Genomic DNA, 113814 nt, shown 5'->3' on the forward strand with positions numbered 1-113814 from the left:
GGTGGCAGCCGCCGAGCAATCCGGCACACTTCAGGCACCGAGCGGTAAACACTCGAACGAACAGGAAGGCAACGGTGACTTCTTCCAGCCCCGGTGATCTCAACTGGCTGCTCGACGATCTCGTCGATCGGCTGGCCGGCGTGCGCTATGCGGTGGTGCTCTCCACCGACGGGCTGCTGCTCGGCCGCTCCACCGCCATGACCCGCGAGGACGCTGAACATTTCGCCGCCATGTCCTCCACCCTCTACGGCCTGGCCCGCAGTGCGGGCAGCCGTTTCGACGGCGGCGGGGTTCGCCAGGCCGTGATCGAACTCGATCGTGCGGTGCTGTTCGTAACCTCTGCGGGCGACAACGCCTGCCTGGCGCTCCAGGCGGCCGAATCAGCCAATCTCGGGATGGTGGCCTATGAAATGAATGTCACCGTCCAACGCGTCGGCACCTTTCTATCCACCCCTGCGCGCTTACCATGACGCAGAGCGGTGGGCAATGGTTCGACGATGAGGCCGGTCCACTGGTCCGGCCCTATGCGGTCACCCGCGGACGGGTGATGGGGGCAGGCCATGACCTGGACATGCTCACCGTAGTTGTCACGGCCGATCCGCCGCCCACGCTGCGGCGGACCGATCCGGAATATGCGGACATCGTGCGGCTGTGCCGCACACCGCAGTCGGTCGCCGAAGTGGCGGCCTATCTGAAACTTCCCTTGGCGGTGACCAAGATTCTCGTCGGCGATCTGATCGGCGAGGGCCACTTGATCTTCCGGGCGCCGGTGCAGCCGGAGGCGGGTCCCGGCGATCTCAACATATTGCGAGCGGTACTGGATGGCATCCGAAAGCTTTGATCCGACCCGGCCCGGTGCGACACCGCAACTGGCAGCCTCGGTCAAGATTCTCATCGCCGGTGGTTTCGGCGTCGGCAAGACGACCATGGTGTCGGCGATCAGCGAGGTCGCGCCGCTGCGCACCGAGGAGTTGATCACCGAGGTCAGCACCGGAGTCGACGACCTGTCCGGCGTCGAACAGAAGACAACGACAACGGTCGCGCTGGACTTCGGCCGTATCACCATCGACCGCGACCTAGTGCTCTACCTCTTCGGCACGCCGGGGCAGGACCGGTTCTGGTTTCTCTGGGACGAACTGTCCCGCGGCGCGTTGGGCGCGGTCGTACTCGCCGACACCCGTCGGCTCGGCAATTCCTTTGCGGCCGTGGACTTCTTCGAACGTCGCGGGCTGGCGTTCACGGTCGCGGTCAATTGTTTCGAGGGCGCACCGGTATACACGGTCGACGAGGTCCGCGACGCGCTCGATCTCGACGATCACATCCCGGTAATGCTGTGCGACGCGCGTGACCGCGCCTCCTGTAAGGAGGTGCTGCTGAACCTGGTGCAGCACCTCATCGCCCGGGCGGGGCGGGCCCCGGTCGCGACCTGATCGCGGTTACCGGTATTCCAGCTCGGTGCTGATGTGGTGCCGGTGATGCCGTCGACCTTCCAGTCGGGGAGGCAGCCGACCAGGACAATCGGTAGTTCCTCGATCATCCGGTCCGCCGAAATACCTTGGGCGCGTGCGCGAGACATGGCCGTCAGTGGCGTGACGCAGCGGTCGGGGCGGATTCGCCACGCTCGGCCAGCATTCCGGCCAACGCCTCCTCGCCGCGCAGGGCCGTCAGCGCGGTTTCAGCATTGTCGCGGACGGCCAGTTTGCGGGGTCGACCAAGGCGTTTTCCCTGTGGGCAATGAGCTCGAGTTGGCGGCGGTCAAGCGCAGGGCCACACGATCGGGGCTCGCGTGCCGCGGTTCTACACCGAAAGCGGCCGATTCGCACGCGGATACAGCGAAATCCCCGACCAGCACAAACCAGCTCGTTTGCGGCTGGTGGCACGATTCTCAATGGCACCCCAGTTCGCTGGAAAGGTTGTGTCGCATGCGCCGCATCATCACGCCGACTCACGCTTGATGCCACCAGGAGATGAAGAGCAGCACGCCACCGGCGGCCAGCAGCAGCGATACCGGAATCGGCCACCACGGGCCGTGCCGGCCGAGCAACCGGCGGGTCAGGCGCACTTGCACCGCGCCGAGTCCGGCCAGCACCAGTCCCCAGACGGGTAGTAGCCCAACCCCGAGCAGCGCATGTACCGCCCAGGCCCCGGCCAGCGTCGGACCACCCCACGAGTGTTCGAGATCGTTGTCCGCGATGAGCGGATAGAAAATTCCGCGCACCGCGGCGATGGTCGCCAGGAAGGCCAGAAACCAGGTGAGCAGGCCGAGTGCACCGGCCAGCACCGAATGCACAACCGCCCGCACCGCCAGGGCATCGCGTGGTGCGATGAAGATGCCGAGCAGCCGGCGCGGGACCCGAAACCGGCTCGCGATGGGGCCGAGAGCGATCACCGGCGCAACCAACGCGTATGCGGCCCAACGCAACAGTGAGCGAACCGTGGTCATGCCATCGACCGTATCCCGCACGGCGGATACGCGGACACCTCAGGCCAATCGGCCCGCATCGACCAGGTCGTCGAACAGCAGCTGATCGACCGGCGGCACCAGCGCGCGATCCGCGTAGCAGAACCAAGCGACCTCTTCGATCTCGCTGCTGGCCGCGAGGGTGCCGTGATAGTCAGCGGTGTAGCAACTCATCCGAACGACCACGTCATCGGCGGATCCGTGCAGTGCGGCCTCGTACGTGCCGACGTGGGCGACGGTTTCCGGAAGCAGCGCGACGGTCAACTCCTCTTCGATCTCGCGCAGTAGCGTCTGCAGATCGGACTCCGCGCCCTCACGCTTCCCACCCGGGATGTAGAAGATGTCCTTGCCTTTGGGACGCGCACACAGGATGCGGCCGCCCTCGATGCGCACCCACGCGACCGTGTCGATCAGATTCCGCACTCGCCCATCCGCCACCGCCGCAGCCTAATGGACGGATCGATCAGTGGACGGGCTGGAGGTCGGCGGGCAGGGTGGAGCGTCCGCCCGTCGCGCCCGTGACCGCCGCCGTCGCGGTGGCACCGGGACTGATCCGACTCGGCGCCCGGATGCCGAAACCGGTTGCGACTCAACAGACGGCGGGATCCCGTCCGGAATCACCGGCGGCATCGGTGTGACCTCCTCGGGGCCCACCGAGGTGTGATTACTACGCCACCTGGACCGTGAATCCGGTGTGGCCCAGGGCTGCGGCCATCGACGACCAGGATGGGAGAGATCCAGCCCGCTGCTCGGCTTACTCGGAGCGATGCTCGGCGGGGAGCAGTTCGGTGTCGCCGGCGCCCGGCCCGAGGACATATTGGTCGAAGGCACCCACTGTGCTGCAGAACAGTACTCCGACCGCGATTTCCAGTAGGCCGACCACCGTCGCGGCCATCACGGCGAGTAATGCGGTCCGGTTCGTCGCGCGACGGACCGGACCGACCGGTGCGACCAACCGCTCGGCTCGAACCAGTACGGCGGTAGCCGCGGCACTCAACGCGCCCGCCGGGAGCGGTTCGGTCGCCCCGACGATCGCGAGCAGACCACCGAGCAGCGGCTCCCGCCCGTGCCTGCGCGCCGCCGTATCGTCGGCGCACATCTCGAGCAGTCGGCCGATTTCCTGCTCCCCGTCGGTCGCAAGACGCATCCCGGGCAGGGCGATCGCGATACCGCGCAGGAAGCGGAGCAGTCCGGCATGCCGTTCGCTCAGATGTGCGTGCTCATGGGCGAGCACCGCGGCGAGCTGCTGCTCGGTCAGTGCGTCGACGGCCGCGCTGGTGACCACGATGGTGTCGGGCCGTCCGGCCACGCAATAGGCTTGGCGCTCCGGGGAATCCAGCACGACGGCACCGACACCGGGCACACGTCGACCGACCATGCGGACGGCCCGCGCGTGTGCGATGGTTTTACGTCGCATCTGCACCATCGCCCGTGTGACATGCGTCAGGATGCCGACGAGCGCAGCGGCGACCAGGGCCGCGCTGGTGAGGGTGCCCAATTGGATCAGCAGGTCACCGTGCAGACGCATCGGCGTGGCCAGCGCGGTGTAGCAGTCGTGCAAAATATCGGCGGGATGCCAGTAGGTGGCGAATTCGACGATCAGCATGCCGGACGCGATGGCCCACGCACCCAGTGCGCCCGCGATCGCGACCAGCCAGGCGAGCACCCCGAGCCGGGGTGCGACGCCGCGCCAGGTGAGTCTGCGCAGCACGGTCGGACCGAAGGTGGCCACCATGCTCCCGTAGATCATCAGGCTGACGGCTACGTTCACGGCGCCTCGGGCGTTTTGCGTGAGCTGAGCCGACGCAGCGCGGCACGCAGTCCGGCCGACTCCTCCGCACTGATCCGATCGACGAAATGGCTGAGCACCAGATCCGAGCGACCGCCGGAGCCGAGGGCCTCGAGCATGAGTCGCGCGCTGTGTTCCTCGCGGGTGAGCGTCGGCCAATATCGATATGCCTTGCCCGCGCGTTCGCGTGCCAACCAGCCCTTGCGGTGCAGATTGTCCATGGTCGACATGACCGTGGTGTAGGCAATGTCGCGTTCGGCGGCCAGTTCGTCGAAGATTTCGCGGACCGTTGTGGTTTCCGCGTCCCGATCCCAAATGCGGTCCATGATCACCGCCTCCAAATCCCCGAATCCACGCACGATGCCGACTCCCTCATCAACTGACTGGACATCTCTGAAGTTCCAGGGTAGCTGGCTCGGATTATGTCTACGTAGTCATACCGTAGATCTGCGCTGGATATGTCGGGCATCCCGAGCATGCGGAACTCCGGTGTCGCCGGCTCAGGGAGGTCTCGGCCACCCCGACCGGGCATAGAGTGCTGCGGTGGACGTGGTGATCGCTGTCGTGGGAATCGTCGTCGGTGCGGGAATCGTGGTTGCGGGCGTGGTCGGCGCGCACTGGTATCTCTGGCGGCGGCTCGTATGGGAGACGACCGAGCGTGGGTCGATAGGCCGCCGAGCGGGGACCGGGGTGATCGTCGCGGGGACAGCGCTGTTGATCGGTGCATTCGTATCCGAATCGGCCGGGGTTCCGTTCCTGATCACCCAGATCATCGCCTGGCCCGGTTATCTGTGGGGCGCGCTGTTCCTCTATCTCGTGCTGTGGCTCTTGGTGGGCGAGCTGGTCCGGCCGCTGCTCCGGCGCTGGATCACGCATTCGAACAGGTCCGAGGTCGCGGTCGCGGACGTGCCGGTTCCGGAAACCGCGCAGCGAGACGATCCCGCGCCCGTTTCCCGGCGACTCTTCGTCTCTCGCGCGGTCGGCGCCGCGGCAACGCTGGCGGCCGTGACCACCGTCGGCTACGGCACCAACGTCGTGCTGAACGGCCCACGAGTGCAGCAGTTGACAGTACCGCTGGCCAAGCTGCCGCGTGCCGCACACGGCTACCGGATCGCCGTCGTCAGCGATATGCATCTCGGCCCGATTCTGGGCCGCGGGTTCGCCGAGCGAGTGGTCGAGACGATCAACGGTACACAGCCGGATCTCATTGCGGTCGTGGGCGATCTGGTCGACGGTAGCGTCGAACACCTGCGCTCGGCGGTCGAACCGCTGTCGCGATTGCACGCGCGTCACGGCGCCTATTTCGTCACCGGCAACCACGAATACTTCTCCGGCGCCGAACAATGGATCGAGCACGTGCAAGAACTCGGACTGCGGCTACTGGCGAACAGCCGAACCGAACTACCGCATTTCGACCTCGCCGGTGTCAACGATCTCCAGGGTGAACGCATGGGGCAGGGTCCGGATTTCGCCGCCGCGCTCGGGGACCGTGATCTTGCGCGTACCGCGGTACTGCTGGCGCATCAGCCGGTGCAAATCCACGATGCGGTCGAGTTCGGCGTCGACCTGCAACTGTCCGGCCATACCCACGGCGGTCAGCTATGGCCCGGCAATTTCATTGCGGGCCTGGCCAATCCGACCGTCGCAGGCCTGGAGCGCTACGGTGACACCCAGCTCTACGTCACCCGCGGCGCCGGCGCGTGGGGACCCCCGGTCCGCGTCGGCGCCCCCTCCGACATCACGGTGATCGAGCTGGCATCGAAACAGGCGTGACCGGGCCGTCGGCTCGACGCTGACACCGACCAGGCTGCTTCGTCTTCGCATTGAGTGGAGTGAGCTCATGTCGAGTCGAGTGCGGTTCACCGGGTGCGCAAGCGCGTTCCCTCGGCAGCGCTGCACGGGTAGTCCCAGGATCCTGTCCCTGCCCTCATTACATCGTCGGTCACCCCTGCTGTGTCTGATCGAGCATGGTGAGGTAGGCATCGAGCTGCGCGGCGCCGGCGAGAAGGTTGCGGCTGCGTGTGGTCAGCCGGTCCTGCCAGGAGTTGAGGAAGAGGGTCAACGCGTCTGCCCCGCCCGCGTTGCGCAGAGAATCGATGAACTGGGCGACCTGGTGCAGCAGGTAGCCGCCCTGGCGCAGTTGTCGTGCGATCTCGGCGTCGCGTACGCAGTCCGGTCCATATTCGCGATAACCCGTTGCTCGGTCGCGTCCGGGGCGCAGGATGCCCTGGGTCTCCCAGGTGCGCAGCGTGGCGGGGTGCACGCCGAGTCGGCGCGCGAGTTCGCCCACGGTCAGCGGTCGACCGGTGACCTGGGGCGGTGTCGTAGTGGACAGGCTGCCGAGGGCCGTTGCGACCTCGGTGCGGGTGTCGCGTTCCGCGAGCAGCGCGACGTGTGCGGCGTCGATGAACCGGTACGCGGACTCGGTGTCGCCGCAGTTGGTCGCGCGCATGATCTCCATTGCCCGCTGGTGTCCGTGGCCACCGCGCAATGCGAGGAAGGCACGTAGCGCCTGTGCGTGCAGAGGTGTGTACCGCCGGTAGCCGGTCTTGCTGCGCTCGGTCGGCGGAAGGATGCCCGCGTCGTCGTAGTTGCGGATCGCCTGTGCGGACAACCCGTGTTCCCGGGCAAGGTCGATGGGCCGCAGCTTGCACCTCCGATTGAGGCTTTCATGTCTGAATCTCAGGTAGAAGTTGCAGAAGTTTCACTCGAATCTTCAACGATACTGTCGACGGTAGCTCATTCTGGAAGGGGTATTCATGTCTACCGCGATATCACTGCGTGGCATCGGCCGCCAACTCGACAACCCGGCGAGCCTGGGCGGTGCCCTCGACGAACTGTTCGCCACGCGGACCGAGCCGCCGACCCTGCTCGCCCTCGGTGAACCGACACACGGGATCGAGGCATTCCCGTTGCTGCGCAACGAACTTCTCGGTCACCTCGTCGAACGGGGGTACCGGTCGATCGCGTTGGAGACCGATGCCTTCGCCGCATCCCTTGTCGACGACTACGTGGCCGGGGCGCCGGTGGAGATCGACACGGTGCTCGCGACCGGGTTCAGCCACGGGTTCGGTGCCGTGCCTGGCAACCGCGAACTCGTCGAATGGCTCCGCGCGCACAATGCCGGTCGCGCACCGCAAGATCGGGTCGGTTTCTACGGCTTCGACGCGCCGACGGAGTACGCCGGTGCGCCGAGCCCGCGACGCGCACTGTCCTCGGTCATCGATTACCTACCCGTGGCGCTGCGGCCCGAATCAGTCCGCGACCTCGACGCCCTGCTCGGCGAGGACACCGATTGGACGAACGAGGCGGCCATGTTCGACCCGGCAGCGTCCATCGGCAACTCCGACCGCGCTCGCTCCCTGCGCATCGTCGCCGACGATCTGGCCAGTGCGCTGCGCCGCGCGGCACCCGGCCTGCGCCCCGCCGACCCGACCGGCTACGACCACGCCGTCGCGCACGCCAGCACCGCCCTGGGCCTGCTGCGCTATCACGCGGCCATCGCCAGCCCCGCGCCTGATCGTATCGCGACCCTGTTCAGCCTGCGCGCCGAAATGATGGCCGAGAACCTGCTCGCGATCATTGCCCGGGAGCACCGGCGCGGGCCGACCCTGGTCTTCGCGCACAACGCACACCTGCAACGCATGCAATCCTCGATACCGACCGTGGAAGACGAGGCGAACTGGGGCAGCGCCGGCGCCCTCGTCGGGCTCACCCTCGGCGAGCGCTACATGTTCCTGGCAACAGACGCCAGCCTCGACAGCGATCCGGGCACCCTCCAGAGCGTCCTGGCCGAGGCGACCACCCGACGCGCCCTGTTCGCCACACCGGCCCTGCGCGCCGCGCTTCCCCCGTCGACCAGCGCGGGCAAACCGATCGTGCGCGGCCACATCCCGCTCACCCCTGCCGACTTGGTCGGCGCCGACGCGGTCATCTTCATTGCCGACACCGACGGAAAACAGCATCAGTACTGGTAGCCCCTCTCAATAGCTCGCGGTTCGACGCGCTAGATGGGTGCCCTGCGGCGTGGGTATCGACTCCGCCAACGATCGCATGCTCGTGGTTCGCGCTGCTCAATCCGTCTCCTCGTACCGAATGATTCGGTGCCGCAACGGGATAGGCGGACAAGATGGTGAAGAGCTTCTGTGCGGGGTCCTATGAGGTCACGACCACCCGTGTGCGACACGCACGTCGCGTAGAAGTAGTGCCCGGTGTCGATGTCGGCGATCAGTGAGGGGCCGGTGGGTTCGCCACCACGGCCGAGCCGATGTATCCGGACGAGCCGATCGCGAGAATATGCACGGGAGCCTCCTGATATCCCTGAGTGACATCAGCTTTAGCGCGCTGATGTCTCTCAGGGGACATCATCGTTGTGCGTTAGCGTCGGACGTCGAGTGCGCGCAGCTCAGCCAGCGTCTCGGCGGCGATGACCGACAGGGTCCGCGTCTCGTTGGTGGCCAGCCACTGCCTGAAGGCGAGGTTGAACACGGTGACAGCGGACTCCGCCGCCAACGTGGCCGCGGGCTCGGCGATACCCTGGTCCCGCAGGGCGTCGCGCAGCAGCTGGGCCAGGTTTGCGTTCTTGTGATGCTGGCGCTCCAGCAATGCCGCGTTCGTGTCGATGATCGTCTGACGTGCGCGCGCGTGCTCGCGCGGCGTGTCCGCGAACATGTCGGCGACACGGGCTATGGCGAAACCGATCAGGGACATCGGCGACTCGCCCGCTGGTGCTTGCGCGACGGCGGCAACCAACGCGCCCTCGAGTTCCTGCTGCCCGAGAAACAGCACGTCGCGCTTGTCCGGGAAGTGCCGGAAGAAGGTACGCCGGTTCAGCCCGACGGCCTGGGCGATCTCCGCCGCGGTCGTCTGCTCGAACCCCTGGCTCGTGAATAGTTCAAGCGCCGCCTTCTGCAGGCGCGCCGTCGCACCGGGTTCCCAACGTGCCATGACTCTCCGTCCGCCTCGCCAGTGATGGCATCTGGAGACATCGTACGGAAGACCTGTTAGCGGTCAGGATGTCGCGCAGCACCTGTGGAAGTCGTAGCGCCGCGGTAGCGGGCACCCGCCCCAGGGTCGTCCATGCCGGGGTGTTCCAGTGGCACTAGGCGGAGGGCTCGGATGCCTCGACAACCGCTCCAGCGCACCACAGCCGGTCAGGCGGCGGTCACTCGGTCGTAATGACGAGCTTGCCACCCTTGGGTGTGCGGTTGCGTTCGAGCGTCGTGAGCGCCGCGATCGCCTCGCTGAGCGGCACAGTGCGTGCGATCGGCGGCCGTAGTGCCCCCTTCCCGGCGGCCCGTGCGACCTCCTCGAGATCCGCCACGACGGCTTTCGCGATCAGCACCTGGTACGGCCCCGGCAGAATGCTTCTCGCGAACTTCGCAGGGGTGGGGTTGATGGCGATGATGCGACCGCCAGGTTTCAGCAACGTCCGCGCCGCTTTGATCGGCAGTGTGCCGGCAGTGTCGAAGACGATGTCGAATCGTCCGGTGAGTTTCGATGCGTCGAAGTCGAATTCAACGATCGGGGCGATACCGAGGTCGCGTGCCTCTTGCGTCGCGGTACCACGGCAACTACCTCCCACGGAGGCCCCTTGCATCAAAGCGATCTGGGCGGCGGATCGACCGACTCCACCGAGGCAGCCGTGGATGAAGACGGCCTGCCCGGCTTGCAGCTTGCCTTTGTTGATCATGGCTTGACGGGCGGTAAGCCCGACGATGGGAATCGCGGCGGCCACCTCCCACGAAAGACTCGCCGGCTTTTTCACGACCCCCTTCGCTTCGGCGACGACCATCTCGGCGAACGCTCCAGCCGCCTTTATGCTTGCGCCGCCGAGCACTTCATCACCGATGCCGAGCCGGGTGACGCCGTCGCCGACTGCTTCCACGACGCCCGCGAAGTCGTGACCCAAGCCACGCGGGAACTTCCGGCCGGTCATGATCTTCATCTCGCCATTGCGGATGCTCCAGTCCATCGGGTTCGCTGCCGCTGCCCGCACACGGACCAGAACCTCGTCGGTGCCGGGCCGCGCTGGCGCGAAATCCTCGAACCGCATCACCTCAGGGCCGCCGTATTCGTGGTATTGGATGCGCTTCATTGTTGTCATATTGATTCCCTCCACGAAATGATGTCATCGAGTGCCATCACTCTAGCACAGTAATGTCACTTGGTGACATCGCTGGAAGAGTTATCAACGGCGCTTGCAGGCGGCCGCCGAGGGCGATCTCGAACGCGTCGAGCCCGGGTTTCCACGACATCGGGAAGTAGAGATCGCGGCTACTCAGCGGCGCTCATTCCCCGGTCAGCGCCGACAACACCACTCGCACCTCGTCCTCGACCGGGATCTCCAACCGCCGCGACCTAGCCACCGACCAGCTCCCCTCCTGGCTCGATGTGTTCGGAGCGTAAACCGAGCAACCCAGCCGAAAAGTTCGACTCGCGGAGCGAGATCTATGCGAACATATGTTCGTGTCCGAGTCTGTCCACTCAGCGATTGCGCCGCGTTCGCGCAGGCCGCGGATCGAGGCGCGGGCGGAGGCCTCGATCTTGCATGCTGATCTCGACTCGTTCTATGCCTCGGTGGAACAGCGCGATAATCCTCGGTTGCGGGGGCGGCCGGTGATCGTGGGTGGCGGGGTGGTGCTGGCGGCCAGTTATGAGGCGAAGGCGTTGGGGGTGCGCACGCCGATGAATGGTGGTGCGGCACTGCGGCTTTGCCCGCATGCGATTGTGGTGCCGCCGCGTATGTCGGCCTATGCCGAGGCGAGCAGGGCCGTCTTCGAGATCTTCCACGACACGACACCGGTGGTCGAGGGCATTTCGATCGATGAGGCGTTTCTCGATGTGGGTGGGCTGCGGCGGATCGCCGGCGAACCCGTCGAGATCGGGCGGCGGTTGCGCAATGCGGTGCGCGAGCAGGTCGGGCTGCCGATTTCGGTCGGGATCGCGCGAACGAAATTCCTGGCCAAAGTGGCCAGCGCGGTCGCCAAACCCGACGGATTGCGCCTGGTGCCACCGGAACTCGAACTCGATTTCCTGCATCCGCTGCCGGTCGAACGACTATGGGGCGTTGGCGAGGTCACCTCCCGCACCCTGCACGAACACGGCATCACCCGCATCGGTCAACTTGCCGAACTCGGCGAATCGTCGTTGCGCGCCATCCTCGGCCCTGCCGCGGCACGGCACCTGTACGCCCTGTCCCTGGCTCGCGACCCGCGGCGCGTCGAAACCGGTGTCCGCCGCCGCTCCATCGGCGCGCCACGCGCACTCGGTCGTCGGTACCGGCCACCCGACGAGATCGAGGCTTACCTACACGGCCTCACCGACCGCCTCGGTCGTCGGTTGCGCGCGGCCGAGCGGGTGACCCGAACTGTGGTGTTGCGCATGCGTTTCGACGATTTCTCCCGAGCCACCCGCTCGCACACCCTGGCCGAGGCCACCGATCACACCGAAACCATCCTGTACGCAGCGCGCACCTTGCTCAGTGGCGCGATGCCCATGATTCAGGAGCGTGGCCTCACCCTCATCGGGCTGGCACTGACCAATCTCGACAACGCCGACGCCGTCCAACTGACCCTGCCGTTGGAATCTCGCGCCACCAACACCCTCGACGCCACCCTCGACGACCTGCGCCGCCGCTTCGGCTCATCCGCCGTCACCCGCGCCGCTCTCATCGGCCGCGGCGAAGGCATCTCGGTCCCGCTGCTGCCGGACTGATGCGCTCAACGCGGTGTGTATCCTCCATGCAGGCCGATTCGGCGGGGGGACCATCGATTTTTCGGAAACCACGGATGAGCAGGCCATCGCTATTGCCGTGCGCCCGAGGAGATTTCCGATGCCATACGCAGTGTTGGGCCTGCTCACGTTGGCCCTATGGGTCTACTGCCTGGTCGACATCGTTACTTGCCCCGATGCGGGGATCCGGCATCTGCCGAAAATGGCGTGGCTCATCGTCGTCATCCTGGTGCCGACCGTTGGCGCACTGCTGTGGCTGTTCGCGGGTCGCCCACTGCACGAGGGCGCCCCGCGTTCCCGCGCCCGCTACGCCGAATACGACCGGCCCGGCCGCTATGTCCCGCAGAATCCGGACGATGACGAAGCCTTTCTACGCGGCCTGCGGGAACGCGCCGAATCCCAGCGCCGCGAGGCCCGCCGCCAAGAGGAAGAACGCCAACGCGATCAGGACTGCCGCCGCGAACAGGGCGACCTGTAAGCGGTCACCCTCCGCCGGCTGCCATCCGCAGGCAACGGCTTTCGATTACTTATCCGCACGCGCATTCCGCGCCGCCGACCGATGACAGCGCGACGTGCACTGAACAATCTGGGCCAACGTGCCACGCCGCACCCCCGCCCCGACGTACCATCCCTGCGTGACCGACGCGATTCGTACCACCCCACTGCGGGTCCTGGTCTACAGCAACGACGCCGATACCCGGCGCCAAGTCATGCTGGCATTGGGCAGGCACCCGGACCCCGAGCTGCCCGCCTTCGACTACCTCGAGGTGGCGACCGCACCCGTGGTCATCGAACAGATGGACGCGGGCGGTATCGACCTGGCCATCCTGGACGGCGAATCCGCCCCAGCGGGCGGGCTCGGCATCGCCAAGCAGCTCAAGGACGAGATCGCCCAGTGCCCACCGGTTCTCGTACTGACCGGTCGCCCCGATGATGCCTGGCTCGCGAACTGGTCGCGCGCCGAGGCCGCCGTATCCCATCCGATCGATCCGATCCGGCTCACCGAGGCCGTCGTCGCGCTGCTGCACAACCGCACCGCGGCCTGACCGAATCTGCCCCGAGCGCCACATCATGCCCGCGTCCTCCGAGGACGCGGGCATTCTGCTGTCACGTGACGGTGCAATCACTCAGCGATCCGGCAGGTCGGATTACCCCCGATTCAGTCATAAATAGCAGTCCCGTTTTCGATCAAAGACCCAATCGAATAAATGGTCGACCCGCCGTGTCAGTTGTAGGCTGTGCCGTAGCTCACATGAGCGCGAGCCTCGATATGACAGACCCGCGTGGTGCGAGCAGGCCATGGGGCGAGTCTGACCGAGGCGGACAATGACGTCAGCCCGCCTCGGAAGCTGCCGTCATGATTCCGACGCCGACCATCACACTCCCGGCGCCGTCGGGGGACATGACGCCCAACCGCCAGCTACAGCTCGCAAGGAGGGGAAGTGCAGTCGTGAATATCGAGATGCCCACCCTGGTCCTAGGCGCGATCGCCGCCGCGTTCGCGGTGTTCTCCATCATCCTGTCGGCCCTCGTCGGCCCCAAGCGCTACAACCGGGCCAAACAGGAGGCCTACGAGTGCGGCATCGAACCGACTCCGCACGCCGTCGCAGGTGGGCCGGGAAACGTTACCGGACAACGCTTTCCGGTGAAGTACTACCTCACCGCCATGCTGTTCATCATCTTCGATATCGAGATCGTGTTCCTCTACCCGTGGGCTGTCCACTTCGATGCGCTCGGTCTCTTCGGTCTCGCCGCGATGGCGCTGTTCATCTTCAACGTCTCGGTGGCCTACGCCTACGAATGGCGCCGCGGCGGTCTCAGCTGGGACTGATCGCCCATACGCACTGGCCCACAAGGCATTTCGCTGCATCGGGCCGCACGCACAGTGGAAGTGAGAGTTAGTCGAACATGGGTCTCGAGGAAAAACTGCCCAGCGGCTTTCTGCTGAGCACGGTCGAAGATTTCGCCGGATATCTGCGCAAGGGCTCGCTGTGGCCGGCCACCTTCGGGCTGGCCTGCTGCGCCATCGAGATGATGGCCACCGGCGCGGGACGTTTCGATATCGCCCGCTTCGGTATGGAGGCGTTCCGCGCCTCACCGCGGCAGGCCGATCTGATGATCGTCGCGGGCCGGGTCAGCCAGAAGATGGCACCGGTGCTGCGTCAGGTCTACGACCAGATGACCGAACCGAAATGGGTGCTGGCCATGGGCGTTTGCGCGTCCTCGGGCGGCATGTTCAACAACTACGCCATCGTGCAGGGCGTGGACCATGTTGTGCCGGTCGACATCTACCTGCCCGGCTGCCCGCCGCGCCCGGAGATGCTGCTGAACGCGATCCTGACGCTGCACGCGAAGATCCAGCAGATGCCACTCGGCGTCAACCGCGAGGAGGCCATCCGTGCCGCCGAAGCGGCGGCACTGGCGTCCACGCCGACCATCCGGATGGAGGGTCTGCTGCGATGACCTTCGACTCCCCCGACAACACCGAAACCAGCACGCCGCAGGAGTACATCGACGCCGCGGCCACTGCAGGACCGGAAGGCACACCGCCGGAAGCGGATTCGGCATCGGCCGAGGTGATCGGCGTGCGGCGCGGCATGTTCGGTGTCACCGGCACCGGCGACACCTCCGGCTACGGCCGCCTGGTCCGGCCGGTGACACTGCCCGGCAGCACCCCCGCGCCGTACGGCAGCTATTTCGACGAGATCGTCACCGCATTGCACGGCGCGCTCGGCGCGGTCGGCACCAGCTGGGAGACCGCCATCGAGAAGGTGATCGTCTTCCGCGGCGAGCTCACCTTGCACGTGCGGCGCGAACATCTGGTGACCGTCGCCGCGGCGTTACGCGATTCCGCCGCACTGCGTTTCGAGCTCTGCCTCGGCGTCAACGGCGTGCACTATCCGGACGACGCGGGCCGCGAATTGCACGCGGTCTATCACCTCATGTCCATCACCCACAATCGACGCCTGCGCATCGAAGTATCCGCACCGGATGCCGACCCGCATATCCCGTCACTGTTCGGTGTGTATCCGACCACCGACTGGCACGAGCGGGAAACCTACGACTTCTTCGGCATCCTCTTCGACGGCCACCCCTCGCTGACGCGCATCACCATGCCCGACGACTGGCGTGGCCACCCCCAGCGCAAGGACTACCCGCTCGGCGGGATCCCGGTCGAGTACAAGGGCGCGCGCATTCCGCCGCCCGACGAGCGGAGGGCGTACAAGTAATGAGCGACATCGACACCCGGCCCGGCGTCCACAACGACACCGGGCCCGAACCCGCTGTGGTCACGGTGGCGGGCCAGGACTGGGATACGGTCACCGAAACCCTCGACGGCGCGGGTGAGGAACGCATCGTCGTCAACATGGGTCCGCAGCATCCGTCCACGCACGGCGTACTGCGGCTCATCCTGGAAATCGAGGGTGAGACGGTCACCGAGGCCCGCTGCGGCATCGGCTATCTGCACACTGGTATCGAGAAGAATCTCGAATTCCGCAACTGGGCGCAGGGCACCACCTTCGTGACCCGAATGGACTATCTGTCCCCGTTCTTCAACGAGACGGCGTACTGCCTCGGCGTCGAACGGCTGCTCGATATCGAAGAGCAGATCCCCGAGCGCGCCACCATCGTTCGCGTCATGCTCATGGAACTCAATCGGATCTCCTCACATCTGGTCGCGCTGGCTACCGGTGGGATGGAGCTCGGCGCGCTCACCCCGATGCTGTTCGGTTTCCGGGAACGCGAACTGATTCTGGATGTCTTCGAGACCATCACCGGCCTGCGCATGAATCACGCCTACATCCGGCCCGGCGGCCTCGCCCAGGATCTGCCCGACGACGGTGTCACCAAGGTCCGCGAGCTGCTGCAGCTCTTGCCCAAGCGGCTGCGCGATATGGATCATCTGCTCACCCAGAATCCGATCTGGAAGGCACGCACCAAGAACATCGGCTACCTGGACCTCACCGGCTGCATGGCGCTCGGCATCACCGGGCCGGTCCTGCGCTCGACCGGTCTGCCGCACGATCTGCGCAAGGCCGCGCCGTATTGCGGCTACGAGAACTACGAATTCGACGTTCCGACCACCACCGGCTGCGATTGCTACGGCCGCTATTGGATTCGGGTCGCGGAGATGAAGGAATCGCTCAAGATCGTCGAGCAGTGTCTGGACACATTGCGGCCGGGTCCGGTGATGGTGGATGACAAGAAGCTCGCCTGGCCCGCGGATCTGCAGCTGGGTCCGGACGGACTCGGCAACTCCCCCAAGCACATCGGCCGCATCATGGGCACATCCATGGAGGGGCTCATCCATCACTTCAAACTCGTCACCGAGGGCATCCGGGTCCCGGCGGGACAGGTGTATGTGGCGGTGGAATCGCCGCGCGGCGAACTGGGTGTGCATATGGTCAGCGACGGCGGCACCCGCCCGTATCGGGTGCACTATCGCGACCCCTCGTTCACGAATCTGCAAGCGGTGGCGGCGATGTGCGAGGGCGGCATGGTCGCCGATGTCATCGCATCCGTCGCCAGCATCGACCCGGTGATGGGCGGAGTTGACCGATGAGTACTGCATCACATAGCGATTCCATGAGGGGTGGCGGTCGGGAGACGGGTGGGCCCAAGATCCTGTTGAAGCTGTCCACCCGGCCGCAGCCGTTCGCGCGGTATGTGCGCGAGCGCCTGGAGATCGATGCCAAGGAGATCATCGCCCGGTATCCGGAGCCACGCTCGGCATTGCTGCCGCTGTTGCATCTCGTGCAGGCCGAGGAGGGCTGCGTCACCGGCACCGGCATCGAATTCTGTGCCGACCAGCTGGACTTGACCGGCGCAGAGGTCACCGCGGTGGCGACCTTCTACTCGATGTACCGGCGCACCCCCACCGGCGACTATCACGTCGGTGTCTGCACCAACACGCTCTGCGCGGTGATGGGTGGCGATGCCATTCTCGAGACCCTGCAGCGCCGACTCGGCATCGGGCACGGCGAGACCACACCGGACGGGTCGATCACCCTCGAGCACATCGAATGCAATGCGGCCTGCGATTTCGCGCCGGTGGTGATGGTCAACTGGGAGTTCTTCGATAATCAGACCCCGGAATCGGCTGCCGCACTGGTGGATTCGCTGCGCTGCGGCGAGGAGGTAACACCGACCCGCGGCGCACCGCTGTGCACGTTCAAGCAGACCGCGCGCATCCTCGCCGGATTCCCCGACGAACGCCCCGGGGTGCTCGACGGTGCGGCGGGCGAGGCGACACTTGCCGGTCTGCGGGTTGCACAGGAACAGAATATGCAAGCTCCGGAACCGAAGCCGGGTGAGGCATGATGACACTGACTCCCGTACTCACCCGGTATTGGGACGACCCACGGTCGTGGACCCTCGAGCACTACCGCAGCCACGACGGCTATCAGGCGGTGCGCAAGGCATTGCGCATGGAGCCCGATCAGGTCATCCAGACCATCAAGGACGCGGGTCTGCGCGGCCGCGGCGGCGCTGGCTTCCCGACCGGTATGAAATGGAGCTTCATCCCGCAAGGGCCCGGACCCGATGGCGTCACCAAACCGCACTATCTCGTGGTCAATGCCGACGAGTCGGAACCCGGTACCTGCAAGGACATTCCGCTCATGCTGGCCACCCCGCACACCCTCATCGAGGGCGTCATCATCGCGGCGTACGCGATTCGGGCGGCACACGCGTTCATCTATGTGCGCGGCGAGGTCGTGCCGGTGCTGCGGCGGCTGCAGGCCGCGGTCGCCCAGGCGTATGCGGCCGGATTCCTCGGAAAGAACATTCTCGGCTCCGGCTACGACTTGGAACTCATCGTGCACGCCGGTGCCGGTGCATACATCTGCGGTGAGGAAACCGCGCTACTGGATTCGCTGGAAGGTCGGCGCGGCCAGCCTCGACTGCGACCGCCGTTCCCGGCCGTGGCGGGTCTGTATGCCTGCCCGACGGTGGTCAACAATGTGGAATCCATTGCTAGCGTGCCGCCGATCATCCTGAACGGCACGGCCTGGTTCCGGTCCATGGGCAGTGAGAAATCCCCGGGTTTCACGCTGTACTCGCTGTCGGGGCACGTTGCCCGGCCCGGACAATACGAAGCGCCACTGGGCATTACGTTGCGCGAACTGCTCGGCTACGCCGGTGGTGTGCGGGCCGGACATCAGGTGAAGTTCTGGACGCCCGGCGGTTCGTCGACGCCGTTGTTCACCGACCGACATCTCGACGTGCCGCTGGACTACGAGGGTGTCGCCGGTGCCGGATCCATGTTGGGCACCAAAGCATTACAGATCTTCGACGACACCACCTGCGTGGTGCGCGCGGTGCTGCGCTGGACCGAGTTCTACGCCCACGAATCCTGCGGTAAATGCACGCCCTGTCGTGAGGGCACCTATTGGCTCGTCCAGTTGCTGAAGCGGATCGAGGCCGGTCGGGGCACCGAATCGGATCTGGAGAAGCTCCTCGATATCAGCGACACCATCAACGGCAAATCTTTCTGCGCACTCGGCGACGGTGCGGCCAGCCCGATCATTTCCTCGCTGAAGTACTTCCGCCAGGAATACGTCGACCATCTGCGGCTCGACGGCTGCCCGTTCGATCCCGCGCGATCCACCGCCTGGGCCGAAGGAGTGAAATGAGTACAGCATCGCGCAGCGATTCGATGGGGGGTGCTGGCCGGGTGACGGGCGGGGCTGCCACCGTGAATACCAAAACCACCGGAATCGTGCCCGCTGACCTGGTCACCGTCACCATCGATGACACCGAGGTCAGCGTTCCAGCGGGCACGCTGCTGATCCGGGCCGCCGAACTCATCGGGATCCAGATCCCGCGCTTCTGCGACCACCCGCTGCTCGACCCGGTCGGCGCATGCCGCCAATGTCTGGTCGAGGTGGAGGGGCAGCGCAAGCCCGTCGCGTCGTGCACCATGGCCGTCGCCGACGGCATGATCGTGCGCACCCAGTTGACTTCGCCACCCACCGCCAAGGCCCAGGAAGGGGTGATGGAGCTACTGCTCATCAATCACCCACTCGACTGTCCGGTCTGCGATAAGGGCGGTGAATGCCCGCTGCAGAACCAAGCGATGTCGAGTGGTCGGCCCGAAACCCGGTTCGACGGCGTGAAGCGCACCTACCCCAAGCCGATTCCGTTGTCCACGGCCGTCTTGCTGGACCGGGAACGCTGCGTGTTGTGCGCCCGCTGCACCCGCTTCTCCCAGCAGATCGCCGGCGATCCGTTCATCGAACTCATGGATCGTGGTGCCCTCGAGCAGGTCGGCACCGCACAGGCCGAACCGTTCGACTCCTACTTCTCCGGCAATGCCGTGCAGATCTGCCCGGTGGGCGCGCTCACCGGCACCAGCTACCGGTTCCGGGCCCGCCCGTTCGATCTGGTCTCCAGCCCGAGCGTCTGCGAACACTGCGCGTCCGGCTGCGCACAGCGCACCGACCATCGGCGTGGAAAAGTGTTGCGCCGCCTGGCGGGTGACGATCCGCAGGTCAATGAGGAGTGGAACTGCGATAAGGGCCGGTGGGCGTTCGCCTACGCCACCGAACGCGACCGGCTCACCACACCGCTGGTGCGCGGTTGGGACGGCAACCTCGCACCCGCATCCTGGTCCGAGGCATTGGCCGCCGCGGCCGAAGGTTTGGCATCGGCGTTCGGCAGTGCGGGCGTGCTGGTCGGTGGTCGCGTCACCGAGGAAGACGCCTACGCCTACGCCAAATTCGCCCGAGTTGCCCTGGGCACCAATGACATCGACTTCCGCGCCCGGGTGCATTCGGCCGAAGAGGCAGACTTCCTCGCCGCTCGTGTCGCCGGACAGGGTGTCACCGTCGACTACGAAGCACTCGAGAACGCGCCGGTCGTACTGCTCGTCGGGCTCGAGCCGGAAGAGGAGTCGCCGATCATCTACCTGCGGCTGCGCAAAGCGGCACGCAAGCGCGGTATGCCGATCTTCTCGCTCGCCGCTTATTCTTCGCGCGGGCTGGATCGGATGTCGGGCACACTGCTGCAAGCCGTGCCAGGGGCCGAGCCGCACCTGCTCGATGCGTTGCGCACCGGTGAAATAACTACGGACGCAGCCGCTTCGGCAACGGCCGCGCAGCTGGTGCGTCAGCCGGGTGCAGTAATACTGGTCGGTGAGCGAATGGCCGGGATTCCGGGCGCACTGTCCGCTGCGGTCCGGCTCGCCGACGAAACCGGTGCGGCCTTGGCCTGGGTGCCGCGGCGGGCGGGTGAACGCGGTGCCGTCGAGGCGGGCGCGCTGCCCGGCCTGCTCCCCGGTGGCCGACCCGTTGTGGATCCCCGAGCGCGCCAACAGGTTCGCACGATCTGGAATGTCGCGGACCTGCCGGTCACCGCGGGTCGCGACACGGCCTCCATCCTGGAGGCCGCGCCGACCTTGGGCGCACTGATCATCGGCGGTGTCGAAATCGCCGATCTCCCGGACCCCAAAGCGGCACTTCAGGCCATCGACGCCGCCCGCTTCGTGGTCAGCCTGGAGCTGCGGCACAGCGCGGTCACCGAACGCGCGGATGTCGTCTTCCCGGTGGCCTCGGCAATGCAGAAATCCGGGACCTTCCGCACCTGGGAGGGGCGGCCACGGCAATTCGAGGCGGCACTCGGTGATTCGATGGTGCGCCGCGAACCCGCACCGCTGTCGGATCAGCGGGTGCTGCAGGCCATCGCGGGCGAGATGAAGGTGGCGCTCGGACTGCCCGATACCGAATCCGCGCGCGCCGAACTCGCCGAACTCGGTACCTGGGACGGTCCGTCCGTACCCGCGCCCGCGCACCGGCCGCATCCGGTGACCAAGCCTATTCCCGGCACGGCCATCCTGTCCGGTTGGCGGATGCTGCTGGATCAGGGGCGTATGCAGGATGGCGAGCCGAATCTGGCGGGTGTCGCGCGGCCGCCGGTGGTGCGGCTCTCGCCCATCACCGCCGCCGAAATCGGTGCCGCCGACGACGATTCGATCACCGTCGCCACCGATCGCGGCACCGTCACGCTGCCGCTGCTGATCACCGATCTGCCCGATCGGGTGGCGTGGCTGCCGCTGAACTCGCCAGGCTGCACGGTCAACGAACAGCTCGCCACCCAGCCGGGCGGTGTGGTGCACCTGCACCGCGCCGACGAGAGGATGAAGGAACACCGCCATGAGTGATCTCTCTGTGTTCACTACGGCGTCCGCTTGGCCCTCCGTGGTGACGCAAGCTGCCTCCTCCGGGTCTGACGCTACCGCCGGTTTCGGCCACGACCCGCTGTGGCTCGTCATCGGGAAATCCCTGGCGATCTTCGCCTTCCTGCTGCTCACGCCGATTATGGCGGTGTATCTGGAGCGCAAGATCGTGGCCTGGATGCAGATGCGCATCGGCCCGAACCGGGTCGGCCCCAAGGGCACACTGCAGGCCGTTGCCGACGGCGTGAAAATGGCGCTGAAGGAAGATATCGTCCCGGCCATCGTCGACAAGCCGATTTTCATTCTGGCGCCGGTCATTTCGGTGGTGCCCGCATTCATGGCATTCGCGGTCATCCCGATCGGGCCGGAGGTGTCGATACTCGGCCACCGAACCGCGCTGCAGCTTACCGATCTGCCGGTGGCGGTGCTCTACATCCTGGCCATCACCTCGATCGGCGTATACGGGATCGTGCTGGCGGGCTGGTCGTCCGGTTCGACCTATCCGCTGCTGGGCGGGTTGCGCTCGACCGCACAGGTGATCTCCTACGAGATCGCGATGGCGCTGTGTTTCGCGACGGTGTTCCTGCTCGGCGGCACCATGGCCACCTCCGGCATCGTCAAGGCGCAGGAGGGCACCTGGTATGTCTTCCTGCTGCTGCCGTCGTTCCTGATCTACTGCGTGTCGATGGTCGGTGAGACCAACCGTGCGCCGTTCGACCTGCCCGAGGCCGAGGGCGAGCTGGTCGGTGGTTTCCACACCGAATACTCCTCGCTCAAATTCGCCATGTTCATGATGGCCGAATACATCAATATGGCAACGGTTTCCGCACTCGCCACCACGCTGTTCCTCGGCGGCTGGCGGGCACCGTTCCCGATCAACCTGTGGGCCGGTGCGAATTCCGGCTGGTGGCCCGCGCTGTGGTTCATCGCCAAGATGTGGTCGTTCCTGTTCGTCTTCATCTGGTTGCGTGGCACGCTGCCTCGCCTGCGCTACGACCAGTTCATGAATCTCGGCTGGAAGCTGCTGATTCCGACCGCACTGCTGTGGGTCATGCTGGTCGCCAGCGCCCGCATGCTGCAGAACGAGGGCTACCAGATCCAGACGCCGCTGCTGGTGATCAGCGGAATCATCATTTCCGGACTGATGGTGTCGATGTTCTTGCGGGCCGGGCGCGCACCGGATACGCCGCCGACGGTAGCGAAACCCGCCCAGGAAGCGGGCACGGCGGTCTTCCTCGGCTTCCCGACGCCACCGCTGCCGGATCCATCGACGCGGCGGCCGGAACCCGAGCCGGGACTGCTGGAACCGTTGACGGGCTTCGCAGTCACCTTCATGACCATGTTCAAAAAGCCCAATACCGAATCCTATCCGGAACAGAAGGTGCCGACCGCACCCCGCTATCACGGCCGCCACCAGCTCAATCGGCATCCGGATGGTCTGGAGAAATGCATCGGCTGCGAGCTGTGCGCATGGGCCTGCCCCGCCGACGCGATCTACGTCGAGGGCGCGGATAACACCGAGACCGAACGCTTTTCGCCCGGCGAACGCTACGGACAGGTCTACCAGATCAACTATCTGCGCTGTATCGGCTGTGGATTGTGCATCGAGGCATGCCCGACCAGGGCGCTCACCATGACCAACGAGTACGAGATGGCCGATGACAACCGCGCCGATCTGATCTACGAGAAGGACCGGCTGCTGGCTCCGCTGCAGCCCGGTATGACCGCACCGCCGCACGCGATGTACCCCGGTGCGACGGAAGGCGATTACTACCGCGGCAATGTCCCGAGCGGTGAAAGCGGTTCGGATAACAGGGCGCCCGCCGCCGCGGGCGCGGAAGGAGGCGCGCGGTGACCGAATTGATCCTGGCCGCCGAGCCCTTGACCCACACCTCGACCGGCGAGGCCGTCCAATTCTGGATCCTCGGCCCGTTCGCCGTAATCACCGCGCTCGGTATGGTTTTCGCGGGCAAGGCCGTCCATTCGGCGATCTGCCTGGCCGCCACCATGATCGTGCTCGCCACCTTCTACATGGCCCAGGACGCGCTGTTCCTCGGCGTCGTGCAGATCGTCGTCTACACCGGCGCGGTCATGATGCTGTTCCTGTTCGTGCTCATGCTCGTCGGCGTCGACTCCCCCGAATCGCTCGGGGAAACGCTGCGCGGGCACCGGCTCGCGGCGGGCGCGGTCGGGCTCGGCTTCGGGCTGCTGCTGATCAGCGGTATCGCCAACGGCATCCGCAACTCCGGAATCACGTATCCGGCAAAGGGGTTCGCATATCAAGACGTGATCGGCCAACTCGCCGAACTGATCTTCGTCCGATATGTGTGGGCCTTCGAACTCACCGGCGCACTGCTGATCACCGCGACCATCGGCGCGATGATCCTGGCGCACCGGGAGAATTTCGGACCGCGCCTTGATCAGCGGGAGCTCTCGCGCCGCAGGTTCCGTGGCGCCTATGACCCGGCCCGGCCTTCCGATCGCGCCACCCCGCTGCCGACGCCCGGCGTGTACGCCAGGCACAACGCGGTCGATATTCCGGCACGGCTGCCAGATGGATCCTTCGAGGAGCTGTCGGTCAGCACCATCCTGCGGCACCGCCGCACCAGGGCGCTCACCGAGGCCGCGGTCATCTCGGTCGGCAAGACCCCGACCTTCGCCACGGAGGCCGACGAGCCCGAAACCCCGCCCGCGAGGCAGACGAGGAAGGCAAACGGTGAATCCTGAGAACTACCTGTTCCTGTCCGCCCTGCTGTTCACCATCGGCGCGGCCGGTGTGCTGCTGCGGCGCAACGCCATTGTGGTGTTCATGTGCATCGAGCTGATGCTCAACGCGGTGAACCTCGCCTTCGTCACCTTCGCCCGGCTGCATTCGAATCTCGACGGTCAGGTATTCGCGTTCTTCACCATGGTTGTGGCCGCGGCCGAAGTCGTCGTCGGACTCGCCATCATCATGACCATCTTTCGCACCCGCCGTTCGACCTCGGTCGACGACGCCAACTTGCTGAAGTTCTGACGTGGATACCGCAACGCTCTGGGTGCTGCCCGCACTGCCGCTGGCCGGTGCCGCCATTCTGCTGCTGGTCGGACGCTACAGCGATAAGTGGGGGCATCTGCTCGGCTGCACCACCGCGCTGGCCTCGTTCGGCTTCGCCGTCGTCGCGTTCTTCGACATGCTCGACCGGGCCGGTGCCGCCCGTGCGATCCACAGCGATCTGTTCAGCTGGGTACCGGTCGACGGGTTGAAGGTGGATTTCAGCCTCCAACTGGACCAGCTGTCGGTGTGTTTCGCACTGCTGATCACCGGCGTCGGATCGCTGATCCACATCTATTCCGTCGGCTATATGCACGACGATCCGGGACGGCGGCGGTTCTTCGCCTACCTGAATCTGTTCCTGGCGGCCATGCTGCTGCTGGTGCTGGCGGACAACTACCTGGTGCTGTATCTGGGCTGGGAGGGCGTCGGTCTGGCCTCCTATCTGCTGATCGGTTTCTGGTACCACAAGCCGACCGCGGCGACCGCGGCCAAGAAGGCGTTCGTGGTAAACCGGGTCGGTGATATGGGGCTGGCGATCGCCATGTTCACCATGTTCGCGACATTCGGTTCGATCGACTTCGGCGCGGTGTTCGCAACCGCGCCGAAGGCGAGCGAGGGCACGCTCACCGCGATCGGGCTGTTGCTGCTGCTGGCCGCATGCGGTAAGTCCGCGCAGGTGCCACTGCAGTCCTGGCTCGGCGACGCGATGGAGGGGCCGACACCGGTCTCCGCACTCATCCACGCCGCCACCATGGTGACGGCTGGCGTGTATCTGATCGCGCGCTCCGGGCCGATCTTCGATCTCGCACCCAATGCGCGGCTCGGCGTGGTGCTGGTGGGCGCGGTGACGCTGCTGTTCGGTGCGATCGTCGGTTGCGCGAAGGACGACATCAAGAAGGCACTGGCGGCGTCGACCATGAGCCAGATCGGTTATATGGTGCTGGCCGCGGGCCTCGGCCCGGCCGGATACGCGGTCGCCATCATGCATCTGCTCACCCATGGCTTCTTCAAGGCCGGGCTGTTCCTCGGTGCCGGATCGGTCATGCACGCGATGGACGACGAGACCGATATGCGCCGCTATGGCGGACTGCGCAAACTGCTGCCGGTCACCTACGTCACCTTCGGGCTCGGCTACCTGGCCATCATCGGGGTGCCACCGTTCGCCGGATTCTTTTCCAAGGATCGGATCATCGAGGCGGCGTTCAACCAAGGCGGCGCAAGCGGTTTGGCATTGGGTGCGGTGACGCTGCTGGGTGCCGGGCTGACCGCGTTCTACATGACACGCGTCATGATCATGACGTTCTTCGGCGAGCGTCGCTGGCAACCGGATACCCATCCGCACGAGGCACCGGCGGTGATGACCGGGCCGATGATTCTGCTCGCGATCGGATCGGTGGCCGCGGGTGGGCTGTTCGTCCTCGGGTCATCACTGCAGAACTGGCTCGAACCCGTTGTCGGGGCCCATCACGGCGAAGAGGTCGTGCCCGCGGGCGTGGTGACCGCCCTGGCACTGCTCGTGGTCGCCGTCGGAATCGGCGTCGCCTACAACCAGTTCGCGCAGCATGAGGTGCCCGAGACCGCACCGGAAGCGGTATCGGCGCTGACCATCGCGGCCCGCAAGGATCTCTACGGCGACACGTTCAACGAGGGCGTATTCATGCGCCCGGGTGCGTATCTGACCCGGTTCCTTGTCTTCCTCGACAACCGCGGCATCGACGGCATCGTCAACGGTACCGCCGCAGTGATCGGCGGACTGTCCGCGCGGATCCGGAAGGTGCAGTCCGGCTTCGTACGGTCGTATGCCCTGTCCATGTTCACCGGCGCGGCCCTGGTGGCCGCAGCCCTGCTGGCAGTGAGGCTTTGGTGAGTGACTTTCCCTGGTTGACCACGTTGTGGTTATTGCCGGTCGTCGGCGCGGTCGTGGTGCTGGTGTTGCCCGCGTCGCGGCGCACCCTCGCGCGCGGGCTGGCATTCGGTGTCGCATTGGCGGTGCTGGTGCTCGGCATCGTCTTGGCGGTGCGCTTCGAACCTGGTGGGGCGCAGTATCAGTTCGTCGAATCGCACGAGTGGATTCCGGCCTTCGGCGCGGGCTACACGCTGGGGTTGGACGGGATCGCGCTGGTGCTGGTGCTGCTCACCGCGGCGCTGGTGCCGCTGCTGATCCTGGCCGGTTGGAACGATGAGCGCGAGGTCGGCAGCGGGCGTCGAGTGTCGCATACCTATGTCGCGTTGACGCTGCTCGTCGAGGCAATGGTGCTGATTTCCTTTGTCTCGCTGGACATTCTGCTGTTCTACGTGTTCTTCGAGGCAATGCTGATCCCGATGTACTTCCTCATCGGTGGCTTCGGGCCGCGCAGCGCCGATGTCGCACATCGCCAGCAGCGCTCCCGGGCGGCGGTGAAATTCCTGCTGTACAACTTGTTCGGCGGTCTGATCATGTTGGCCGCGGTGGTCGGGTTGTATGTACTCACCGCGCGGCAGGGGCTCGGACCCGGATCGTCGGGCACCTTCGATTTCCGCACCGTCGTCGCCGCGGCCAATGCCGGACAACTCGGTGCCGGTCCGGCGGTGCTGAATGCGCTGTTCCTCGGGTTCATGTTCGCCTTCGCGGTGAAGGCGCCGCTCTGGCCGCTGCACACCTGGCTGCCGGATGCGGCGGTGGCGGCCACACCATCGAGTGCGGTGTTGATGATGGCGGTGGTCGACAAGGTCGGCACCTTCGGTATGTTGCGGTACTGCGTGCTGCTGTTCCCGGATGCCTCGGGAACCTATGCGCCCCTGGTGATTACGCTCGCGGTGATCGGCATCATCTATGGTGCGCTGCTGGCTATCGGACAGACCGATGTGATGCGACTGATCGCCTACACCTCGATCTCGCACTTCGGATTCATCATTCTGGGCATCTTCGCGATGACCAGTCAGGGGCAGACCGGGGCCACGCTGTACATGGTCAACCACGGCATCTCGACCGCGGCGCTGTTCCTGATCGCGGGATTCCTGGTATCGCGCAGGGGAACTCGGGCCATCGCCGCCTACGGCGGGGTGCAGAAAGTGGCGCCGGTACTGGCGGGCACCTTCCTCATCGCCGGTCTCGCCACGCTGTCGCTGCCCGGGCTCGCTCCGTTCATCAGCGAATTCCTGGTGCTACTCGGCACATTCACCCGCTACGGATTCGCGGCGGTGATCGCGACCGGAGCGCTGGTGCTGGCCGCGCTGTATGTGCTCTGGATGTACCAGCGGATGATGACCGGGCCGGTCAAGGAAGGCAACGAACGGCTCTATGATCTGGTGCCGCGCGAGCTGGCGGTGGTGGTGCCGTTGATCGCGGCGCTGCTATTCCTCGGTACCTATCCGAAACCGGTGCTGGACTTCATCAATCCCGCGGTGGGTCAGACACTGAGCACCATCGGCGTCCATGATCCGGCGCCGAAGACGCCCGCGATCCCCGCAGCGGGGGCCGATCACGGAGGTGCCCACAAATGAGCAGTCTGCTCGCGGCAAGTGTGCCCGCGCCCAGCATCGAATACGCCAAGCTATCGCCGATGCTGATCGTCTTCGGGGTGGCGGTGTTCGGGGTACTCGTCGAGGCGTTCGCACCGCGCCGCCACCGGTATGCCATCCAGGTGCCGCTCGGGCTGGCCGGGTTGGTCGCGGCGCTGGTCGCGGTGGTGCGGTTGTCCGGGACCGAGGCGACCGCGATGGTCGGTGCGGTGGCGATCGACGGTGTGACCCTGTTCCTACAGGGCACGATTCTGGTGGTGTCCATTCTGGCCCTGCTGTTCATGGCGGAGCGCGGTGCGGAGCCGCGGCCGCAGGCGCGCTCCGGTCCCGGTACGTGGAGTGTGGCCGCGGCCGCCGTCGGCGATGGTGTGGACGCGTTCACCCCGCAGGCCTCCGCGGTGCCCGGCAGTGCCGGTGAAATGGCCGCTGTGCGTGCGGGTGTCGCGACGACCGAGGTGTTCCCGCTGGCTATGCTCGCGATCGGTGGGTTGTTGCTGTTTCCGGCGGCGAATGATCTGCTGACGATGTTCGTGGCGTTGGAGGTGTTGTCGCTGCCGCTGTACCTGCTATGCGGGCTGGCGCGGCGCAAGCGGCTGCTGTCGCAGGAATCAGCGCTGAAATACTTTCTGCTCGGGGCGTTTTCGTCCGCCTTCTTCCTCTACGGTGTCGCGTTGCTGTATGGGCAGGCGGGAACGGTCAAGCTCGGTGGTATCGCCGATGTGATAGCCCAGCATCCGCAGAACACCACGCTGGCGCTGTTGGGGGTGGCGATGCTGGCGGTGGGGCTGTTATTCAAGATCGGCGCGGTACCGTTCCAATCCTGGGTGCCGGATGTGTATCAAGGCGCGCCGACCACGGTGACCGGATTCATGGCCGCGGCGACGAAGATCGCCGCGGTCGGTGCGCTGCTGCGGGTGCTGCAGATCGCCGTGCCCGGTCTGCGCGACGACTGGCGTCCGGTGCTCGCCGCCATTGCCATCGCGACCATGGTGATCGGTGCGGTCATGGCGATTACCCAAACCGACGTCAAGCGCATGCTCGCCTACTCCTCGGTCGCGCATGCCGGATTCATTCTGACCGGTCTGGCCGCGGCGAATAGGGCGGGTACCTCGGCGATCCTGTTCTATCTGTTGACGTACGGCCTGGGCACGCTCGGCGCGTTCGCGGTCGTCAGCCTGGTTCGCGATACCGACGGTGACGAAGCCACCGCCATGTCCCAGTGGGCCGGCCTCGGCCGCCGCTCCCCTTGGCTGGCAACGGTTTTCGCACTGTTCCTGCTCTCGTTCGCGGGCCTGCCCCTCACCGGTGGCTTCGTCGCCAAGTTCGCGGTCTTCCAAGCCGCCGCCTCCGGCGGTGCCAGCTATCTGGTGATCGTCGGTGTCATCTCCAGCGCCATTGCCGCCTTCTTCTACATCCGCGTCATCGTCTTGATGTTCTTCACCGACCCACCCGCGGATGCCCCGACCGTCGCCGCACCATTCCTCACCACGACAGTCGTCGCATTCACCGCGGGGGCCACCGTCCTGCTCGGCGTCATCCCGCAAATGCTGCTCGACTTGTCCGACCGCGCATCGACTTTCGTCCGCTGAGCCCCGACCGCACCGCCGCACCCCGCTCGGGTGCGGCGGTGTCGTGTTCAGGGCGTGAGTCGCGTAGTGGCGTAGTGGCGTAGCGGAGCATGTCGCGTCGAGTACCGCCGATTTCCGGTAGCTGTGCAACGGGCCTTCGCGGAGGTATCCGTCGAACTCTGCGACGCGGATCGAGTCGGTATTCCACGGCTCGACATAGCTGCGATGCCCGGCGGGGATGGTCCAGGCGAAGGTTGTCAGGGCTCGACCACTTGCGAACCTAATACTCCTAGGATATATACTAAGAGTATTAGTCCGGAGAGGGGCTGCGATGTCACCACGCGCCGGGTTGACCGCCGAGCGGATCACGCGGGCAGCCGCGGAGTTCGCCGATGAGGTCGGATTCGACAACATCACCGTCGCCGCGCTGGCCAGGAAGTTCGGCGTCAAGGACGCGAGCATGTACTCGCACATCAAGAACCTCGAAGACCTGCGCAACCGAGTGGCCATGTTGGCGGGCGACGAGAAGACCGAGCGCATCGCCGCGGCAGTGGCCGGGCGCGCCGGACGGGATGCGCTCGCGGCCTTCGCCGACGAGTGGCGCCACTACGCCCTGGAACATCCCGGCCGTTATGCCGCCACTCAAATGCCGATGGATCCCGCCGTTGCCGCCGATTGGAGCGGCGGGTGGCGCGCCATCGACCTGACCTACGGGATGCTGCGCGCCTACGGCCTCGACGAACCCGATATCACCGACGCGGTTCGCCTGTTGCGCAGCACCTTTCACGGTTATGCCAACCTGGAGGCGAACGGAGGATTCGGACACTCCCGCTCCACCGCCGTCTCCTGGGACCGCATTATCGACGCTCTGCACATCACCCTCACCCATTGGCCCACCGACGAGAAAGCGACATCGCAGTGAGATCCGAAACCATCGAAGTGCCCGGCGCCACCCTGTATTTCGAGGTGCGCGGTAGCGGCCCGGTGCTGCTTCTGCTGCCGGGCAGCGGCGGCGACGCCGGGATTTTCGATCCGATCGCCGACGCTCTCGCCGAACACTTCACCGTCGTCGCCGCCGATCCGCGCGGTTACTCACGCAGCGTCCTGGATGCTGCCGAACCGGTGGATCAGCGCATGGATGTGTTCAGCGACGACGCCTACCGTCTGCTCGAACACCTCACGCCCGCAGGCGAATTCGCCTACGTCGCCGGTGTCAGTGGGGGCGCGGTGGTCGCGCTCGACCTGCTCGCCCGCCATCCGGAACGACTGCGCCTGGTCGTCGCCCACGAACCGCCGTGCTTCGCGGTCCTGCCTGATGCCGATGTGCACCGGGCCATGGTCGAGGAGGTGGTCGAACTCGCCCGGGACCAGGGACCCGCCGTCGCGGGCGCACGCTTCATGCAGGCGGTGGGCGTCACCTCGAAGCCGCTGCCCGATCCGGCCGGGGTACCGGCCCGCACCGCCGAAATGCTCGGACGTCTCATGGGCAACGCGTCGTTGATGTTCGCGCACGAACTGCGCGCGGTCACCAGCTACCGGCCCGATACGGCCGCACTCGCCGGCGTCGTGGACCGGCTCGTGCTGGCCGCGGGCCGGGAAACCCGTGGCCAACTCCCCTATCGCACCGCGGAAACCCTCGCGACCGAGTTGGACCGACCGCTGGTCGAGTTCCCTGGCGGACACAGTGGCGTGCGGGAAGCCCCGACCGAATTCGCTCATGCTCTGCTGGAGGCGCTGAAGGTCACTGCTGATCGCTGACCCACGCTTGGCACGCGAGTGTCCAGCAGCGGCGGAAGCGATGCTGAGCATGCACTTCTATGGCAGAAATCGCCGGGGAATCTGCATGCTCGGAGTGAACAACACTGGATTCCGGGCGGCAAGTGTCAGGGTGCCACGCTACCCGCGGCACGTAACTGCTTGGGGCCGTACGTGACTGCGCGCAGCACCCATTCGATCGGCCCGTACCGGTAGTGGCGGGTCCACAGCCGGGCCGCAGCGAGCTGGGCGGCGTAGATCGCCACCGCGACAGCCATGACGGTCCAATCGCCCAGACGTCCGGCGAAGGCGAATCCGTACCCGGTGAAAAGGAATGCGGTAACGACGGATTGCGTGATGTAGGTCGTCGCGGCGATCTTCCCGGCCGGGGCGAACACCTCGGCAACCTCGGGGCGGCGCCGAATGATTCGCAATAGCGTCGCGGCATACGCGGCGGCCAGTAACGGATCGGCCAACGGTGTGAGCGCCCGCAGTGGCAGCCAATGCGTGATTGCGGCGAGCGCCGAAATCGGCAGGCCGACAGTGAATCCGATGACCTGGATGCGGGGCAGCACGGGCAGGTAGCGGTCCGGATTCTCCAGGAGGCGAGCCTTACCCGCGGCGAAGCCGATCAGGAACAGCGGCAGCACATTGAACAGCCCGAACAGCAGGAAGAACGGCAGCCGGTCCACAAACAATTCCCAGCGCCATTCGGCGGCGGTCCCCCAGCCGTCCCGCACGATCCCGAGGATACGAGCCGTCTCATCCGGATCCACCGTTTGCTCGCCGCCCAGTATTCCGACCAAGGCAATGCCGGCTGCCCCGATTCCGTACATAACCCCAGCCAGCCACAACGCCGTGCGCGGTCGTATCCGACTGAGCGCCAACAGCGTCAAACCGACTGCACCGTATCCGAACAGCACGTCCCCGGTGAAGAAGAAAACCACGTGTGCGAGCCCGACCGCCATGAGTGCCAGGCAGCGTCGCGCGGTGCGGGCCAGGGCACTCGCTCCCGCCCGTTCAGCGGACCGGAACTGCATGGTCAGGGAGTATCCGAACAGGAACGAGAACAGGACGTAGAACTTGTTGTGGAACAACGCCTGCAACAGGGCGATCGCGGGTCCGTCGGCGAATCCGGCGGGATTCGACATGAGTTCGATATTCACGAGAAGGATTCCGCCGAGCGCGAATCCGCGCAGCGCGTCGAGTTCGATCAGTCGCGGCACCGTCACTGTCGCTCGCTCGTCCATCATGGCCTGACGGTAGAGTCGGGCTGTCGGTTGGCGAATCACCCGTGGGGGTGAGACGGGTCTGGTTCCGCAGAGTGAGACTCCAGTCGCTCGGTGACCGGAATCGTGGCGCGGTGATGTAGCGGCTCCAGGCCGCCGCTTCCTCGGCGGCGAGTTTCGTGGTCGTGACGTAGTGATAGAGGAGTACGTCGGCGACGATGGACGCAGACATCTGCTGGACGTGCTGTCGCATGGCCGATGTTCGGCCCGGAACGTTGAGAACGCCAAGGGCTTTCAGCAGGCCGCTCACTGCGGCGGGGGAAGCGTTGACGAATCCCCCAGGGACATCCCCGTTTCCGCCCCTTTCTTAGGATGATCGACACGTACCTGTAGATGAAGGGTGAGAGATGCGGATAGAGCGTTGCCGGATGGATGAAGCCGTGCTGGTAGCGGCCCGCGATGGTTTCGCCGAGCGAATCCAGGGCGTGTGCCACTCCATGGGGAAGGCCGGTCCGATCGGAACCTCCGAGTGGTGGCAGATCTCGGATGAGTTCCTCGACTATCTGGGTGCTCTTTCCGTCGTCCTCCCCGATCTCGACGCTCCAGAGGTCAAGGCGGTCCTCGACAACGCCACCGAAGCCGCCGCCGGCGGCGTGCAGTGCGCCGCTTACTTCAACAACACCACCTTCTTCGTCTTCCTTGACTACGCAAACTTCGGGATGCGATACGAGCGGGAAACCTCGTACGATCCGGATCCTGTCTCCGCCAACCAGTGGCTGGACGCCTTCTGCCTGGCGATCCTCTCCGAGAAAGCGCAATGGCATGGCGAGGCATTCCACTTCGCTCGGGAGATATTCGATGGCGACATGGGCGGCCAGCCCAACGTCGAGCTGGTCAACGGCCTGATGGCCTACGTCATCGGGGACACGGGCAACGAGGACGACGGCTACCCGCCGTCCAGGGAAGCAGTGGTCGCCGCTATCGACGCCGCGCTTTCCCGAGTCCAGGTGAGAGAGAGTTTTGACGACCTGCCGCACCGCACCGCACTGCGCGGCCTGCGCGCCTTGGCCGCCGGTGACCAGGAGGCCTTCGGCACAGAGTTGACCGAGTTGCTGCTCCAGTACGGCACCGTGCCCGACCCCTTCACGGAGATGACCGAGTCACTGGTCCAGTGCGGCATCGTGCCCGGCCCCTTCGGCAAGCCTCGTGCTCTGCTTCCCCTCGTGCCGCTCGCTCTGACCGCTCTCGCCTACCGCCGCGAGGGTTGGCAACCTCCCGTCGAGACCGACTATCTGCCGCGCACGTTGATCACCGGATGCTGGACCGGTTCTTGAGCGGCCTTGGCGTCCGTCGCAATCGATTGCCGCTCCCGACACGATCCTTGACAGCACCCCATACGCGGATCCGCTTCAGAATTCCGGCGTCCACTTCGGGGCTGAGGCCAGCTTCAGGATTCCTGGGCCGTTTCCGGGTAATGGCCATCCGGCGCGAACAACCACTCTCGACCGGATCCATCGACCGGGTCGATCCCAAGGCCGAGGCTTTCGGGTGTAGCCCTTCACTGATGACTGGTAGCAAGCTTCAGGCCGAATCCGACCAGAACCGTTCCTGTGACCATATCCATTGCGCGCCGCACCGTATCTCGGCTCAACCACGTCTTCGCCAGGCCCGCAGCGGTGATGATCGTGGTGAACCACAGCATGCCCTCGACGTTGTGCACGACCGCAAGCGCGCAACCCATCAGAAGATGCGGCACACCGGCGGGCAAGAACTGCGGCAGCATAGCCACGTAGAACACACCGACTTTCGGATTGAGCAGATTGGTGCCCAGCCCACGCGCCCAGGCACCGAACACGCCCTGCGGCGAATCGTCCACCGCGTCTTGCAGTATCGCCCCCCGATACAGGAGTCCATCACGGATCATGCGGGTACCCATCCACACCAGATAGATCGCACCCGCGATCCGCAACACCGTGTAGGCCAACTCCGACGTGGTCAACAGCACCGAGACACCAACTGCAGCGGCAGCGCCCCACACCAGTGTGCCGCTTCCGATCCCGACAGCGGTAGCGAACGCGTAACGGCGGCCACGACTCACCGCAGCCCGCAGCACAAGCGCCATATCCAGGCCGGGAACAAGAGTGAGCAAACCGGCGACGACAGCGAAGGACAGCAAAGCGTGCACCATGCGCTCAGAATATGTGCGCTACCAGCCGCCTACCTCACCGCCGATGTCGTCGAAACCTCACCCACGCCGCCGAGATCGGCGCGTCCACGCCGATGCTGATGGCGTTGTCCGGGCACGCTTCGGTGTGCAGCCTCGCGAAGTACACCAGGGCGTCGGCCGAGGCGCTGGGGCGATGGCAGCCGGCGACCGACCCGGCTTCGCGTCGCCGCGGACGGTGACATCGGGCTACTCCGGGATGATGCGGTAGCGGCGGGGGACCTCCTAGAACTCGACGGCGGCCGCGATGACGTCAACGTCTGGGTTGTCGGTGCCAGCGGGGATGATGACGATTTTGTCGTCGTCATCGATGCGACGGGCGGATCGAATTCTCGGCTGATTCGGCGCATTTCCGCTTGACCTTCACGTAGCGGCAACTTTTACGGTCGAAGACGAGGCCGGAGGGACCGGTCTCCCGGAACGATGGGAAGCGTTATGAGCTGGTCGATCGCGGATGTGGCGAGGATGTCGGGCGTCACCGCGCGCACCTTGCGGCATTACGACGACATCGGACTGCTCGAGCCCGCCTGCGTGGGCGCCAACGGCTACCGCTACTACGAGCAGGAGCAACTGCTGCGCTTGCAGCAGATCCTCGTCCTGCGCGAACTCGGCCTGAGCCTTGCCGAGATCGCACAGGCGGTCGACTCCGAGCCGGACACGCTCGCCGCCCTCAAACGGCAGCACATCCGCCTACTGGGAGAGCGCGACCGCCTGGCGCGGATGGCCGACACGGTGGCACGCACCATCGCCGAACTCGAAGGGAAGACGGAAATGACAGTCGAGATCAACCGCCCGGAGAACCTGTTCGAGGGCTTCGATCACACGCAGTACGACGACGAGGCCCGCGAGCACTGGCCGGAGGAGTTCGAGCAGTCTCGGCGCAACACCGCGACGATGACTGCCGAGGACGTCGAGCGTATGCAGCGTGAGCTGACCGCGGCGATGATCCGTATGGCCGAGTTCATGGCCGCCGGCACCCCGGTCGACGACGTGGCGGTCCAGGCGGAGATCGACACGCAGTACCAGGGCATATGCCGCTTCTGGACCCCGAACCGGGACGCGTACAAGTGCCTGGGGCAGATGTATGTGGACGACGAGCGGTTCAAGGCGAACTACGAGAAGATCGCCCAGGGCCTGGCCGAGTATCAGCGGGACGCGATGGTCGTCTACGCGGAGGAGCGGCTCGGCGAGTAGTCCCCGGTCCGGAAGCCCAGGGTACCGCTGGATAAGGCAGCGGCCCCTCCGCGGCCAGTGCGGAGGGGCCGCTCCCATTGTCTCGGCAATCAGGCCGGAGATGCCGGCGGTGCCGTCGACATCTGGCACCGATCATCTCCGTCCTGCACAGCGTCCAATCGGCTCGCCCGCCAGGCGCTGATCAAATCGGCAAAACATGCTCCCGAACTCATCGCAACGGACTCGTGGTCGGGTGCGTCGGGGTAGCGCGGCGGGCGGGGCGGACCGCCCAGGTCCGGGAGCGCGAAGCTGTAGTGCCCGTCGCGACCGAGGCGGGCGCGGATGAACGCCGACAACCGCGCCACGTCGGCGTCGAGCACCGGGTAGCCCTGTTCTGGGCGGTGTAAAGGATGACCCGCGAGAAGGTCCAGACCAATTCGGGCGTCCTGATCGGTTGCGAGCCAGTCGTTGAGGAATTGGTGCAGTTCGGGTTCCGGTAGGAGCGGCGCGGGAGACAACGGACTTAACGTAATCCCTTGGTTGGCAGGGTATTACGGGCTGTGAGTGGTCTGGATGGGCGATACTCGCCCATCGCGTCCGCCCCGAACAGCTAATTCCGGCGCATTGACATCACAACAGGTCGGCGACCTCCAAATAGAGCTGTCGCTCCACGGCGATGTCGACGAGGAAGCTCTGGTGCCCGCCAATGGCGTCGGTCGCATGGAATGCCGCCACGGCGATCTCGCCGACCCGCAATCGCTGGCCGGTGAAATCGCGCTGTCCGAGGATGATCGGTTGTGCCTGATCGAATACCAATTCGGTGACATCGTCGGGCAGTGGGGTGCCGAGCATGTCGGTGACGGTGCCGGGGATGAGCCGGGCCGAGACGATCTGATCGAAACTGGGCCGCCGCGCGATCCGGTGCGCCATATACATTTTGCCTGCCCGGCCGAAGCACAGATGGGTCAGCAGTTCCGCGGCGCGCAGGGGATGTGGATCGAGCTGTGCGAAGGATATGACGTTACGCACCGTGGCCACGACGTCGCGTGCGATCACGATGCCACCGCGATCCAGGTGGCCGCGAATCAGATTGCCCCGGAATGTGGTTCGCGGATGGTCCGTGCTCGGATCCAGGTCGCCGAGCGAGAGGTCCGCCGGTTCGAAGGCATGGCCGCCGCGGAATCCGGTGCGCCGGTCGGCGCCGAGGGCCCGACTACCGCGCTCATCCAACTCGATATCGAGCAGCACCTGAAAGTCATACGGCGAGAAGAACATCGGCCGATGCGAAAAGTAACAGTCGGTGCCGGTCCCGAAGACCACCATCCCGTGCGTGCCGACTGTTGGTGACGACCGATATGGACCCGCATATCTGGCAGTCCTGGTGAACATCCCGCTCATGAGGACGCTCCTTTCTTCATCCCCTCCCCCAGCCTGGCCCGAGTGCGCCACACTGCCACGAGTGTGCGGCTACTCGAATCCCCCGCCCCGCGCTACTCGACCAGACCCGATATGTCGGCTTTTGTATTCCACGATCCTCCGATCGCGCCGCCTCGGCAATCGGTCATGACCTGGACATATGGGTCGCCGGTCAATGCCCTGACGAAAGGCGCCACAAAGCCGTCTCGGCCGCCGAACCCCCTGTATGCGGCCGCGTGACGGGTTTGTGGCGCCGGAAGCGACGTCAGTTGTAGGACTTGGTGGCGATGTCGATGAGGTGTTCGAGAGTGTCGATGGTGGGGGTGTCGATCACGTCGACCACGTCACCGGCCACCGGTACGTGGTTATCGGCGGTGACCTTGGCGAATTGGCTGGGGTCGCTGGTGCGGAATCCGTGTTCGGCGGCGAGGCGCTGCAGGTCGGGGTCGGTGGTCAGCAGGCGGCCGATGCGATCGCCGGGTGCAGTGAGGGGCACGAGAGTGTGCTGGGAGACGACGGTCGGGGACGGGTAGGTCAAGACCATGCCGGGTTTGATCTGGCCGCGGATGGCCGCCTCGACGAACTGTGCCTCGTAGATCCAGACCATGGGCGTCGGGCCCATCCCTGCCGCAAGGTATTCGCGGAACGGGCCGTCGGTGGAGTTCTCGGTGTAGCCCTGGCGCACGAACAGCCGCGACACCGTGGGCAGCACGGCCTGCTCGGCGGCCGGGCCCTGCACGATGGTGTTGTCGTTGGCGACGTGGCTCGCGATGGCCAGGTACATGGCGGCGGAGTTGGAGGTCCGCGGGTCGGTCGTGGAGACCAGAATGTTTTTGTGCACCGGGTAGGCGGTGTTGTCGCGGAGTTTGTCCCACTCGACATCGCTGCGCACGAGTTCCAGGTAGCGGGCCATATCGAAGGTCGGGACCGGACCGGGACGCAGCACGCCCGCCGCCGTCAGCAGGTCGGCGATGGGCTGGAAGGTGGCAATGGCCATGGGTGAGGAGAACGGGGTGTACTTCGTGCTGATATTGCGCGCCCGCTGAATCCGTTCCGCCGCAGGCGCACTCGACGGAAACGCGAAGTCGTACTTCCCGAGATCGGTGGACGTCGCGATCTGCCGCGATCCGGCCGGATCGACCTGTGCCTCGACCCCCTTGCGGGCCAGGGCTTCCACGACGCGCGGATCTTCGAAGAAGGCCATCTTCTCCGAACCGACGACACCGTGCACCGTGGTCAGCGCTGCCGGCGCGCTGGTCGGAGCGGACTGGTCGGGCTGTCGCACCGCGAAGGCGACCACCAGAGCGAGGACGACGACCAGGGCCGCTGCCGCGAGTGCCATGAGTCGCTTATCGGCGACGAACTTGCCGCCGACCGCGACGATTCGACCCATCCCCGGCGACGGATCGGGATGTGGATTCGAGTTCGGCTGCGCGGCAATGGTTTCCGACTCGGCATCGGTTGTCGATGCCGCCAGTTCCCTGAGTACGATCCGCTCGATCAGAATCGGGACGAATTCCCGCACCGGATGGCCTTCGAACCGCTGCCGCGCCGCGCCTACCACGCTCTCGACCTCATCGGCCGGGTAGTCGTCGACCAGGCGGTCGGTCAACCGCTGAATCGCCTGCTCTTCGCGGACAGTAACGACACCCACCACAGTCTCCTCGGCGTCACATCGATCTCCGGTCGCGACAGCACTATGCCCCTGCCCGCGCCGCCGAACCCTACCGAAATTTTCGCTCACCACTACATCCGCGAAACCCCCCATCGTTGGCGAGCGAACCTCATTTCGACTGTGCCGCTGGATATCTGCCGCTGACCACCAAACGCCGCCTACGCCCAGGTCAGCGCAGCAAACGCCAGTCCGACCGCCATCTCGTCGATGGTCCGCCCTACCCCTGAACCACCGCCGATCCCGCCCCAACTAACGCCGAATGTTCAACGCGCCATTCACCTTTCGCCACCCAACGTTGTCCTCGAGTTTCCAACCCCCGAGCACTGCCGCAATCCGTAGTCGGAGAAGTCGAGCCGGGAGCGAGCAGGCCCGTGGTCGCGACCGTGCTATCCGGGCATCGGGGCGCCCGCGCCGCCTGGGATAGCGCCGGAGTCGACTGTGCGCCAATCAGTTCGGCACCACCGGCAGGGGCGTAGTGTCCGCGACCGGGTCGACCTCGCTGCGGCCACGCGCAACGGTGAGAATCTCGAGCATGCCGATCACGATCGCGCAGCCACCTGCCGCCATGCCGAGTACGTCCAGCGAATCGAACGGCAGGGCGATCATGATGAATCCCACCATCATGGTCAGCAGCCCGAATATCTCTTGCCAGCCACCTTCAGGCAACTTGTCGGCCCACACCGCCACGGTCGCCTGCGCGATCCCGCGCACGGCCCAGCCGAGGCCGATCCATACCGCGAGCAGCAGTATCGAATTCGCGCTGTGGAACGCCATCACTGCCGATGCCACCGAGGCGACGCCGCTGAAGAATACGAAGATCCGTAGCGACGCCCCGAACCGGGCACCCACCGCGATGATCAGCTGCATCGCTCCGCTCAGTAGTAGATAGAGGCCGAACAGTAGCTCCGCCATCCGCTCGGTCTTGTCCGGCCACACGGCTATCAGCACGCCGAGAACCACGGAGCCGATACCAGCGACCAGTACCGCCACCCGCGCCCCGTCGGCAAGCGAACCCCCACGACCCGCACTCTCGTTTTCGGGCATAGCTCAATAGTATGACCCGAGTATTCGGATAACCGAATATTTGCTTCGATGGTCTCGATATTTCAGCTCGACTGGGCGTGTCGCGGTGTGGCGCGCCGTGCGCCAGCGCCCCGATACCGCAGGCGAGCAATGCCCCGGCCATGAGTATCAACTGCATAGGTCGGGCAAGCAGGTTCCCGCGCAACGGGTGACGCATCAGCAGTCAGCCCACGACGATCATCACGAACCGCTGACAGAGCGCCTCGACCACCAGCCGCCACGCCCGGCGGTTCCGCTCGACCAGCCAACCGTCGATGCCGAGCAGGGGCACAGCCGAACCCGATGAGTGACATGCCGACCGCAAGTGCCGAAGTCCACCGTGGGCGCGTCGACGGTTTCGCCGCGGACATCGCACCACCGCATCGGCTTCTTCGCGCCAAATCTCCAGTTCCACAACCGATCCGGGTACCGCTACAGCGCGGATCGTATTGTCGGAGGGGAAGTCGAGGCGCCGCTCGATACCGGTATAGACCTGGAGTCGGTAGGTCGCCGACGCGTCATTCCCTCGTGGACAACGGCATCGGTTGACAACGAGCGGGATTCAGCGCATTGCCCTCGCGCCGGCACGCCGCCGGTCGCCCGCCGTCCGCGTCACGTCGACGACTCCGCGGACGGTGACCATGAGCGCGTGCAGCCCGAATCGAGGAGTAGCCGAGGACGTAAGGCCATCCCGGACCACCAGCGCTGCTCGGATGTGGTCAGTCGATCGCCAGGACCATGCCACGGACGGTGGAACCATTGGCGATGTGCCACGGGACGGTTACCTGAGCGGCATTCGTCGCACAGGAAGTCGGTGCAGCGGATTGGCTGTCTGCCGCCGAGTCGGCGAGTGTCGGATTGGAACTCGGTGCGTCAGGGCGCTGGTTGTCCGCGGCCGGTTCACCAGGTGCCGCAGTGGAGTTCGGGGCGGTTGCCGACTCGGGACGCAGGACCCGCTCGACCCGAACGCTTCGATCATCGCCAACGACGATATCGGTGTGGATCGGTGTATCCAGAGTCGAGCGGAATTCCGTTGCGGCGCAGGTGGGCTCGCCGATCGAGACGACGACGGAGGGATCCGGGGCATCGCTCGTGCTCTGCGCTTGCGGCTGCACCTGCCCGGCCAGCAGCGCGATGATCTGAGCGACCGCTACCGGATCCCGGGTCGCGTCGTAGATCCACCGTTGTCCGAGCACACCGTGGACGGTGGCGCCGACGAGAGCGCCCTCGGCACCGTCGAGTGGTGCGCCGCGGTAGGTCAGCGGCACGTGGTAGGTGATCGGTGCCGGTCCAGCGCTGTCGTTCACCAGCACGAATTCGATGCCGACCGCGCCCGCCGGATCGTCGAGCCGGAAGCCGCCGGCCTTGCTCAGCTCCGGGGCGCGCCCGCTGTCTCGATACCACGGCCGGGTCGGCAACTAGGCGGTGAGCAGCTCGAGTTTGCTGGGCGACATGGTCGTGTGATGAATAACAGCCATGAGGCACCGTACCTTTCGAGGAAGGGCGAGGGCTTCACGCTGCCTGGAGTTCGGGAGTGCGCGACGCGGCACGCCAGAGCTCGACCGCGATCCACACCGCGCCGACGGTCACCAGTGCGCCCCAGCCGATGCGCACCGCATGCGGCAGCCAGAAGTGCGGCAAGTACAGCACCATCGCGGCGGCCAGTGGAACCGCGCTCCAACGCTGCAACGTCCCCGACCGCCAGATGGCAACGGCAGCAAGGATCGCGGCGACGGCAATGAGGGCGAGGCCGATAGCGAAGACCGTCGCCGCGATCGGGCTCATCCGAAAATCCGCACCGATTTGCGTCAGGGAGGCGTCGCCATCGGCAACAGCTCGTGCGCCGATGGCCCTGAGCCCGTATACCTCCGCACCGTAATAGGAGATCGACAGTGCCGAGCCGATGTAGCCGACGGTGGCGGCGAGGTAAGCGTGCCGCTCGGTTCTGGTGTCCGCCAGGTGATTTCGCAGCGCGGTCCAACCGAGCGGAATGAGGATGAGGCCGATGATGGCGCCGATGTGACCCACCGCCCAACCGGTCGAGGCCCAGGACGCGGCGCCCTCGAGGGTGTCCTGGTCGGTGCGCGGGGCAACGGTTTCGTAGACGAGGAAGAGGATGCCGGCCAGAGCGAGACCCAAAGCGCCGATGCGCGTGCGTGATTCGTGCACAAGAACTCCTGTTTATCCGAATTCAAGCGAGAGCGATGCTCTCTCTCGAGATCGACGGTCTCATAGTTCGGCCACATATGCAAGAGCACCGCTCTCGCCCACCGGCCCCGACCAGATTTGTTGCAAACCGTCGAGCCGTTTTGCAACAACCGCTGAAACACAGTTCGCCCTGGACGCTTCGGACGGGTGACGGTGTCACCGCGGCCGACAAACGCGGGGTGACACCGCTGTTCTGGGAACACGTCCTGCCCTACGGCGAGGTGAAACTGAACATGACCAGCCGACTCACACTCAGCGGGTGACGGCGACGGCCGCTCCCCGCCGGGCGCGTCGCACGGCAGCCACGCTGCGCGGCTGCCGTTTCCTCGAAGATTCGATAAAGCCGATGAGCGAGCGGTAGGTCGCTAGATCTTGCGTGTCAGCGCTCTCGATCCAGCTGGGCGAGCCGGGTGAGGGCGGGTAGCGCGGCGGCGATTGCCTGACGGTGTGCGGGACTCAATTCGGAGACCATCGGAACCAGGTGCCGGACCCGGTCGTCGTGGCGGGTTTGCCGCACCCGCCGGCCTGCCTCGGTGAGGTGCACGATCACGGCCCGTCCATCTTCAGGGTCACGACGGCGCAGCACCAGCCCGTCGCGCTCCAAGCGCGCGACGAGTTGAGTGATGCCCGGCTGGGTCAGCTGCTCGGTCTCGGTCAGGTCGGTCAGCCGCGCCGAGCCCCGGTGAGCCAGGGTGTCGAGCACCGACAGTGTGGTGAACGGCAGCTTCTCCCGTACCGGGATGCGGATGTAGACGCGGTTGAAGTCCTCGATCACCGCGGCGAAGGCGTCCACGTCGAAATCATCGATGTCGTCCACACAGCAACTATATCCGAGACTTATATAAATTTCTTAAATAAGCTATTTATGTAAAGTTGGGCGTCAACGGCTTGGGGCCGGATGAGCGACAGAACCCACGATGCCCGACCGGCCCCCTTACGCCGCCCAACCGCCCGGCAGGCCGACAACACCGCTTCCCCCACCCAAGTAAGGAACCACGCCATGACCACCCCGCATGCTTTCCCCTTGGAGCCCACCCCGATCCATGTGTCCGATGAGGTCCTCGATGACCTGCGTGGCCGTCTCACACTGACCCGTCCGCCGCTGGACGAGGGGAATGAGGACTGGTCCTACGGCGTCCCGACCAGCTATCTCCATGAGCTGGTCGTCTACTGGTGCGACGGCTACGACTGGCGCAAGGCCGAGGCCGCCATCAACACCTACGAGCATTATCAGGTGAGCGTCGCTGGTGTTCCTGTGCACTTCATGCGCAAGCCCGGCCGCGGCCCCCGCCCGATCCCGTTGATCCTCACCCACGGCTGGCCGTGGACGTTCTGGCACTGGTCGAAGGTGATCGACCCACTCGCCGACCCGGCCGCGTTCGGCGGTGACCCCGCCGACGCGTTCGACGTCATCGTGCCGTCCCTACCCGGCTTCGGTTTCCCCGGCCCGCTCACCAGCTTTCCGGACGTCAATTTCTGGAAGGTCTCCGACCTCTGGCACACCCTGATGACCGAGACCTTGGAATACGAGAAGTACGCCGCCGGGGGCTGTGACATCGGCGGGATCGTCTCCAGCCAGCTCGGCCACAAGTACGCCGACGAGCTGTACGGCATCCACATCGGGTCCGGGCTGCCGCTCGACTTCTTCACCGGCCCCCGCGCCTGGGACCTCGCCCGCAATCGCCCCCTCACCGACGACCAGCCCGCCGACGTCCGCGCCCGCATCATCGAGCTGGACCACCGATCGGCGTCCCACCTCGCCGTGCACATGCTCGACGGCGCCACCCTGGCCCACGGGCTGAGCGACTCACCCGCCGGACTACTCGCCTGGCTGCTGGAGCGCTGGAAAGCCTGGAGCGACAACGGCGGTGACGTCGAGTCCGTCTTTACCAAGGACGACCTGCTCACCCACGCCACGATCTACTGGGTGAACAACTCCATCGCCACGTCGATGCGTTACTACGCCAACGCTAACCGCTACCCCTGGGCTCCCGCCCACGACCGCACCCCGGTCGTGCAGGCCCCGGTCGGCCTCACCTTCGTCACGTACGAGAACCCGCCCGGCATCCACACTGCCGACGAACGTGTCCGGGCGTTCAAGACCGGCCCGCAGGCCGGTTGGTTCAACCACGTCAATGTCAACGCCCACGACCACGGCGGCCACTTCATCCCCTGGGAGAACCCCGACGCCTGGGTGAGCGACCTGCGCCACACCTTCAAGGGACGGCGCTGACGCACAACAAAATCAGCGCCAGGCGAATACCGCTCATGCCGCATATCGCATGGTTAATAGCAGCACTGCCCGACGAGTTCGGTTACCACGGATAACACCCTGTTATCTGTCGCATCATGAGAACCGGCCTGCGGCGACACCGCTCCGGCGGCGCGCGAGGTGGACCCGTTATCTGTGGGAAGCCGGATCGAGGAGGCGGGCCGCTACTTCGAACCGTCACCGGCAGCCATGCGCGGAATCACCAGCCTCCTCGATCCGGGAACCAACCGCCGCTGACACGGGCACGGTCGTTCACGATCCTCAACGACCGCTGACCTGGTCGATCAGCCTCGTTTGCCGTTCCTGACACGATCCTTAACGGCACCCCGTCATGCCGTCTTGATCGCCCCGCCGTCGATGATGTGGTCGGCTCCAGTGATGCTCGCCGCGAGCGGGGAGGCAAGGTAGGCGATCAGTGCGGCGACCTCGGTCGGCTCCACAAGACGCCCCGTGGTCATGCCCATCGTCGCGGGCAGTCCGGCTACCAGCTGCTCCCGCGCCAGCCCGAGCGAGGCGGCGAGCTGGGCGCCGTAGCCGTCGGGCGATTCCCACATGGCCGTGCGCACCGGCCCGGGTGACACCGTGTTGACGCGAACGCCCTGAGGCCCGAACTCCTCCGCGAGGGCCTTCCCGAACGCCGTCAGGGCCGCCTTCGCCGTCGTGTACGGAACCGGGCCGGCGTGCGGGATCCGCGCTGCGTTCGAGGAGACGTTGACGACGGCGCCGCCGCGCCGCAGCAGACTCGGCAACGCGGCCCGAGTCGTGCGGACCGTCGCGAAGAGGTTCAGGCCGTAGATCTGCGCCCACTGCTCGTCGTCGAAGGACAGGAATCCGCCCGTCGCTTCGCCGTCCCCCCCCGCCCACATTGTTGACGAGCACGTCCAGCTCACCTAGCTCCGCCAGCGCCGCCTCGACCAGCCGCGCCGGTCCGTCGGCTGCTGCCAGGTCCACCGGGATCGCGATCGCCCCCAGGTCCGCTAGTTCTGACGTCACCGTCCGTGCGGCCGCGACCACGCGCATGCCCTCGCCCGTCAGCGCCGCGACGGTGGCGAGCCCGATCCCCCTGCTGGCCCCGGTCACCACGGCGGTTCGCCCACTCAGCTGCAGATCCATTCCATGCCTCCTCGTTGCATCATTGTCGACGCAACGAAGCTACAACTTGCAACATCAATGTTGCAAGTTATAACGATTCAGCTACCGTGTTGTAGTGTTTTTTGGTGACAATGCAGCACGAACACTTCCGCATCGGCGGCAAGCCGCTCCGCGCCGACGCGGAACGGACGGTGCACACAATCCTGGCGGCCGCTGAACGCGTGCTCTTGGGCGATCCCACGGCCACCATGGAACAGATCGCCGAGGCCGCCGGCGTCGCCCGCACCACCGTGCACCGGCGCTTCGCCACTCGCGAGGCGCTTATCGACGCCCTGACCCGACGGGCGACCGAGCAGTTCGCCGCCGCCGTCGACGGCGCGGTGTCCGAGACCGCGCCACCCCTGGTCGTTCTCTACCGAGTCACCGCGGATGTGCTCCGCGTCAAGATCGGCTGGGGCTTCGCTATGACCCGGGCCGCCGGTTCCGCGGATCCGGAGATCGCCCAGGTGCATGCCGATGTGCTGGAGAAGTGCGACCGGCTCTTCCGTCGCGCGCAGGCCACCGGACTCCTGCGGTCCGACATCGACGTCGAGTGGGCGCGACGCTGCTACTACGCGCTCATTCACGAGGTGACCCAGGGCGGAACCGCCGACGCAGACGTCGACGCCCTGACCACGCTGATCGTGGACACGCTACTGCGGGGATTCGGGGCCGATCCCGGGCGCGCCTCCGCCGGTCTCTGACCGGTCGGAACCAGCCCGGTTCCCGCCGACTCGCGCCGCCGAAGGCGATCCGGCTCACCCTCAGATGCGAACTCACGGGGGCTCGCGAACCCTTTGGTGCCGTTGTTTTCGGCCTATGCGATGCGAGCATCCGCGGTGGCGAGGCCGAAGATCTTGCGTGCTGCGGACTTGGCGACGACGACGATGACGGCGGTCCTGGTGTCGGGGTCTATCGACTTTATGCGCCCGGTGAACTCGACGCTTCCGGCGGAGGCAGCTTCCACGATCGTGTAGTTCGAGAGCCGGACCGCGTACCTGGTCATTGCGCCTGGGTCACCGAGCCACTCGGTGACAAAGCCGGCCCCCAGGCCCATCGTGAGCATGCCGTGCGCTATCACGTCGGGGAGGCCCGCGAGCGCGGCGATGTCGTCGTGCCAGTGGATCGGATTGGCGTCACCGGCGACGCCGGCGTAGTTCACCAGGTCGCCCCGGGTCAGCTGCGCGATCCGGGTGGGAAGCTCGTCACCGACCGTGATGTCCTCGAATCGGATTCGGGTGCGCGGGACTCGCGTCGGGGCGGTTGTGGACTGGTCAGGGCGGGTCTTCCGAGCCGGGTGCGCCGCAGTGCGCCTATCCGCCGCCGCGGCTGTGCGGCCAGCGGTCGCGGGTCGAGAGGGCACATCAATACCGTGCATGGCCACGCGCTCGATCGCGTCGCTGATGCCGGTATCGACGTCCGCGCCGGTGATGCCCATAACGGTCGTGTGCATGATCTGCACGACCTCACCCGTCTGGTCGGTGAAGGTGTTGGTGATGGTGAGCAGGTCCTTGCCCGCGATCCGGCGCGCCGAGGAGAGTTCGACATCGCTGACCAACCGGTCGCCGGTGAGCACCGGCTTGTACATTTCGAAGACCTGATCGGTCTGCACGAACATGTCGTAGCCGGTCATCACGGTCTCGAGTAGCCGGCGGTTGGCCAACATCGCGGTGGTCGAGAGGAACGTGGTCGGCGCGATCAGACCGGTGTACCCGAGCTCGTCGGCAGCGTCCTCGCTCCAGTGCGCGGGGTGGAAGTCCTGCACAGCTCGCGCATACTCGCGGATCTTCTCCCGACCCACCTCGTAATAGTCATCCGCGCGATAGTGATGTCCCACCTGCCCAGCCACATCGAATGTCGCTTCCACCAAACCGCTCCTCGCTTCAGATTCTTTACAGGCCTCGCAATCGGGTGTCCGCGGAACCCGACTCGCCGAATGGTCCTGGTGTGATGATCCTTTCACGCGGGGGCGACTCGGGAAGCTATCTGCTGTAGCGGTCGGCGGGTCGGGTTCGGGTGCTTCCGGCACCGGCGAGCGGTGTGCGATCGGCGGACGCGGTGCGGATCTGCCTCGCCACGATCACCGTGCCCAACACCTGCGCGACCTACTGACTCCTCGAGCTTCGTACGGTGCACGACGCTGGGGAGCGTCGGACCGGCGCCGTCGTATTCAACACGACCGAGGACATCACCCCAGTGATCCTCTATTACGGCACGGACAATCCCCCAGTAGCTACCTGGTCCCTGCGGTAGCAGTTGGTCGACGATGCCAGCAATTCCGAGCCAACCCGCTTCGATGAGTTTCCGGCGGCCGGGCCGTCTGTACTGCCATGGGAAAGTTGAGCTATGGCATGAACGTGTCGGTGGACGGCTACATCGCCGACGCGAATGGCGGCCTCGGCTGGAGCGCGCCGGACGACGAGCTGCACCAGTTCTGGAACGACCGGACCCGAGACATCGCGGTGTCGCTGTACGGGCGGAAGCTGTACGAGCTGATGTCGGCCCACTGGCCGACCGCCGGCCAGGCACCCGGTGTGCCCCCGATAGAGGCCGAGTACGCCCGGCTGTGGCTCGCGATGCCGAAGGTGGTGTTCTCGCAGACCCTGGAGTCGGTCGACTGGAACTCCAGGTTGGAGCGGGGTGACGTCGTCGAGGTCGCGCGGAGGCTCAAGGCCGAGACCGACGGCCTGCTGGAGGTGGGTGGTGCCACGCTCGCCGCGCCCCTGGTCAGGGCCGGCCTCGTGGACGAGTTCCAGGTGCTGGTCACGCCGTCCGCGATCGGCGGCGGCACGCCGTTCTTCCCGTCACTGGACAAGTGGCTGAAGCTGGAGCTGGTGGAGAACCGCACCTTCTCCTCAGGCGCGGTCCTCCTCCGCTACGAGCCCGTGCGCGGCTAGGAGACGCTGACGACCGGGGAGCCCGTTCCGGCGGTCTCCCTCGCCTCCTGAACGCGAGGACTGCTCGGCGAGATCGAAGGTGTCGACCTCGCACTCGGCTTCCTCCGATAGAAGCGGGAGTAAACCGAGCGACTTGCTCGAATCGCTCCGGTTGGCCCCACGATGCTCCCCCCGAGCCGCCGCCACCGAAACCGAAATAGGCACGGCCAGAAAGGCTTTCGCCAGAATTCGGGCAGTCGCAGAGCCGGGATCTCAGCACGTCGACTTCGAGACAGACCCTAGTGTTGCCGGCGCCGATCATCGACAGACAGAACATGATTCGTTAAACGCCGGCTTTCTCAGATCTGGACCCCAACCCCTGCGCACTAACCGGGGGCGCCCTCGGATACCGATCCGGCTCGGCTGGCGACCAAATGGTCGAGCTGGCGTTCGGCGCGTTCGGCGCGGGCCAAAGTTTGGGCGCGGGCTTCGTCGAGTGTGGCCAACCGTTCGGCGGCTTCACGCCGTACCTGCTCGAGTGCGGCCGTCGATTCGGCGCGCACCGCCGCGACCTCCGCACTCGCCGCGCGGCGCACCTCGACGAGTTCACCGCGCGTGCGATCCAGCTCCTCGCGCAATCGGTTCAATTCCTCGCGCAATCGGTTCAGTTCCGTGCGTGCCTCCGCGACGGCCTGATTGCGTTCGGCCACGGCCTGTTCGGCGCGTTCGATGGCCCGCTCGGCATCGGCGGCGCGCTGCACCGCTAGATCGCGTTCGGCACCGGCCGCGGTGATCTGCTGGGCGGACTCACGCCGGATCTGTTCGATTTCCGTCGCCGCCTTCCGGCGTGCCAGCTCCACATCCTCGGTGGCCTGCTGCCGCGCACGTTCGACATCGTCGGCGGCTTCGCGGCGGATGGTGCGTATCTCGGCATCGGCCTCGCTGCGCGCCGCGAAGACATCGTCGGCGGCCTGTTTGGTCACCCGCTCGACCTCACGCAGTGCATCCGATCGCGCCGTATCGGCCTCGGCGACCAGTGATTCCGCATGTTCGGCCGCGCTGGCCGCATCGTCGGCGGCCGATTCCGCGGCAGCGCGCGCCTCCTCAGCCTCGCGTCGCGCCTGGTCCGCGGCGACCGTCGCGACCTCCGCCTCCGCGATGCGTCGTGCCGCATCCGCCTGCACGGCCTGTACCTGCGCCTCGGCGATCGCCGGATCGGCCAGCGTGGACAGTTCGGCCACCGCCGCATTCAGCGTGTTTCCCAATTGATCGGCCAGTCCACGGAATTGCGTGAGCAGCTCATCTGCGCGCAACCGAGCCACCGTCGCCGGCCCCTGCTGCGTCACAGTGACGGCAGCAGCCGGTGGCTGCGACTCCTGTTGCTGCCGTTGCCGTTCCCGCCAAGCGCGCCATCGGGTGTGCTCCGGGTGATCACAGTATTCCGAGGGCCGCCCCGGCCCACCCCCGCGCGTAATCGGTCGAGCACATCCGGGGTAGTTGCAAACGTTGGACATCAGAGAATCGTAGCGTTGGTTTCGTCGAATCCAACGTATTAAGACGAAACGAAATGCGTGCCACCCCAAGACCATCCACTCGCCAACTCCATAAATCTAACCCCCGATAAGTGAACATTATCGGGGGTCAAGATTTCCTGAACCCTGGCGATCCGCCTGCTGTAGTTTCGTTTTCGTTTGGTTGGTGCATACGAAACGAATCAGTTACGAAACCTCATGAAAACTGGGTCCCCTCCGCACGTCGCAGCCGAGCGTCAGCTCTCATGCATCAGCCGAACTCCCATGCGATCTACCGGAAACGGGCATGCCGACTGCGCGAGCTGTCGAGGATGACCCACGTCGGCGGGTGCGGCAATGGTCAGTCCGGGATTCGAGTCGGCAGAGTCACACCCAGAGCGGCGATGGCGTCTTCGACCGTTCCGTCGTCGGGTGGGTCACCGTCAACGGTCCACTCGATGGTGATGTCGTAGCGGTTCGACCACTCGCGGGCGTAGTCGAGGACTCCGTTCACGACGTCTTGAAGGTCGGGGTTGCCGGAGTCGTCGATACCGACGCTTTCGCCGCGCAACTCGTATTCACAGGACCAGCAGATCCAGTCCAGGTCCCCATCATCGACGAAGCGGTTCAGCGAGGCGCTGATGAGGCGGGGGCGCTTCGCGGTGACTTGTGGCGGTGACGACTCGCGGCGATGGCGTAGCGCTGCGAAAAGAACGAGCGCGGCGACGACCACCAGCCACACCGTTACTCCCGGGACTGCGAGGACGACCGTTCCCCACAACATGATGAACGGCCCGTAATACGCCACGCGGGCCCAGTATTCGCAGGGACCCACATCTTCGGGGATGGTCGCGCATTCGGGGTGGCCGATCGCCGCGAAGGCCAGGGTCGCGAGCATCGAAATCGCAACGGCCACACCGAGTACGATCGCCAGGCTTCCGATGGCCAGGCTTATGTTGGGGCGGGAGAGGACTGCCATGCGGTCAGACCCTATTCGGTCAGCAGTGTGTCCAGGCGTACCAGCACATCGCGACGCAACTGCTCAGCCCAGTCGTCGCGGGAGACCATGCACCCAGTCCGGTTGAAGGGGGTCCGGTAGTAACCGCACAAAGACAACGAAGTTCGGTAGCCGGTGGTCAGTAGTGCCGGTCGGTTCCGGCGGGGACAGCGAGAAGCTCCGCATGACCACAAACCTCGCCGCCGGCGCCTAAGCACACACTGTTGTGGTTCTCAGCGGTCTGCACGGATCGAAAGGGTCAGGCCCTTGGTCGTGACGTTCGGCAGTTGGCTCATCTCCGCGAAGGCCCGTTGATCGTGGGCCGGCACGACAATCAGGTCGGGGATGCGCTGCATGATCGAAACCATGCGGAGGATGTTTTGCCGGTTGCCCTCGGCATCGAAGTCGCCCAGCCGCCTGATCGGCAGCGGACGCTCCACGCGGTGGGTGAGTCCCTCGCGCTGCCACACCAGATCTCCCACCAGGGCATAGCGCACCTGATTCGGCAGTGTCACGAAGACGATCACGCTGCCGGGCGTATGGCCGGGGGCTGGGACACAGACGATCGAGCCGTCACCGTACACATCGTGGTGCCGGGGAAAACCCAGGTACGGCCCGCCCGGGAAACTCAACTCCCGCCAGTTGAACGGGATTTCCTGGAAGAATCCGCGGAAATTGCCGAACATTTCTCGGCTGTAGAACGCGGCTCGGTCGCGTGGGGAGATCAAGACCGGCAGATCAGGGAAATCGGTGATGCCGCTCATATGATCCCAATGCGCGTGGGTCAGCAGAATCCCGGACAGCCGGCCGACGTCGTAGTCTGCCGCTTCCAGCTGATCGACAGCAGGCTTCCAGAGGTCATACTTGGTCATCTTCCGGAACAGTCGGGGCATCGTGGCCAACTGCTTCGCGATGTCGCGCCCGAAACCGGAGTCGACCAGAAGATCACCCTGCGGGTGCTGAATGAGCGCGGCGCCGATGTAGAACTCGCGCTTGTCGAAGATGGACCCGCCGGCGTACGCGTATGCGGCGGTTCGGTGATTTACCCCGGTCGGCACCGCGACGAGGTCCATCTCGGCCGGTGGATCGGCTCTCGGAATCGGGATCGATTCGGGCAACGGCAAGGGCATGGGGAGCTGCTTCATGACTTATTCCTCCTCCGTCAGGCCGGTCGCGTTCGACGGGACGTCGAAGGCGGCCAGGGTGAGCGAAACACTGGTGAACCAGCCCATCAGCACGGTGACATCGACGATGCCCGCCACGCCGATCGTGGCCACGGCCCGGTGGTACATGCCGACGGGAACCACGCGCGGCCGTACCAGGGTTGATGCGAGTTCGTACACGATCTGCTGGCGTGGGTCGTCGAACGAGGTCGGAAGTCCAGCGATGAGGGCCTCGACCTGCCGCGGCTCCAGGCCGCCCATTAGCACGCCGATCTTCTCGTGTTCGTAATTGGCGTAGGTGGAGAGCCAGCGGCCGTTGATGACGTTCGTGACGATCTCGATCTCCGCCTTCGACAGCGACGAATCCTTTTGGAAATACGCCCCGGTTGGCACGATTGCCTCGGCCAGTCTGGGGTTGGCCAGCCAGATCTTGTGCGGGCCGGGAATCATGCCGCGCAGTTGCCGCGTGTACTCGTACGCGTCGCGCATTTCCGGCGACATTTCGTTGGCCGGCGTTTCCCTGTAGCGGCCGAAGGTGCCGAAGTCGACTGGATCGGATGAGCTGTCGAACATGTCAATCTCCTTTCGACGGCTTACGTACTCGAGATTTTGTGTATCAAACAATTGAGACATGATGTCCAAAGCTGATGTGGAGGGAGCACCAATGCGACGGCGGGGTTTTCTGCGCGGTGTGGTCGGGGCTTTCGCCGGCGCAAGTGTCGGCGTGAGCGCCGGCTGCGGCCGGCGCGCCGGTGAGTCGATCGTCGCCACCCGGGCCGGCGTTGTTCGCGGGTGTGTCGTGGGTGGGGTGCACACTTTCAAGGGCGTTCCTTTCGCGGCGGCGCCGACGGGCGTCACCCGCTATCTCGCGCCCCGGCCGGTCGAGCCGTGGGCCGGCATTCGTGATGCGCTGACCATCGGCCCGACGCCGCCTCAGCCGGTCGTGGATCCGCCGATGGATGCCTTCTATCCCATCGTTCCCGGAGCCGACTATCTGAATCTGAACATTTGGTCGCGGGAGTTGGGGGCGGTGCGGCAGCCGGTGATGGTGTGGATCTACGGCGGCGGTTTCGACGGTGGTTCGAACGTGATCTACGACTGCAGCCGGTTCGCCCGCGACGGTGTCGTCTGTGTCGCCATCAACTACCGTCTCGGTGCCGAGGGGTTCCTGTGCCTGGAGGACGGCATCGCCAACGTTGGCCTGCTCGACCAGATTTCGGCGCTGGAATGGGTCCACGCCAATATCGCTGCATTCGGCGGCGACCCGGACAACATCACCGTGTTCGGGCAGTCCTCGGGGGCGGTGAGTATCGCCGCACTGATGTCGACGCCGTCGACGCGCGGGCTGTTGATCGGGTTCGTCAACGTCGCGTGGGATGGAGCTGACCACGCGTTTCTGCTGGATACCAAGGTCCGCCCGGAGCACCGGCATCGCGGCATCGCGGCATCGGCACCGAACTCGTCCACCACGCCAGTGATGCGGCGCGGGGTGTGAATGGCTGCACGTCGATTTCCGGCCCGAACTGGGAGCGTTCTACTTCGATGCCTGCGGGTTCACCCGCACCGATGCGGGGCTGCAGCATCTGCGGGACGTCGCCCCGTGATCGAACATTCTTCCGCGCAGACGCCGAACACACGCAATACGGCCATTCCCGCGCCATGCTCGACGCCCACACCGCACTCCAAGGCCCCGGAACCGGTTGGGACCTGCACGAATTCCGGCATTGGGCGTTGACCCACCTCGGCGAGCAGGGCGCGTCCGCTGCTGTTGATGGCGAAGTCCCGACACAAGAAGCCGGAGAACGTCCACTGCTACTTCACACCCTCCGACCAGGCGCTGGCCGAGGTCACCAACCGGCTGGCCCCGGCAATCGATCGCCAGCGCTGGAAGGTACGGCGGCGGGTGTATCGGCGCGTAGGCAGCGCAAGTCGGCGCGCGATGGCATGGTCTGGCGGCATGGCGATCGAAATGCACCACGATGACCGGCTGATGCGTCGCTACAAGGACGAGCCGCTGCCCGAACTGGACGAGACCACCGCATCAGTCTCGCCGCACCCATTGCTGCCGGTGTTCCTCGCCGCCGCCGATGGCGCTTTTCCCCCTGCGGATGGTCAGGTCATTTTCATGCCCGCCCCCCAGAAGGGCATGCACGCGGTCGTCTCGTTCACGGGCTACGCGATCTTTGCGACTTCCCGGCCGGTGACGGACTTCGCCGAGTTCCACCTCGACGGATTCGGAGCCGCGTTGCTGCCCAGCGTCCTGCAACGCCTCGCGGGGGCCACCGGCGAAATCGGTACCCTCGACGTCACCCTCGCCCACCGCGGCCAGGGCAACGGCAGGCTCCCGATCCGCGACGATCTCGACCACCATCCACGGGTCCTCCACGCTCGAAGTCTGCGCACCGGCGTCCGAGTTCACGGCGATGACCGAGGACTGGTCACCATCGCTTCCGGACTCGTTGGACGGACCGAGATCTCGGTGGAACTACACCATCCCGACCACGGCGACGGCACCGGACGCGCGCTCATCCACGAAGCACTCAAACTGGTCCCCGCCGGTGAAACCGTCTTCGCCGCTGTGTCGCCGGGCAATGCGCGTTCCCTGCGCGCGTTCCTCGCGTGCGGCTTCCGGCCGGTCAGCAGCGAAGTGATCATCGCCGGTTCAGATCGATAGGTTCGGGCTGTGGACCTGGTCGACGAACTGACCGGCCTCGCAGCCGATGCCGGCCTCGAACTCCAGAACTCGAGCCCGGTATCGGACGAACGCACCGCCCTGGAATTCCGAGTCAGACCACGGGCGGAAGGCATCCGCTGACGCAAGTAGCCGCGCAAAGTGTCGGCATTGCGCCTGGTGAGGTCGTCCTGTTGGGATCTACATCTCCGGCGCGCTGCCGCTGACGTCACGAGTCGCCCCTCGGGCGGAAGCAACATCGCGCCAGCTCGCTACCGCACTCAGCCGCGCATAGTGTGCGGCTGAGTGCGGTAGTTTCCGAGCGCCGGATTTCACGGCAGTGGGCAGCCCTGCCGCATTCCTTGCGTCAATATCGTTGCTGCACAAACAATTAGGCGCGCCTGCCGATTGGCGGGGATCGGGGGTGTACTTCGAGAACTGCGACATCGCCGAACCCACCGACAGCGCCGAGGTGATCAGCGGGGCAGCGACCACGCCCCCGATCCCGATCAAGCCGACCGGCTGCGGGAGCTTTCGTCTCGACTGACCGGACTCGATGCATTCGCGGGCCCGTGAATGTGCAGGTGGCGGCTGGTTGTGCGTAGCCACCACCGTTCTGCTGCATCACACTACTCCATAAAAAACATCAACAACTATTGCTGATATCTCAGTTAGCTTCTACTGTGATCTCAATTACTTGCAGTGAAGGAGATCTCAGTGGCATCCAGTCACGATCCTCGACCGGCCGGTTGGCGAGTCGGTGCCGATATCGGCGGCACATTCACCGACATCATCGCCCTGGGCCCGGCCGGAGAAGTCGTCCCGATGAAGATCCCGTCCACTCCGCCCGACTATGGTGCGGGCGTGGTGGCGGCGACCACCCAGGTGCTTTCCCTGGCAGGGGCCGAGCCGGAAGCCGTGACCGCGATGCTGCACGGCACGACCGTGGCCACCAATGCGATCCTGTCGATGACCGGCGTCCGCACGGCGGTGGTCACGACTCGCGGCTTCCGCGACGTGCTGGAGCTCGGACGGCTGCGGCGGCCGGTGCTCTACGACCTCTCGTGGACCAAGCCCGAGCCCCTCGCCCGGCGCCGGAATCGGTACGAACTCGACCAGCGGATCACCGCCGACGGGCGTCTCGAACCACCGGCCGGCGACGACGAGGTTCGTGCTGTGGCCGCGCGGCTGCGCGCGGACGGAATCGAAGCGGTGGCCGTGTGTCTGATCAACTCCTACGTCCGCCCCGACGAGGAGCGGCGAGTCGCCGAGCTGCTCCGAGCTGAGCTGCCGGATGTCTATGTCACGGCGTCGGTCGATGTTTCTCCGCAGCCACAGGAGTTCGAGCGCACGAGCACCGCGACGGTCAATGCCTATGTCGGTCCGGCGGTGCACGGTTACCTCACCCGTTTGGAAGCCGGGTTGCGGGCGGCGCGGGTGAGAGCCCCGCTGCTGGTCATGCAGTCCAGCGGAGGTCTGCTCGATGCGGCCTCCGTCGCGCAACGGCCGGTGCAGATCATCGAGTCCGGTCCGGCAGCCGGTGTCACCGCCGTGCAGAAGCTGGCACAGTTGATCGGTCTGTCCAGCGTGGTCGCGTTCGATATGGGCGGGACAACGGCGAAGGCGTCCCTGATCGAGCACGGCGAGCCGTTCGTCTCGGCCGACTACGAGGTCGGTGGCGGCATGAACGTCGCCCGTGGCCTCAGCTCCGGTGCCGGGTATCCGGTACGGGCACCATCGATCGACATCGCCGAGGTCGGCTCCGGGGGCGGCAGCATCATCTCCGTCGACGCGGCGGGCGCGCTCCATGTGGGGCCCGCCAGTGCCGGGGCGAGCCCCGGCCCCGCCTGCTACGGCTTCGGCGGTGAGCTGCCGACCCTGACCGACGCCAACGTGACGCTCGGATATCTGAGTCCACAGGCCATCGCCGGTGGCCGCGTACCGATTTACCCCGATCGGGCCGTGAAGGCACTGTCGCCGGTCGCCGAGCGACTCGGTGCCGATGTTCCGGCTACCGCGCGCGGAACATACCAGGTGGCGGTGTCGAACATGACGACCGCGGTCAAGGCGGTGACGAGCGAACGCGGCCGCGACCCACGCGAGGCCACGATGGTCGCCTTCGGCGGCGCGGGTCCGCTCTACGCTGCCGAGTTGGCTCGCGAGCTGGGTATCTCGACTGTCATCGTGCCCGTGCACCCGGGTCTGTTCAGCAGCCTGGGCCTGCTCGTCGCCGACACCGAACGCCACGAGCTCGCCCCGTACCGGCCCGAATTCGCCGAGGTGAGCGCGCTGGCCGCGGAGTTCGATCGGCTCGCCGCGACGGTGAGCACAGAGCTGGGGGCGGACGCGGTCGTGGATCGGCTGCTGGACATGCGCTACCGGGGCCAGCGATTCGAGCTGCGCATCCGGGTGCCCGATGGCGACTTCACCGAAGACCTGCTCGCCGAGGTGTGGGAGCGGTTCCATGCCGAGCACAAGCGCACCTACGGCCGGGCCGGCACGGACGAGCTCGTCGAACTGGTCAACCTTCGGGTACGTGGTCGACTGCCTACCCCCGTCTCGATCGCGAACGTGCTGGGCCTCCCCGTCGCCGCGGGCCGTGAGGCCACCATCCGGGAATGCCGGTTCGCCGAGACCGTGTCCACGCCCGTCGTGAGTCGGTTCGACCTCGGCACCGAGCCGGCCGACGGACCGATGGTCATCGAGGACATGGACGCCACCACCCTCGTCCCACCCGGCGCCCGAGTACACCGCGACCAGTTCAACAACATCGTCATCACCTGGAGTGCCGAATGATCCGCGATGCCGTGACCTTCGAGGTCTTCCGTAATGCCGTCACCGGGATCGCCGACGAGATGGCGATCACGATTGTGCGCACTGCGCACTCGGAGCTCGTCGCGTCCAGCATGGACTTCTCCGCCGCCTTGTGCGATGCCCACGGCAGGGTGATCGCCCAGGCCAACACCTTGCCGGTGCATCTGGGGTCTGTTCCGGACGCGATGGAGGAAATCCTCGCCGAGTTCGGCGACGGGATCCGGCCAGGAGACATCTACCTGCTCAACGACCCGTCCCGGGGCGGCATGCACCTGCCCGACATCTTCGCGGTCGCCCCGGTGTTCGCCGGAGAAACCCTGGTGGGATTCGCGGTCACGGTCGTCAACCACACCGATGTCGGCGGCTGGGCGGCCGGCTCCATGGCCGTGCAGTCGACGAGCATCTTCGCCGAAGGGGTGCAGATCCCGCCGTCGCGTCTGGCCGAGGCCGGGGTGATCAACGAGACGTTCCTACAGCTGATCCTGCGCAACGTCCGCGAACCCGAGCTGCTGCGCGGTGACCTGGAGTCCCAGCTGGCGGCCTGCCACACCGGGGCCGAGGGCCTGCGGGCCCTCGCGGCGCGACACGGCGTCGAACGACTCGCGTCGCTCAATGACGAGCTGCTCGACTACTCCGAAACCCTGCTACGCGCCGCGCTCGCCGAGGCGGTCCCCGGCACATACGAGTTCACCGACCACATCGACGACGACGGCCTCGGCTCCGGGCCGATCCCGATCCGGGTGCGGGTCACGCTGTCCGAGTCCGGAATCGAACTGGACTTCACCGGCTCGTCGCCGCAGGTCGACTCCGCGCTGAACGCCACGGCCTCGTTCACCCGCTCCGCCGCCTACGCGGCTCTGCAGGGTGTCCTCGCCTCGGACATCCCCGCCAACAGTGGGTTCTACCGTCCGTTCACCTTCGTCATCCCGGAGGCATCGATCCTCAACGGGCGGCGCCCCTCCGCGCGCGGCGCCCGTGGTCTCGTGGGCTTCCGGATCATCGATGCGGTGCTCGGGGCACTCGCCCCCGTGTTCCCCGATCGGGTGCCCGCCGCCGGAGAGGGCGGGCCGGACGGGATCGCGATCGGCGTCGTCGGAGCCGACGGGGAGTCCGTCGTGCTGTGGGATCCCCTGGCCGGAGCGTGGGGCGCCCGTCCCGACCGTGATGGCGTCGACGGGATCAGCTCACTGGGCGCCAATCTGACCAATACCCCGATCGAGGAGCTCGAACGTTCCGGTCACATCCGCATCGACGGTTACGGCTACCTCCCCGACAGCGGTGGGGCGGGCCGCTGGCGCGGTGGCCTGGCGACCTTCCGCGATATGACGCTGTTGTCGCCCCAAGCCAGCGTGCAGATCAGATCCGACCGGCGGAAGTTCCTGCCCTACGGTCTGGCCGGCGGTGCGCAAGGGACGCCCTCGCTCAATGTGCTGGACCCCGGTGGGCCCGGCGAACGCGTGCTGGAATCCAAACCACACTTCGCGATGACCGCCGGAACCCGCCACCGACATGTGACCGCGGGCGGGGGCGGGCACGGTAGCCCCTTCGAGCGTGCCCCTGAACTGGTCCGCGAAGACGTCCTCGACGGCAAGGTAAGCCGTGCGGGGGCCGAACGCGACTACGGTGTCGTGATCACCGAAGACGGTGTGATCGACGCGAGCGCCACCGCCGGGTTGCGCGGCCAGGCGCGCTGACGCCACAAAAATATCTATCCCTTTCAAGATTGGACACTGCGATGAGTTCGACCGTCGCTACCACCCAGGACGCCGTTGCGCCCCGCACTTGGCGCAAGGTTGGCATTCGGATCATCCCACTGGTGGGGCTCGCCTATGTGGCGAGCTACATCGACCGTGCCAACGTCGGCTACATCGCCGCACCGATGTCACGCGAGCTACACCTGAACAGCAGCCAGCTCGGCTTGGCCGCGGGGCTGTTCTTCATCGGCTACGTCCTCGTCGAGGTGCCGAGCAATATGATGCTGTCCCGTTTCGGCGCCCGAACCTGGATCACCCGGATCATGGTCACGTGGGGACTGGTCACCGCTGCGACCGCAGCCGTGAACTCCGCGGCCACGCTCTACATCGCGCGGATGCTACTCGGGTTCGCCGAAGCCGGGCTGGCCGCCGGGATCCTGCTCTACCTGACGTTCTGGTTCCCGCGCCGCCAGCGTTCCTGGGCATTGACAACCTTCATCCTGATGATCCCGGTGTCCTCGATCATCGGCTCGCCCTTGGCTGCCGCGCTGCTCGCATGGGGTGAGGGTTTGCTCGGTATCCCGGGGTGGCGGGCGCTGTTCCTCGTCGAGGGCCTCTTGACGGTCCTGCTCGGCTTCCTGATCTACACCTTCCTGCCCAATCGACCGCGCGATGCGCGCTGGCTCACCGACGAGGAGAAGACCGCCATCGAGAACACCCTGGCCGCCGAGGCCGCCGAGCAGGCTGCCCACGGTGCGCTGACCGGGTTGCGCGAGGCGTTGCGCAGCGGACGGGTGTGGGCGATGGCTCTGACGTGGTTCGCGATCGCGTTCGGGCTCTATCCGATGGCGTTCTTCCTGCCCACGATGATCAAGTCCATCACACACAGCATCGGCGGCGCCGGCGATGTCAGCAGCGTACTGCTGTCGGCGATCCCGTACGCGGTGACCGGGATCGTCATGCTGGTCTGGGCTCGCTTCGCTGCCCGCCGGACGGCCGTCACGGCGACCGCCGTACCGATGGTCCTCGGAGTGACCGGGCTGCTGCTGGCGACATTGACCCACAGCGGTGTCCTGTTCATCCTCGCGGTCTGTATGAGTGTTGCCGGGATCATCACCGCGATGCCCCAGTTCTGGCGGATACCGGCGATCGGCCTGACCGGCGCGGCCGCGGCCTCCGGGATCGGTCTCATCAACTCCGTCAGCAATCTCAGCGGCTTCATCGGCCCGTACTTCACCGGATTCATCGCGAACGCGACCGGTAGCTTCACCTATGCGCTGTTGGCCATTGCCATCATCATGGCCGCCGGACTGACTGTCCTGCTCACCGTCGGGCGCCGGATGGAGCGGCTGGACGGAAACCTGTCATGACCACCTCACCCCACGAAACCCCGCACACGGCGGCCGAGTCCGACGGCCAGGGAAGCGTCACTCGCCGACGCGTGATCGGTGGGGCCGCCGCCGTGGCAGGCGTCACCGGACTCGGCTGGGGTGCGGTCGCGCTCGGCGATGTACTGCGCGGCAATACCGATCCTGCCCGGAACACCGCACTGATCATCGGCGATATCCAGCGGGGTATCACCAGCAACTATGCGTTCGCCAGGCAGGTCGTGCCACCGCTGACCGAACTGCTCCCGCGTGCCCGCGCGGCCGGTGTGCTGGTTGTGTTCGTGCACATCGCTTTCCGGGCCAATGGGGCCGATCTGCCGCCGGGCAACGCGATGTACCGGTCGTTCTTCGATGCCGGGGACAGCTTTCACGAGGGGTCGGCCGGAACCGAGATCGACTTGCCGGTCACCCAGGATGACGTCGTCGTGCTGAAACGCCGCGCCAGTGCGTTCGCCGGCACTGACCTCGATCTGGTGCTCCGTGCCCGCGGCGTCGACACTGTCGCGATCGCCGGTGTCGCGACCGGCGCAATGGTGGCAGCGACGTGTTATGACGCGTCCGACCGTGGTTACGAAGTGACTGTGCTACATGACGGTTGCGCCGACAGTGATCCGGCGATGCACGACTTCTTCATGAACACCGTCTTCCCCAGCCGGGGATTCGAGGTCGTGGACTGCGCTGGATGGCATGGCAAAAAACGATGACCCATTGCGTATTCGCATCGCGGGGACAGCCCTGACCGTTCCGAGTACGCGGAAGCGGACGCTCTGAAATTCCAGGTGCGGGAATCCCTGCGCATATTGATTCCGCCTGCTGTATCGAATATCGATTATGGTCCGCCATTCCCAAAAGTAGTCGATATTTCCCTGAACAAAGAACATCGCAAGAAAGTCAAGAACAATGCTCAGCAAAATTGCTACCTGCACGGTATTGGCCACAGCTGCGGTATCGCTGTCGGCCGGCGTCTCAGTTGCCGATCCCGCCGACGCTGCCGGGGTCGTCAACTACACCGCCACCAGTACGCCGACGTCGACAATCGTCAACAGCGACGCGGGCTCTCTGGTGAACGACAACGGTGTGTTCAAGATAAAAGCAACCGACGGGACCGTAGTCGCCGGCACGGAGCTGTCGTTCCGTGTCGATGATTTCCTGTTTCCGATCGCTGCCGACATCCACGATCGCACCGCGGTCCTGACTCCCCAGTTCGATCTCGCGCATGCCACCTATCAGCCGGTGGCGCTGCCATTCGAGGATCAGGCACCGTTCAAGACCCCCTACGACCGTGAGGTCGCGGCCTGGAACCGTATGACCAGCACCATCAGCGCGGGCGCCACGATCGGCACCCTCGTCGGCGGCTTGGCCGGCGGCGCTGTCGGCTGCGTGATCGGCGGAATCGCAGGTGCGACGGTGGCTTCCGCGACGATCCTCGGGCTGTTCGGCCCGTTCCTCCCCGCCGCCGCTGTCGGCTGTATCGGCGGCATCATCGCGGTCGGCGCGCTGGGCACCCTGGCCGGACAGTTGCTGGTCACCGCCCCGGTCGCGGTCATGGCGGCGGTCCAATACTTCACCACTATCAACCAGCCGTTCCCCCAGGCCAAGTAGGTGTAGCAGAGCCCACGGGAACTCGTGGGGAACGAGTGGTCTCGCCTGTACTTCCCCTCCGTCGGGCGAGACCACCTTCCATCTGAGATATCAGACAGAAAAGTCGATATGACACGCCTGCCCTGATGATATGCGCGATCATCTGGACAACACGAGGACAGGAAGCATGAACGCCAGTTTGTTGCATCGGCTCCGCACGGAGCTCGACGAACGCCGAAAGGGCACGGGGCTGCGCAGCGATCTCGTAGTCTCGGGAGCCCAGGGGCCGACGGTCGGCGTGAGCGGCGAGACGCTCGTGAACCTCGCCTCCAACGACTATCTCGGGCTCGCCGGGGACCCCGAGGTCCTCGATGCGGCACAGCGGGCGCTGCGCGAGATGGGGCTCGGGCTCACGGCCGGACGCGTGCTCGGTGGCACACGGGAGATCCACGGCCAGCTCGAGGCGGGCATCGCCGAGCTGGTTGGAGCCGAGGACGCCCTGCTCTACAGCTCGTGTTTCGATGCGAACCTCGGCGTCTTCGACGCCCTGCTCGGCCCGGACGACGTCGTTCTCAGCGACAGGCTCAACCATGCCAGCCTGATCGACGGCATCCGGCTGGCTTCGGCCCGACGGCGCGTCTTCGCACACGCCGACCTCGACGACCTCGAGCGCCAGCTCGCCGAGTGCGCAGACGCACGCCACCGGCTCATCGTTACCGACGGCGTCTTCAGCATGGACGGCGATATCGCCGCGCTGTCCCGGCTGGCCGAGCTGGCACAGCGCTACGACGCGGTGCTGATGGTCGATGACTCGCATGCCACGGGTGTGTTGGGCGCGACCGGCGCGGGCACGGCCGAGCACTTCGGCCTGGAAGGCAGTGTCGACGTGCTGACAGGGACGCTCGGCAAGGCGCTCGGCGCCGGGGCTGGGGGCTTCGTCGCCGGTGATCGTGCGATCGTGGAGACGCTGCGGCAGGTCTCGCGTCCGTACATCTTCACCAACGCGATGGCCGCTCCGCTGGCCGTTGGGGCGCTGGCGGCGATCCGGATCGCGCAGGGCCGCCCCGAGCTGCGAGAGCGCTTGGCCGCCAACACTGCCTGGCTCCGCAAGGCGTTGGGTGATCTCGGCTACGACGTGCTGCCGGGGGAGCATCCGATCATCCCGGTGATGCTGCGGGGCGGCTCGCTGGCCCGTGACGTGGCGGCGGCGCTGCGCCGCGAGGGTCTCCTCGTCTTCGCGCTGTCGCATCCGGTGGTCCCGGTCGGCGAGGAGCGGATCCGGGTGCAGGTCTCGGCGGCGCACACGGCAGATCAGCTCGAACTCGCGGCAGCCGCCTTCGGTCGGGCACGCGCCGTCCTGGTCGGCTCATGACCACCGGCGAGGGGTTCCGCGCGCCCGTCAGCGCGGACAGTCGCGAGCTCGAGGGCCGGGTCGCGGTAGTAACCGGCGGCGCGAGCGGCATGGGCCTGGCGACCGCGCACGCCCTGGCCCGCCGCGGTGCGGCCGTTGCCGTATTCGATCTGGCCGCGCCCAGCCGCGTCGAGCTGGCATCGATGCTGGAGGTAGCGGCCGACCGCGTCCAGTCGGCCGCAGTGGATATCACCGACGGCGACCAGGTACACCACGCGTTCGCCGCGCTGCTGGCGGAGCGATCGCGGCTCGACATCCTGGTCAACGCCGCAGGCATTGCACCGCCGACCGCATTCGAAGACATCACCGAGACCGAGTGGAACCGCGTGCTCGCCGTCAGCGTGCACGGCACGTTCCTGTGCTGCCAGCAGGCACTTCCCGCGATGCGCAACGGCCGCTGGGGAAGGATCGTCAACTTCTCCTCTACTGCCGGCAAGACCGTCAGCACTGCTGGGGGCGCGCATTACACGACAGCCAAGCACGGTGTCCTCGGGCTCACCCGGCACCTGGCGAAGGCCTACGGCGCCGATGGGGTCACGGTGAACGCCGTCTGCCCCGGCCTCATCGACACACCGATGGCCCGCACCCTGCTACCCGAAGCGGCGCTCGAAGGCGTCACTCGGTCGTTCCCGGTGCCCCGTGTCGGGCACCCCTGGGAGGTCGCTGAGCTGGTCGCGTTCCTCGCCTCCGACCGCGCGGCGTACATCACGGGTGCGGCCATCGACATCAACGGCGGTGACCTCATCGTCTGAGACGACAGCGCGCCGAGCAGACGTGCGACTACGAGCACGCGAAGCACAGCCACCACCCCTACCGAGCACCCCGACGAGAAAGGTGAGCTCTTTTATGAGCACAGAGACAGTCAGAACAATCCAGCATCGGATCGATGGCCGCGAGACCGCGGGCCAGTCGAACCGCACCGCCCCGGTGTGGAACCCCGCAACCGGCGAGCGCCAGGCCAACGTGCTGCTGGCGGAGCCCGCCGACGTCGACGCCGCAGTGCAAGCGGCGCACGCCGCCCTGCCCGGCTGGGCGGACACGTCCGTCATGCGCCGGTCGCGGTTGATGTTCGGCTTCCGCAACCTCGTCGAGAAACACCTCGACGACCTCGCCCGGATCGTCTCCATCGAACACGGCAAAGTCCTCGACGACGCCAGAGGCGAACTCATTCGCGGCTTGGAGGTGATCGACTTCGCCTGTGGGATCCCGCACCTGCTCAAGGGCGAGTACTCCGACCAGGTCTCGACCGACGTCGACCTCTTCTCGTTTCGCCAGCCACTCGGCGTCTGCGCCGGGATCGCGCCGTTCAACTTCCCTGCGATGGTCCCGATGTGGATGCACCCGATCGCGATCGCGACCGGCAACACGTTCGTGCTCAAGCCCTCGGAGCGCGCCCCGTCGTCGTCCAACTTCGTCGCCGAGCTCTACGCCGAAGCCGGCCTGCCGGACGGCGTCTTCAACGTCGTCCACGGTGACAAGGTTGCGGTCGACGCGATCCTCGACCACCCGGACATCGCGGCGGTGTCGTTCGTCGGCTCGACGCCGATCGCGCGGTACGTTCACGAACGCGCGACTGCGAGCGGCAAGCGCGTGCAGGCGCTCGGCGGTGCCAAGAACCACGCAGTCGTGCTGCCCGATGCCGACCTCGACTACGCGGCCGAACAGCTGATCGCCGGCGGGTACGGCTCGGCGGGCCAGCGTTGTATGGCGATCTCGGTCGCCGTCGCGGTCGGCGACGTGGCCGAGCCGCTCGTCGAGCTCATGCGCGAGAAGGCGCGGGCGATCAAGGTCGGGCCAGGACTGGAGGCCGCGTCCGAGATGGGTCCGGTCGTGTCGCCGGAGGCGCTCGGGCGGATCAGGGGCTACATCAACTCCGGTATCGACGCGGGCGCCGACCTCGTGGTCGACGGGCGCGAGGTCGACGTGCAGGGCGATGGCTTCTTCGTCGGCCCGACATTGTTCGACCGCGTGACACCTGAGATGGACCTCTACCGCGACGAGATCTTCGGCCCTGTGCTCGTCGTCGTGCGTGTCAACTCGCTCGAGGAGGCGATCGACCTCATCAACAACAACAATTGGGCCAACGGCACGGCGATCTTCACCGCCAGCGGCCAAGCGGCCCGCCGCTTCCAGCGCTCCGTGCAGGTCGGGATGATCGGCGTCAATGTCCCGGTCCCGGTGCCCATGGCGTTCTACTCGTTCGGCGGGTGGAAGCAATCACTGTTCGGTGCACACCACATGCACGGTCCAGAGGGCGTCGCGTTCTACACGCACGCGAAGGCCGTCACCACTCGCTGGCCGGAGGAGACGAAGGCGGGCAAGCATCGCGGCAACCTCCACTTCCCGACGGCCGTCTGACCGGATCACCGCGCCCCCGGATCGGCTTCGCGCCGGACCGGGGGCTGGTCGTCGTTGTGCTGACACGATTCCTGGACCGAGTGTCGCGGGCCGACGAGTTCGGCCGCTCAGGCATCTGTTCCATGGCCAGTTCTTCCACTTCGCATCGCCATCGCTGCCATCCTCGGCGCGGCGGCGACCGCCGCCATCGCTGGCTACCGGCGCCTCAGTCCGTGCGAACCCAGATACCTCGGCTGCCTGTCCGAGCCCGTCGCGACTCCCCGCCCCGCCGACCCGTCGGCGGGGCCTTCTGTTCATCAAGACGATCGTCGGCACCGTGCTCGCGGACCGACAACCTGGTGGATGAGGGCAGGCCTTCTGGTCACGGCACTAGGCCGGTGGCAGCTCAATGTTCGCCCTGCTCACGGACGTACTCTTCGCCAGAACCTGAAGCACGTCGCGACGCACGCGCTCGCATCGATGACGCATCGCGGCGTGGGCGCCATCCGCATCCTGCGCGCGCAGTCGCTCGAAGATGGCTTCCAGTTCGCCGGGCGGGCTCGCGATGTCGGGAGCGATCAGCGAGGCCATCCGCAAGACCCGCTCCAGCTCGTCGAGCACATCGACGATCGCCTTGCCGAGACGGTTGTTCCCGCTGAAGTTGGCGATGATGCCCTCGAACTCGATCCCAGCCTCGAGCGACTCCTCCAGTTCCGCTTCGCCCGCCGCGAGCGCGAAGGGCACCTTGGACAGCATTTCGAGCCGTTCGAGCGCCGGCGCCGCGACGCCCAGGCGCGCCGCGGCGGCGGCAGCCTCGCTGGATAGCAGCGACCGCAAGGCGCAGAGATCGTCGGTGTCCTGGAGTGTGACGGGGCTGACGATGTAGCCCGCGCGTGGCAGCGCAGTCACGAGCCCGTCGCGCCGCAACCGCGCGAGCGCCTCGCGCACCGGCGTCTTGCTGATGTGCCATTGCTGCGCGAGCGACGTCTCGGTGAAGCGGCTGCCCGGCGGCAACGTCAGGTCGATGATCTGACGCCTGATTGCCCGGTATGCCTCGCCGGTGCGGTCGAGGCCGGTCTCTTCCTTGCCGACCAGCAGCAACGCTGGGATATGAGGCGTTCCCACGATCACGGGATAGATATCGCGCACCTCTTTAGCGTACTACTGCGAAATATTGATATAGCAGCGACCCCGATTGGTCGAACGTCAAAGATATCTAAAGACAAAATTGATATCTCAATGATAAGTTGTTCCTATGCGGCAAAGCACCTCGGATTCCTGGCACCTCCCTGTAGCGAGCGATCTCCCGGTCATGGGCGCGATGAGCACGATCGACCGCGCGGCGCGAGCCGCGCGCGACGGCGTGCGGGTTCTCCCGCTCGTCGGAGCACCGATTCTTCCCATGCCGGAGCACGTGCGACAGGCGGTCGTGCAGGCGATGGACCAGCCCGACCCCCGTGACACCCGCGGCCTCCCCGAACTCCGGGCCGCGATCGCCGCCGAACTGGAGCGCGAGCACGGCCTGCACATCGACCCCGAGCGTCGCCTGCTGATCACTCATGGAGCGATGCAAGGCCTCTCCCTCGTGATGCGCACGGTGCTCGCTCCGGGCGACGAGGTGATCGTTCCTACTCCCACCTTCTTCTTCGACGGGGCCATCCGCGAGGCCGGCGCGACGCCCGCCTACGTCCCGTCCCGCGAGAGCGATGGATGGGCACTCGACCTCGCCGGCCTGGAGGCCGCCGTCACGCCCCGCACCCGGGCCGTACTCTTGTGCAATCCGAACAATCCGACGGGCTACCTCCCCGACGCCGCGACCATTGCGGCCGTGGTCGACATCGCGGCGCGCCACGGGCTCCTCGTCATTTCCGACGATTCGTGGCAGCACTTCAGGTTCGACGGTCGTCGGCACCAGCCGGTGGAGGCACTTGCCGATCGCTGGCCGCACATCGTGACCATCACCAGCCTCAGCAAGTACTACGCGCTCGCGAGTTGGCGGGTCGGCTACGTCCTGGCTCCGCCGCCGATCATCGACGCGCTCGAGCGCCGCTTCCAATGGGAGGCGGTGTGCTGCGGAGTGACTTCGCAGCAGGCCGCGGTCGCCACCCTCACCGGGCCTCGCGACTGGCTCGACCGGGCGCTTTCCACATACCAGGCGAAGCGCGACCTGGTCTGCGACGGTATCGCCGCGATCGGCCTGCCCGAGCCCGTGCGACCCGGGGCCGGCGCCTTCATGCTCGTCGACTGCTCTCGCCTCGGCGACACGCCGGCCGACATCGACCGCGTGCTGCTGCGGCATGGCATCGCGACGGTCCGCGGCGGCGACATGCACGCCCCCGACACTCATGTCCGCCTCACATTCGGTTCGGACGACGAACTACTCCGCGAGCTGATCCGCGGCCTCGGACAAGCCTGTCGAGAGCGCTAGGAAGTCGGCCCATGAACGCCGCCACTCCCGGCGCCCGGTCCACATCGACGGGACCTGCACCGAGCGCGTGACCGGGTTCAGTCCGACTCGGCAAGCACGGCGCGAGCAGGCAGAGGGTAGGGGCGCATCGGCCGGAAATCCCGCGGTAGAGCGTTGATTCGGCGAGCGGTGTTGCGGGTTGTGGGTGATTTCATGTCGCGATGATCGACGAGGACGGCTACGGCCGGTTCCGACGCTGTCCCGGGAGGATCTGGAGCGCTACTGCTATCCGGACGACGAGGACCGCAGGCTGATCGCCGCTCGGCGGCGGGCTGACACACGGTTGGGCTTGATGACGACGTGGCGCGGCTGTCGTTCATCCGCGCCCACCTCGGCCCTGGACGGGCACTACAGCTTCGTGCTCCCGGACCTCGGTGGCCGACCCCCCCCTGCGCAACCCCGACGAAGGGTGAAGCAGGCATTCGATTCGACCGTGCCCGCCACCGATCCCCCGGACCCTGAAACGCAACCCGGTGACTGGTGATGTGCAAGCACGATTCCGGTCGGCGTTGACAGGCAGCCAATCGGCTGCATAATTGTGATAGGCAGCAGAAAGGCTGCCTATCACAGAGGAGAATCACCGTGGCTGACATCCGGCACCGTGTGGGCGTCTACGCCCCACAGCAGAAGGTTTACGACACCGTGCGCACGCCCGAGGGGGTGTCGAAGTGGTGGATGCCTGCGAGTGGCGACGCCGAGAAGGAACTCGAGTTCGGCGGCGGGGACAAACCTGTCCTCACCGTGCGGGTGGCCGATCTCGTCCCGGGTGAGCAGGTGGTGTGGGAATGCGTCGACGGCCCGGGCGAGTGGGTCGGCACGACGATCACATTCGATATCTACCCCGGACCCGCGGCTGAGGAGACGGTCGTGAAGTTCACCCACGCGAACTGGCGTGAGCCGGTGGAGTTCATGCACCATTGCTCCACTCGGTGGGGGCAGTTCCTGTTCAGCCTGAAGAACGGGCTGGAAAACGGCGGCTGGCAGCCCGTCGCGGAGATGCCCCACGCCAGCAGTTGGAGCTGATGACCGCGCCCATGGACGAGGTCTTCCGGGCCCTGGCCGACCCGACCCGACGCCGGCTGCTGGACAGTCTCAACGCCCGCAACGGTCAGACGCTGCGGGAACTGTGCGCCGGGCTGGACATGGCCCGGCAGTCCGTCAGCAAGCACCTGGCGATCCTGGAGCAGGCCACCCTGATCACTGCGGTGTGGCGGGGTCGGGAGAAGTTCCACTATCTCAACGCCGTTCCGATCAACGAGATCGCACAGCGATGGATCAACCAGTACGACCGGGCCCGCGTCGAGGCCCTGGCGGATCTGAAACAGGCCTTGGAAGGGACCCCCTTGGACACGACCGGCAACCCCGAATTCGTCTACACCACATATATACGCACCACACCGGAACGGTTGTGGCAGGCGCTGACGCAGCCCGCCTTCACCCGGCGGTACTGGGCCGGATACACCTTCGAGTCGGACTGGCAGCCCGGCTCGACCATCGTCGTGACGACCGGTGACGGCCGCATCGCCGATGACCCCGAACAGGTTGTCCTGGAATCCGATCCGTTTCGCCGCCTCGCCTACACCTGGCACAACAAGACGACCTGCGACGGGGGGACACCGGAGCCGCGCTCCAAGGTGGCCTTCCACCTCGAAGACACCGGCGGCCTGGTGAAACTCACCGTCGTCCACGACGGCTTCCTGCCGGGCAGCAAAGTACTGGAGAGCATCAGCGGCGGCTGGCCGCGCGTCCTCGCCGACCTCAAGACCCTGCTGGAAACAGGCGAGCTGGCCGACCCGGTTCGGTGACGCGCGCCGATCGCGGGCCACGCTCGAACACGATGATCCGGCGCCGGACTTCAGCGGTTGTTGCGCCGTGCGGCGGGGTCGATCAGCGCATGCCAGCGGCCCAACGCCTCGGCGGCCTCTACCCCCAGGCACGACTCGTCGTCCGTCTTCATTGCGATAAACATATCGCCGGTATTCGTATGACGTAGCCGCGCAACCCATTTCGCCGAATCCAGGCCGATACCCGCCGGTCGTTGATTGCAGGTGCCGCCAGGGTGCGACGCCAGTACTCGGGCACCGCAGGCGGACCGAGAACTGCCGGATCGAGGTGTTTCCGGCCTACGCGTCCGGGCGCTGGCATGCGCTGATCGACCGGCAACTGTATGTTCCCGAGTTTCGACCGCAACCGCTGTCGCGCGGCGGGGATCCCGATGAGGTCGGGTTCGCCACCAAGCCGCTCAGCCACCGGTCCGGAGTCATGCGGTCCGGTGGCTGAGCGGCCAGGTCACCGGGTGACGAACTGAGGCTCCACTTCGCCGATTGCCACGAGGTGGCGGCGACGGCTGGGCAGCAGCATGGTCGGGTGGGAGACGCTCCAGGCCGCGCTCGCGCAGATCAGATTCTTGATGCGGGCGGCGGCCCGGCCCGTGATGACGGTCGATGTGGGCTGATCGTCGGGTGTCACCTTCTGGACGATGCCGTCGCGGCGGCCGAGGCTGATGCACTGGGTGGCGTAGCCGATCGGGGTGTCGGGAATCTTACGACCGGTCAAGCGCGCGGCGAGGGCGTCGGCCCCCAGCCACGCCATCGGAGTTGCCGTGGCGCAACCCATCCGCAGTGGGTTCCCGCCGACTCCTGCGGCGTGCGCGGCGTCGCCGACGGCGTACACATCCGGATGCGAGACCGATCGCAGGGTGCCGTCGACGATGATCCGCCCGGTATCGGACACCGCCAGGGTGGTGGCGGCCGCGATCGGGTGCACGGTGAAACCGGCGGTCCATACGGTTATCTCGGCCGGGATCTCCCCGGCCGCGGTGACCGCGCCGTTCGTTTCGACGCGCGTGATGTCGGCGTGTTCGTGCACTGTTATGCCGAGCCGGTCGAAGGCGCGGCGCAGGTGACGCTGAGCCTTCTCGTGCAGCCAGTCGCCGACGCCGCCGCGGGCGGCGATCGCGACCTCGAGGTCCGGGTGGGCCTCGGCGATTTCAGTGGCCGCTTCGATACTGGTCAGGCCGCCGCCGACGACCAGTACGGTCGCACCCGGCGCCAACTCGTTCAGGCGCGACCGCAGCCGCAGCGCGGCCTGCTTTTCTGCGACGTTGTCGGCGTACTCTGCGACACCGGGGATGCCGTGGTCGGCGATGGTGCTACCGAGGGCGCACACGAGGGTGTCGTAGCCGCAGGTTTCGGCGCCGTGTTCGCCGATCAGATCGACGGTCTTGCGGTCCACATCCACCGCGGTGACCCGCGCTCGCCGGACCTGCACGCCGGTGCCGGCGAACACCTCGCGCAGCGGCCGCGCAGGCAGATCCTGCCCGCTCGCGAGCTGATGCATGCGCACCCGTTCGACGAATTCGAGGTCGGCATCGACCAGGGTGATCTCGATGTCGTCGCGGTGCAGCCGCTTGGCGAGGCGTCCAGCGGTAATGGCTCCGGCGTATCCGGCGCCGAGGACGACGATGCGGTGCTTCATGGGCTTACTCCTGTCTCGGTGGCATCGCTTCCTGAACCGGACAGCGGCATGAATGCTGACAGGAATGGACTGTGATGTGAGTCACCAGGATTCGATGATGGGTGCTCCGTGTTCGGAGCTCACCCACCGGCGGGTGGCGCGTTCGAGCTTTTCCGGGTTGGCCTGAGCGTGGATGGCCGCGATGCCATCGGAGGTCAGCTGGAGGCACACGATGCCGACGACCCGGTCATCGACCACTATCACGAGCGCGGGCCCGCCATTGGCGACCGCGGCGAACATGGCGGGGCTGCCGCCCAGCATGTTCCGCTTGGCGTCGGTCGGTTTGACGGCCAGACGCAGGAACCGCGCGACACTCCGCGCACCGATGATCGGCCTGCTGAGGGTCCGCAGGAAGCCACCGCCGTCGCCGATGCTGATCGCGTCATCGGTCAGCAGGCCGATCAGCGTCTCGGTCCGGCCACTGACCGCCGCGGCGAGGAACTCCTCGACGATCCTGCGAGCGGCGGCCTCGTCGACCGCCACCCGAACCCGGTCGGTGGCCAGATGCTGTTTGGCGCGGCGATAGATCTGCTGGCAGTTCGACTCGGTGATATCGAGCATGTCGGCAATCTCGTTGTGCGCGTGGCCGAATGCCGCACGCAGCACATACACCACGCGTTCCTTGGCCGAGAGCCGCTCCATCAGCGTGAGCATCGCGATCGACACCGATTCACGCTGCTCGACGGTATCGGCCGGTCCGAGCATCCGGTCCCCGGCGAACACCGGTTCGGGCAGCCACTGACCCACATACGTCTCGCGCCTGGCCCGCGCCGAGGTGAGCTGGTTGAGGCACAGGTTGGTGAGCACCTTGGTCAGCCATGCCTCGGGTGTCTCGACATGGTCCCGGTCGGCGGACTGCCAACGCAGAAAGGCTTCCTGCACCGCGTCCTCGGCATCGCCGGTCGACCCCAGCAATCGGTAGGCGATCGCCTCCAAACGGCCCCTGGTGCTCTCGAACAGATCGACCTCGTGGGTACTCAGCGACATCGCTCCATGGTCGGCCATGGGCGATTGCCCCGTCCACTTGCACGGTTTTCCGGCTCCGCCAGGAAAGACTTCCACGGGTAGGGAATGGTGGAACGGTGCCGAACATCAGTCTGGATCGGGTCAGCGCGAGCCACGGCGAAACGCCTATCCTCACCGACATCTCCGTGACGTTTCCGGGAGGTCGGTGCACCGCGGTCGTCGGGCCGAGCGGCACCGGCAAAACCACGCTGTTGCGGCTGCTCAACCGGCTCGACGAACCCAGCGGCGGCATGATCCTGCTCGATGATGTCCCGATAGCCCGGTTGCCCGTGCCGGATCTGCGCCGCCGCATCGGACTGGTACCACAGCGACCGACGCTGCTCACCGAAATCGTCGGCGATGAGATCCGCGTCGGCCGTACCGATCTCGCAGCCGATCGCATCGATACGCTGCTCGCCCGCGTCGGCTTGCCGGACTTCCGTGATCGGCGTTGTCTCGAACTGTCCGGTGGTCAAACGCAGCGGGTGTGTCTGGCGCGGGCACTCGCCGTGGAACCCGAGGTGCTGTTGCTCGACGAACCGACCTCCGCGCTCGACGCGGAATCCGCCGCCGCGGTGGCAACCCTGATTCGCGACCACACCGCGACCGGCGGCGCCGTCGTCCTGGTCAGCCACGACACCGCCTTCGTGACCGATGTGGCCGACGACGTCCAGATACTGGAACACGGGCATCTATCCCCTGGCGCTGAACGGAAACCCCAGTGACAGAACAGCTTTCTGTTCCCGGCTGGCCGGGTGTCGTGACCTCGCTGGTGCTCGTCGCACTGGCCGCCGTGGTCGCCTACCGTCAGCAACTGCATCTGACCCGCGAGCTGCTCATCGCCGCCACCCGCGCCGCCACCCAATTGGTGGCGGTGGGCGCCATTCTGCTGATCCTGTTCCGGCACACCGGATTACCGGGCGCACTCGCCTGGGTTGTCCTGATGGTGTTGGTCGCCGGACAGGTGGCGGGCCGACGCGGACAGGGTGTGCCGCGGTCGCGGCGCGCCGCGACCATCGGGGTCGGCACCGGATCGGCCATCACGCTCGGCGCACTGATTCTGCTCGATGTGATCTCCACGCAGGCCCGCGTCGTCGTCCCGGTCGGCGGCATGATCGTTTCCGCCGCCATGCAGGCCACCGGTATCGCACTGCGCCGACTGCACGAGGACACCCGCAATGCGCGTCCCGCCATCGAAGCCCGCCTGTGCCTGGGTCTTTCGGCGCGTGAGGCCTTCCTGCCGCACCGCAGGTCCGCACTGCGCACCGCACTGATTCCGACGATCGACGCGACAAAGGTCGTCGGTCTGATCAGCCTGCCCGGCGCCATGACCGGTCTCATCCTGGCCGGTGTCGATCCCCTCACCGCGATTCGCTATCAGATCGTGGTCATGTACATGTTGCTGGCGGCCACCGCACTGGCCGCGCTCACCGCGGCACGTGTCGCCGAGTCCTATCTGTTCGACGATGCCCAGCGGCTGGTGCCACTGCCTGGCTGACGTGTGTTGCGACCACCCGGGAATTCCGGAGAGCGCATAGTCTTGATCGTCGTGGGCCGGGTGGATGGGAGCGAGCGGGTGGGCGATGCGGTGGTCGCGGTGCCGGAGTCGGTGCGCACGGAGTTGCGGCGTGGCGTGCGCAGTGTGCTTGTCGATGCCGTGGCGCTGCGGTTGGTGCGGGAGCGGTTCGATGACGAGCAGGCCGGGTCGTTGCGGCGGTATCTGGAGGCGTCCCAGTCGGCGAATACGTTGCGGGCGTATCGAACCGATTGGATCGCATGGGCCGGATGGTGCGCGGCGGAGGGGCGGCAGGCGCTGCCCGCGGATCCGCTCGATATCGCGGTTTACCTGGCCGCAGCCGCGGATGCGTTGCGCCACAACGACGATGGTTCGCAGCGGTGGGCGTTCAGTGCAGCCACGCTCGAACGCAAGTCGGCGGCCATCGCGGCCGTGCACGCCGCCAACGGACTACCGTCACCCACCCGTTCCGATGTCGTGCGCCTGACCTTGCGCGGTATCCGCCGGACCCGTCGCACACAACCGAAACGCAAACGCCCCGTGCTCCTGCACACCCTCGAACAATTGCTCGCGGGGCTGCCGGAGCCGGGATGGCCGACCGAGCCCGCGCGCCGCCGCGACACGCTGGCATTGCTCGTCGGATTCGCGGGGGCATTACGCCGCAGCGAACTCGCCGGGTTGCGGATCGCCGATGTGCGGGCCGATCTCGACCACAGCACCGGTGAACCACTGCTGCTCGTTCAGCTTCCGACCACCAAAACCGACCCCACCGGTATCGCCGAACAACGGGTCGCACTCCCCCGCGGCCAGCGTCCACACACCTGCCCGGTCTGCGCCTTCGCCGATTGGATCCGGTTGCTCGAAGTACATCGCACGCACGGTGATGTGCGCGCCTGGCTGGCCCAGGCATCCTCGCCGTCTCCGGACATCCACCGCTGCCACGGCTACCAGGGCACCGCACTCGCCGAAAACGACACCCTCCCACTGTTTCCCACCATCACCCGGCACGGCGGCATCGGCACCGAGGCCATGTCCGGCCGCGCCATCGCCGAGCTCGTGAAACGCTATGCCGCGCGTGCCGGACTCGACCCCGACCTTTTCTCCGGACACTCACTGCGCGCCGGATTCGCCACCCAGGCCGCGCTCGGTGGGGCCAGCGACCGCGAGATCATGCGACAGGGCCGCTGGTCCAATCCGCGCACCGTGCACAACTACATTCGCACCGCAAACCCGTTGGAAGACAACGCCGTCACCAAACTCGGTCTCTGAGCGGTGAACTAGGAATACTGCACATTCTCGCAATGAAGGCTGCGACGCAGGTCGATAGCAATTGCCACCCTAGCGTGTCGCGCGAAAATCGCGCCCTACCTGGATGATTCCAGCGTTTGGCCTATGACGAGGTCCAGGCGTTGTTCGATGCCGCTGATGCGCGGGTCGAGCACGCGCCGGCGCGGCCGCAAGGGCGCGTTACCCGCGCTTCGCGATGCGGCTTGCTGAAAACCGTTTACGCCTACGGGTTGTTGCCCACGTGCGTTCCCGCATTTCTCTGAGTTTGTCCAATTCAGAGGCCGATGCCGGAGTTGCTAGCCGTCGCGACAGATGTGGTGCGTGTCGACGTGGCGGGCAATCCTCAGCGGCTCGCGCGCAGTATGCGGATCGCGCGCAGTGCGCTGGGCGGTTCGCCTTCGAATCTTGCGGATCCGTCGAGGTAGCGGGTGACGAGGTCGGGGGCGGAGTGGTCTTCGAGGTCAGTGAAGCCGAGGGCGCGCAGCTGTGCGGCGATGTCGTCGGGGGTGAAGTAGCTGAACACGGGTTCGCCGACGCCGGCCAGCCGATCGGCACGTGCCTGCTGATGCGCACGGTCTTCGTCGCTGTTCGCGGGCTGCAGGTAGTCGAAGACCACCTCGACCGGCTGGGCCTGACCAGCGATGTATTCGAGAGTGGCGTGGGCGGCGTTGGGAGTCAAATAGAAGACGACGCCGAGCCACACGAATACGGCCGGGTCGGTCCGTTTGAATCCGGTGGATTCCAATCCTGCTGCCAGCGTCTGGGTTTCGAAATCGACCGGCACGAAGGTCAACGTTTCAGGGTGGTCGATTCCGGCGGTAGTAAGGCGTTCGCGTTTCCACGCTTGGGTGGCGGGGTGGTCGACCTCGAAGACACGCAAGTCCGGGTGCGGATTGCGATAGGCGAAGGTGTCCAGGCCTGCGCCGAGGATCACGACCTGCCGCACACCAGCGGTGATGGCCGCGGCCACGGCGTCCTCGGCGAAGCGCGCGCGGGCGGCGAAGAACAGTCGGCGGGGCCGATCGCTGGCCCCGGCACCGAGGTGATCGGTTGTGGGCGTGCCCAATTCGGCCAGTTTCTCCGCGGTGACGCCGAGCAGACGTGCCGCCAGGGGGTCGGTGAAGATCTGTGGTCGGTCAGCGATCTGGTGATAGGCGCGGGCGTACGCGGTGATGAGCGCTGTCCGGCTGGGTCCGTCGTTCTCCATATTCAAGAACCTACTTGCGAATGTGGCGCGTGCTCTATGAACTCACTCACGCTCACTCAGCAGTGCCGATCCGGACGGCCTAACGCACGAAGACGGTCAACACCATGTGGTGGACCGCGATCGGGCGAATCAAGCTCGGTTCGATGCTGACGGAGTTCCGGCACGAGAACTCATTGACCGATGAGGAACACGCCGCGCTCAACAACCGTGACCCCAGCCCAGCCGAACCGATGAAGTTCGACGACGAGTAGTCCACCGTCGCGCGGAACACCCAGAGCGGACACCGTTAGCCCACCGACCGGCGAATACCGCACGGATGCAATACCGCTACGTCACAAGTTTTTTTGGAATGAATTGCATTTTCCGGCCGTGCACGGGCTCCACCTGCCTCGTGGGCACGTCTCCTGAATTTCCGGGCCAGCACCGATCTCGCCGCACGTCGCCATGACCAGCGGCCGGTCGAACAGTCTGCGGCCGGAGCGGAACACGGTAGCCATTGTGACATCTTTCCCGTTGTGCGAAACGAAATTTCATGGCCTGCGCCAATCGAGTCGGCTCTGCCGACACTGTGACCTGGGATATGACAGAACGAGTGCATTAATTTGCACTGAAGGTCACCAGTCGACTTTCCTGTTTGCGCGAAGCGGCATTTTATGCCCCTTGCCGCAGGCCGATACCGTCGAATTCATGGAGTGGAATTTTCGGTCGGCCGAAGAACTCGCGGCTGCGTTGCGTGCCGGTGAAGTGACCTCGGTGGAACTGACCGACGAAGCGATCGCCCGTATCGAGCGCGACGACAAGGTGATCAACGCGATCTGTGTGCCGGACTTCGATCGTGCGCGGGCCGCCGCGCGCGATGCCGACGAGGCGCGGGCCCGCGGCGAGGATCGGCCGCTGCTCGGTATTCCTGTGACGGTCAAGGAGTCCTACAACATCGCCGGGCTGCCCACGACCTGGGGCATGCCACCGCAGAGGAACTATGTGCCGGCTGAGGACGCGGTACAGGTGTCGCGGTTGAAGGCGGCCGGCGCGGTGCTGCTCGGTAAGACCAATGTGCCGTTGATGCTGCGAGATATCCAGAGCTTCAACGAGATCTACGGCACCACCAACAATCCGTGGGATCACGGCCGCACGTCGGGTGGGTCGTCCGGCGGTTCGGCGGCGGCCCTGGCATCCGGATTCGGCGCGCTGTCCATCGGCTCCGACCTCGCCGGTTCGCTGCGCACCCCCGCGCATTTCTGCGGTGTCTACGCGCACAAGCCGACACTCGGGCTGGCGCCGACCCGCGGCATGGTCGCGCCGCCCACGCCGGCCTTGCCGATCGACCTCGACCTCGCCGTCGTCGGCCCGATGGCGCGCACCGCCCGCGACCTCACGCTGCTGCTCGACGTGATGGCCGGACCGGACCCGCTGACCCACGGCGTCGCCTACGACGTCGCACTGCCGCCCGCGCGCCACGAGCGGCTGTCGGACTTCCGAGTCCTGATCATCGAGGACCATCCGCTCATTCCGACCGGATCGGCGGTGCGGGCGGGCGTGAGCCGGGTCGCCGAGGCGCTCGTCGACGAGGGCGCCCGCGTCGAACGGCGCAGTCGGCTGCTGCCTGATCCGACCGAAGCGGCGACGCTTTATATGCTGCTGATGCTGTCGAACGCCGCCGCAGGTCTTTCCGTCGACGTGTACGAACAGCTGCAGACCCAAGCCGCCGGCCTGAGCGCGGACGACCGGAGTCTGGATGCAGCGCGGCTGCGCGGCATGGTGCTCAGCCACCGCGACTGGGTCGAGGCGAACAACCGTCGCGAACTCCACCGCCACGGCTGGCGGCAGCTCTTCGCCGAGTTCGATGCCGTGGTGTGCCCCATCACACCCACTCCCGCCTACCCGCACGACCACAACGGAGGTCTCGAGGACCGGCACATCGACATCGACGGCGTCGAGTGCCCGTACTTCGACCAGCTCGTCTGGGCCGGTATGGCCACCATGCCCGGCCTGCCTGCCACCGCCATACCGACCGGGCGGTCCCCCGAGGGCCTGCCGGTGGGAGTGCAGCTCATCGGTCCGATGTTCGAGGACCGCACCCCGCTGCGGCTGGCCGAACTGCTCGAGCAGAAGATCGGCGGCTTCCAGGCACCGTAGTGCACGCACCGAATCAGACCAGCGCGTCGGCGTCGGTGCCCCGGCCGGCGCTGCGCATTCGAGTTCAAGAGGCCACTCTGGTTACGACACCAGAGTGGCCTCTTGCACCGAGCCGGGACCGAATACTGCACGATTCCAATACCGCTACGTCACCAGTCCCGGTCAGCTTCGTTGGTCGCGCGGTAACAACACACTGACGATGGCGATAGCTGAGCTGAGCCCGGCGGCCAGCAGGAAGACCAGGTCATAACCGGCGGCGAGGCCGGCCGGGGAACTCTCACCGGCTACCTGTGTGGCCCTGGCCCCGGCGGCCGCGGCGAGTACCGCTAGGCCGATCGACCCACCCACCTGACTGGCGGTGTTGGCCAGACCACCAACGATCCCCGTGTCGCTCTCGGGGACATCGGCGGTCGTCGTCGCCATGAGCGTGGGGAAGGTCAACCCGATGCCGATCGCGACGAGCAGCGTCGGCCCGAGCACGCCGGTGAGGTAGCCGCTACCGGCGTCTGCCTGGGCGAGCCAGCCGAAACCGACCAGGAGACTACTGCATCCGGCCAGCACTATCGGGCGCGCCCCGGTTCGCGGTAGCAGCGCCGAGGCCACCCGCGCGATGACCAGAAACGTCACCGCCGCGGGCGTCTGCCCGAGCCCGGCGCGAACTGCGCTGTAACCCAACACGTTCTGCAGGAACAGCGCCGTGAAATACCACATCGCGATGGCGATCCCGCCGAACAGCAGCAGCAGCCCGGTGCCGACGGCCACTCGCCGAATTCCGAACAGCCGCAAGGGCATCAGCGGCTGCGCGGTGAAACGCGCCTGCACCACGGTGAAGACTACGAGCAGCAGCAGGCCCGCCCCGATCGGTCCGAGCACCAGTGCCGACGTCCAGCCGTGATCGGTGGTCTGCATGACCCCGAAGATCAGCGCGGCCAACCCCGCCGTTCCCGTGATCGCGCCGGTGAAGTCGAGCGATTCCTTGCGACCGGTTCGCTTGCCGGACAATACCGTCAACGCCATTGCGATCAGCACCGCGCCGATCGGGACATTGATCAAGAAGATCCACCGCCATGACAGGCCGGTGGTGAGCGCCCCACCCGCGAGCGCACCCGCCATTCCGCCCACACCGCCGGAGGCGGACCAAGCACCGAACGCCCTGGCCCGCGCATGCTCCTCGGTGAAGCCGGTGTTGATCACCGCCAAAGTCGCCGGTGCCAGCATCGCAGCACCCATGCCTTGCACCACGCGGGCCACCACCAGTACCTCCGGCGTCCCGGCCAAACCCCCGACCAGACTCGACGCGGCGAACAACACCAGCCCGGCGGCCAGCATCCGACGCTGACCGAACAGGTCGGTGGCGCGGCCGCCCAGCAGCATGAGCCCGGCGAAGGTCAGCAGGTAGCCGTTCACCACCCAGGCCAGACCGGTGGCGGTGAAGCCGAGGTCGCGCTGGATCGCGGGCAGCGCGACATTGACGATGGACGAATCCAGGATGACCATGAACTGACTGGCACACGCCAGCACCAGAATCCATCGCAGGGAGCTGATGCGCGGCGTGGCCTGCCGGGTCGCAGCGTTGATGCCTGTCATGAACGTTCTCCTTGCCGATCCACCGCTCACGCGGACCGAGAGGCCATGACGGCCAAGGTTTCGCCGATGCGCCCGTCCGCGGCGTCGAGGACACGTCCCTCGCCGAGCAACCGGATCGCGATTTCCGCTAGCCTGCGGCCCTGGTACCGGGCCGCTCCCAGCGCCTCCGAATCCGGGCCGTCGCCGGTCGGGCCGCTCACAAACGAAGTGCCGTAAGGGTTTCCGCCCGCGGCGTATACGGCAGGGTCGGTGAAACCGGGCGGGACGATGAGCGACCCCCAGTGGTAGAAGACGTTACCCAGAGCCAAGAGTGTGGCCTCGCTGCCGCCGTGCCGGTTGAACGCCGAGGTGAACGCCGTCACCGGCTTGTCGGCCAGCTTTCCTTCCCGCCACAGCCCGCCGGCCTGGTCGATGAACTGCTTGAGCTGGGCGGCCGGCGTGCCGAAGCGGGTCGGCGTGCCGAATGCGAAGGCGTCGGCCCAGGCCAGGTCCTCGAGGGCGGCCTCGGGGATCGATGCGGCCGCATCGGCGTGCCGCCGCCACTGCGGGTTCTGGTCGATCGCACTGTCGGGTGCCAACTCGGCGACCCGCCGCAACCGTACCTCGGCCCCGGCGGAAGTGGCGCCCGCGGCGACGGCCTGTGCGAGCGCGTGCACGCTGCCTGTCGCGCTGTAGTAGATGACTGCGACCTTCACCGTCATGTCCGGCTCCCTCGATGTAGAGTTAGTTATGTGCATAATAGTTATGCACATAATGAAAATCTGTCAAGGAGAGCCCGTGGACTTCGAGCAAGCCGACGCCCTCAACCAAGCCATCCGCCTGCTGACCCTGCGCCACCGGGCACGGGCCACGGCGCTATTGGCGCCGCTCGGCCTACATCCCGGCCAGGAGGCACTCCTGCTCGAACTCGATCGAACCGGCCCGATGATTCAGGCCCAGCTCAGCGAGGCGCTCGGCTGTGAGCCACCCAGCGTCACACTCATGGCCCGTAAACTCGAAGCCTCCGGCCATATCCGCCGCACACCCGCCCCCTCCGACAAGCGCGCCAGCATCGTCGAACTCACCGACCGCGGCAAAGCCCTGACCGAACAGGTCAAGCGGATATGGTGCGCGCTCGCCGAGGAAACCGTGACCGGCCTGCCCGCCCAGACCATCACCGAACTACCGAGCCTTCTCAACACCCTGACCGACAACGTCGACACCAGGCACTCCCGCCGCCTGCACGACGGATAAGAGCAGCAATCGCAAGTGCCGATTCCGCAACCCGGCACGACGAATATTGCTACGTCACCAGTCCTCGAAAGACCCAGTCGCGGATCGGCGTGGATGCGGCTATAGCGCGGATCATGCCGGCGCTGCCGAATATGCGAACATGTCGAATATCAGCACCAGTTCGGCCATAGTCGCCGCTACCGATACCGACTGAATCACCAAGGCGCCGTGAGGCGCATCCAGACGGCTCGACCAACTAGGCTGGCACGGTGACGCCTTTCGCTGCTGGTCGAACGATTATGGTGCGGGACATGATCTTTGGGCGCGCGTTCACTGAGTGGCCGCAGCGGGTGGTGGCGGATCGAGGGGACGAATTGCGGGTGTTGTTGACGCCCGGAACCGAGGGGGTGGGGCCGCAGTTGTGGATCAGGTCCATGCGGGAGGACGATCCGGGGGCGCGGGGGCGGTTACTCGAGGCGTATGCGCGCCGGGAGTGGGAGATGGGGGCATGGGTGTGGCAGCGCACGACGCGGCTGGCGATCATGTATACGGATCGCTATTTCGCGATTGCCCCGATGTGGGATGAGCACGGCGAATTCCTGTGGTGGTATGTCAATTTCCAATTGCCCTTCACGCGGACCGCCGATGGTGTCGACACCAGTGACCTGCACCTGGATCTCATTGTCGAACCGGATCTGAGCTACCACTGGAAGGACGAGGACGAATACGCACTCGCCATTCGGCTCGGCCTGGTGCCCGAGCGGTGGCAGCGCGCGATCGAGGGTGCGCGCGACGAGGCATTGGACCTGGTCGCACGTCGTGCCGGACCTTTCGGCGAGGATTGGCGCGCGGTTCCCGGATAGGCGAAGTTCAATCCTGGATGCGCCGCCAAGGGCGTTCGGATTCGAGGGCGAAGGCGATTTCGAGGAGGGTGCGTTCGTCGCCGCGGGCGGCGGAGAATTGCATGCCGATAACTGCTTCGCGTACGGCCCATCCTTGGCGGCGGGCCGTGCGACGAACGCCGCGGTGCCGTGATTGGTCGGCAGCCCACGCACATCGGTGTTGTCCTCGACATACGTCGGCACACCGAACAGCGGCGCATCCGGATCACCCGCCGACAGCGCGGATTCCGCCGAGATCGCAAGGGCGCGCAAAGTCGGATCGACCTGCGCGGCCCGCGCCCACGCCGCCTCGACGACCTCGGACGGGCCGACCGTCCCGCGACGCAATCGCCACCGCGTCGTGGTCGGCGAGCACATCGTCGCTGAAGGCATGGAATCGCCTATCCGGATTCTGCGCGCTGCCACACGACCACGCACCGTTTTGCACAGGCGAACTGTCGACGGAGGTCCCCCATGGCGTCGGATATCGTTGAACTGCAACGTAACCGAGGAGATCGACAATATGAATAGCTCGACCGCCCCGCTATGCCTACTGGCCGCGGGGGTACTGAGTTTCGTTCCAGCACAATCGGCTTCGGCGGATGCACTGCCGGATCAGGTCCGCACCGTCACCACCGAGGACGGCTGGCAGCTCACGGTGACGAAGTCCACCGAAGACCTCCATCGAGTTCCCAATCTCGCCGACACCGCGTTCACCCGAGAGGGCTTCGTCAGCGTGCGCGCGGCCGCCGATATCACCGGTGCGGGCAGTGAATCGGTCAACTCGGGCACACTAACACTCGGCTACCAGATCGGTTGCCAAATCGACGTTTCCAATGGCATATCGCTCGGGCTCGCGGCAACGGTCGGGCCGAATGTCAATGTGATGGTCGCGCCGAGTCCGGGGCTGAGCGCCGGTGTCGGGGCCATGGCAATGCCCAGCGTATCCACCACCTTCAAACCGGGCACGATCACCACCATCCCCTTCGGCACCAAAGCCCTTGCCGGACCGCATGGTTCGATCACCACCGATCAAGTGCAGATCAAAATCGATGCCTGCATGGGCCCGGTCAGCCTGCGCTCGTACGTGATCGCGACCATTTCCACCGATACCGCCGACAATTCGGTCGCGGTGTACGGCGATCCGATCTGGTTGTGACGACGATGTCCATCACATCCCGGCGAGCCGTCCTGATGATGGCCGGAGTTCTCGCGATCGCCGTGAGCACACAGTCGACCGTCACCCACGCCGCACCGATCGTGCCCGCCATCTGCGGCCAATCCAACGCACCCGACTGCCCTGAGCCGACCACTGACAGGACTCCCGGCCAGGTCATCGTGCCCGCGCCGGCCGGTCCGCCACTGCTCACACCGGCCGCACCACCCCCGCCCGCGAAGCCGAATTCGCCCGCCGCCGCATTGACCCCACCGGCGCCGGTCCCGAACCCGGGCGGGCCGATCGTGCCTGCCGCTGAATGAATTCAGCTGCGGCGCAACTCGAAAATGCGGAAGGTTCGCCCGCCGGACAGCTCGTATTCCATTTCATAGCCCGGCCAGAACTCGACCACCAAATCCCAGGCGCGTTTGCGGTCCATATCGGTGACCTCGGTGACGGTCACCTCGAACTGTTCACCCTCGAGCCGGGCGGTCGCGGTGCCGGCCGCCCGCAGGTTGGCCGACCACACCGGATGCTTGGGGCTGCCCCAATTGGAGCCGACGATCAGGAAGTCGTCACCGCGCGGCACATACAGCAGCGATGTGGTGCGCGCGATCCCGGTTTTGCGGCCCGGGACGGTGATCTCGATCGACGGCAAACCCGCCAGATCGAGCACCCCGTAACGACCACGGCTGACCCGCCGAACGAACCGTTCCAGCCGCAGCACTACCGGCGCCGTGCGCATTACCCAGCGTTTCTGCGCGATCCGGCGAGCTAGCGCGGGCAGCGGATTCGACACCATAGTTCGAAATCCTGGCAGAAATCCCACACCGGACCACCGCCGGGACCCCGCGTTGAGACCAGCCTCACCCGCGCCACTACGAAACTCACTCGACCGTGGCCGGTGACCGCAAAACCGCTCGGACGAATTGCACACGCTGGCAGCAACTCTCGGTAAGATCCTGGGCCCAGCCGATCTCATGATCACACCCCGGCGCAGTTCATAGCCCGCAGGCCTGCACCGATTGCTGGTTGCCACGATTCAATCACTGTGGCAGTCGATGCAATCCACGTCACATCCGCACACGCGGCGGAATCATTTCTGAAACACTAGCACTTCAAACCGGCCTGTACCTTTGATGGCAGGCACATCGAGCGTGCACCCCGGAAAGGATGCAGCCCCTTGGCGATCAGCGCGGCAGAGCAACCAGCACACCCATTTTCCCGCTGGCAAGGAGCCCGCTGATGTTCACGCGATGGGGGGATCTCGTCTACCGGCTGCGCTTCGCCGTACTCGGGATCGTGGTGGGCGCGCTCCTTGCACTCGGCGCATACGGCTTCGGATTCGAGGACCACCTCAGCTCCGGCGGAATGGACGATCCCACCTCGGAATCCGCACAAGCCGCACGCCTCGCCGACGCCGCCTTCGGACGTAACCACGACTTCGACGTCGTCGTGCTCTACACCGCACCGGACGGCAAAACCGTCGACGATCCGGAATTCAGCCAACCCATCATCGACAATCTCAACAGCCTGCCGCACAAGTATCCGAACGAGATCACCGGCGTCAACGCCTCCTACTGGCGCGTCGACGGCGCGAAGATCAGTGGCGCGAAGGCCGCCACCGAGGACAAGAAGCGGGCGGTGGCCGCAATCGCCATCGCGGGCGACAACGACACCGACTCCGTACGCAACTTCCGCAAGGTCAGGGACTCCTTCGCAATACCGGGCATCGACGTGCAGGTCAGCGGCCTACAGGCGGTCGCGGGCACACTCAACGACACCATGGCCGACGATGTGCACCGCATGGAAGTTCTGGCCGTACCCGCCGTCGCGGTGCTGCTGTTCTTCATCTTCGGCGGCCTCGTCGCGGCCGCGCTACCATTGCTCGTCGGCGGTCTCACGGTGATCGGCGCATCCGGCATCATCATGTTCCTCACCCGCTTCACCGAGGTGAATTCCTTTGTCTCCTCGGTACTCTCGATGATCGGCCTGGGCCTGGCCATCGACTACGGCCTGTTCATCGTCAGCCGATTCCGCGAGGAACTCGCCGCGGGCTACAACACCCGCGCCGCGGTGCGCCGTACCGTCGTCACCGCCGGACGCACCGTCGTGTTCTCCGCGACGATGATCATCGCGAGCCTCGGCAGCATGCTGCTGTTCCCCCAGGGCTTCCTCAAATCCATGGCCTATGGCGCCATCGCGACCGTCCTACTGGCCGCCTTCACCGCTATCACCATCCTGCCCGCCAGCCTGGCCGTCCTCGGTCCGCGCGTGGATATCTTGGGGTTCAAGCGGTTCCGAAGAACCAAGACCACCGAACAAATCGAGGACAGTTTCTGGGGTAAGACCACACGCTGGGTGATGCGGCGGCCACTCACCGTCGCGATCCCACTGATCATCGTGCTCTTCCTGTTGATCATCCCGGTCAAGAACCTCATCTTCGGCGGCTTCAGCGAGCGATACCTCCCACCGGACAACCCGACTCGCGTCGCACAGGAACAGATCGACACCTTCTTCCCACAGCGCCGATCCGATCCCATCGAACTGGTCTTCGTCGCCGATGACAGCACCCCGGTCGGCGAGGCGTGGCGCGCGGCCGGACACGCACCCGGACTGGCCAGTCCCTTCGAAATGCCGTCCAAATCCTTGACGCAAGATAACGTCTACCGCTCCAAGGCAACACTGGTGAACCCGGACGAAGGCGGGGAAACCATCGAATACCTGCGCACAATGGAACTCCCCGACGGCGTCACCATGTACGTCGGCGGCATTCCGGCCATACAGAAGGACAGCATCGACGCACTGCTCTACCGCATCCCGATCATGATCGCCCTGGTCTTGTTCGTGACCACACTCCTGATGTTCCTCACCTTCGGCTCGCTCGTGCTGCCGATCAAGGCCGCACTCATGAGCGCACTCGGCCTCGGCGCCACCCTCGGCATCCTGACCTGGATCTTCGTCGACGGCCACGCCGCAGGACTGTTGAACTTCACCCCGCAGCCGATCCAGTCGAATGTGCTCGTACTGATCATCGCGATAATCTACGGCCTGTCCACCGACTACGAGGTCTTCCTGCTCTCCCGCATGGTCGAGGCCAGAGCCAAGGGCGCGAGCACCAGCGACGCGGTGCACACCGGCACCGCGCATACCGGCCGCATCATCACCGCAGCCGCGCTGATCCTGCTGGTGGTCACCGGCGCCTTCGCCTTCTCCGATCTGGTGATGATGCAGTACATCGCCTACGGCATGATCGCCGCATTGTTCATCGATGCGACCGTGCTGCGCATGCTGCTGGTACCCGCGGTCATGCAGCTGATCGGCGACGACTGCTGGTGGGCACCGGCATGGATGAAGCGTCTCCAGGAGAAAATCGGACTCGGCGAACCTATTCTGGACGATGAACGCCCGGGCACCGAGGATGTGCACACCCCGATCGAGACCACACCGATCACGCTGCCGCTCCCCACCGTCACCGCTGGACGGTCGGACAGTTCATAGCCGCGCCCGACCAAAGAGAACGCGGGGCGCTGCCTCCAGAGGTACGCTCACCGCCGGAAAGCCCGCGGACCCGATCGCCGAACCGGCGACCTGGTCAACCACCGGCCAACTGGACCGAAGGACGACCGCGATGTGCAGCTACCGTCTCCATGCCGAATACGCCGATCCGACACCATTGAAGGTGCGGATCGACACCCACGAGCACTATTCGGAGCGGCCCGACGACCCCATCGCGGATGTGCTGACCGCGCTCGACCTCACCGGAACCGAAGATCTAGCCGATATCGGCTGCGGCGACGCCCGATTCCTCGCCCACCTGGCCAGCCGCGGTCACCAAGGTGCGTTGGTCGGTATGGACACCTCCCCCGCAATGGTCGCCGCCGCCAATGCCGTGCCCCGGGTACGCGGCGTTTTCGGCAGCGCGGACCGGATCCCTTTCGACGACAACAGCTTCGACGTGCTCACCGCGCGGCATATGCTGTATCACGTCCCGAATCCGGTCGCCGCACTCAGGGAATTCCGGCGCACGACCAAACCCGGCGGGACGGTAGCCGTGGTCGTCAATCATCCCGGAACCCACCCCCACACGACCGAGCTCGTGGCCGCGCACGCCGCAACATACGGCCTCGACGTGGCCGATGCGGTCACCGTCGACTCCGACACCCTGCCGGCTCTGATGTCCGAGGTTTTCGGCAAGGTACGGATCCAGCGATCGGACAATGCGCTCGTCTTCGACACCCCGGATCCACTGGTGCGCTTCGCCGAGGCGCTGTTCACCTTCTACGGCGTCACACCGAATCACCCACGGCGGCAGGTGATTCTGAACGATCTGCGCGAGGATGTCGAAGATTGGTTCACCCACCATCCGGGGCGGACGTGGCGCGATCCCAAGGGGTACATCGTCGCCACGGCCGTGGTCGATCACCAGGGCAGCGCGCCGTCGGCATCGATGTAGCTTCCGGTGGGGCCATCGGGGCCGATCTGCGCCATGCGCACGATGATCTCCGCACCCTCCTCGACCGTCTGGGTTCCGGCATTCCCGTTGAGATCGGTCTTCGTGTAGCCGGGCTCCACCGCATTGATCCGGACATTCGGGAACGCCTTCGCGTACTGCACTGTGAGCATATTGACCACGGTCTTCGATGCCGGATACGCGACGCCCGGGTAGGCGTACGCCGGGGTACCCGGTGTCGAGACCCTGGTCAGCGATGCCAGACCACTGCTGACATTCACCACAACCGGCGCTGCGGATCGCTGCAGCAGCGGCAGGAAGGCGTGCAAGACGCGCACCGTGCCGAAGACATTCGTGTCGAAGGTCTTTCGCATCACATCGGCGGTGATGTCCGCTGCGCCGATGACGTCGCTGCGGTCGGTCATCTCTGCCTGGATACCGGCGTTGTTGACCAGGACATCCAGACCGCCGTCGGTCTCGATGGTCTGCACCGCGGCCGCAACGGACGCATCATCGGTGATATCGAGTTGGACTGCCCGCGCACCCAACTCCGCGGCCGCCCGGCGACCACGTTCGGCATCCCGGCTGCCGAGATAGACGGCGTGCCCCGCCGCAACGAGTTGGCGGGCGGCCTCGAAGCCGAGACCCTTGTTCGCTCCGGTGATCAATATTGCTGCCATGCCACCAACGCTAGGTCTTAGAGTGCGCTCGAAGTCAAGCGCGAGACTTTCCCGGTAGCGCAACGAGTCTGGTCACCGCTGCGCGCTCGAAGACTGCGCGACTGCCTCGACCCGACCCAGCTCGTCGCCGCCCTCCGCGCCGGACACCCGGGCCTGATCGGTTTACCGTGGTAAACGAGCGCTCTCGCGCAGTGTACGACCGGGAGCCGGTCTCCTACTGCGCGCGGCGAAGACGACTGGAGGTCACATGCGCAAGCTCATCTCGGCTGTCGCTTACTACATCCTCTCCACCGTGATGTCTCCTCTGATCCTGATCGGTTACCTCATGTGGGTGGTTACGATTATCGCCACGGGCCGCTCGGGTGTATCGAGGACGGCGCAGGGCCCGCTGATCGTCCGGTTCTTCGAGCACAACTTCGGGATCAGGCAGGATGAGGCCGCGGATCGGATGACACGGACACTACCCGGCGTCCCGCCCCTGGGACTGCGCCTCGCGGTCGGTCCGGTGCTGCTGGCGCATCGACTGACCGGGTATGTGCCGAGGGCCTTCAGGTACCCCTTCGAGGGCGATATCCCCCCACAGTACGAGGCCTCGGCACGCACCTGGTATTTCGATGCAGCCGTCGACCGGTACCTGCCCGACGTCGCGCAGTTTGTCATCCTCGGCGCGGGTTTCGACACGCGCCCCTACCGACTTCCGACCGACGCGCGGGTGCGTGTGTTCGAGATCGATTCTCCACAAACACAGATGGTCAAACGCGAGACGCTCGAGAAGGCCGGCATAGGCTCCAGCGGGGTGACGTTCGTGCCGGCAGACTTCGAGAAGGACGATTGGCTCGCCTGCCTCACCGAAGCGGGATTCGACCCTGGTGGGCGAACACTGTTCCTGTGGGAGGGCGTGACCATGTACCTCGACCGGGCGGCCGTCGAGGACACCCTGCGGAAGATCGCTTCGACGGCACACGGAAGCATCGTCGCGTTCGACTACTTCACCACCGAAGCCTTCCAGTCGCGGGCGCTGTTCTGGCGTTACGGCAGGGCCACGACAACGGCCGCGGGCGAGGTATTCAAGTTCGGCGTCGACAGCACCCCGCCTTCCCGTGAACGGTTGGCCGAGCTGCTCCGATCCTGCGGGCTTTCGCTTTCCGATCAGCGGACCCTCGGCGAAGACACGCAGACTCGGCGTGCCTGGGGCGGGTTCGCGATCGCGACGGTGGAGAAGTCGCCCTAGCCCAGGAGCCGGTGGTCGCGGACCAGTGACGAATCCGGCGCCAAGCGGTTGGGGATGTGCACACGATTTCGTGGTGACGACGTCGAGGTCGTGGCTGGATCCGGATTTGTTCATGAGCCGACCAGTATTTCGACGCGGTGCGGAACCTATTCGGATCTTCCGAGCACTCCAATCCGGCACCGATACGGCACGTGGGTCCAGTGACGTGAAAAGTCGCGCTTAGCGATAGGATCCCTGTTCGGGGTGAATCCGCCATTTCAACCCGGCCCAGCCATCACTGCGTTAGCGCCGGATTCCGTCCGGTAGCTACCCCTGGCACGGTCGACCGTGATCTGGCCGTTGGGTTCCACCTCGAGGCCGCTGGCAGCGGCGATCGGGTGGACGGCGAAGCCTGCGGCCCACGCCGTCGCGTCCTGACAGGTATGGAAGTCGCACCCGCACATGGTGTGACATAAACACGTGCGGGGATCGTCAGCAGAAGGCGCGCTTCAATGCCAACCAGCACAAAGCCGGACTGCCGCACTTCAGCCGGTGAACGGCTCGAGGCCGAAGCGGCCCCAGGCCACGAAGGCGGCCGCAGCGAGGAGGGCGAGACACAGCGCGATGTTTTTGTAGTGCCCGTAGCGGGCGTGGGTGATCATCCCGCCGATCATCAACAGAATCCAGCAGACGGCGGTCACCGGCACCATCACCGGTGCAATGTCGAGCGCTGCGGGCAGGATCAGGCCCGCCGCGGCCAGGATCTCGAGGCCCCCGAGGGTTTTGACGAAACCGGCGCTTGCGCTCTCGGTCCAATCCGTTGATTCGTCCAGCTTGGACTTAGGCAAGAACAGTTTGGTGGCGCCACTGAACAGGGAGAGGGCGGCAAGCAGCCCGGCAACGATCCAGAGGGCGAGGTTCATGAGCTTCCTTCAGGTGTGGGCGACTCGGGCTGGCCGTCCATCCACCGAGCCGTTCGTCGCCGACGGGCTGCCAGACAATGCCGTTCGCGGGCATCCCTGTCGGCTTCCCGATGGTGTAACTGGTCGGACATAAGACACCGCCAGTCGCGATCTTCTGACAGCCTTGGCCAGTGATGTGGATCACTTACCGGAGCCTCATCCGGCCGACGCTCTCTATACGGAACCATCGGTGCGTCGATCGCGCGGCGAGCTCACGGACCGAAAGAGTGCTGTGATCTGCTTCACAAGATGTCAGGGTTTTCCTCGATGCGGTGTCTTGTTCTCGACCCACCCGGATCGAAGGAGACACCATGAGCAAGAGCATCGAGGTAGTCGTGGTCGGCGGCGGATACGCCGGAGTGATGGCGGCCAATCGTGTGAGGCGGCGCGACGACGTCACGGTGACGGTGATCAATCCGCGGCAGGTCTTTGTGCCACGGCTGCGGCTGCACCAGCTGGTGGGCGGGACCCACGATGCGGTCGTCGACTACCAGGAGGTACTCGCCGAGGGCATAGAGCTGATGGTCGACGATGCGACGCGCATCGACGCGACCGGGCGCACCGTGACCCTCGCCGAGGGCGGCAGCATCGGCTACGACTATCTGATCTACGCGGTCGGCAGCCTCAGCGGCGCACCACAGGTGCCGGGCGCGGCTGAATTCGCTTATCCGGTCGCGACTTTGGAGGCCGCGCAGCGGCTGCGGTCGATGCTCTTCGACACGCCTGTGACGGCCACGGTGACGGTCGTCGGAGGCGGTCCGGTGGGTATCGAGACCGCTGCGGAACTCGCGGGACAGGGTCGCAGTGTCAGGCTGGTCTGCGGCGGTGTCGTCGGCCCTTATCTGCACTCCAGCGCGCGGCGCACAGCGCGCAAATACCTCACCGGACTGGGCGTCGAGGTGATCGAAGGCCCGGATACGTCGGTCACCGCAGTGAGATCGGGAACCGTCGAACTCCGTGACGGCCGCACCCTGGCGAGTCAGGTCACCATTTGGGCTGCGGGTTTCGGTGTGCCCGATCTGGCCGAACGCAGCGGGTTGCGCACCGACGCCGCCGGGCGGCTGCTCACCGACGAGACACTGACCAGCATCGACAGCGATCGCATCATCGCGGCGGGCGACGCGGCGGCGCCGTCGGACCTGCCGTTCCGGATGAGTGCCTACATCGCCGGCTGCCTGGGCGCCCATGCCGCCGACACGGTGCTGGCCCGGATCGCGGATGAGCGGCCTGCGCCGATCGACCTGGCATTCCAGGCCATGTGCTTCAGTTTCGGCCGCGGTGCCGGGATCTTCCAACTCCTTCATAAGGACGACACGGCAAAGCGGTTGTACTTCACCGGGTTCATGGGCCGCAAGCTCAAAGAGTTCTCCTGCACCGCCAGCGTCAAGCACCTGGTGACCGAGGCGCACAAACCGGGCTCGCACCACTGGCCGAAGGATGGTGAACACCGGCCCGCCCTGCTACGAGCCCGGAATGAGAACGTGACGACACCGAGCGCGTAGACGCCGGTTTTGCCGCTCTCACCCGTGGCACGGTGTGCGGCAGCGTTCGAAACCAGCGCACCGCGCCCGCGGTCAGCGCTTTCGGGCCGTCGCCGGTCATCCACGCCTGATCAGCGATCCACGCCACCAGCTCACGCTCGACCTGCGCGAAGTCGGTCAACCCGTCGGCGCGGACGATCTCGTCCTGGTGGTCGTAGCGCGTCTGCTTACGCTCGGTGTAGGACTTCACGCAAGTCGGATCGGCGATATCGAGCTGTTCGGCCGGGTAGGTGACCACCTCGGCCGGGACATCGAGCGGATCCGTCAAGAACATGCCCAGGTAACGCACAGTCACGAGCTGAAGATAACGAACCCCAGCCGCGTAGCACCCCGCTTGCCGCCGATCAGCCCGCACAGGACGTCGATGCACTGCTGGCGGCGGTCCCCGGCGGATTCGTCGGCGACCACGGCCATGGCGTACACGCCTGCGATCCGGACCGCGGTGTGCGGGGAACCGAGCTGGGTGGCGGCCGCGCCGAAGCGTTCGATGAACCGCGCGGACTCCAGATCCCGTTGACGGCGATAGGCCACTACCAGGGCGACCGCACCGCCCACACCGCCGGCCACCACGAGGGCGAGCTTGGTGATGTCGAGCGGGGCGGCGGGCTCACGGTTGGTGCCCAGCACCACCCACGCGATCAAGCCCGCGGCAGTGGCGATGACCAGGCCCCCGAGTACGGCCAGGATCACCGCGATGAGCAGCGGTGTGCGGGCTACCGCCGCCCGGGTCCGGCGCGCCAGTGCCCGAGGTCGGCGCATGATCATCCCCACGAGCGATCATTGTGCGCCTTCCCCGCCGCGCCCGGTGCCGGATCGCCCGCGACGGGCGGACGGCGGTTACCACGCTGGTCCAGAGGCCCAGCAGACCGTGCCCGGCACCGGCCTGCCAGCCCGGGGCGTTGCGTCACTGTGACGCTCCGGCCTGCGGGAACATGCGGCGGGCGGCCCCGGCCGGGCGGTTTCCGCCCCGAAAACCATGTGACCTGGGGATCTGGTGCAGTTACCCCGGATAACCGCACTTATCCCGGGTGGCTGAGCAGAAACCCGACGCGACCCACCAGCAGGACGGCAGAATCGACCGAGATCTTCTCGTAGAGGAAACCGGCCCACGATGGGGGCCCTGATCCGGCTCGGAGCCCCTACGCCGCACGGCGGGCTCGACGAACCGTCTTCCGGAGAGGGTACTCCCCCGGCAGTGCGTTCACCTGCGGATTCGACACGGACCGGACGGCGGCCGGCGGTACGCGGTGACGCGGCGCACCTGCTGATTCATACGTCCGTCAGCAGACGTAGTGAGCGACGTGACGGCTAGCGCCAAGGTCAGGTGAGTCTTGTTCTGACTGAAGGGTTTACGGGGACTCCGCGGTTGACGATGTCCGAGACGAAGCGACGGAGGAGGGGGTCGGTGGGGGTGGCTGTGAGGCAGATGAGGTCGCGGGTGAGGGTGGGGTGGAGGTGTTTGAGGGTGGCTGGGAGGGCGGGGGTGAGGGCTGTGGTGGGGACCAGGGCGATGCCTAGGCCGGAGGCGGCCAGTTGGGCGGCGGTGGTTGCTTGGCGGGTGCGCATGATGGGGGTGAGGGTGACGCCGTGGGTGGCGGCTTGGGTGTCGAGCCAGGTGGCTAGGCCGTTGTCGGGGTGGTAGTGGATCAGGGGGTGGTCGTGTAGGTCTTCGAAGGTCAGGCGATCGTGGTGGGACAAGGGGTGGTCGGTGGGGAGGACGGCCACGATTTCCTCGGGGCCGATGAGTTGGGAGTGGCCGGTCCAGCGGGTGGGGCGGGGGCCGAGGGCCAGGTCGGCGGTGCCGGATTCGAGGTGGTGGACGAGGTCGTCGGCGCTCGTTGCTTCGGTGAGTGTCACGTGGACAGCGGGGTTGCGGCGCAGCCAGTTTCGGAGGACGGGGGCCAGCAGGCTCGCGGTCAGGCTTTCGGCGCAGGCGAGGCGCAGTCGGCCGCTTTCGCCTCTGGCGACGGCTCGGCCGCCGTCGACGACGCGGGCCGCCGCGGTCAGGGCCGCGCGGGCGTCGGCTTCGACGGCGCGGCCGATGGCGGTGGCGCGCACTCCGCGCGGGAGTCGTTCGAAGACCGGGGCGCCGATCTCGCGTTCGAGTGCCGCGAGTTGATGCGACAGCGCCGGTTGCGACATGTGTAGTGCCGCGGCGGCGTCGGTGATCGAGCCGGCGTCCAGGACGGCGATCAGGCATTCCAGGGCCCGCAGCGTTGGCATTTCGGATATTCTATAGCAATCATCGGAAACATTCATTCCACGACGGGATGATCTCGGGACGGTCGAATGCTGAACCGGACATGACAACACTGCAAGACAAGACGATGGTCATCATCGGTGCCGGATCGGGCATCGGCCGCCGGATCGCGGAGGATGCGACAGCCCAAGGCGCTCAGGTGGTTTTGGTAGGACGACCCGAGGTCGACCTGGCCGAGGAGGCGACGGTGCGCGCCTTGGCCGAGCATGTCGGCGAGCTGGACTACCTGGTGTCCCTGGCCGCCGACCATGCCAACGGACCGATTACCGACCTGGACCACGACGCCGTGCGCCGCGCCTTCGACGCCAAGGTGATCGGCCCGATCCTGCTCGCCAAGCACTTCGCTCCCCGATTCCGTCCGGGCGGTGCGATGCTGCTATTCTCCGGGGTCGCGGCCTGGCGACCCGCACCGGGTCGGGCGGTGATGGCCACGACCAACGCCGCTGCCGCCACGCTGGCCGAGGCGCTGGCGGTCGAGCTGGCGCCGGTGCGCGTCAACGCGATCTCACCGGGCATCGTCGATTCGGGTGTCTGGGATGGTCCCGGCAGGGAGGAGTTCTTCCGGTCGGTCGCCGATCGCAATCCGGCTCGCCGGGTCGGGACGCCCGCCGACATCTCGGCCGCGGCGCTGCTGGCGCTGACCAACCCGTTCCTCACCGGTGCCACCCTGCATGTCGACGGCGGCGGGAGACTGGCGTGAAGACCACCCTGTTCGTCTGCGCCGCACTGCTTCTCGCCGCCTGCTCGACGCAGCCGCCGCGTCCGGCCGACCCCGTCGACCGTTCCGGCGACCTGGTCGTACCGGGGGCGGTGCACATCGACGGCGGCCTCGATGTCGATCAGGCCGCCCGGGAAGTCCATGTGGCGCAGCTGCTGTACACGTTCTGGAACACTGGAAACACCGACTACCTCGACCGGGCGATCACGCCGTCGTTCCGGGACAACACCCTGCCGCCGGGCCGTCCGCAAGGACCCACCGGACCGGCGGCGGCGTCGAAGGTCTTCCGTGCCGCCGTCCCCGACCTCACCTGCGAGCTGTCGGATCTGTATCTCACCGGAGACACCCTCACCGCGCGGTTGATCTTCCGCGGCCACTTCACCGGTGTCTACAACGGAGTACAGGGTGCCGGTGAGCCGGTCGAATTCAATGCGATCGACCTGCAACATCTCGGCGGCGACCACACCCGGATCACCGAGGACTGGCATCTCGAGGACAACCTTACCTTCCTGCGCCAAATCGGCCGGGCGCCATAGCCTTCCGACTGTTCGCGGTGAGCGCCTCGATGACGGTGCGGGCGGCGTTGGAAGGCGTGCGGTCGGCGGCGTGGCCGACGCACAGCTTCCAGGGCAGTGGCCGGGGCGCGAAGTCGGAGTGGGGGACCGTAAGGGAGAGGCGGGCCACCGAGAGCGGGAGGAGGGCGACGCCGAAGTTCTTGGCGGCCAGCTCCAATGCGAATGCCTGGTCGGCGACCTCGATCACGGGGGAGCGGGTGGGGAACAAATCGTCGGCGATGGCGCGGATGCCCCAGCCTGGTGGGTAGTCGATGAAGCGGACGCCCGCGAGGTCGGCCGCGCGGAAGGGCTTCCCGGCCAGCAGATGGTCGGGTGCGGTGCACAGGACGAGGGTCTCTTCGACGATGCGATGGGTTGTGATGCCCGGGAATTCGTCGGATCGGCCCGCGAGCAGGGCCAGTTCCAGTGAGTTGTCGCGCAGGCCCGCCAGGTTGCCCGCCATGCCGGTGATGCTCTGGCGCATGCGCAGGGTCACCGACGGAAAGCGCTGGTGCAGTTCGGCGATGATGCCCGCGAGGTCGAAGTTGTGGATGTTCATGAGGTTGCCGACGACGACCTCGCCGCGGATCTCACTGCGTGCGGCATCGATGGCATCGACGATGTCGTGGCGCGCCCGCAGCAGTGAGCGCGCGGGAGCGACCATCGCCCGCCCAGCCTCGGTGAGCTCGAGGGTACGCGGGGTGCGGTCGAAAAGACGCACGCCGAGTTCGTGCTCGAGCTTGGCGACGCTGGTGGAGACGGCTGATTGCACCAGGTTGAGCGTCGGTGCGCTCGGCGCGGGTGGCGAACCGGTCGTCGCGCCGGGTGGCCATCACGTAGGTCACGTCATGGTCCTCGAGCCAGTCCCGCAAGTATCCGGCCTGGCCGTAGGTCCTCGTCGGTGGTGAACCAGGCAAACGGCACCCGCGCGGCCAGGGTCTGTTCCAGCATGGCGATCACCTGCCGCGGCTTGGTGGTGAACTCGACCTCGTCAGGGATATCGGCGGCGCGGCAGCGTTCCCGATCGGCGGTCCATGACTCGGGTAGATACAGTTCCCGATCGATCAAAGCGTGCCCGCGGGCCGACGCGTAGGCCAAAAACACCCCGATCTGGCAGTTCTCGGTCCGTCCGGCAGTGCCCGAGTACTGGCGTTGCACCCCAGCCGATTTCACACCCTTCTTCAAGAATCCGGTGTCGTCGGCGATCAGCACACCCTCGGCGTCACCGAGGTGCTCGACCACATAGTCCCGCACCTCATCACGCACCCCGCCGATGTCCCAGTCCGCCTTGCGCAACAGCCGCTGCATCCCGTTCGGGCACACCTCACCCGCACGTTCGGCCAACGTCCAGCCGTTCTTACGTTCCAGGCCAGCGACCAGCCCCGACACATACTCCCGGGCTCGGGCCCGCGGTTCGGACCGACAGAACCGGTCCCCGATCCGCGCCATCAACGAATCCAGTTCGGCCACCAGCCGATCCAACAACACCCGACAGGTCTACCAGCACCGATTCACGCGAGTGGCGTTGCAGTATTGATATGTAGGGCATTTTGTCAAGTGGGCAAGTGAAGGCGGGTCCGGAGCCGAGTGGTTCCGGGCCCGCCTTCTGATAGGTCGACGGAGGGTGCCCGAGGTGGCATGTCGTTGTTCGCGACGGGTGGTCAGGCTGATATGCGCGGGTTGGTTACCGCAGGACGACTGTTCGGCAGGAACGGTGCTGCTGCTCTAGGGTCGAGCGTGGCAACCACGTGAATGTTGTTGCTGCTCATAATACTTTCGCAGATCGTTCCTCACGCTGCCCACCTCTTCGTCCTTCACGTCGACCGACTCGTGAGTAGGTCAGTCCTCGATCATGGCCAACGACCAGCACCATCGGGGCAGCGGTTGAGCATGGACATCTTGGTCGCGCTCTGCGACATCCTCGGATGCACCCCGAACGATCTGATCGAACCGCAGGTGGTCAACGAGCAGGTCCGCAAGACCGCTGACGGGCCGGGGGGGTTCGGCTCCGATTACGGTGCGCCGCACCGTCATCCGCAGGCCGGGGCAACAGTGACCGGCTCACCCACGCACCGCCGCAAGGGCGAGCTCGAGGCTGCCCGGCAGCGGTTGATCGTGTTCGTCCAAACCGCGGTCGGACCCGCCATGACAGCCGAACAGGCGCAGGAGCTGCTGATTCAGGCCAAGGCATGGAACAAGGCAAACCTCTATCGCCTGGACGAGCATCTGGCTGAGCACCCGGATGCGTTCTTTGCCCCGTCACCGCATTGCCCGAAAACCCTGTCCCGGTTGTTGCCACTGCTTGTCGGAGCCGGGTTCGGCGACGCCGTGGTGCTGCTCGGCTGCGCCCGCTGCGGTCGCAGCGACATTCCGCTGCCCAGGCAGGCACCGGAGGGCCGATGCTGCGATTGGTGCGTCGCCAGCAAGGAACTGCGGCGATGCGTTCGCTGCCACCGTGACGGCCACATCGTGACACGCCGCGAGGAAGGTGCCATCTGCCGGGAGTGCTACCGCACCGATCCCGAGCGAATGACCGAATGCGGGCGTTGCGGGCGAGTGCGGCAAGTGAGCCATCGACTCGACGATGGCACCGTTCTCTGCCACGGATGCAAGCCCCGGCGGCTACGACAGTGCTCGAATTGCGGCAGGTTGGCTCCTGCGGGGGGTGCGACGGACAAAGGCCCGGTCTGTCGAGCCTGTCGCCCCGATCTGCCACGTCGGTGCGGGATCTGCGGCGAGATGCGCATCATCAACATTCGCGCGGACGGCAATGGGCAGCCAGACATCTGCCTGGATTGCGCTCGCAAACGTCGCGTCGGTGACTGTGTGGTCTGCGGCCGTCATCTCCCCGGCGTCAAGGCCCGCCGCGCAGATGGCGCTTTCCACTGCCATTCCTGCGCGCCGAAAAGGCTGCTGGAATGCGGCATCTGTGGTGAAACGAAGCCGATCAAGACGTGGTGGCCACTGGGCCCGGTCTGCGGTGGCTGTTACGACTTGCGGCGCTTGCACCCGGCATTCTGCGCGGATTGCGGCGAAGCCCGGGTCCTCGTCGCGACGTCGGAAGCCGGGGATATCTGCGTCCGTTGCGCGGGCGTCGACCTGGACTTCGCCTGCCGAACCTGCGGTGAGGAAGGCAAACTCCACAGCGCTGGTCAATGCGAGCGATGCGCGGCGACCAACGCCGTCAACGAACTGCTCAGCGCCGCCGACGGAACGATGACACCCCACCTGCGGTCGCTGGCAGCAGCGTTGTTATCGGCATACCCGAACGTCGTCATCCGGTGGACCCAGAACGATCAGATCGCCCGCATCCTGGGTGAGCTGGGCGCGGCAGCAGATCGAAATCACCCACGGACATCTGGACACGCTGCCGCAGAGCCAGAGCGTTCACCACATCCGTGAACTTCTCATCGGTGCCGGCGTCCTTGCCAGGCGCCAGGAAGGCATCGCCCAGCTTCAACTCTGGGCTGTCACCGCCGTTTCCTCCCTGCCACCCCACCATCAGCAGGTGATCCGCGCCTACGTTGAATGGCACGTCCTGCGCCGCGCACGCCGCCGGGCAAAGCGTCGCGGCTACCGGCGCGGCGCGGCCGACTCGGCCCGGCACCGGGTCACCATCGCCATCGACTTTCTCGCCTGGCTCGACAGCATCGGCACCCACCTCAGCGACCTCACCCAGGAACACGTGGACACTTGGCTCGATGCCAACCCGACAAAACGGCACCAATGCGCCGGGTTCTTCAGCTGGCTCGAACAACGTCACCTGATCAGAGACATCAAAGTCACACGACCCAAATACTCACTCCCGCAACGATTTCAGCACACTGATGACGCCACCGACCAACTGGAACGTTGCCTGACCGACGACACTTTGCCGCTCGTGTTCCGAATCGCCGGGGCATTGGTTCGGCTCTACGCCCTGCCGCTGGTCCGCATCGTCGAACTGACCGTCGACCGCTTCTACCGCGACGACACCTACGCCTACCTGATCGTCGACAAGAACCCCATCGTTCTGCCGCCATCGCTGGCCACTCTCATCGAGCAGCAGATCCAGCAAACAGCCTCCGCCGCAAAGCCGAACACGAACCCCGCCGGGTCGCCTTACCTTGTCCCAGGACGTTTGCCCAGCCGGCCGCGCAGCGTCGCCGGACTGGCCGTGAAACTCGCGAAACACGGTCTGCCAGCCCTCGCGGCGCGCAACACCGCGATAATGACCAGCGTCACCGAACTCGACGCGATCGTCGTCGCCGATCTGTTCGGAATCCACCCCTCCACAGCCCACCGCTGGGCCGCCTACGCCCAGACGAGCTGGGCTGAGTTCCTCGCCTGCGCCGCGGAGGAAACCGCGACGTCTTCCGGCGATGCCATCAACGATCAAAGCTGAACTCCCACTTAATATTTGCGCCGACCATGCGATCTGACCCCGGCGCGAGCCCGTCTGGATGCCCTTGGTCGACCATGTCCCAGCAGGCGCTCAGCACCTCACTCCCGCAACGGCGGCCCGGCCCGTCGGCCATAGCCACCCTTGGTGGCTACACAGCCACGCGGTCCGACAGCACAGTGTCCTCATTGCCCTGGTCTCTCAGCCAGATCCCGGGGAATACCGCACGATTCAAATATCGCTCTCCACCGGTGGTCACGCGCCGCTGGCTCACCCATGTCGTCCGGCCCGGCTTCGCTCTGCTGGGTGACTACCCCGTCCTGGACATCGTCGAGACGAATGACGACGGCCTGCCCAGCCGGATCAAGGCAGTCGAGCTGTCCGGATTCTTCGACGGCAGCATGCACGGCTGGCGAGCCTGGGGCACGGACATCGAGTGTGCCGTGACTTGGGATGACGACAATCCAATCGTGGAGCCGCTGGACACCCACGGCAATCCCCGTGAGGTCCCCCGGTTCGGGACGCTGTAAACCCGCCTCGGAACCGATTCGCACCATATGGCGCGGGCGTAGGAAACGACCCGGCCGATCGGGAATCCCTGCACGCCCCCGGAACTCGGCGATTCCCTACGCGAACTCCTCAACGCCGCCGATGGTCGGCGCGGATCTGCTCCCGTTCGGCGCGGACTTGCGCCCGGTACTGGTCCCGTTCGGCATGAACCTGTGCTCGGTACTGGTCCTGCTCGGCGCGGATCTGCGCTCGGAACTGGTCTCGCCCGGCGCGCGCCTGTGCCAGGAGCCGATCGAGTGCGGCCCGACTGCGGTTCGTCATCTCTGATCTCCAATCTCTTCGTACTCAGCGGCGTCGGGCCGGAGGTCCCACTGGGGAATTCGGCGGCGTTGGGTGTGCGGGCTCGGCGGCGTGGCGTGTGTCGTGGTCACACAGCGGGGCGTCGGCCCGCCCGTCACCAGGTGGCGTTGGCACAGTGGATGTCGGTCCCGCCGGCCTCGGAATGGCGGCAGATCACCACGCGGACGCTACTGCGGCTCAACTATTCCGGCATCGGCCCCGTCGCGTGTGGCCGTCAGCCGAGCGGTGGCGTCTCCTGGGCGGCCCTGAGCGCCTGCTGTATCTGGTCGGTATCGGCGACCACACGAAGCAGCTGTGGCGCGCTGCCTCGGCAGGCCCGGGAGGCGCGCGACGACGTCGAGACCGTCTACCACCGGGCCAACGACGACGGGCCGGCCTGAGTGACGACTTCCTCAACGTGGTCGACGGATCGGCCGGAAGACCGATGCCCGTGGTCGCTGCCTCAGCTGCAACCTTGGCTGCTGACCGCCGATAATGGCTAGTTGCGGCGCTTACCGGGGCCGAGGGCTCTCATGACGAAACCCCGGCGATGGCCGGTCCACTTGAGGTTGGCCGTGTGATCGCTCGAGGCTTCGCTGACGAGCCTACTTGGGCACCGGGTGCCGGTGGCGACGGACAGCCGCGCGACGATTCAGCCATGGCTGAGTTGCATGGCGTGGTTGGTGATGTTGCTGCCGACGAAACACGGGACCGGCACCAGTAGCAGAGTCGCCAGAGCCCAGATGAACAGCCGCTGCAACGACCACGCAGACCAGTCCGGCCACCAGACTGCGGCCATTCCCAGCAGCGAGACGTTGATGCCCCGGCCGACTTCGTCCATGCAGGGACTGCTGGGCGCACAGGAATCGCCCGCCATCGCGAACATCCCGGTGAACATTGCCAAGTAGAATGCGACGAGGAAGGCCAGCAGGAGGCACACAACGGCGAGCCCGATGTCCCGCTTGTGGTCGGTGGTTCGATACAGGCGAGGCTGTGATGCGACTCCCTGCAAGTTCGCATCACGGCCCGCTGAAGTCGCACGGCCCCCATCGCACAGAACCTATCGGCAGGCCCCAGCCCCACAGCCCCAGCTCGATCAACTGCGCATAGTCAGGTGCCAGCGCGATCAATCGCCGCGCAGGCACCTGCGAGATATCCACCGACGCCGGGATCACCGCGTTCAGATCCCGCACCCGCGCCAGCGCGTTGCGCATCCCGGTCGACGACAGCGCGAACGCGCCCTTGCGCAATCGCTCCAGCTCGACGTACTTGCGGCGGTTTTCCTCCCGGGTGTCCAGCAACCCGAGCAGCACACCGGGCTGACCAGCCGTCAGTTGGCTCGCGAGATGTGTCCACAGCCGCTGATCAGCCAACTGCTTGCCCTCGGAGACCAGCCGCTCCAGCGTGGTGATGCCGGGTAGCAGCGCGCCCTTCTCCCTCAGCCACCGCACCGCCCCGGCGGTAAGGACCTTCGGCCCGTCACCTGTCGTCCACGCCTGATCCGCGATCCACGCCGCCAGCTCGCCCTCGATATCGGCGAACTCGATCAGGCCGTGCTTGCGGATGATCACGGCCTGATGGTCGTACCGGGTCTGCTTGCGGTCGGTGTATGCCTTTACACACGACGGGTCGTCGATGCCCAGCTGCTCGGCCAGGTAGTCGACCAGATCGGCTGGCACCTCCAGCGGATCGGCCAGGAACATGCCCAGGTACCGGACCGTGACCAGCTGTACCGCGAAACCCAGTCGATTGCTGTCGCGACGGCGCTGAGCGATCAGCTCGTGGTCGTTGTCGTCGAGATGGAAGAACCGCTCCAAGTCACCTCGCGTCAGCAGTCCGAACTGGCCATACCCCGCCGCCACACTCTCATCCCGCACAGCCGCTCATGAAACCACCAGCGCCACAACACCGCTCAATAATCACCTGAATCGGTCGACCCGCCCCCGCCAGGTTCGCTTAGCGCGACTTTTCGCGCCCCTGGACCCCACGTGCCGATACTTCGCGCTGACCACGTTCGCGCTCGAGACCGACTACGTACGCATCAGTGCACGTGAGCACACTGGTCACGGCTAAGGTCAGTCGCTCTCGAGCGAGGTGTGGCTGCCGGGTGGTGCCTTTTGTTCGGTAGATGATTCGTGGAATTGTTTTGATCGGCAAAATCACATGTATAGATGCGCATATCTACCTACCTAGATGTAATTTCTGAACTTGCAGTTACCTCGGTCTCGTTCACCATGCGCCGTGTCGTAGCACCTCGGACGTCGATCTGAACCGTGCAATTCCCCTGCGCCCCAGATTGTTTCCCAACTCCCACCCTGAGCCCCACAACACCACGAAACCCCGCTCCCCCGCCCGGCAAGAACCGCATTTGCCTCACTGCCCGGATGAGCCGGGCCTCTCATCTATCGGATCGGCATCGAGTGGACGCGCGTGCAGCCGCGACCGGACGAAGGGGTGACGCCGCACTTCGGTTCTCCGGCAATGTGGCGTAACGCTCTCCTCGTTCCATGCCGGACGGCTGCCGCCGAACCGGTGCACGGCCCAGAGGCCCTCGACGAACTTGCGCAGCGACTCGGGCAGGTTCGCGTAGGCCGCGCCGAGATTCGCCCAGTTGATGTCCCGTCGCGTTCCGGCACGATCTCGGCGCGCAGCAGTGCCGCGGCGCGGATGCCCACCCCACCAACGTATTCGACCGCACCGAATCCGGAATCCCGTTCATCGCAAGACAATCCGACTGCCAGACATGCTTCGTGTGCGAGGCCCACTGTCCCACCGACGCGCTCTACGTCGACGCCGAATCGACCCCACTACTGCCTGGCAGCCCGATCGCCCAGGACCCGATCGGCCGCTACCGCGAGAAGACGGCGAAGGCCGCACCGCGGACAGTCTGCCGGCCATCGACCCCCGGCTACCGCACGATGCGCTCCCGCCCACTCATCATCACCTGACCGCCCACGAGTTCGGCGATCCACATTGCGGCGTCGTCAGCCGTGGTAGCCGAGTTGTTCGAGGAGCCCGTCGAGTTGGAGTTCGAATAATTCGGCGCGGTCGGCGAAGGTGTCGGTGCCGTATTGGTCGAAGACGTCGAAGGTGACCGCGCCGAACAGGCCGACCCACATGGTGATGCCCCGAGCGACGAGCCAGTCCGGGATGTCATGGCCGAACAAGCCTCTGATGTCGGCGAAATTCGCTGCGAGTGCCGAGGATAACGGACGCTCCTTGACCGGCGCGGTGAACTTGCCCGCATGGTAGGCGCGGGCGAAGAGAGTTTGCATCGTCGTGATGACCCGGGTGCCGGGAACTGTGGTCTGTTCCGCTGGAGCGTCGTAGCCCGGCACCGGTGTGCCGAATAGGAGTCCGTAGCGGGCGGGTTCGGCCAGCGCCCAGTAGCGGACGGTGCGGCCGACGATGCGCAGGCCCTCGATCGGGTCATCGTCGGGAGCATCGGCCAGTGCCGCGTCGACCGCGTCGCCGAGTGCGTTGTAGCCGTCGATCACCAGCAAGGTGAGCAGTTCATCGCGACTGCGCACGTATCGATATACCGCCGACGACACCACACCGAGATCGCGAGCGACGGCGCGCAGCGAGAGTGCGGCCGCGCCATCGGTGGCCAGATGTTCGCGGCCGATCCGGACGATGTCGTTCATGGTTTGGGCCCTGGCCCGGGCACGTGGTGTCGTCGGCATACGATCACCATGCGCTCCCCAGAGAGCGATGTCAACTAATGAGAGCATTGCTCTTTGACTTTGGGGCACACCCGTTGCATGCTTGTACGCAACAGTGAGCACCGCTCACCAAAGTAGATGAGGATTCCCCATGTCGGAGCTGCACATCGTCACCGGAGCCGGACCCACCGGGACCACGATCGCCGAGCAATTGGCCGCGGCGGGCAAACAGGTTCGGGTACTCACCCGTTCCGGGAGCGGTCCCGATCACCCCCTCGTCGAGCGACGCAAGGTCAATGTGACACTACCCGAACAGCTTTCGGGCGAATTCGACGGCGCGACGGCCATCTACCACTGCCTCGGCGGTTCGGAATACACGGCGAAGGTCTGGCGCGCGGAGCTGCCGCCGGCCGAGCGCACCGTGCTGAATGAAGCTGAAAAGGCCGGCACGGTGGTGGTTTTCGCGGAGAATATCTACTCCTACGGCAAGGTCGACGGTCCGATTACCGAAAACCTGCCCCGCAATGCCGATTTCGGTAAACCCAGCGTTCGCACCCAACTGGTGCGCGCCCGCGAGGCACACGCCGCGGCGACAGTGAGTGTCGCCGCCGCGGACTTCCTCGGCCCATATGTGCGGGCGTCGCTGGCCGGGGAGCAGGTATTCGTCCCGATCCTCACCGGCAAGCGGGTGCAGGCGTTGGGCAAGCTGAACCTCCCGCACTCCTACACGTATATGCCCGACCTCGCCGCTGCCATGATCCGCGCCGCCGCCGAGGAATCGGTCTGGAATTCCTTCCTGCACGCCCCGACCGCGCCGCCGATCACCCAGCAGCAACTCTTCGACACGATCGCCGCCGCCGCGGGCGTCGCAGCCCCCAAGGTCTTCGCGGCACCGGCCGTCCTGCTGCGGATGATGGGCCTCACCAACGAGGCGATGCGCGAACTCGCCGAGATGAGTTACCAGGTGACGCGGCCGTACGTACTCGACTCTTCCGCCAGCGAGGAACGCCTCGGCCTGCATCCGACCCCGATCGAGGATGCTATCGCGGCCACCGTCGCCTGGTGGCAGACCCAGCTCTGACCCTTTGCTACTCGGTAGTAATGTTACCGGTGTCACTGGCGACACGGATCGAGGAGCACCACATGGACCAGCGAGCAACGGATTTCGACGTACTCGTGGTCGGTTCGGGATTCGGCGGCAGCGTCACGGCGCTGCGGCTGATCGAGAAGGGCTACCGGGTCGGTGTACTGGAGGCCGGTCGACGCTACGCCGATGACGAACTGCCAGAAACCAGCTGGGACCTGCGCAAATTCCTGTGGGCGCCGAAGCTCGGCTGCTACGGCATCCAGCGCATCCACCCGCTGCGCAATGTGCTGATCCTCGGCGGCGCGGGTGTCGGCGGCGGTTCGCTCAACTACGCCAATACGCTCTACGTGCCGCCGGAGCCGTTCTTCCAGGATCAGCAGTGGCGCGATATCACCGACTGGCGCGCCGAGCTCACCCCGTACTATGAGCGCGCGAAGAAAATGCTCGGCGTGGTGCAGAATCCGCATCTGACACCGGCGGACGAGGTGTTCAAGAAGGTCGCCGACGATATGGGCTTCGGCGAAACCTTCGTGCAGACCCCGGTCGGAGTCTTCTTCGGCGAGCCGGGAAAGACCGTGACGGACCCGTACTTCGGCGGTGTCGGCCCGGACCGGACCGGATGCCTCGAATGCGGTGAATGTATGACCGGCTGCCGCCACGGCGCGAAGAACACTCTGGTGAAGAATTACCTGTATCTCGCGGAACAGGCGGGCGCGCAGGTGATTCCGATGACGACGGTGACCGCGATCCGTCCGCTGCCCGACGGCACCTGGGATATCGCGACCGAACGCACCGGCGCGTGGTTCCGCAAGCGCCCGCGTACCCACACCGCGGGCCAGGTCGTGCTCGCTGCAGGTACGCTCGGCACCCAGAAGTTGTTGCACGCCATGCGGGATCAGGGCGCACTCCCCGAATTGTCCGACCGGCTCGGCCAACTGACGCGCACCAACTCCGAATCCATTGTGGGCGCGGCGACCCGCACAGTGAATCCGGACGTCGACTTCACTCGCGGCGTCGCGATCACCTCATCGATCCACCCGACTCACGACACCCATATCGAGCCGGTCCGTTACGGCAAGGGTTCGAACGCCATGGGGCTGTTGCAGACCCTGATGGTGGACGGCGGCGGCCGACTGCCACGCTGGCTGCGCTTCCTCGGCCAAGTGGTGCGAAACCCGTTCGCGCTCATCAGTTTCCTGAGCGTGAAGAACTGGAGCGAGCGCACCATCATCTCGCTGGTGATGCAGCACCTCGACAATTCGATCACCACCTACACCAAACGCACCATGTTCGGCCGCAAGCTCACCAGCAAACAGGGCCACGGCCAACCCAATCCGACCTGGATTCCCGCGGGCAACGAGGTGACCCGCAAAGTGGCCGACGAAATCGGCGGCGTCCCGGGTGGCAGTTGGGGCGAAATCTTCAATATCCCCCTCACCGCCCACTTCCTCGGTGGCGCACCCATCGGCGCGGACCGCGACACCGGCGTAATCGACGCCTACCACCGAGTTTTCGGCTACCCGACGCTCAGCGTGGTCGACGGTGCCGCCGTCTCCGCGAACCTCGGCGTCAACCCATCACTCACCATCACCGCCCAAGCCGAACGCTGCGCCGCCTACTGGCCCAACAAGGGCGAACAAGACCTGCGCCCCGCGCAAGGCGTCGCCTACCAACAAATCCAACCCATCGCCCCCAAGAACCCGGTCGTCCCCGCCGACGCCCCCGCCGCCCTGGTCCTCCCGATCGTCGAAATCCGCACCGGCAAGTCCGCCGCCAGCTGAGACAGGCCCTCGACCGCCACCGAACACCCGGTCTCGCAACAGCGATGGACGCAGCCGCCCCGGTAAGAGTGGAGGCGCGACTGCGACCCGCCCGGCACTGCCGAGCGGGGCCAGACGAGATATCGCGTCAGTTGCGGACGAACAGCACCCCGCCCGCGACGACCAGGGCCAGCACAATGGCGGCGATGCCGAAGACGAGGCGGTGGTTGCGCAGGGACGGGACGAGGCGGTCGACGGCGTAGCGGCCCGGACCGGTGACGGCCAGCGATGCGGCGGCCAGGGTGAGCAGCAGTTCGTAGTCGATGCCCTTCGGGGCGAAGAAGCCGCCGCCCCATTTGACGGCGATCGCATTGAGCAGGGTGCCGACCAGCGCCGCGGCGGCGAGCGGGGTGAGCACGCCGACGGCGAGGGCGAGTCCGCCGAAGGTTTCGCTGAGACCGGCGACAACGGCCATCGCCTTGCCCGCGGGGTAGCCGCTCATCGCGAAGAACTTGCCGGTGCCGTCGAGGCCGCCACCGTTGAACCAGCCGAACAGTTTCTGCGCGCCGTGTGCGGCCATGGTGAGTCCGACAGCCAGCCGCAGGACAAGTAGACCGAGGTCGTATGTGTGTGCGGGCGTTGCGGTTTCGGCATGCGTAGCGGGGGCCGTGATGGTCGCGGCCATAAGAATTCCTTTTCGTGATGTGGTGGATCAGCCGAGTTGGATGGAGCGCCGGGCCATGCCCAGCCAGAACCCGTCGATGACGGTGCGTTGGTTGGTGAAATCGTCGGCGCTCGCACCGAGTGCGACGAACAGTGGTGCGAAATGGTCGGTGCGCGGATGCGCGAGATGTGCCGCGGGGGCCTTGTTTTCGAAGTCGAGCAGGGCGTCGAGATCGTGGGCGGCGAGGGTTTCGCGGCCCCAGTCGTCGAATTCGGCGGTGAAGTTGTAGACGTGCTCGTCATCGGTGGTGATGGCGCGCAGGTTGTGGGTGAAGAAGCCGCTGCCGATGATCAGCACGCCCTCGGCGCGCAGCGGCGCGAGCCGGCGGCCCAGTTCCATCAGCCGCCTCGGGTCCAGCGTCGGCATCGACAGCTGCAATACCGGGACATCGGCCTCGGGATACATCTCCTTCAGCGGCACATAGGCACCATGGTCCAGTCCACGATCCGGCACGTCGACGACACTGCCACCGAGCAGTTTGCGCACCTTGTCCGCCAGTTCCGGCGCCCCGGGTGCCGCATATCGCACGTGGTAGTAGTGCTCCGGGAAACCAGCGAAGTCATAGACCAGCGGCACTTTCGTGGTTGCGCCGAGTGCGATCGGCGCGGCTTCCCAGTGCGCGGAAATCATCAAAATCGCCGTGGGAAGCGGCAATTCGCGCGACCATGCGGCCAGCTCACCGGGCCACTGCGGATGATCGGCCAGCGGCGGCGCGCCATGTGAGAGGTAGAGCACCGGCATCTGCCCGGTCATCGCTGTTCTCCGTCCAACTAGTTCAAATTTGAACGAGAGCGTACTATAGCTCTTTGTTCAAATTTGAACAACTCCGGTAAGATCGCCTGGTGACTGACACGAAATGGCTGAACGAGCGGGAGATGCGCACCTGGCAGGGCTTCCTGGCGGCGGGGGCACTCGTCGGCCGACAGGTCGAACAGCACCTCAAACAGGAGGGGCTCTCGCACACCCAGTACGAGGTCCTGGTTCGCCTCGCCGCGGCCCCCGAGGGCCAGCTACGCATGACCGAATTGGCCGATGCCCTCTACACCTCGAAAAGCGGCCTGAACTACCAGGTCACCCACATGGAGAAGGCCGGTCTGGTGCGCCGCGCAGCATGCCCGACCGACGTCCGCGGCGTCATCGCCACCCTCACGGCGGCAGGCCGCGAGCGCCTCGAGCTGATCGCTCCAGGACACGTCGAAACGGTCCGCCGCGTTCTCATCGATGTGCTGACACCCGAACAACAAGAGGCCATCGCCACCGGCCTCGGCGAGGTCGCGCGTCAACTCGGTTAGTTCGGACTGCGCGGGCAACTCTGCGGATTGCCCGAATGGCTCCAGCGTCGGAAACGCCGCAGAATCAGAGCCATAAGAAATCTGTTGGGAAACTCTAAGCCCGAACAGATTTGATGTCCAGGTACGGATGTGACGCTGAGGGGTCGCAGATTTGCGCCGAGAACGGAGAAGATAGTGCCGACGACCTTTCCGAGTTCCGTCGCCGAGGCCATATCGGATACGGTGCAGGACTGCCGCCGACGTGGTTGGACGGTCGCGGAGACCACCAATGGCGTCTGCCTGATCACCGACGAGCAGACATCGGCCATCGAACTCACCGGTGCACTGGCCGCCACCGTGCGCCGGTACCTGCGGGCCAACAACCTGTCCGGTCCGGTGATCGAGATCCCCGGACCGCAGCGCCGCGAGATCCACCTGGTGGTCGGCGCGGCCAAGGCGGCCATGGCAATCAGCGCACTGCGTGCCGTCGGCGCGATCGTGCACACCGACGGCGCGAGCATCCCACTCCCGCCGACCCGCCTGTCGGCCGGGTCGGCCTGCTGGGGGATTTCCCCGAGCGAGGCCCGCCGGGTGTCGCCCGTGGTCGCGATCGCCGCCGCGGTCCGGGTCGCCGAATCCGGCCGCAAGCCGCATCTCAGCGACCTGGCGAGCTGAGCGGCGTCGAACCGACGTCACGTCCGATTCCGGTCGCGGATCGGGCGTCGGCATCGCGTCCGCCTCGGCGGGATTTGGTTCGCGGACAATGACTTTCCGCTGAATGCGCCATCGGTGGCCCGATAACCGCCGCGAGCAGATGGAGCACGAACGAGTGGCGAACGTGTATCTGCCGAAGGTGCATGGTGCGCACTGCACTGCGCGGTCATCGAAGCGGGTCTCCGGCTGGATATGTTCGGCCAACGCAAGCCGAATCACGCTGACGCGGAAGCGCTCCGCCAGAATTTGGATGATCTCGTCGGCGGTCGCCGAAGTCCGGACAGCTCACAACGCCAATCGGAATCCCCTTGGCGCGTGCCCTATGTCGGTGCCGTCTGACCGTCCCCGCCACGGTCAGACGGCAGCAACTGACGGGCGAGGACATCGACAGTCGAGATGTTGTTACCATTTGGATGATAGACACATCCGAATGTGCATGACAATGCCGAGCGGGCCCAATGACGGGCCACCAGCAACATCTCGCCCATTCGTGGCGCCGCACGCGAGCGTCGAACGAGTACGCTGCGCGATGCCGCAGGAAGCAAGGAGATAGCGAAGGACCGATGGTTCGTCTGACGAGGGCACAGCAGCAGGACGCCACCCGCAGAAAGGTGTTGGCCGCGGCCAAGTCCGAGTTCGCGCAGCGCGGATTCCGCGGCACGACGGTCGACGGCATCGCCGCGCGTGCGGATATGACACGCGGTGCGGTCTATTCCAATTTCCCGGGCAAGCGGGCACTGTATCTCGCGGTGCTCGCACACGAGGCCGAACAGGCTCCCGCACCGGAAGGCCACCCGAGCGCCGATTCACCGGCCGCCGCGCTCGGAGCGTTCGCGAGTACCTGGCTCCAGCAGCTACCGCAGTCGAGTCAGTACGAGTGCAGCGAAGACGCGCAGTTCACCTCCCCCGCGCTCAGCGTCGATTTCGTACCCGAAGTTCTGATGAACGAACAGATCCGGCGACCGTTCGCACAACTGCTCGCACTCGACGCGCTGCTGCTCGCCATGTCACTGCGGGCAATCAGCCAATCGACCGCCGCGCCACTCGAAAGTTTCATCGCCAGTGCCGAATCCGTGCTGACGATCCTGTACGGGACGACCCAGCTGTCATACGTCGCACCGGAGTTCACCGATCCGGCGCGAGCCATCGCGCTGTGCGAACAGGTCGCGCTCCTCGGCGGCGTGAAGACGCCGACCCCGCCCCCGCGCATCGACGCGCGCGTCACCCGAGTCGACGAGCCTTGGGAGCCACCGAGCTGCATCGATCGGGTACGCGGCGAGTCGGCGCGGCTCGACCGCAACGGCCTGGTCGCCATCCTCGGCATGCACCGGATCGGCACCATCGAAGCGGCGCTGTCGATCTGGCCCGAGCACACCGATATCACGCTGGCGCTGGTGAGCGATCATCCCGCGGAACTCGCCCCGCTGGCGCGGCTGGCGATCGCCGACATCTGCCGTTCATTGCGCCATGCGTTCCCGGCGGCGGCGCTACCTCGGCTGCAGGTGATCGTCGATGACGCTGGAACACTCGCGGCCGCATGCGGATTCGACAAGGTCGACGACAATTCCGAGTTCGCTGTCCTCGTCGAGAACGGCCGCATCACGGCGCGGGCCGATGGGCGGGGCGCAGGTGAGGCCGCGGCAACCGCCTATGCGAGTTCATCGACTCCGGATCGAGCGTGAGCCTTCCAGCGGACCGAGCATTTTCGCCAGCGCCCGACAGGCACCCGTCCCCATCGCCCGCGCGACCACCCGTTCGCCGTCGATGACGACCGCGCCCTCGGTGTCGTCATCGACGGTATCGACCCCGCATGCCCGTGCGAGTTCGCCGGATTCGTCGAGCACCACCTGCATGCCGGGCACCGCTGGGCATGGAAATGCGGCGCGCAGCGACCGGCTGATGTCGCTGACCGCGAGGCGAGCCAGCTGTGCCACCTCCGTCTCGTCGGCGGTGACCATCGCAACCGTGGTGCGGCCTCCGATCGGCTGGTCACACAGGATATCCGCGACCGCGCCGAGCCTGTTCATCCCGAGTACGGCAACGACATTTCCGCCCGAAAGGTCCGCGACCGCTGTATGGACGAGGTCGCGGCACGGTGGTGGCGTCCACAGTTCGTCGACGCCCACCACCGCGGCGGCGGGTGCCGTAGCCCGCGCGGCGTCGTCGATCCGATGGTGCACCATCTGCTCACATGCGGCGACCACTTTCGCTCCGTCCACGAATTCCGGTGCGACGAAGGACAATTGGTTTGCGCCGTACAGCAGGGTGAGCACCGATTCGGCGATGCCGAGCCAACGACCGGGCAGCACCGACTCACCACCGTCGTCCAGGCCCGCGAGTGCCAGGCCGAGCAGGATGGCGTCCAGTTTGATCAGTTGTACGAACGAGCCGCGCAGACATTCGTCGACAACGAGTTCGGGAATGAGGTCGTGCGCCAGCATCGGCGAGCGCAGCTGCGCGATGCCGCCCACCGGATGGTTTGCCGAACCGGGGAGACGTTCGACCCAGGTCCGCGCGAATCGGCCGATGGCCGCCACCGGGGTCCGCGCGGGTCCACCATCGAGGAGTTCCGGCGCCGCTTCGGCCTCCGCGGCCAGCACGGCCAGATACAACGCCCGCTTACCTGCGAAGTTGGAGTAGACCGCGCCGCGGGTGAGGTCCGCGCGCTCGGCAATGTCATCGACCGTCGCGCCGCGAAAACCACGTTCGGCGAACTCTGCCTTGGCAGCCGCTAGGACCCGGTCGCGATTGCGTTGCTGCAAGGCGGCTCTGCTCTGACGACCCATCGGTTCTCCACCAACCGTTCTGTTCGGTTACAGATGCGCATACCATCCAAATGTTGATACCATCTCAATGCTACGTGCGGCTGAGTACGAGCGACGGGCATCGAAGGACAGGTAGTGGGCATCACCAGGTACGAATCCGGGTCGCGAACCGCGGCCACGGTGCTCGACGAGGCCAGGCGTCTGGTCGAGCCCGCATATCGTTCCTCCCTGGACCGCATCGCCCCACCGATCCGAATGATCGTCGGCTACCACGCCGGCTGGTTGGACGCTACGGGCCGGCCGAGCAAGCAGGCCGGGAAGTCGATCCGTCCGGCGCTGGTCCTCGCATCGGCCAAAGCGGTCGCGGCCACGGAGCCACCGCAGGGTATCGCCGAGG

110 protein-coding genes and 6 pseudogenes (2 of these 116 only partly in view) are annotated in these 113814 nt (G+C 66.0%); 71 read left to right on the forward strand and 45 right to left on the reverse strand.

From position 1 onward, the window contains the following. The 4 genes in view from AB0J29_RS02720 to AB0J29_RS02735 are tightly spaced (each overlapping or abutting the next) and all read left to right on the forward strand, a layout consistent with a single transcriptional unit that may run on beyond the window. Window positions 1-97, forward strand: partial view of an ATP-binding protein gene (locus AB0J29_RS02720; RefSeq protein WP_364778114.1) — the final stretch only. 2360 nt of this gene lie to the left of the window's left edge; only the last 97 of its 2457 coding nucleotides appear in the window; its start codon lies beyond the left edge, outside the window; its stop codon occupies window positions 95-97. Beyond that, a complete protein-coding gene (locus AB0J29_RS02725; protein WP_364502526.1) occupies window positions 75-470 on the forward strand; it encodes a roadblock/LC7 domain-containing protein in 396 nt (131 codons plus the stop codon). The genes AB0J29_RS02720 and AB0J29_RS02725 overlap by 23 nt, the downstream gene beginning before the upstream one ends. Then, window positions 467-841, forward strand: a complete 375-nt coding sequence (locus tag AB0J29_RS02730; RefSeq protein WP_364778117.1) for a DUF742 domain-containing protein — start codon at window positions 467-469, stop codon at window positions 839-841. Before AB0J29_RS02725 ends, AB0J29_RS02730 begins: the two co-directional genes overlap by 4 nt. Next, window positions 822-1430 (forward strand): ATP/GTP-binding protein, encoded by a 609-nt coding sequence (locus tag AB0J29_RS02735; protein WP_364778120.1) that lies wholly within the window; start codon window positions 822-824, stop codon window positions 1428-1430. The genes AB0J29_RS02730 and AB0J29_RS02735 overlap by 20 nt, the downstream gene beginning before the upstream one ends. 515 nt (window positions 1431-1945) lie before the next feature. Here AB0J29_RS02735 and AB0J29_RS02740 read toward each other — a convergent pair. The 4 genes from AB0J29_RS02740 to AB0J29_RS02755 form a co-directional block, all read right to left on the reverse strand. Continuing rightward, a complete protein-coding gene (locus tag AB0J29_RS02740) occupies window positions 1946-2443 on the reverse strand; it encodes a sensor domain-containing protein (RefSeq protein ID WP_364778123.1) in 498 nt (165 codons plus the stop codon). A 39-nt stretch (window positions 2444-2482) separates the two neighbouring features. Next, window positions 2483-2899, reverse strand: coding sequence for an NUDIX domain-containing protein (locus tag AB0J29_RS02745; RefSeq protein WP_364778126.1), 417 nt, complete (start codon window positions 2897-2899; stop codon window positions 2483-2485). A gap of 316 nt (window positions 2900-3215) precedes the next feature. Beyond that, window positions 3216-4232: a M48 family metalloprotease gene (locus AB0J29_RS02750; RefSeq protein WP_364778129.1), complete on the reverse strand. Its 1017-nt coding sequence runs from the start codon at window positions 4230-4232 to the stop codon at window positions 3216-3218. Next, entirely contained in the window at window positions 4229-4609 is a 381-nt protein-coding gene (locus AB0J29_RS02755) for a BlaI/MecI/CopY family transcriptional regulator (RefSeq protein ID WP_364778132.1), read from the reverse strand. Before AB0J29_RS02755 ends, AB0J29_RS02750 begins: the two co-directional genes overlap by 4 nt. Before the next feature lie 184 nt (window positions 4610-4793). Between AB0J29_RS02755 and AB0J29_RS02760 the strand changes: the two genes are divergently transcribed. Further along, complete coding sequence (locus AB0J29_RS02760; protein ID WP_364778135.1) at window positions 4794-6023, forward strand: metallophosphoesterase; 1230 nt, start codon at window positions 4794-4796, stop codon at window positions 6021-6023. A 169-nt stretch (window positions 6024-6192) separates the two neighbouring features. On the opposite strand, the gene AB0J29_RS02765 is transcribed toward AB0J29_RS02760, so the two are convergent. After that, window positions 6193-6897 (reverse strand): MerR family transcriptional regulator, encoded by a 705-nt coding sequence (locus tag AB0J29_RS02765; protein WP_364778915.1) that lies wholly within the window; start codon window positions 6895-6897, stop codon window positions 6193-6195. Between the two features lie 112 nt (window positions 6898-7009). Between AB0J29_RS02765 and AB0J29_RS02770 the strand changes: the two genes are divergently transcribed. Further along, window positions 7010-8227, forward strand: coding sequence for an erythromycin esterase family protein (locus AB0J29_RS02770; protein WP_364778138.1), 1218 nt, complete (start codon window positions 7010-7012; stop codon window positions 8225-8227). A 400-nt stretch (window positions 8228-8627) separates the two neighbouring features. Here the strand turns inward: AB0J29_RS02770 and AB0J29_RS02775 are convergent, their stop codons facing one another. Beyond that, window positions 8628-9197, reverse strand: a complete 570-nt coding sequence (locus AB0J29_RS02775) for a TetR family transcriptional regulator (RefSeq protein ID WP_364778141.1) — start codon at window positions 9195-9197, stop codon at window positions 8628-8630. A gap of 217 nt (window positions 9198-9414) precedes the next feature. Continuing rightward, a complete protein-coding gene (locus AB0J29_RS02780) occupies window positions 9415-10356 on the reverse strand; it encodes an NADP-dependent oxidoreductase (RefSeq protein ID WP_364778144.1) in 942 nt (313 codons plus the stop codon). Between the two features lie 356 nt (window positions 10357-10712). Here AB0J29_RS02780 and dinB point away from each other — a divergent pair, with 356 nt between their 5' ends. The 19 genes and pseudogenes from dinB (at window position 10713) to AB0J29_RS02875 (ending at window position 31023) form a co-directional block, all read left to right on the forward strand. Then, window positions 10713-11966: a DNA polymerase IV gene (dinB, locus tag AB0J29_RS02785; RefSeq protein ID WP_364778147.1), complete on the forward strand. Its 1254-nt coding sequence runs from the start codon at window positions 10713-10715 to the stop codon at window positions 11964-11966. Between the two features lie 118 nt (window positions 11967-12084). After that, entirely contained in the window at window positions 12085-12462 is a 378-nt protein-coding gene (locus tag AB0J29_RS02790; protein ID WP_364778150.1) for a PLD nuclease N-terminal domain-containing protein, read from the forward strand. Window positions 12463-12694: 232 nt separating this feature from the next. Then, window positions 12695-13030 carry a hypothetical protein gene (locus AB0J29_RS02795; RefSeq protein WP_364778918.1) on the forward strand — a complete coding sequence of 112 codons (336 nt, stop codon included), beginning with the start codon at window positions 12695-12697 and terminating at the stop codon, window positions 13028-13030. 404 nt (window positions 13031-13434) lie between these two features. Further along, entirely contained in the window at window positions 13435-13815 is a 381-nt protein-coding gene (locus AB0J29_RS02800) for an NADH-quinone oxidoreductase subunit A (RefSeq protein ID WP_364778153.1), read from the forward strand. A 77-nt stretch (window positions 13816-13892) separates the two neighbouring features. After that, complete coding sequence (locus tag AB0J29_RS02805) at window positions 13893-14447, forward strand: NADH-quinone oxidoreductase subunit B (protein WP_040690435.1); 555 nt, start codon at window positions 13893-13895, stop codon at window positions 14445-14447. Beyond that, complete coding sequence (locus tag AB0J29_RS02810; RefSeq protein ID WP_364778156.1) at window positions 14444-15214, forward strand: NADH-quinone oxidoreductase subunit C; 771 nt, start codon at window positions 14444-14446, stop codon at window positions 15212-15214. The genes AB0J29_RS02805 and AB0J29_RS02810 overlap by 4 nt, the downstream gene beginning before the upstream one ends. Further along, the gene (locus AB0J29_RS02815) at window positions 15214-16548 is read left to right on the forward strand and encodes an NADH-quinone oxidoreductase subunit D (protein WP_364778159.1); all 1335 of its coding nucleotides are present in this window, start codon (window positions 15214-15216) and stop codon (window positions 16546-16548) included. Before AB0J29_RS02810 ends, AB0J29_RS02815 begins: the two co-directional genes overlap by 1 nt. A 23-nt stretch (window positions 16549-16571) precedes the next feature. After that, window positions 16572-17306: an NADH-quinone oxidoreductase subunit NuoE gene (gene nuoE / locus AB0J29_RS02820; RefSeq protein WP_364778921.1), complete on the forward strand. Its 735-nt coding sequence runs from the start codon at window positions 16572-16574 to the stop codon at window positions 17304-17306. Continuing rightward, complete coding sequence (gene nuoF / locus AB0J29_RS02825; protein ID WP_364778924.1) at window positions 17306-18619, forward strand: NADH-quinone oxidoreductase subunit NuoF; 1314 nt, start codon at window positions 17306-17308, stop codon at window positions 18617-18619. The genes nuoE and nuoF overlap by 1 nt, the downstream gene beginning before the upstream one ends. 23 nt (window positions 18620-18642) lie before the next feature. After that, entirely contained in the window at window positions 18643-21144 is a 2502-nt protein-coding gene (locus AB0J29_RS02830; protein WP_364778927.1) for an NADH-quinone oxidoreductase subunit G, read from the forward strand. Next, a pseudogene (nuoH, locus tag AB0J29_RS02835) lies at window positions 21137-22432 on the forward strand (NADH-quinone oxidoreductase subunit NuoH); the annotation flags it as partial. The gene AB0J29_RS02830 and the pseudogene nuoH, both read left to right, overlap by 8 nt. A gap of 27 nt (window positions 22433-22459) precedes the next feature. Next, entirely contained in the window at window positions 22460-23014 is a 555-nt protein-coding gene (gene nuoI, locus AB0J29_RS02840; RefSeq protein ID WP_364778930.1) for an NADH-quinone oxidoreductase subunit NuoI, read from the forward strand. Further along, a complete protein-coding gene (locus AB0J29_RS02845; RefSeq protein WP_364778162.1) occupies window positions 23011-23886 on the forward strand; it encodes an NADH-quinone oxidoreductase subunit J in 876 nt (291 codons plus the stop codon). The genes nuoI and AB0J29_RS02845 overlap by 4 nt, the downstream gene beginning before the upstream one ends. Then, window positions 23876-24175 carry an NADH-quinone oxidoreductase subunit NuoK gene (gene nuoK, locus AB0J29_RS02850; RefSeq protein WP_062982135.1) on the forward strand — a complete coding sequence of 100 codons (300 nt, stop codon included), beginning with the start codon at window positions 23876-23878 and terminating at the stop codon, window positions 24173-24175. Before AB0J29_RS02845 ends, nuoK begins: the two co-directional genes overlap by 11 nt. 1 nt (window position 24176) lies before the next feature. After that, the gene (nuoL, locus tag AB0J29_RS02855; RefSeq protein WP_364778165.1) at window positions 24177-26063 is read left to right on the forward strand and encodes an NADH-quinone oxidoreductase subunit L; all 1887 of its coding nucleotides are present in this window, start codon (window positions 24177-24179) and stop codon (window positions 26061-26063) included. Beyond that, on the forward strand, window positions 26060-27679 hold the full coding sequence (locus AB0J29_RS02860; RefSeq protein ID WP_364778168.1) for an NADH-quinone oxidoreductase subunit M: 1620 nt from the start codon (window positions 26060-26062) through the stop codon (window positions 27677-27679). The genes nuoL and AB0J29_RS02860 overlap by 4 nt, the downstream gene beginning before the upstream one ends. Further along, complete coding sequence (gene nuoN, locus AB0J29_RS02865; protein WP_364778171.1) at window positions 27676-29286, forward strand: NADH-quinone oxidoreductase subunit NuoN; 1611 nt, start codon at window positions 27676-27678, stop codon at window positions 29284-29286. The genes AB0J29_RS02860 and nuoN overlap by 4 nt, the downstream gene beginning before the upstream one ends. A gap of 310 nt (window positions 29287-29596) precedes the next feature. After that, window positions 29597-30187 carry a WHG domain-containing protein gene (locus AB0J29_RS02870; protein ID WP_364778174.1) on the forward strand — a complete coding sequence of 197 codons (591 nt, stop codon included), beginning with the start codon at window positions 29597-29599 and terminating at the stop codon, window positions 30185-30187. Beyond that, window positions 30184-31023, forward strand: a complete 840-nt coding sequence (locus AB0J29_RS02875) for an alpha/beta hydrolase (protein WP_364778177.1) — start codon at window positions 30184-30186, stop codon at window positions 31021-31023. Before AB0J29_RS02870 ends, AB0J29_RS02875 begins: the two co-directional genes overlap by 4 nt. 125 nt (window positions 31024-31148) lie before the next feature. Here the strand turns inward: AB0J29_RS02875 and AB0J29_RS02880 are convergent, their stop codons facing one another. Beyond that, on the reverse strand, window positions 31149-32273 hold the full coding sequence (locus AB0J29_RS02880; RefSeq protein ID WP_364778180.1) for a DUF418 domain-containing protein: 1125 nt from the start codon (window positions 32271-32273) through the stop codon (window positions 31149-31151). 404 nt (window positions 32274-32677) lie between these two features. On the opposite strand from AB0J29_RS02880, the gene AB0J29_RS02885 reads away from it, so the two are divergent. Next, window positions 32678-33583 (forward strand): immunity 49 family protein, encoded by a 906-nt coding sequence (locus AB0J29_RS02885; protein ID WP_364778183.1) that lies wholly within the window; start codon window positions 32678-32680, stop codon window positions 33581-33583. A 224-nt stretch (window positions 33584-33807) separates the two neighbouring features. Here the strand turns inward: AB0J29_RS02885 and AB0J29_RS02890 are convergent, their stop codons facing one another. Next, window positions 33808-34437: a LysE family translocator gene (locus tag AB0J29_RS02890; RefSeq protein ID WP_364778186.1), complete on the reverse strand. Its 630-nt coding sequence runs from the start codon at window positions 34435-34437 to the stop codon at window positions 33808-33810. A 471-nt stretch (window positions 34438-34908) separates the two neighbouring features. Between AB0J29_RS02890 and AB0J29_RS02895 the strand changes: the two genes are divergently transcribed. Next, window positions 34909-35667: a MerR family transcriptional regulator gene (locus tag AB0J29_RS02895; RefSeq protein ID WP_364778189.1), complete on the forward strand. Its 759-nt coding sequence runs from the start codon at window positions 34909-34911 to the stop codon at window positions 35665-35667. A gap of 89 nt (window positions 35668-35756) precedes the next feature. Here AB0J29_RS02895 and AB0J29_RS02900 read toward each other — a convergent pair whose 3' ends face one another. The 7 genes from AB0J29_RS02900 to AB0J29_RS02930 all read right to left on the reverse strand — a co-directional run bounded on the left by AB0J29_RS02900 (window position 35757) and on the right by AB0J29_RS02930 (window position 42824). Continuing rightward, complete coding sequence (locus AB0J29_RS02900) at window positions 35757-36164, reverse strand: hypothetical protein (protein WP_364778192.1); 408 nt, start codon at window positions 36162-36164, stop codon at window positions 35757-35759. 112 nt (window positions 36165-36276) lie between these two features. Next, window positions 36277-37044 (reverse strand): hypothetical protein, encoded by a 768-nt coding sequence (locus AB0J29_RS02905; protein WP_364778195.1) that lies wholly within the window; start codon window positions 37042-37044, stop codon window positions 36277-36279. Between the two features lie 283 nt (window positions 37045-37327). Then, complete coding sequence (locus AB0J29_RS02910) at window positions 37328-38716, reverse strand: three-helix bundle dimerization domain-containing protein (protein WP_364778198.1); 1389 nt, start codon at window positions 38714-38716, stop codon at window positions 37328-37330. A 468-nt stretch (window positions 38717-39184) separates the two neighbouring features. Beyond that, entirely contained in the window at window positions 39185-39781 is a 597-nt protein-coding gene (locus tag AB0J29_RS02915) for a DUF308 domain-containing protein (RefSeq protein WP_364778201.1), read from the reverse strand. Window positions 39782-40518: 737 nt separating this feature from the next. Next, entirely contained in the window at window positions 40519-41217 is a 699-nt protein-coding gene (locus tag AB0J29_RS02920) for a 1,4-alpha-glucan branching protein (RefSeq protein ID WP_364778204.1), read from the reverse strand. Window positions 41218-41311: 94 nt separating this feature from the next. After that, window positions 41312-41968, reverse strand: a complete 657-nt coding sequence (locus tag AB0J29_RS02925) for a hypothetical protein (protein WP_364778207.1) — start codon at window positions 41966-41968, stop codon at window positions 41312-41314. A 418-nt stretch (window positions 41969-42386) separates the two neighbouring features. Further along, a complete protein-coding gene (locus AB0J29_RS02930; RefSeq protein ID WP_364778210.1) occupies window positions 42387-42824 on the reverse strand; it encodes a MarR family transcriptional regulator in 438 nt (145 codons plus the stop codon). Between the two features lie 183 nt (window positions 42825-43007). Between AB0J29_RS02930 and AB0J29_RS02935 the strand changes: the two genes are divergently transcribed. Beyond that, window positions 43008-44240 carry an epoxide hydrolase family protein gene (locus tag AB0J29_RS02935; RefSeq protein ID WP_364778213.1) on the forward strand — a complete coding sequence of 411 codons (1233 nt, stop codon included), beginning with the start codon at window positions 43008-43010 and terminating at the stop codon, window positions 44238-44240. A 368-nt stretch (window positions 44241-44608) separates the two neighbouring features. Here the strand turns inward: AB0J29_RS02935 and AB0J29_RS02940 are convergent, their stop codons facing one another. Together AB0J29_RS02940 and AB0J29_RS02945 are read right to left on the reverse strand one after the other, a co-directional pair. Continuing rightward, on the reverse strand, window positions 44609-45145 hold the full coding sequence (locus AB0J29_RS02940; protein WP_364778216.1) for an SDR family oxidoreductase: 537 nt from the start codon (window positions 45143-45145) through the stop codon (window positions 44609-44611). A gap of 34 nt (window positions 45146-45179) precedes the next feature. Beyond that, window positions 45180-45392, reverse strand: a pseudogene (locus AB0J29_RS02945) (SDR family NAD(P)-dependent oxidoreductase); the annotation flags it as partial. 110 nt (window positions 45393-45502) lie between these two features. Here AB0J29_RS02945 and AB0J29_RS02950 point away from each other — a divergent pair. Then, complete coding sequence (locus AB0J29_RS02950; RefSeq protein WP_364778933.1) at window positions 45503-46114, forward strand: TetR/AcrR family transcriptional regulator; 612 nt, start codon at window positions 45503-45505, stop codon at window positions 46112-46114. Between the two features lie 113 nt (window positions 46115-46227). Here the strand turns inward: AB0J29_RS02950 and AB0J29_RS02955 are convergent, their stop codons facing one another. Then, window positions 46228-47280, reverse strand: coding sequence for a fused (3R)-hydroxyacyl-ACP dehydratase subunits HadA/HadB (locus tag AB0J29_RS02955; protein ID WP_364778219.1), 1053 nt, complete (start codon window positions 47278-47280; stop codon window positions 46228-46230). A gap of 460 nt (window positions 47281-47740) precedes the next feature. Here AB0J29_RS02955 and AB0J29_RS02960 point away from each other — a divergent pair, with 460 nt between their 5' ends. After that, entirely contained in the window at window positions 47741-48307 is a 567-nt protein-coding gene (locus AB0J29_RS02960) for a dihydrofolate reductase family protein (protein WP_364778222.1), read from the forward strand. A 365-nt stretch (window positions 48308-48672) separates the two neighbouring features. Here AB0J29_RS02960 and AB0J29_RS02965 read toward each other — a convergent pair whose 3' ends face one another. From AB0J29_RS02965 to AB0J29_RS02980, 4 genes are all read right to left on the reverse strand, one after another. After that, on the reverse strand, window positions 48673-49608 hold the full coding sequence (locus AB0J29_RS02965; protein WP_364778936.1) for a hypothetical protein: 936 nt from the start codon (window positions 49606-49608) through the stop codon (window positions 48673-48675). A 550-nt stretch (window positions 49609-50158) separates the two neighbouring features. Further along, window positions 50159-50776 (reverse strand): hypothetical protein, encoded by a 618-nt coding sequence (locus AB0J29_RS02970; RefSeq protein WP_364778225.1) that lies wholly within the window; start codon window positions 50774-50776, stop codon window positions 50159-50161. 251 nt (window positions 50777-51027) lie between these two features. Then, window positions 51028-51939 (reverse strand): MBL fold metallo-hydrolase, encoded by a 912-nt coding sequence (locus tag AB0J29_RS02975; RefSeq protein WP_364778228.1) that lies wholly within the window; start codon window positions 51937-51939, stop codon window positions 51028-51030. A 3-nt stretch (window positions 51940-51942) separates the two neighbouring features. Then, entirely contained in the window at window positions 51943-52728 is a 786-nt protein-coding gene (locus AB0J29_RS02980) for a carboxymuconolactone decarboxylase (RefSeq protein ID WP_364778231.1), read from the reverse strand. Window positions 52729-52765: 37 nt separating this feature from the next. Between AB0J29_RS02980 and AB0J29_RS02985 the strand changes: the two genes are divergently transcribed. The 11 genes from AB0J29_RS02985 (at window position 52766) to AB0J29_RS03035 (ending at window position 65874) form a co-directional block, all read left to right on the forward strand. Further along, entirely contained in the window at window positions 52766-53452 is a 687-nt protein-coding gene (locus AB0J29_RS02985; RefSeq protein ID WP_364778234.1) for a carboxylesterase family protein, read from the forward strand. Window positions 53453-53728: 276 nt separating this feature from the next. After that, window positions 53729-54631: a hypothetical protein gene (locus AB0J29_RS02990; protein WP_364778237.1), complete on the forward strand. Its 903-nt coding sequence runs from the start codon at window positions 53729-53731 to the stop codon at window positions 54629-54631. Window positions 54632-54640: 9 nt separating this feature from the next. After that, the gene (locus AB0J29_RS02995) at window positions 54641-54772 is read left to right on the forward strand and encodes a hypothetical protein (RefSeq protein ID WP_364778240.1); all 132 of its coding nucleotides are present in this window, start codon (window positions 54641-54643) and stop codon (window positions 54770-54772) included. 573 nt (window positions 54773-55345) lie between these two features. Beyond that, window positions 55346-57424, forward strand: a complete 2079-nt coding sequence (locus AB0J29_RS03000; RefSeq protein WP_364778243.1) for a hydantoinase/oxoprolinase family protein — start codon at window positions 55346-55348, stop codon at window positions 57422-57424. Beyond that, entirely contained in the window at window positions 57421-59136 is a 1716-nt protein-coding gene (locus tag AB0J29_RS03005) for a hydantoinase B/oxoprolinase family protein (RefSeq protein WP_364778245.1), read from the forward strand. Before AB0J29_RS03000 ends, AB0J29_RS03005 begins: the two co-directional genes overlap by 4 nt. A 41-nt stretch (window positions 59137-59177) precedes the next feature. Then, complete coding sequence (locus tag AB0J29_RS03010) at window positions 59178-60506, forward strand: MFS transporter (RefSeq protein WP_364778247.1); 1329 nt, start codon at window positions 59178-59180, stop codon at window positions 60504-60506. Next, a complete protein-coding gene (locus AB0J29_RS03015; RefSeq protein ID WP_364778250.1) occupies window positions 60503-61228 on the forward strand; it encodes an isochorismatase family cysteine hydrolase in 726 nt (241 codons plus the stop codon). The genes AB0J29_RS03010 and AB0J29_RS03015 overlap by 4 nt, the downstream gene beginning before the upstream one ends. Window positions 61229-61424: 196 nt before the next feature. Continuing rightward, window positions 61425-62126, forward strand: a complete 702-nt coding sequence (locus tag AB0J29_RS03020) for a hypothetical protein (RefSeq protein WP_364778253.1) — start codon at window positions 61425-61427, stop codon at window positions 62124-62126. A gap of 166 nt (window positions 62127-62292) precedes the next feature. After that, a complete protein-coding gene (locus tag AB0J29_RS03025; RefSeq protein ID WP_364778256.1) occupies window positions 62293-63477 on the forward strand; it encodes a glycine C-acetyltransferase in 1185 nt (394 codons plus the stop codon). Next, a complete protein-coding gene (locus tag AB0J29_RS03030) occupies window positions 63474-64268 on the forward strand; it encodes an SDR family NAD(P)-dependent oxidoreductase (RefSeq protein WP_364778259.1) in 795 nt (264 codons plus the stop codon). Before AB0J29_RS03025 ends, AB0J29_RS03030 begins: the two co-directional genes overlap by 4 nt. Window positions 64269-64362: 94 nt before the next feature. Further along, window positions 64363-65874 carry a CoA-acylating methylmalonate-semialdehyde dehydrogenase gene (locus AB0J29_RS03035; RefSeq protein ID WP_364778262.1) on the forward strand — a complete coding sequence of 504 codons (1512 nt, stop codon included), beginning with the start codon at window positions 64363-64365 and terminating at the stop codon, window positions 65872-65874. 369 nt (window positions 65875-66243) lie between these two features. Here AB0J29_RS03035 and AB0J29_RS03040 read toward each other — a convergent pair whose 3' ends face one another. Beyond that, window positions 66244-67002, reverse strand: a complete 759-nt coding sequence (locus AB0J29_RS03040; protein WP_364778265.1) for a GntR family transcriptional regulator — start codon at window positions 67000-67002, stop codon at window positions 66244-66246. Window positions 67003-67174: 172 nt separating this feature from the next. On the opposite strand from AB0J29_RS03040, the gene AB0J29_RS03045 reads away from it, so the two are divergent. From AB0J29_RS03045 to AB0J29_RS03060, 4 genes and pseudogenes are all read left to right on the forward strand, one after another. Beyond that, window positions 67175-68281, forward strand: a complete 1107-nt coding sequence (locus AB0J29_RS03045) for a pyridoxal phosphate-dependent aminotransferase (RefSeq protein ID WP_364778268.1) — start codon at window positions 67175-67177, stop codon at window positions 68279-68281. 621 nt (window positions 68282-68902) lie between these two features. Beyond that, window positions 68903-69343: an SRPBCC domain-containing protein gene (locus AB0J29_RS03050; protein ID WP_364778271.1), complete on the forward strand. Its 441-nt coding sequence runs from the start codon at window positions 68903-68905 to the stop codon at window positions 69341-69343. A gap of 11 nt (window positions 69344-69354) precedes the next feature. Next, the gene (locus tag AB0J29_RS03055; protein WP_364778939.1) at window positions 69355-70125 is read left to right on the forward strand and encodes a metalloregulator ArsR/SmtB family transcription factor; all 771 of its coding nucleotides are present in this window, start codon (window positions 69355-69357) and stop codon (window positions 70123-70125) included. 245 nt (window positions 70126-70370) lie between these two features. Continuing rightward, a pseudogene (locus AB0J29_RS03060) lies at window positions 70371-70498 on the forward strand (transposase); the annotation flags it as partial. A 111-nt stretch (window positions 70499-70609) separates the two neighbouring features. Here the strand turns inward: AB0J29_RS03060 and AB0J29_RS03065 are convergent. Further along, on the reverse strand, window positions 70610-71797 hold the full coding sequence (locus AB0J29_RS03065; RefSeq protein ID WP_364778274.1) for an FAD-dependent oxidoreductase: 1188 nt from the start codon (window positions 71795-71797) through the stop codon (window positions 70610-70612). Window positions 71798-71878: 81 nt separating this feature from the next. After that, window positions 71879-72823, reverse strand: a complete 945-nt coding sequence (gene sigJ / locus AB0J29_RS03070) for an RNA polymerase sigma factor SigJ (RefSeq protein WP_364778277.1) — start codon at window positions 72821-72823, stop codon at window positions 71879-71881. Window positions 72824-72918: 95 nt separating this feature from the next. On the opposite strand from sigJ, the gene AB0J29_RS03075 reads away from it, so the two are divergent. Genes AB0J29_RS03075 through AB0J29_RS03085 form a run of 3 tightly spaced genes read left to right on the forward strand, consistent with a single transcriptional unit; the run spans window position 72919 to window position 75626 of the window. Continuing rightward, window positions 72919-73566, forward strand: coding sequence for an ABC transporter ATP-binding protein (locus AB0J29_RS03075; RefSeq protein WP_364778280.1), 648 nt, complete (start codon window positions 72919-72921; stop codon window positions 73564-73566). Further along, window positions 73563-74339, forward strand: coding sequence for an iron export ABC transporter permease subunit FetB (gene fetB / locus AB0J29_RS03080; RefSeq protein ID WP_364778283.1), 777 nt, complete (start codon window positions 73563-73565; stop codon window positions 74337-74339). The genes AB0J29_RS03075 and fetB overlap by 4 nt, the downstream gene beginning before the upstream one ends. A 51-nt stretch (window positions 74340-74390) precedes the next feature. Further along, window positions 74391-75626: a site-specific integrase gene (locus AB0J29_RS03085; RefSeq protein WP_364778286.1), complete on the forward strand. Its 1236-nt coding sequence runs from the start codon at window positions 74391-74393 to the stop codon at window positions 75624-75626. Window positions 75627-75987: 361 nt separating this feature from the next. On the opposite strand, the gene AB0J29_RS03090 is transcribed toward AB0J29_RS03085, so the two are convergent. Further along, entirely contained in the window at window positions 75988-76851 is an 864-nt protein-coding gene (locus AB0J29_RS03090; RefSeq protein WP_364778289.1) for a class I SAM-dependent methyltransferase, read from the reverse strand. Window positions 76852-76955: 104 nt separating this feature from the next. Here AB0J29_RS03090 and AB0J29_RS03095 point away from each other — a divergent pair, with 104 nt between their 5' ends. Then, window positions 76956-77102, forward strand: coding sequence for a hypothetical protein (locus AB0J29_RS03095; RefSeq protein ID WP_364778292.1), 147 nt, complete (start codon window positions 76956-76958; stop codon window positions 77100-77102). A 247-nt stretch (window positions 77103-77349) separates the two neighbouring features. Next, window positions 77350-78987 carry an amidase gene (locus AB0J29_RS03100; protein ID WP_364778295.1) on the forward strand — a complete coding sequence of 546 codons (1638 nt, stop codon included), beginning with the start codon at window positions 77350-77352 and terminating at the stop codon, window positions 78985-78987. Window positions 78988-79149: 162 nt separating this feature from the next. Here the strand turns inward: AB0J29_RS03100 and AB0J29_RS03105 are convergent, their stop codons facing one another. Further along, window positions 79150-80574: an MFS transporter gene (locus AB0J29_RS03105; protein WP_364778298.1), complete on the reverse strand. Its 1425-nt coding sequence runs from the start codon at window positions 80572-80574 to the stop codon at window positions 79150-79152. Between the two features lie 26 nt (window positions 80575-80600). Further along, window positions 80601-81275: an NAD(P)H:quinone oxidoreductase gene (gene wrbA / locus AB0J29_RS03110; protein ID WP_364778301.1), complete on the reverse strand. Its 675-nt coding sequence runs from the start codon at window positions 81273-81275 to the stop codon at window positions 80601-80603. Window positions 81276-81351: 76 nt separating this feature from the next. Between wrbA and AB0J29_RS03115 the strand changes: the two genes are divergently transcribed. Then, window positions 81352-81807: a MarR family transcriptional regulator gene (locus AB0J29_RS03115; protein ID WP_364778304.1), complete on the forward strand. Its 456-nt coding sequence runs from the start codon at window positions 81352-81354 to the stop codon at window positions 81805-81807. 290 nt (window positions 81808-82097) lie between these two features. Further along, entirely contained in the window at window positions 82098-82649 is a 552-nt protein-coding gene (locus AB0J29_RS03120) for a DUF402 domain-containing protein (RefSeq protein WP_364778307.1), read from the forward strand. A 120-nt stretch (window positions 82650-82769) separates the two neighbouring features. Here the strand turns inward: AB0J29_RS03120 and AB0J29_RS03125 are convergent. Further along, a pseudogene (locus AB0J29_RS03125) lies at window positions 82770-83060 on the reverse strand (amidase family protein); the annotation flags it as partial. A 130-nt stretch (window positions 83061-83190) separates the two neighbouring features. Between AB0J29_RS03125 and AB0J29_RS03130 the strand changes: the two are divergent. Beyond that, entirely contained in the window at window positions 83191-83826 is a 636-nt protein-coding gene (locus AB0J29_RS03130) for an MspA family porin (protein WP_364778310.1), read from the forward strand. 5 nt (window positions 83827-83831) lie between these two features. Further along, window positions 83832-84146, forward strand: a complete 315-nt coding sequence (locus tag AB0J29_RS03135; protein WP_364778313.1) for a hypothetical protein — start codon at window positions 83832-83834, stop codon at window positions 84144-84146. Between the two features lie 2 nt (window positions 84147-84148). Here the strand turns inward: AB0J29_RS03135 and AB0J29_RS03140 are convergent, their stop codons facing one another. After that, a complete protein-coding gene (locus AB0J29_RS03140; protein ID WP_364778316.1) occupies window positions 84149-84625 on the reverse strand; it encodes a nitroreductase family deazaflavin-dependent oxidoreductase in 477 nt (158 codons plus the stop codon). A 443-nt stretch (window positions 84626-85068) separates the two neighbouring features. On the opposite strand from AB0J29_RS03140, the gene AB0J29_RS03145 reads away from it, so the two are divergent. Then, a complete protein-coding gene (locus AB0J29_RS03145; RefSeq protein ID WP_364778319.1) occupies window positions 85069-87324 on the forward strand; it encodes an MMPL family transporter in 2256 nt (751 codons plus the stop codon). A gap of 130 nt (window positions 87325-87454) precedes the next feature. Then, window positions 87455-88279 (forward strand): class I SAM-dependent methyltransferase, encoded by an 825-nt coding sequence (locus AB0J29_RS03150; RefSeq protein WP_364778323.1) that lies wholly within the window; start codon window positions 87455-87457, stop codon window positions 88277-88279. On the opposite strand, the gene AB0J29_RS03155 is transcribed toward AB0J29_RS03150, so the two are convergent. Next, window positions 88246-88956 carry an SDR family oxidoreductase gene (locus AB0J29_RS03155; protein WP_364778326.1) on the reverse strand — a complete coding sequence of 237 codons (711 nt, stop codon included), beginning with the start codon at window positions 88954-88956 and terminating at the stop codon, window positions 88246-88248. The genes AB0J29_RS03150 and AB0J29_RS03155 overlap by 34 nt on opposite strands. 247 nt (window positions 88957-89203) lie before the next feature. On the opposite strand from AB0J29_RS03155, the gene AB0J29_RS03160 reads away from it, so the two are divergent. Next, entirely contained in the window at window positions 89204-90187 is a 984-nt protein-coding gene (locus AB0J29_RS03160; RefSeq protein ID WP_364778329.1) for an SAM-dependent methyltransferase, read from the forward strand. A 524-nt stretch (window positions 90188-90711) separates the two neighbouring features. On the opposite strand, the gene AB0J29_RS03165 is transcribed toward AB0J29_RS03160, so the two are convergent. Beyond that, window positions 90712-91089 carry a DoxX family protein gene (locus AB0J29_RS03165; RefSeq protein WP_364778332.1) on the reverse strand — a complete coding sequence of 126 codons (378 nt, stop codon included), beginning with the start codon at window positions 91087-91089 and terminating at the stop codon, window positions 90712-90714. A gap of 350 nt (window positions 91090-91439) precedes the next feature. On the opposite strand from AB0J29_RS03165, the gene AB0J29_RS03170 reads away from it, so the two are divergent. Continuing rightward, a complete protein-coding gene (locus tag AB0J29_RS03170) occupies window positions 91440-92630 on the forward strand; it encodes an FAD-dependent oxidoreductase (RefSeq protein WP_364778335.1) in 1191 nt (396 codons plus the stop codon). Here the strand turns inward: AB0J29_RS03170 and AB0J29_RS03175 are convergent. From AB0J29_RS03175 to AB0J29_RS03185, 3 genes are all read right to left on the reverse strand, one after another. Continuing rightward, window positions 92512-92943, reverse strand: a complete 432-nt coding sequence (locus tag AB0J29_RS03175; protein WP_364778942.1) for a DUF4158 domain-containing protein — start codon at window positions 92941-92943, stop codon at window positions 92512-92514. The two genes, AB0J29_RS03170 and AB0J29_RS03175, sit on opposite strands and share 119 nt — an antisense overlap. A gap of 17 nt (window positions 92944-92960) precedes the next feature. Further along, window positions 92961-93428: a hypothetical protein gene (locus AB0J29_RS03180; RefSeq protein WP_364778338.1), complete on the reverse strand. Its 468-nt coding sequence runs from the start codon at window positions 93426-93428 to the stop codon at window positions 92961-92963. A gap of 561 nt (window positions 93429-93989) precedes the next feature. After that, complete coding sequence (locus AB0J29_RS03185) at window positions 93990-94892, reverse strand: LysR family transcriptional regulator (RefSeq protein WP_364778341.1); 903 nt, start codon at window positions 94890-94892, stop codon at window positions 93990-93992. Between the two features lie 47 nt (window positions 94893-94939). Here AB0J29_RS03185 and AB0J29_RS03190 point away from each other — a divergent pair, with 47 nt between their 5' ends. Continuing rightward, a complete protein-coding gene (locus tag AB0J29_RS03190; protein ID WP_364778344.1) occupies window positions 94940-95629 on the forward strand; it encodes an SDR family oxidoreductase in 690 nt (229 codons plus the stop codon). Further along, entirely contained in the window at window positions 95626-96183 is a 558-nt protein-coding gene (locus tag AB0J29_RS03195; RefSeq protein ID WP_364778347.1) for an ester cyclase, read from the forward strand. Before AB0J29_RS03190 ends, AB0J29_RS03195 begins: the two co-directional genes overlap by 4 nt. Here the strand turns inward: AB0J29_RS03195 and AB0J29_RS03200 are convergent. Next, window positions 96149-96973 carry a LysR family transcriptional regulator gene (locus AB0J29_RS03200; protein ID WP_364778350.1) on the reverse strand — a complete coding sequence of 275 codons (825 nt, stop codon included), beginning with the start codon at window positions 96971-96973 and terminating at the stop codon, window positions 96149-96151. The genes AB0J29_RS03195 and AB0J29_RS03200 overlap by 35 nt on opposite strands. A gap of 40 nt (window positions 96974-97013) precedes the next feature. Then, a pseudogene (locus AB0J29_RS03205) lies at window positions 97014-97689 on the reverse strand (IS701 family transposase); the annotation flags it as partial. A 264-nt stretch (window positions 97690-97953) separates the two neighbouring features. On the opposite strand from AB0J29_RS03205, the gene AB0J29_RS03210 reads away from it, so the two are divergent. The 3 genes from AB0J29_RS03210 (at window position 97954) to AB0J29_RS03220 (ending at window position 101112) form a co-directional block, all read left to right on the forward strand. Then, a complete protein-coding gene (locus AB0J29_RS03210) occupies window positions 97954-99603 on the forward strand; it encodes a helix-turn-helix transcriptional regulator (protein ID WP_364778353.1) in 1650 nt (549 codons plus the stop codon). Then, window positions 99518-100585, forward strand: a complete 1068-nt coding sequence (locus AB0J29_RS03215) for a hypothetical protein (protein WP_364778356.1) — start codon at window positions 99518-99520, stop codon at window positions 100583-100585. Before AB0J29_RS03210 ends, AB0J29_RS03215 begins: the two co-directional genes overlap by 86 nt. Before the next feature lie 185 nt (window positions 100586-100770). After that, entirely contained in the window at window positions 100771-101112 is a 342-nt protein-coding gene (locus tag AB0J29_RS03220) for a hypothetical protein (RefSeq protein WP_364778359.1), read from the forward strand. Between the two features lie 109 nt (window positions 101113-101221). On the opposite strand, the gene AB0J29_RS03225 is transcribed toward AB0J29_RS03220, so the two are convergent. Next, on the reverse strand, window positions 101222-101413 hold the full coding sequence (locus AB0J29_RS03225; protein ID WP_364778362.1) for a hypothetical protein: 192 nt from the start codon (window positions 101411-101413) through the stop codon (window positions 101222-101224). A gap of 158 nt (window positions 101414-101571) precedes the next feature. Here AB0J29_RS03225 and AB0J29_RS03230 point away from each other — a divergent pair, with 158 nt between their 5' ends. Continuing rightward, window positions 101572-101832, forward strand: coding sequence for a hypothetical protein (locus AB0J29_RS03230; protein ID WP_364778365.1), 261 nt, complete (start codon window positions 101572-101574; stop codon window positions 101830-101832). A 251-nt stretch (window positions 101833-102083) separates the two neighbouring features. On the opposite strand, the gene AB0J29_RS03235 is transcribed toward AB0J29_RS03230, so the two are convergent. Further along, entirely contained in the window at window positions 102084-102272 is a 189-nt protein-coding gene (locus AB0J29_RS03235) for a hypothetical protein (protein ID WP_364778368.1), read from the reverse strand. Window positions 102273-102450: 178 nt separating this feature from the next. After that, window positions 102451-103308 carry a DUF4158 domain-containing protein gene (locus tag AB0J29_RS03240; protein WP_364778371.1) on the reverse strand — a complete coding sequence of 286 codons (858 nt, stop codon included), beginning with the start codon at window positions 103306-103308 and terminating at the stop codon, window positions 102451-102453. A 789-nt stretch (window positions 103309-104097) separates the two neighbouring features. Here AB0J29_RS03240 and AB0J29_RS03245 point away from each other — a divergent pair. After that, window positions 104098-104348 (forward strand): annotated as a pseudogene (locus AB0J29_RS03245) (ferredoxin family protein); the annotation flags it as partial. 67 nt (window positions 104349-104415) lie between these two features. Here the strand turns inward: AB0J29_RS03245 and AB0J29_RS03250 are convergent. After that, window positions 104416-105117, reverse strand: a complete 702-nt coding sequence (locus AB0J29_RS03250) for a WHG domain-containing protein (protein WP_364778374.1) — start codon at window positions 105115-105117, stop codon at window positions 104416-104418. A 130-nt stretch (window positions 105118-105247) separates the two neighbouring features. Here AB0J29_RS03250 and AB0J29_RS03255 point away from each other — a divergent pair, with 130 nt between their 5' ends. Both AB0J29_RS03255 and AB0J29_RS03260 read left to right on the forward strand, forming a co-directional pair. After that, a complete protein-coding gene (locus AB0J29_RS03255; protein ID WP_364778377.1) occupies window positions 105248-106177 on the forward strand; it encodes an NAD-dependent epimerase/dehydratase family protein in 930 nt (309 codons plus the stop codon). Window positions 106178-106239: 62 nt separating this feature from the next. Beyond that, the gene (locus AB0J29_RS03260; protein WP_364778380.1) at window positions 106240-107964 is read left to right on the forward strand and encodes a GMC family oxidoreductase; all 1725 of its coding nucleotides are present in this window, start codon (window positions 106240-106242) and stop codon (window positions 107962-107964) included. Between the two features lie 127 nt (window positions 107965-108091). Here AB0J29_RS03260 and AB0J29_RS03265 read toward each other — a convergent pair whose 3' ends face one another. Next, window positions 108092-108628: a DoxX family protein gene (locus AB0J29_RS03265; protein ID WP_364778383.1), complete on the reverse strand. Its 537-nt coding sequence runs from the start codon at window positions 108626-108628 to the stop codon at window positions 108092-108094. Between the two features lie 27 nt (window positions 108629-108655). Beyond that, entirely contained in the window at window positions 108656-109420 is a 765-nt protein-coding gene (locus AB0J29_RS03270) for a class III extradiol ring-cleavage dioxygenase (RefSeq protein WP_364778386.1), read from the reverse strand. Between the two features lie 89 nt (window positions 109421-109509). On the opposite strand from AB0J29_RS03270, the gene AB0J29_RS03275 reads away from it, so the two are divergent. From AB0J29_RS03275 to AB0J29_RS03285, 3 genes are all read left to right on the forward strand, one after another. Continuing rightward, complete coding sequence (locus tag AB0J29_RS03275) at window positions 109510-109959, forward strand: MarR family transcriptional regulator (RefSeq protein ID WP_364778388.1); 450 nt, start codon at window positions 109510-109512, stop codon at window positions 109957-109959. A gap of 174 nt (window positions 109960-110133) precedes the next feature. Beyond that, window positions 110134-110613, forward strand: a complete 480-nt coding sequence (locus AB0J29_RS03280) for a hypothetical protein (protein WP_364778391.1) — start codon at window positions 110134-110136, stop codon at window positions 110611-110613. A gap of 602 nt (window positions 110614-111215) precedes the next feature. Further along, window positions 111216-112334: a helix-turn-helix domain-containing protein gene (locus AB0J29_RS03285; RefSeq protein WP_364778394.1), complete on the forward strand. Its 1119-nt coding sequence runs from the start codon at window positions 111216-111218 to the stop codon at window positions 112332-112334. On the opposite strand, the gene AB0J29_RS03290 is transcribed toward AB0J29_RS03285, so the two are convergent. Next, the gene (locus AB0J29_RS03290; RefSeq protein WP_364778397.1) at window positions 112311-113438 is read right to left on the reverse strand and encodes a helix-turn-helix domain-containing protein; all 1128 of its coding nucleotides are present in this window, start codon (window positions 113436-113438) and stop codon (window positions 112311-112313) included. The genes AB0J29_RS03285 and AB0J29_RS03290 overlap by 24 nt on opposite strands. 114 nt (window positions 113439-113552) lie before the next feature. On the opposite strand from AB0J29_RS03290, the gene AB0J29_RS03295 reads away from it, so the two are divergent. Further along, window positions 113553-113814: the start of a polyprenyl synthetase family protein gene (locus AB0J29_RS03295; RefSeq protein WP_364778400.1), read on the forward strand. Its footprint extends 755 nt past the window's final position; only the first 262 of its 1017 coding nucleotides appear in the window; the start codon lies at window positions 113553-113555; its stop codon lies beyond the right edge, outside the window.

The organism is Nocardia sp. NPDC049707 (assembly GCF_040674855.1).
Lineage (GTDB): Bacteria > Actinomycetota > Actinomycetes > Mycobacteriales > Mycobacteriaceae > Nocardia.

What these genes read in the sequence shown, in the direction of transcription:
- AB0J29_RS03290 (WP_364778397.1), bottom strand. Translation starts at nt 113,438, where the DNA reads ATGGGTCGTCAGAGCAGAGCCGCCTTGCAGCAACGCAATCGCGACCGG.
- AB0J29_RS02940 (WP_364778216.1), bottom strand. Translation starts at nt 45,145, where the DNA reads ATGTGGGCGGGGGGGGACGGCGAAGCGACGGGCGGATTCCTGTCCTTC.
- AB0J29_RS03140 (WP_364778316.1), bottom strand. Translation starts at nt 84,625, where the DNA reads ATGGTGTCGAATCCGCTGCCCGCGCTAGCTCGCCGGATCGCGCAGAAA.
- AB0J29_RS03005 (WP_364778245.1), top strand. Translation starts at nt 57,421, where the DNA reads ATGATCCGCGATGCCGTGACCTTCGAGGTCTTCCGTAATGCCGTCACC.
- AB0J29_RS02895 (WP_364778189.1), top strand. Translation starts at nt 34,909, where the DNA reads ATGAGCTGGTCGATCGCGGATGTGGCGAGGATGTCGGGCGTCACCGCG.
- AB0J29_RS02880 (WP_364778180.1), bottom strand. Translation starts at nt 32,273, where the DNA reads ATGATGGACGAGCGAGCGACAGTGACGGTGCCGCGACTGATCGAACTC.
- AB0J29_RS02970 (WP_364778225.1), bottom strand. Translation starts at nt 50,776, where the DNA reads ATGGCAGTCCTCTCCCGCCCCAACATAAGCCTGGCCATCGGAAGCCTG.
- AB0J29_RS03225 (WP_364778362.1), bottom strand. Translation starts at nt 101,413, where the DNA reads ATGACGAACCGCAGTCGGGCCGCACTCGATCGGCTCCTGGCACAGGCG.
- AB0J29_RS02960 (WP_364778222.1), top strand. Translation starts at nt 47,741, where the DNA reads ATGGGAAAGTTGAGCTATGGCATGAACGTGTCGGTGGACGGCTACATC.
- AB0J29_RS03180 (WP_364778338.1), bottom strand. Translation starts at nt 93,428, where the DNA reads ATGCGCCGACCTCGGGCACTGGCGCGCCGGACCCGGGCGGCGGTAGCC.
- AB0J29_RS02790 (WP_364778150.1), top strand. Translation starts at nt 12,085, where the DNA reads ATGCCATACGCAGTGTTGGGCCTGCTCACGTTGGCCCTATGGGTCTAC.
- AB0J29_RS02950 (WP_364778933.1), top strand. Translation starts at nt 45,503, where the DNA reads ATGCAGCACGAACACTTCCGCATCGGCGGCAAGCCGCTCCGCGCCGAC.
- dinB (WP_364778147.1), top strand. Translation starts at nt 10,713, where the DNA reads ATGTTCGTGTCCGAGTCTGTCCACTCAGCGATTGCGCCGCGTTCGCGC.
- AB0J29_RS02810 (WP_364778156.1), top strand. Translation starts at nt 14,444, where the DNA reads ATGACCTTCGACTCCCCCGACAACACCGAAACCAGCACGCCGCAGGAG.
- AB0J29_RS03105 (WP_364778298.1), bottom strand. Translation starts at nt 80,574, where the DNA reads ATGACAGGCATCAACGCTGCGACCCGGCAGGCCACGCCGCGCATCAGC.
- AB0J29_RS02805 (WP_040690435.1), top strand. Translation starts at nt 13,893, where the DNA reads ATGGGTCTCGAGGAAAAACTGCCCAGCGGCTTTCTGCTGAGCACGGTC.
- AB0J29_RS02775 (WP_364778141.1), bottom strand. Translation starts at nt 9,197, where the DNA reads ATGGCACGTTGGGAACCCGGTGCGACGGCGCGCCTGCAGAAGGCGGCG.
- AB0J29_RS03260 (WP_364778380.1), top strand. Translation starts at nt 106,240, where the DNA reads ATGGACCAGCGAGCAACGGATTTCGACGTACTCGTGGTCGGTTCGGGA.
- AB0J29_RS03055 (WP_364778939.1), top strand. Translation starts at nt 69,355, where the DNA reads ATGGACGAGGTCTTCCGGGCCCTGGCCGACCCGACCCGACGCCGGCTG.
- wrbA (WP_364778301.1), bottom strand. Translation starts at nt 81,275, where the DNA reads ATGACGGTGAAGGTCGCAGTCATCTACTACAGCGCGACAGGCAGCGTG.
- nuoN (WP_364778171.1), top strand. Translation starts at nt 27,676, where the DNA reads ATGAGCAGTCTGCTCGCGGCAAGTGTGCCCGCGCCCAGCATCGAATAC.
- AB0J29_RS03025 (WP_364778256.1), top strand. Translation starts at nt 62,293, where the DNA reads ATGAACGCCAGTTTGTTGCATCGGCTCCGCACGGAGCTCGACGAACGC.
- AB0J29_RS02780 (WP_364778144.1), bottom strand. Translation starts at nt 10,356, where the DNA reads ATGACAACAATGAAGCGCATCCAATACCACGAATACGGCGGCCCTGAG.
- AB0J29_RS03135 (WP_364778313.1), top strand. Translation starts at nt 83,832, where the DNA reads ATGTCCATCACATCCCGGCGAGCCGTCCTGATGATGGCCGGAGTTCTC.
- AB0J29_RS03255 (WP_364778377.1), top strand. Translation starts at nt 105,248, where the DNA reads ATGTCGGAGCTGCACATCGTCACCGGAGCCGGACCCACCGGGACCACG.
- AB0J29_RS03160 (WP_364778329.1), top strand. Translation starts at nt 89,204, where the DNA reads ATGCGCAAGCTCATCTCGGCTGTCGCTTACTACATCCTCTCCACCGTG.
- AB0J29_RS03130 (WP_364778310.1), top strand. Translation starts at nt 83,191, where the DNA reads ATGAATAGCTCGACCGCCCCGCTATGCCTACTGGCCGCGGGGGTACTG.
- nuoF (WP_364778924.1), top strand. Translation starts at nt 17,306, where the DNA reads ATGACACTGACTCCCGTACTCACCCGGTATTGGGACGACCCACGGTCG.
- AB0J29_RS02770 (WP_364778138.1), top strand. Translation starts at nt 7,010, where the DNA reads ATGTCTACCGCGATATCACTGCGTGGCATCGGCCGCCAACTCGACAAC.
- AB0J29_RS03150 (WP_364778323.1), top strand. Translation starts at nt 87,455, where the DNA reads ATGTGCAGCTACCGTCTCCATGCCGAATACGCCGATCCGACACCATTG.
- AB0J29_RS03120 (WP_364778307.1), top strand. Translation starts at nt 82,098, where the DNA reads ATGATCTTTGGGCGCGCGTTCACTGAGTGGCCGCAGCGGGTGGTGGCG.
- AB0J29_RS02730 (WP_364778117.1), top strand. Translation starts at nt 467, where the DNA reads ATGACGCAGAGCGGTGGGCAATGGTTCGACGATGAGGCCGGTCCACTG.
- AB0J29_RS03030 (WP_364778259.1), top strand. Translation starts at nt 63,474, where the DNA reads ATGACCACCGGCGAGGGGTTCCGCGCGCCCGTCAGCGCGGACAGTCGC.
- AB0J29_RS03210 (WP_364778353.1), top strand. Translation starts at nt 97,954, where the DNA reads ATGTTGTTGCTGCTCATAATACTTTCGCAGATCGTTCCTCACGCTGCC.
- AB0J29_RS02740 (WP_364778123.1), bottom strand. Translation starts at nt 2,443, where the DNA reads ATGACCACGGTTCGCTCACTGTTGCGTTGGGCCGCATACGCGTTGGTT.
- sigJ (WP_364778277.1), bottom strand. Translation starts at nt 72,823, where the DNA reads ATGTCGCTGAGTACCCACGAGGTCGATCTGTTCGAGAGCACCAGGGGC.
- AB0J29_RS03145 (WP_364778319.1), top strand. Translation starts at nt 85,069, where the DNA reads ATGTTCACGCGATGGGGGGATCTCGTCTACCGGCTGCGCTTCGCCGTA.
- AB0J29_RS02890 (WP_364778186.1), bottom strand. Translation starts at nt 34,437, where the DNA reads ATGGTGCACGCTTTGCTGTCCTTCGCTGTCGTCGCCGGTTTGCTCACT.
- nuoE (WP_364778921.1), top strand. Translation starts at nt 16,572, where the DNA reads ATGAGGGGTGGCGGTCGGGAGACGGGTGGGCCCAAGATCCTGTTGAAG.
- AB0J29_RS02975 (WP_364778228.1), bottom strand. Translation starts at nt 51,939, where the DNA reads ATGAAGCAGCTCCCCATGCCCTTGCCGTTGCCCGAATCGATCCCGATT.
- AB0J29_RS03065 (WP_364778274.1), bottom strand. Translation starts at nt 71,797, where the DNA reads ATGAAGCACCGCATCGTCGTCCTCGGCGCCGGATACGCCGGAGCCATT.
- AB0J29_RS02830 (WP_364778927.1), top strand. Translation starts at nt 18,643, where the DNA reads ATGGGGGGTGCTGGCCGGGTGACGGGCGGGGCTGCCACCGTGAATACC.
- AB0J29_RS02885 (WP_364778183.1), top strand. Translation starts at nt 32,678, where the DNA reads ATGGATGAAGCCGTGCTGGTAGCGGCCCGCGATGGTTTCGCCGAGCGA.
- AB0J29_RS02795 (WP_364778918.1), top strand. Translation starts at nt 12,695, where the DNA reads ATGCTGGCATTGGGCAGGCACCCGGACCCCGAGCTGCCCGCCTTCGAC.
- AB0J29_RS03095 (WP_364778292.1), top strand. Translation starts at nt 76,956, where the DNA reads ATGTGGTGGACCGCGATCGGGCGAATCAAGCTCGGTTCGATGCTGACG.
- AB0J29_RS03190 (WP_364778344.1), top strand. Translation starts at nt 94,940, where the DNA reads ATGATCTCGGGACGGTCGAATGCTGAACCGGACATGACAACACTGCAA.
- AB0J29_RS03010 (WP_364778247.1), top strand. Translation starts at nt 59,178, where the DNA reads ATGAGTTCGACCGTCGCTACCACCCAGGACGCCGTTGCGCCCCGCACT.
- AB0J29_RS02905 (WP_364778195.1), bottom strand. Translation starts at nt 37,044, where the DNA reads ATGAGCGGGATGTTCACCAGGACTGCCAGATATGCGGGTCCATATCGG.
- AB0J29_RS03270 (WP_364778386.1), bottom strand. Translation starts at nt 109,420, where the DNA reads ATGACCGGGCAGATGCCGGTGCTCTACCTCTCACATGGCGCGCCGCCG.
- AB0J29_RS03235 (WP_364778368.1), bottom strand. Translation starts at nt 102,272, where the DNA reads ATGGACGAAGTCGGCCGGGGCATCAACGTCTCGCTGCTGGGAATGGCC.
- AB0J29_RS03035 (WP_364778262.1), top strand. Translation starts at nt 64,363, where the DNA reads ATGAGCACAGAGACAGTCAGAACAATCCAGCATCGGATCGATGGCCGC.
- AB0J29_RS03175 (WP_364778942.1), bottom strand. Translation starts at nt 92,943, where the DNA reads ATGTTCTTGACGGATCCGCTCGATGTCCCGGCCGAGGTGGTCACCTAC.
- AB0J29_RS03185 (WP_364778341.1), bottom strand. Translation starts at nt 94,892, where the DNA reads ATGCCAACGCTGCGGGCCCTGGAATGCCTGATCGCCGTCCTGGACGCC.
- AB0J29_RS03170 (WP_364778335.1), top strand. Translation starts at nt 91,440, where the DNA reads ATGAGCAAGAGCATCGAGGTAGTCGTGGTCGGCGGCGGATACGCCGGA.
- AB0J29_RS03090 (WP_364778289.1), bottom strand. Translation starts at nt 76,851, where the DNA reads ATGGAGAACGACGGACCCAGCCGGACAGCGCTCATCACCGCGTACGCC.
- AB0J29_RS03165 (WP_364778332.1), bottom strand. Translation starts at nt 91,089, where the DNA reads ATGAACCTCGCCCTCTGGATCGTTGCCGGGCTGCTTGCCGCCCTCTCC.
- AB0J29_RS02915 (WP_364778201.1), bottom strand. Translation starts at nt 39,781, where the DNA reads ATGCCCGAAAACGAGAGTGCGGGTCGTGGGGGTTCGCTTGCCGACGGG.
- AB0J29_RS03155 (WP_364778326.1), bottom strand. Translation starts at nt 88,956, where the DNA reads ATGGCAGCAATATTGATCACCGGAGCGAACAAGGGTCTCGGCTTCGAG.
- AB0J29_RS03020 (WP_364778253.1), top strand. Translation starts at nt 61,425, where the DNA reads ATGCTCAGCAAAATTGCTACCTGCACGGTATTGGCCACAGCTGCGGTA.
- AB0J29_RS02990 (WP_364778237.1), top strand. Translation starts at nt 53,729, where the DNA reads ATGGCGAAGTCCCGACACAAGAAGCCGGAGAACGTCCACTGCTACTTC.
- AB0J29_RS03285 (WP_364778394.1), top strand. Translation starts at nt 111,216, where the DNA reads ATGGTTCGTCTGACGAGGGCACAGCAGCAGGACGCCACCCGCAGAAAG.
- AB0J29_RS02815 (WP_364778159.1), top strand. Translation starts at nt 15,214, where the DNA reads ATGAGCGACATCGACACCCGGCCCGGCGTCCACAACGACACCGGGCCC.
- AB0J29_RS03045 (WP_364778268.1), top strand. Translation starts at nt 67,175, where the DNA reads ATGAGCACGATCGACCGCGCGGCGCGAGCCGCGCGCGACGGCGTGCGG.
- AB0J29_RS02935 (WP_364778213.1), top strand. Translation starts at nt 43,008, where the DNA reads ATGACCACCCCGCATGCTTTCCCCTTGGAGCCCACCCCGATCCATGTG.
- AB0J29_RS03230 (WP_364778365.1), top strand. Translation starts at nt 101,572, where the DNA reads ATGTCGGTCCCGCCGGCCTCGGAATGGCGGCAGATCACCACGCGGACG.
- AB0J29_RS03250 (WP_364778374.1), bottom strand. Translation starts at nt 105,117, where the DNA reads ATGCCGACGACACCACGTGCCCGGGCCAGGGCCCAAACCATGAACGAC.
- AB0J29_RS03015 (WP_364778250.1), top strand. Translation starts at nt 60,503, where the DNA reads ATGACCACCTCACCCCACGAAACCCCGCACACGGCGGCCGAGTCCGAC.
- AB0J29_RS02735 (WP_364778120.1), top strand. Translation starts at nt 822, where the DNA reads ATGGCATCCGAAAGCTTTGATCCGACCCGGCCCGGTGCGACACCGCAA.
- AB0J29_RS03265 (WP_364778383.1), bottom strand. Translation starts at nt 108,628, where the DNA reads ATGGCCGCGACCATCACGGCCCCCGCTACGCATGCCGAAACCGCAACG.
- AB0J29_RS02870 (WP_364778174.1), top strand. Translation starts at nt 29,597, where the DNA reads ATGTCACCACGCGCCGGGTTGACCGCCGAGCGGATCACGCGGGCAGCC.